Origin of the sequence: Nocardia flavorosea NBRC 108225 (assembly GCF_001613385.1) — a bacterium.
Taxonomy (GTDB): domain Bacteria; phylum Actinomycetota; class Actinomycetes; order Mycobacteriales; family Mycobacteriaceae; genus Nocardia; species Nocardia flavorosea.
Window position 1 is genome coordinate 115,343 of the sequence record NZ_BDCG01000002.1, and the last position, 115,343, is coordinate 230,685.

At 65.7% G+C, this 115,343-nt stretch carries 53 protein-coding genes and 1 pseudogene (2 of these 54 running past the window's edge); 34 read left to right on the forward strand and 20 right to left on the reverse strand.

Annotated elements, in window-relative coordinates; translation table 11 throughout:
- Positions 1 to 316: the 3' portion of a YdcF family protein gene (locus tag NFL01S_RS01105; protein ID WP_062970541.1), read on the forward strand. Its footprint begins 305 nt before the window's first position; the window shows 316 of its 621 coding nt (coding positions 306-621); its start codon lies off the left edge, out of view; it ends in the stop codon at positions 314 to 316.
- An 80-nt stretch (positions 317 to 396) separates the two neighbouring features.
- On the opposite strand, the gene NFL01S_RS01110 is transcribed toward NFL01S_RS01105, so the two are convergent.
- The 3 genes from NFL01S_RS01110 to NFL01S_RS01120 form a co-directional block, all read right to left on the reverse strand.
- On the reverse strand, positions 397 to 1,431 hold the full coding sequence (locus tag NFL01S_RS01110) for an alpha/beta hydrolase (RefSeq protein ID WP_062970543.1): 1,035 nt from the start codon (positions 1,429 to 1,431) through the stop codon (positions 397 to 399).
- A 37-nt stretch (positions 1,432 to 1,468) separates the two neighbouring features.
- Complete coding sequence (locus NFL01S_RS01115; protein WP_218019588.1) at positions 1,469 to 2,473, reverse strand: RsbRD N-terminal domain-containing protein; 1,005 nt, start codon at positions 2,471 to 2,473, stop codon at positions 1,469 to 1,471.
- 173 nt (positions 2,474 to 2,646) lie between these two features.
- Positions 2,647 to 3,621: a Sco1979 family transcriptional regulator gene (locus NFL01S_RS01120; RefSeq protein ID WP_371851746.1), complete on the reverse strand. Its 975-nt coding sequence runs from the start codon at positions 3,619 to 3,621 to the stop codon at positions 2,647 to 2,649.
- A gap of 332 nt (positions 3,622 to 3,953) precedes the next feature.
- Here NFL01S_RS01120 and NFL01S_RS01125 point away from each other — a divergent pair, with 332 nt between their 5' ends.
- The 4 genes from NFL01S_RS01125 to NFL01S_RS01140 all read left to right on the forward strand — a co-directional run bounded on the left by NFL01S_RS01125 (position 3,954) and on the right by NFL01S_RS01140 (position 6,010).
- Positions 3,954 to 4,199: a hypothetical protein gene (locus NFL01S_RS01125; RefSeq protein WP_062970548.1), complete on the forward strand. Its 246-nt coding sequence runs from the start codon at positions 3,954 to 3,956 to the stop codon at positions 4,197 to 4,199.
- Positions 4,200 to 4,338: 139 nt separating this feature from the next.
- Positions 4,339 to 4,857: a DUF2599 domain-containing protein gene (locus NFL01S_RS01130; protein WP_062970550.1), complete on the forward strand. Its 519-nt coding sequence runs from the start codon at positions 4,339 to 4,341 to the stop codon at positions 4,855 to 4,857.
- 19 nt (positions 4,858 to 4,876) lie between these two features.
- Entirely contained in the window at positions 4,877 to 5,536 is a 660-nt protein-coding gene (locus NFL01S_RS01135; RefSeq protein ID WP_062970553.1) for an SDR family oxidoreductase, read from the forward strand.
- A 261-nt stretch (positions 5,537 to 5,797) separates the two neighbouring features.
- Positions 5,798 to 6,010: a hypothetical protein gene (locus NFL01S_RS01140; RefSeq protein ID WP_062971246.1), complete on the forward strand. Its 213-nt coding sequence runs from the start codon at positions 5,798 to 5,800 to the stop codon at positions 6,008 to 6,010.
- An 87-nt stretch (positions 6,011 to 6,097) separates the two neighbouring features.
- On the opposite strand, the gene NFL01S_RS01145 is transcribed toward NFL01S_RS01140, so the two are convergent.
- Both NFL01S_RS01145 and NFL01S_RS01150 read right to left on the reverse strand, forming a co-directional pair.
- Positions 6,098 to 6,985: a Sco1979 family transcriptional regulator gene (locus NFL01S_RS01145; RefSeq protein ID WP_062970555.1), complete on the reverse strand. Its 888-nt coding sequence runs from the start codon at positions 6,983 to 6,985 to the stop codon at positions 6,098 to 6,100.
- A gap of 83 nt (positions 6,986 to 7,068) precedes the next feature.
- Positions 7,069 to 7,287, reverse strand: a complete 219-nt coding sequence (locus NFL01S_RS01150) for a DUF397 domain-containing protein (protein WP_062970557.1) — start codon at positions 7,285 to 7,287, stop codon at positions 7,069 to 7,071.
- Positions 7,288 to 7,646: 359 nt separating this feature from the next.
- On the opposite strand from NFL01S_RS01150, the gene NFL01S_RS01155 reads away from it, so the two are divergent.
- From NFL01S_RS01155 to NFL01S_RS01165, 3 genes are all read left to right on the forward strand, one after another.
- Positions 7,647 to 8,444, forward strand: a complete 798-nt coding sequence (locus tag NFL01S_RS01155; RefSeq protein ID WP_062970559.1) for an SAM-dependent methyltransferase — start codon at positions 7,647 to 7,649, stop codon at positions 8,442 to 8,444.
- 243 nt (positions 8,445 to 8,687) lie between these two features.
- A complete protein-coding gene (locus NFL01S_RS01160) occupies positions 8,688 to 8,939 on the forward strand; it encodes a hypothetical protein (protein ID WP_033242855.1) in 252 nt (83 codons plus the stop codon).
- Between the two features lie 123 nt (positions 8,940 to 9,062).
- Positions 9,063 to 9,497: a CBS domain-containing protein gene (locus NFL01S_RS01165; protein WP_062971248.1), complete on the forward strand. Its 435-nt coding sequence runs from the start codon at positions 9,063 to 9,065 to the stop codon at positions 9,495 to 9,497.
- 5 nt (positions 9,498 to 9,502) lie between these two features.
- Here NFL01S_RS01165 and NFL01S_RS01170 read toward each other — a convergent pair whose 3' ends face one another.
- Entirely contained in the window at positions 9,503 to 9,922 is a 420-nt protein-coding gene (locus NFL01S_RS01170; protein WP_062970561.1) for a pyridoxamine 5'-phosphate oxidase family protein, read from the reverse strand.
- A gap of 157 nt (positions 9,923 to 10,079) precedes the next feature.
- On the opposite strand from NFL01S_RS01170, the gene NFL01S_RS01175 reads away from it, so the two are divergent.
- The 4 genes from NFL01S_RS01175 to NFL01S_RS01190 are packed head-to-tail and all read left to right on the forward strand — an operon-like array spanning position 10,080 to position 15,458.
- On the forward strand, positions 10,080 to 11,360 hold the full coding sequence (locus NFL01S_RS01175; RefSeq protein WP_062970563.1) for an aminotransferase class V-fold PLP-dependent enzyme: 1,281 nt from the start codon (positions 10,080 to 10,082) through the stop codon (positions 11,358 to 11,360).
- Entirely contained in the window at positions 11,357 to 12,646 is a 1,290-nt protein-coding gene (locus tag NFL01S_RS01180) for a heavy-metal-associated domain-containing protein (protein ID WP_062970565.1), read from the forward strand. Before NFL01S_RS01175 ends, NFL01S_RS01180 begins: the two co-directional genes overlap by 4 nt.
- On the forward strand, positions 12,643 to 14,145 hold the full coding sequence (locus tag NFL01S_RS01185) for an alanine racemase (RefSeq protein WP_084492306.1): 1,503 nt from the start codon (positions 12,643 to 12,645) through the stop codon (positions 14,143 to 14,145). The genes NFL01S_RS01180 and NFL01S_RS01185 overlap by 4 nt, the downstream gene beginning before the upstream one ends.
- The gene (locus tag NFL01S_RS01190) at positions 14,142 to 15,458 is read left to right on the forward strand and encodes a pyridoxal-phosphate dependent enzyme (protein WP_157116115.1); all 1,317 of its coding nucleotides are present in this window, start codon (positions 14,142 to 14,144) and stop codon (positions 15,456 to 15,458) included. The genes NFL01S_RS01185 and NFL01S_RS01190 overlap by 4 nt, the downstream gene beginning before the upstream one ends.
- A 6-nt stretch (positions 15,459 to 15,464) precedes the next feature.
- Here the strand turns inward: NFL01S_RS01190 and NFL01S_RS01195 are convergent, their stop codons facing one another.
- Positions 15,465 to 16,142, reverse strand: a complete 678-nt coding sequence (locus NFL01S_RS01195; protein WP_168433855.1) for a phosphatase PAP2 family protein — start codon at positions 16,140 to 16,142, stop codon at positions 15,465 to 15,467.
- 226 nt (positions 16,143 to 16,368) lie between these two features.
- Here NFL01S_RS01195 and NFL01S_RS01200 point away from each other — a divergent pair, with 226 nt between their 5' ends.
- The 7 genes from NFL01S_RS01200 (at position 16,369) to ligD (ending at position 21,489) form a co-directional block, all read left to right on the forward strand.
- Positions 16,369 to 16,713 carry a DUF6191 domain-containing protein gene (locus NFL01S_RS01200; protein ID WP_062970569.1) on the forward strand — a complete coding sequence of 115 codons (345 nt, stop codon included), beginning with the start codon at positions 16,369 to 16,371 and terminating at the stop codon, positions 16,711 to 16,713.
- 137 nt (positions 16,714 to 16,850) lie between these two features.
- The gene (locus NFL01S_RS01205) at positions 16,851 to 17,474 is read left to right on the forward strand and encodes a TetR/AcrR family transcriptional regulator (protein ID WP_062970571.1); all 624 of its coding nucleotides are present in this window, start codon (positions 16,851 to 16,853) and stop codon (positions 17,472 to 17,474) included.
- 46 nt (positions 17,475 to 17,520) lie between these two features.
- On the forward strand, positions 17,521 to 17,751 hold the full coding sequence (locus NFL01S_RS01210; RefSeq protein WP_062970573.1) for an NfeD C-terminal domain-containing protein: 231 nt from the start codon (positions 17,521 to 17,523) through the stop codon (positions 17,749 to 17,751).
- 21 nt (positions 17,752 to 17,772) lie between these two features.
- Positions 17,773 to 18,879: an SPFH domain-containing protein gene (locus NFL01S_RS01215; protein WP_062970574.1), complete on the forward strand. Its 1,107-nt coding sequence runs from the start codon at positions 17,773 to 17,775 to the stop codon at positions 18,877 to 18,879.
- Positions 18,880 to 18,903: 24 nt separating this feature from the next.
- Positions 18,904 to 19,290 carry a cold shock domain-containing protein gene (locus NFL01S_RS01220; protein WP_062970577.1) on the forward strand — a complete coding sequence of 129 codons (387 nt, stop codon included), beginning with the start codon at positions 18,904 to 18,906 and terminating at the stop codon, positions 19,288 to 19,290.
- 106 nt (positions 19,291 to 19,396) lie between these two features.
- Complete coding sequence (locus tag NFL01S_RS01225) at positions 19,397 to 20,482, forward strand: ATP-dependent DNA ligase (protein WP_218019589.1); 1,086 nt, start codon at positions 19,397 to 19,399, stop codon at positions 20,480 to 20,482.
- Positions 20,479 to 21,489 (forward strand): non-homologous end-joining DNA ligase, encoded by a 1,011-nt coding sequence (gene ligD, locus NFL01S_RS01230; RefSeq protein ID WP_062970579.1) that lies wholly within the window; start codon positions 20,479 to 20,481, stop codon positions 21,487 to 21,489. The genes NFL01S_RS01225 and ligD overlap by 4 nt, the downstream gene beginning before the upstream one ends.
- A gap of 161 nt (positions 21,490 to 21,650) precedes the next feature.
- Here ligD and NFL01S_RS01235 read toward each other — a convergent pair whose 3' ends face one another.
- From NFL01S_RS01235 to NFL01S_RS01245, 3 genes are all read right to left on the reverse strand, one after another.
- Positions 21,651 to 22,451 (reverse strand): hypothetical protein, encoded by an 801-nt coding sequence (locus tag NFL01S_RS01235; protein WP_062970581.1) that lies wholly within the window; start codon positions 22,449 to 22,451, stop codon positions 21,651 to 21,653.
- A 170-nt stretch (positions 22,452 to 22,621) separates the two neighbouring features.
- Positions 22,622 to 23,287, reverse strand: a complete 666-nt coding sequence (locus tag NFL01S_RS01240; RefSeq protein ID WP_062970583.1) for a TetR/AcrR family transcriptional regulator — start codon at positions 23,285 to 23,287, stop codon at positions 22,622 to 22,624.
- Entirely contained in the window at positions 23,277 to 24,422 is a 1,146-nt protein-coding gene (locus tag NFL01S_RS01245; protein WP_062970584.1) for an acyl-CoA dehydrogenase family protein, read from the reverse strand. The genes NFL01S_RS01240 and NFL01S_RS01245 overlap by 11 nt, the downstream gene beginning before the upstream one ends.
- A 197-nt stretch (positions 24,423 to 24,619) precedes the next feature.
- Between NFL01S_RS01245 and NFL01S_RS01250 the strand changes: the two genes are divergently transcribed.
- From NFL01S_RS01250 to NFL01S_RS01260, 3 genes are all read left to right on the forward strand, one after another.
- Positions 24,620 to 26,050 carry an SDR family NAD(P)-dependent oxidoreductase gene (locus NFL01S_RS01250; RefSeq protein ID WP_062970586.1) on the forward strand — a complete coding sequence of 477 codons (1,431 nt, stop codon included), beginning with the start codon at positions 24,620 to 24,622 and terminating at the stop codon, positions 26,048 to 26,050.
- A 40-nt stretch (positions 26,051 to 26,090) separates the two neighbouring features.
- Positions 26,091 to 26,477, forward strand: coding sequence for a DUF2784 domain-containing protein (locus NFL01S_RS01255; protein WP_062970588.1), 387 nt, complete (start codon positions 26,091 to 26,093; stop codon positions 26,475 to 26,477).
- 93 nt (positions 26,478 to 26,570) lie between these two features.
- Positions 26,571 to 27,923 carry a CoA transferase gene (locus NFL01S_RS01260; protein WP_084492308.1) on the forward strand — a complete coding sequence of 451 codons (1,353 nt, stop codon included), beginning with the start codon at positions 26,571 to 26,573 and terminating at the stop codon, positions 27,921 to 27,923.
- A 530-nt stretch (positions 27,924 to 28,453) separates the two neighbouring features.
- On the opposite strand, the gene NFL01S_RS01265 is transcribed toward NFL01S_RS01260, so the two are convergent.
- Both NFL01S_RS01265 and NFL01S_RS01270 read right to left on the reverse strand, forming a co-directional pair.
- On the reverse strand, positions 28,454 to 28,786 hold the full coding sequence (locus NFL01S_RS01265) for a hypothetical protein (protein WP_062971258.1): 333 nt from the start codon (positions 28,784 to 28,786) through the stop codon (positions 28,454 to 28,456).
- Positions 28,787 to 28,842: 56 nt separating this feature from the next.
- A complete protein-coding gene (locus tag NFL01S_RS01270; RefSeq protein ID WP_062970590.1) occupies positions 28,843 to 29,814 on the reverse strand; it encodes a GlxA family transcriptional regulator in 972 nt (323 codons plus the stop codon).
- Between the two features lie 690 nt (positions 29,815 to 30,504).
- Between NFL01S_RS01270 and NFL01S_RS01275 the strand changes: the two genes are divergently transcribed.
- Positions 30,505 to 31,902 carry a cytochrome P450 gene (locus NFL01S_RS01275; protein ID WP_168433854.1) on the forward strand — a complete coding sequence of 466 codons (1,398 nt, stop codon included), beginning with the start codon at positions 30,505 to 30,507 and terminating at the stop codon, positions 31,900 to 31,902.
- A 41-nt stretch (positions 31,903 to 31,943) separates the two neighbouring features.
- Here NFL01S_RS01275 and NFL01S_RS01280 read toward each other — a convergent pair whose 3' ends face one another.
- Positions 31,944 to 32,660 (reverse strand): hypothetical protein, encoded by a 717-nt coding sequence (locus NFL01S_RS01280; protein ID WP_157116117.1) that lies wholly within the window; start codon positions 32,658 to 32,660, stop codon positions 31,944 to 31,946.
- Between the two features lie 647 nt (positions 32,661 to 33,307).
- Here NFL01S_RS01280 and NFL01S_RS01285 point away from each other — a divergent pair.
- Entirely contained in the window at positions 33,308 to 34,171 is an 864-nt protein-coding gene (locus NFL01S_RS01285) for a TAXI family TRAP transporter solute-binding subunit (RefSeq protein WP_245670467.1), read from the forward strand.
- Between the two features lie 18 nt (positions 34,172 to 34,189).
- On the opposite strand, the gene NFL01S_RS01290 is transcribed toward NFL01S_RS01285, so the two are convergent.
- Both NFL01S_RS01290 and NFL01S_RS01295 read right to left on the reverse strand, forming a co-directional pair.
- The gene (locus NFL01S_RS01290) at positions 34,190 to 35,581 is read right to left on the reverse strand and encodes a sensor histidine kinase (RefSeq protein WP_245670468.1); all 1,392 of its coding nucleotides are present in this window, start codon (positions 35,579 to 35,581) and stop codon (positions 34,190 to 34,192) included.
- 45 nt (positions 35,582 to 35,626) lie between these two features.
- Positions 35,627 to 36,289 carry a response regulator transcription factor gene (locus tag NFL01S_RS01295; RefSeq protein ID WP_062971262.1) on the reverse strand — a complete coding sequence of 221 codons (663 nt, stop codon included), beginning with the start codon at positions 36,287 to 36,289 and terminating at the stop codon, positions 35,627 to 35,629.
- Between the two features lie 929 nt (positions 36,290 to 37,218).
- Between NFL01S_RS01295 and NFL01S_RS37510 the strand changes: the two genes are divergently transcribed.
- From NFL01S_RS37510 to NFL01S_RS01325, 6 genes are all read left to right on the forward strand, one after another.
- On the forward strand, positions 37,219 to 37,557 hold the full coding sequence (locus NFL01S_RS37510; protein ID WP_371851747.1) for a type 2 periplasmic-binding domain-containing protein: 339 nt from the start codon (positions 37,219 to 37,221) through the stop codon (positions 37,555 to 37,557).
- A 103-nt stretch (positions 37,558 to 37,660) separates the two neighbouring features.
- Positions 37,661 to 37,921 carry a hypothetical protein gene (locus NFL01S_RS36030; RefSeq protein WP_062970601.1) on the forward strand — a complete coding sequence of 87 codons (261 nt, stop codon included), beginning with the start codon at positions 37,661 to 37,663 and terminating at the stop codon, positions 37,919 to 37,921.
- Positions 37,922 to 38,117: 196 nt separating this feature from the next.
- Positions 38,118 to 39,059, forward strand: a complete 942-nt coding sequence (locus tag NFL01S_RS01315; protein ID WP_062970603.1) for a TAXI family TRAP transporter solute-binding subunit — start codon at positions 38,118 to 38,120, stop codon at positions 39,057 to 39,059.
- Positions 39,060 to 39,986: 927 nt separating this feature from the next.
- Positions 39,987 to 40,799: a type III PLP-dependent enzyme domain-containing protein gene (locus NFL01S_RS36390; protein ID WP_210744339.1), complete on the forward strand. Its 813-nt coding sequence runs from the start codon at positions 39,987 to 39,989 to the stop codon at positions 40,797 to 40,799.
- 47 nt (positions 40,800 to 40,846) lie between these two features.
- Entirely contained in the window at positions 40,847 to 41,335 is a 489-nt protein-coding gene (locus NFL01S_RS36395; protein ID WP_210744338.1) for a type III PLP-dependent enzyme domain-containing protein, read from the forward strand.
- The gene (locus NFL01S_RS01325; RefSeq protein WP_062970605.1) at positions 41,332 to 41,841 is read left to right on the forward strand and encodes a GNAT family N-acetyltransferase; all 510 of its coding nucleotides are present in this window, start codon (positions 41,332 to 41,334) and stop codon (positions 41,839 to 41,841) included. The genes NFL01S_RS36395 and NFL01S_RS01325 overlap by 4 nt, the downstream gene beginning before the upstream one ends.
- A gap of 44 nt (positions 41,842 to 41,885) precedes the next feature.
- Here NFL01S_RS01325 and NFL01S_RS35120 read toward each other — a convergent pair whose 3' ends face one another.
- The 4 genes from NFL01S_RS35120 to NFL01S_RS01345 form a co-directional block, all read right to left on the reverse strand.
- Positions 41,886 to 42,350 (reverse strand): RDD family protein, encoded by a 465-nt coding sequence (locus tag NFL01S_RS35120; protein ID WP_062970607.1) that lies wholly within the window; start codon positions 42,348 to 42,350, stop codon positions 41,886 to 41,888.
- A gap of 83 nt (positions 42,351 to 42,433) precedes the next feature.
- Complete coding sequence (locus tag NFL01S_RS01335) at positions 42,434 to 44,092, reverse strand: FAD-dependent monooxygenase (RefSeq protein WP_157116122.1); 1,659 nt, start codon at positions 44,090 to 44,092, stop codon at positions 42,434 to 42,436.
- Entirely contained in the window at positions 44,089 to 45,144 is a 1,056-nt protein-coding gene (locus NFL01S_RS01340; protein WP_062970612.1) for a methyltransferase, read from the reverse strand. Before NFL01S_RS01340 ends, NFL01S_RS01335 begins: the two co-directional genes overlap by 4 nt.
- A 642-nt stretch (positions 45,145 to 45,786) precedes the next feature.
- The gene (locus NFL01S_RS01345) at positions 45,787 to 50,160 is read right to left on the reverse strand and encodes a hypothetical protein (RefSeq protein ID WP_062970614.1); all 4,374 of its coding nucleotides are present in this window, start codon (positions 50,158 to 50,160) and stop codon (positions 45,787 to 45,789) included.
- 391 nt (positions 50,161 to 50,551) lie between these two features.
- Between NFL01S_RS01345 and NFL01S_RS01350 the strand changes: the two genes are divergently transcribed.
- The 4 genes and pseudogenes from NFL01S_RS01350 (at position 50,552) to NFL01S_RS01365 (ending at position 54,716) form a co-directional block, all read left to right on the forward strand.
- Entirely contained in the window at positions 50,552 to 51,550 is a 999-nt protein-coding gene (locus NFL01S_RS01350) for an oxidoreductase (RefSeq protein WP_062970616.1), read from the forward strand.
- 181 nt (positions 51,551 to 51,731) lie between these two features.
- The gene (locus NFL01S_RS01355; RefSeq protein WP_157116124.1) at positions 51,732 to 52,343 is read left to right on the forward strand and encodes a hypothetical protein; all 612 of its coding nucleotides are present in this window, start codon (positions 51,732 to 51,734) and stop codon (positions 52,341 to 52,343) included.
- 874 nt (positions 52,344 to 53,217) lie between these two features.
- Positions 53,218 to 53,490, forward strand: a pseudogene (locus NFL01S_RS34055) (transposase); the annotation flags it as partial.
- Positions 53,491 to 54,080: 590 nt separating this feature from the next.
- Positions 54,081 to 54,716, forward strand: coding sequence for a hypothetical protein (locus tag NFL01S_RS01365; RefSeq protein ID WP_157116126.1), 636 nt, complete (start codon positions 54,081 to 54,083; stop codon positions 54,714 to 54,716).
- A gap of 264 nt (positions 54,717 to 54,980) precedes the next feature.
- Here the strand turns inward: NFL01S_RS01365 and NFL01S_RS01370 are convergent, their stop codons facing one another.
- Positions 54,981 to 115,343 carry the 3' portion of an amidohydrolase family protein gene (locus tag NFL01S_RS01370; RefSeq protein WP_157116132.1) on the reverse strand. 1,908 nt of this gene lie beyond the right edge of the window, so 60,363 of the gene's 62,271 nt are visible here — the last part of the coding sequence; its start codon lies off the right edge, out of view; it ends in the stop codon at positions 54,981 to 54,983.

The following is a 115,343-nucleotide window of genomic DNA, read 5'->3' on the forward strand; positions in this document are numbered from 1 at the left end:
GCATTCGCCGGTGATCGTCACGGGCGGAAACCCCCGCAACGGGGTCACCGAGGCCGCCGCCATGGCCGAATGGCTCGTCGGCCACGGATTACCGGCGCATCGCGTCCATCAGGAGCCCGCGGCCGCCACCACCGTGCAGAACGCACGACGCAGCGCACAACTCATCCGCGCGCTCGGCGTACACGATGCGGTGGTGGTGACATCGGAGGACCATATCGACCGCGCGGCGGACAGTTTCACGGCGGCGGGCGTATCTGTCGCCGCCACTCTCACGCCCCGCCAGATTCCGGGATTCGTGGCCGTATGGGGTCCGTGAAAGCAGAAGCCGGTGCGGCAAACAACCCATTCCGGATGGAATTACCATTACTACACAGAGCCGGAAATACCGGCCGGTCGTCACGGACTTCCGGTGATCTCCAGGGCACGGGAGAGAGTGGGCCAGCTCCGGTGCAATTGAACCTCGAAATCCGGCCAGGAATGCATACCTTCGGGCAGGAAATCGACAACCGCGGGAATATCCAGTTCGTCCAGACGGGCAGCCAGGCGTTCCGTGCACAGGCGTGCGCCCTGTTCCAGTAATGAGCCGCCCCCCAGCAATACCGCCAGGATCTCCGGACTGTCCCCTATCGACATCAAGGCCGCACCGCTCGGCGTTCCATTGGCCACCGACAGATAGATCTCGGTCCCACGCAACTCCTCCGCGCCCAGCAGACTGTCGTGGGCCCGCCATTCCGGCGAGGCCGGCGGGCCGAACAGATTCTCCGGATTGCCGCCCCGGGAGGCCACCGTCATCACCGTGACCGCGCGCCCGAGCTGATCTGCCGTGGAATAGCAGCCGCTCAACCCGGCGACTCCCCGGTAGAACCCCGGATGCCGCTGCGTCAGCATCATCGCCGCCTGCGCGCCCATGGACACCCCGGCGATAGCGCGGACGCCGTCGGACCCCAGGTATTTCTCGACGATCGGCGGTAGCTCCTCGGTGAGGAACGTTTCCCATCGGTTCAGGCCCAGAGCAGCGTCCACCCGTATCCAGTCCGCGTACAAACTCGCGGTTCCACCGGTGGTGAGCACGACATCGACGGGTTTGTCGGCGAAGAACTCCGCGGCACCGCCTTCGGTCAGCCAGCCCGAGGTAGGGCCGCCGTCCACGCCGTCCAGCAGATACAGCGTGGGGCGCGGCGCCGGGCCGGTCCCCACCAAGGTGTCGATCGCGATCTCCCGGCGCATGGCCGCGGAGCGGATGTGCAAGCGGATCCGGCGCTCGCCCAGCACCTCGACCCGTAACAACCGCGGGCCCGGCTGATCGGCCGCGGCGGCGGGCCCCGGCGGAGCGCCGGGCAACTCCACCGGCGGGACACCGGTCGCGGGGGTAGCGGTGGCGGCGATACTCATCACTGCCAATGCGGCCAGAACCGTCAACCGGGATCTCATCTCACACCTCGCGGTACCACTGCCATCCGGGCGCCCGTCACGCCGCCCCTGGTTTGCCCGGCCGCGCGGACATGCCGGGTGTCACGCGCGGCAGCCGGCGCAACCGCCTCGCGTCCACCACCGAATCCGGCTCCACGGCCGCGCCTTCCGTCATTCGGTACAGGCCCGGTGGCCGGCCACCGGCACGCAATCTATCCAGGAGCTCATGGGTGCGTCCGGCCAGTTCCGGTATCTGTTCGGTGGCGCCGGCGGCTACGGTCGCGGTCGGCGGGGCCTCCGCGGCTTCCGCGACCAGCTGCAGCACCTCGGCGTTCATCACTCCCGCGGTTACCGAGCCGGCACCGGTGGCGTGCGCCGCTTCCAGAGGAATCAGCACGGTGCCGCCGTCGGCGTGTAGCAGCGGGAGACAACGCGAACCCAGCGGTGGGCCCAGTGCCGCCTGAACCCGGCGGAGCTTGCGGCGGGCCGCCGATACCGTGCCGGGGCCGCCTGCCCGTTCCTCGGCATTCGGCGGGATCGCCAGAGCCACCACCTGATAGGCGGGGGCGACGCGTAGGCCCGACCTTCGCGCCAGCGCGCTCACCCCATGACCGGCGAGCAGGGCTGCCACCATCGTCTGCGCCGAAGTCTGGTGCTCGCGAGCGACGATCCGGTGTTCGTCCAAGTAGGCGGTGGCGGCTGCGGTGGTCACCACCTCGACGACGCGCACCAGAAGACGGGCGGCGTCGGCCATGGGCTGCCCGGCCGCGGCGGCTTCCGCCATCCGCGTCGCGAGGAATTCGAAACCGCTACGCGCACAGTCGTGGCAGGTGGTGAGCACCGATTCCAGGGATACCCCTTCACGGGCCCAGCGTGCGGCCGCCGTGGTGATCGTCGCCGCAGCGGCAGGGCGGGCACCGAGGTCGTGCGCCGCAGCGGCCAGACAGTGCCGGATGGTGGTGACCATATCGGCCGCGTCCATTTCCGGTTCGGGAGACCGGAAATGCGCTACGAGTTCGGCTCCCAGGTCTGTGCTTCCGGAGCCGGTTGCCTTACTGCCCACCATAACTACTGGACAGTAACCACGGACTCGGGCGCGGGCGCCCCCTCCGGCATCAGTCCGGAGAGTTCATCAGGGGAACGACCGTGAATTGGGTTCGGTCACAAACGGGTAACGACGCGGCGAACGCCGCGTTGCCGCTTTCCTGTGCCCGGAGGCACGGAGATCCGCTGGGTTCAGTGACCGCGGCCGGCTTCCCGGCGCACCGGCTGGTCCAAGATCCGTGGCTGCCGGCGCCGCAGGGCCGCCAGCAGCCCGGGGGTGTGCTCGGGCGGGGCAGCATGCACCGACAACTGGTTCGCGACCGACCGGTAAGCATCCAAGTCTGCTTGCTTGTCCAGGTACAACGCACCGGTGAGCTGCTGTAGGTACACGATATCGGGCAGATCGGCCTCCGCGAAACGCAGATAGGTGAACGCGCCGTCGGTCATGGCCGGGCCACCCACATGGTCGGCCAGTACCTGCACGGTGACATGCGGCTGTTTGGCGGCGGCCAGCACGCGGTCGATCTGGGCCGACCAGGTCCGCGACCCGCCGATCCGGCGGATCAGCGCCGCCTCCTCGACGATCAGCCAGAGATGCGGCGGATGAGGCCGATTCAGAATATGCTGCCGGCGCATCCGCAGTACCACCCGCCGTTCGATGGCTTCGGCCGTCTCCCCGGGATGCGCGAGCGTGAGCAGGGCTCGCGCATATTCCGGGGTCTGCAACAGTTCGGGCACCGCACGCGGTTCGTAACACCGGATCACCTGAGCCGCCTGTTCCAGGCCCAGATACATATCGAACCATTTCGGGAGCCAGTCGTTGTCGCGGTGCCACCAGCCGGAGGTATTCGCCTGGCGGGCCAGTTCCTGGAACGCCGCCAGCTCCTCGGCGTCGGTGATCCCGTAGAGCTGGAGCAGGTCCACCAGATCACGCTCTCGGATACTGGTCCGGCCCAGCTCGAGCCGGCTGATCTTGGAATCCGACCCGCGGATGTGATCGCCGGCCTGTTCCCTGGACAGCCCACTGGCTTCACGCAACCGCCGCAACCGCCCTCCGAGCACCATGCGCAGCACAGTGGGTCCGCCGTCCACCGCGGCCCGCGCCGTGGCCCCCGATCCGGTCGAGGCAGCCGTCTCCAACGCCGATCGCATCCCAGAAGCACCCATTATTCGAGTTTCGCATGGGATCGGTACCGGAGACCAAACGAAACTCTCGCGGAGTGAACGACATTCGGGCGCCGAGCCGTTCAGCGATAGCCGGCGAGCGAGCCGCCTGCGATACCACCCATATCGGGAACCGGCCGGATCACGGCCACCACCGGCTGTCGTCACGGCCCGCGCCTGGGCTCGAGCAGCTTCGTGACCCCGCCCGAGGGGACCCGGAACATGCTGTGAATCACCCAGACCCTATTCCGGAACATGTTCCCACCCATGGTCGGCACTTAGGGTTACACACACCAGCGTCGACGAGGACGCTGCCCCGGAAGGAGGCGTGAATCGTGGACGCTACAGCACCGGCCACGGCCGGACGCGACACCAGCAGTCGCGACAACCTCACACGCCGGGTGACGGTCTACTTCGACGGCCCGGCACCCGAGAATGCCCTCGTCCTGGAATACGCGGCAACCAACGCCGAAGCCTGGGAATTCACCTCTGCGGCCGTCCATGCGGGGCTCACGGTCACCGTGGACAGCAAGATCAGGCCCGGACTTCGCCGGCTACCGTGCCACACCCTGTGGCGCTGACCCGATTCGAACCCCACTTCCCCGTACGATCCGGAAAACCCGCGGCGCACTCGGCGGCCTCACCCCATAACTACCGCCCCGCCTCTAAGCTCGGAAGCACCGGCGCGACGAACCGCCGGAACCGACCGCAGGAGCGTCCATGCCGACCGACCCCACATCCCGTGTGGCCGGTTCGTTCGCTGTCCTGTGCGCAATATTGCTCACCGGCTGCGACTCTCCGGATCCACCGGAGCCGGGAGGTGGCGCAGCGGCCGAAACCACGACAGCGGCGCCGGCGACCGCGCGTCCGAGCGGATCACCGGCGGCGACCGTCGCACGCACATCCACCCCCGCCGTCGATCCCTACGCCGGGATGCCGTTGATCGACCGGCTGGAATGGACCTCGACTATCGATGGTCCACGCCTCGTGGTCCACCCGACCCGAGCAGGCCGCGACACCACCCACCCCGGCGCCGCCCAACGCGCCTGGCAGGAAATCGACAGGCTCGACCCGGCCGCGGACACACCCGGAATGTGGGATCAGTTCCGCTGCCATTGGGAGTGGGCGCGGCTCATCGCACCCGATAAGCCCACCTGGAATCTGGAACCCTGGCGGCCGCCGGTCGGTTACGACGAGACCGTCGGCGCCGCCTGCAACCCCGGCGGGCCCGAACGCTGAGATACGAGAGGAGTCCGATATGCGCATCGTCATCGCCGGCGGACACGGCAAGATCGCCCTACTGCTCGCCGAACGGCTCACCGGCCGCGGGCACAGCGCGATCGCCCTGATCCGCAACCCGGCGCACGCCTCCGAGATCTACACCACGGGCGCCGAACCGGTGGTCCTGGATCTCGAACAGGCGGTGGTGACCGATCTCGCCGCAACCCTGCAGGGAGCCGACGCAACCGTGTTCGCTGCCGGCGCCGGGCCGGGCAGTGGCGCGGCCCGCAAGTACACCGTGGACCGGGACGGTTCGGTTCTGCTCGCCGAAGCCGCCGAACGAGTGGGCACTCGGCGGTTCGTGCAGATCTCGGCCATGGGAGCCGGTCTCGCGCCCGCACCGGGCACCGATGACGTGTGGGCCGCCTATATCGATGCGAAAACCCAGGCCGAAGACGATCTGCGCAGCCGCGACCTGGATTGGACCATTCTGCGTCCGGGCCGCCTCACCGACGAACCCGGCACGGGTTCGGTCACCCTGGCGCCACCGCGGATCGGCCGCGGCGACATTCCCCGTGCCGATGTCGCCGATGTCGTCGTCGCGCTGCTCGATGCCCGGCATACAGCCGGTCATACGCTGGAACTGGTTTCCGGTGACACCCCGATCGAGGGTGCGGTCGCCGCCCTGGCCGAGTGACAAGATCAAACGAAAACCGTTACGACGCAAGGAATCGATCGTGCAGATGTACTTGCATTTGAAAGCACTACCGACCTAGACTCATCCCACACCGCTATACAGGGGAAAACATGGGGAGGCCGCGTGAGTGAGCCGACGACAACATTCGCCAGTGGTTTACTGCCACAGCTGCGGAACAGCCCAGCGGGTCCGAATCAATTCGGTAGCAGCTCAACCCGAATGGATCCTGTCCCGACAGGTAAGCCGGCGAACGGTATTGATATGAGTGCATTCGGCGTCCGCGACGATTCGTCCCGTGAGACCGCCGTCGAGTTCGTCATCGACGCAATCGAATCCACCGGCGCAGCGACACGTGACGATTTCGATATCGACCAGATCGTCACCACGGTCCATGCGCTGTCCGACGACTGGGATTTCCGGTCATTGCAACCGGATACGTTCTGGCGCGTGGCGTCCACGTTCATCCGGGCCTGACGGACGCACATAATCCACACCGTCTCGGCGGCTCGGCGCCGGGTCGGTATGGAGAGTCGCCCGCCTTCGCCGGTTATTTGCCTGGTATTACAGGCCCTTCGTGTATTCGGCGATAATCGCCCGGGATTCCTCCGGCGTCGCGGCCTGCACACTCAATCGGTCCATCACCGATAGGTACAGTGCCAAATCCTCGCGCCGGTCCAGATACAACGCGCTCGTCAACTGCTCCAGATACACGATATCCGGAAGATCCGGCTCGGCGAAACGCAGAATGGTGAAAGAGCTTCCCGCCGCGGGATGTTCACCGGCAGAGAACGGAACGACCTGAATGGTCACATTCGGCAACCGGGTCAGGTCGAGCAGATGTTCCATCTGCGCTCGATGTACGTCACGCCCGCCGACCGGGCGATGTAGCGCCGCCTCGTCGATCACCGCCCAGACGACCGGCGGATCGTTACGGTGCAGAATCTCCTGCCGGCGCTGCCGGAAGGCCACCCGCCGATCGGTATCGGCGTCCTCGTAACCGAGGGTCACCACTGCGCGCGCATAATCCGGGGTCTGCAAAAGCCCCGGTACCAAATGCGATTCGTAGGTGCGGATCTTGCTCGCCGCCTGTTCCAGGCCCAGATACTGCCCGAACCAGGACGGCAGCAGATCGCCGTAGCGATGCCACCATCCCGGTTCGTTGGCTTTGCGCGCGAGATCGAGAAAGCGCTCGCGCTCTTCGGGATCGGTGATGCCGTACAGCGTCAGCAGGTCCCGGATATCGCGTTCTTTGAAACTCGACCGACCCAGTTCGAGCCGGCTGATCTTGGCATGAGAGCCACGGATGGCATCGCCCGCGGCCTCGCGAGTGATCTTCTTGCTTTCACGCAGTTTCCGTAGCTGGCCACCCAGAGCGATACGTAGGACCGTGGGGCCACGCTCCCCCTCGATGGGTTGCCTACCGCCACGATTCCCGGGCTCTGCGATCATGGAGTCGTCTCCGCTTTCGGGTTAACCCACGGTGCGCCACAGTGCAATCCACGGCGCACCACGCCGACGGCCCATGCTACCTCTCATACCGCCAGATCGTCGAACTCTCCGGCCTTCGCGCCCTGCAGGAACGCCTCGATCTCCGGGCGGGTATAGAAGAGCACACCGCCGTCGGGGAAACGCGAATTACGCACGGCCACCAGGTCGCCGGCCGCTTCGGCGAACTCGACACAGTTCCCGCTCGGATTGCTGAAGGTGCTCTTGCGCCAAGCTCCGACCACCCGATTGGTTACTTCCGACATAGGACCTACTCCTTGCTCATGGTTGCTGACACCACTCGTCGCATACCGCCGGTCCTTACAGATGCACTCGCAAGTGTTCTTGCATCTGCACCGACATCAGGACGATAGCACGAAGTTCGCCGACGCGCCCCTGCGAGCCTCCGAACAGGCTCCGCCGCCCGGACGAACACTGCCGGCGGCGCCGGAACAGCCCTCACCGCAACTGGGCGCCGGACAATTCCGTAGGGCCGCGCGCCTGCCGGGAGTCCACCGGCGAGCCTTGTACTGTCGCAAACCGACACCGGTTCCACCAGCCCCCGAGAGCCGGCCGCGACGCGGCCTCCGGCACGCTTCCGGCCCGTATCGCCGAGGAGTCCGCCATGTCCGACGAACACCGGCGCGGTATCCGAACCGATATCCCGCATCCCGCCCGGATCTGGAACTACTGGATGGGCGGCAGCGACCACTACGAGGTCGACCGGATAGCCGCGGACGCGGGCAGCGCCGTCTACCCCGGGATCACGACGCTGGCGACCGAGTCCCGCGAGTTCCTGGTGCGGGCAGTGCGATACCTGGCTGCCGAGAAGGGAATTCGCCAGTTCCTCGATATCGGCACCGGACTGCCCACCATGCAGAACACCCACGAGGTCGCGCAACGCGTGGCGCCGGAATCCAGGATCGTCTACGTGGACAACGACCCGGTCGTCCTGGCCCACGCCCGAACCTTGCTGACCAGCACCACCGACGAGGGCGTCGCCACCTATATCGACACCGACTACCGCCACCCCGAGATCGTCGTGGCCGACGCCCGCCACATCCTGGACCTCACCCGGCCGGTGGCGGTGATGTTCCTGGGTGTCCTGGGCCACGTTCACAGCGCCGCCGAGCGGCGCCGCATCGTGCACACCGTGCTCGAATCGACCACCGGTGGCAGCTACCTCGCGCTCTGGGACGGCACCGACGACGATGACGACTACGTGCGACTGTGCGCCGAGTATGCCGACATAGGCGGTGAGCCGTATGTGCCGCGGCCACAATCGGAGATCCGTGCACTCTTCGACGGGCTCGAGCCGGTCGAGCCCGGTTTCACCGCGGTGAACCGGTGGTACCCCGGGAAACCGGTAGCCGGCGACGACCGGCCGATTCCGGCATACGGGGGTGTAGCGCGCAAACCGTAGCCCGGCCGGTGGCCGGCCCGGCGCGCAACCGGCGAGAAGTGCAGTGCCCCCCGGCCCCCCGGCCGCCGGCGACGGGCGATCCGCGCCGAATGATTTTTCGAATGTTGTTTGCAGATGTACTTGCATTTGTAAGCGACGGCGACATAGACTCGCACCACCAAGAGGGGCGATACGCAGTATCTTCCGGTCGCTTCGCCGGACCGGAGTGCCGCCCCCGCACCATCGCACGTGAGGGGCAACCGAATGATCCAGCCATTCCGAAGTCCCCACCGGAACGCTGTCGGAAGCGTTCCCGGTACGCACACCCTGGGGCACAATCCGGAACCCCTGCGCCACTTCGCCCCCGAGGCGGGAGCCGACTGCAGCGCCGAACCACCGGTCCTCACCTACCGTCAGGCCCGCGCCATCCTGCGGATTCACGATGTGCACGGACCCCAGTGCCGGCAATGGCTTGCCGCCGCGGCCTACCTGTCCGCGGGGCTCGACGACGAATAACCCCGCGGACCCGCCGTTCCTTCCCCTGCCGATACGACGGCGTCCGGTCGATGCCGATTCGTGCTGGTATTCCTCCCCCGGCCGCGGGATTGTAGAAATCCCGCGCTCATGTGGATGGTGACCATGCGTATCGCCGAAATCCTCAACACCAAGGGCAGCGCCGTAGCGACCGTCCGGCCGGAAACCGATGTCCGGGCGTTACTGACACTGCTGGCCGAACAGAACATCGGCGCCGCCGTCGTCTCCCCGGACGGCAACCGTATCGCCGGGATCGTCTCCGAGCGGGATGTCGTCCGCGGCCTGCACCGACACGGTGCGGCGCTACTGGAATTCCCTGTCACGCGGATCATGACCACCGAGGTGCGGACCTGCAGCCCCGGCGACCGGGTCGACGGGCTCCGGGGCATCATGACCGATCACCGGGTACGCCATCTCCCCGTGGTCGACCAGGGCCGGCTCACCGGCATCGTCAGTATCGGCGATGTCGTCAAGAGCGCGCTGTCCGAACTCACGACCGAACGGGAACAGCTCGTCGGATACCTGCAGGGCGGGTACTGAGCCTCTCAGCCGAGATCCCCGGAAAGCCAGCGCTGCGGCCGCATCCGGACGATGACGTGCTCGCCCAGCTCTGCCTCGGCAAAGGCCAGGTAGCCGTCCACCTGATCCGGCGGAAGATAACGCGCCACCATTTCGCGGTGCCGGGCATCCGGCATCGGTTCCACCGCGGTGACCGGACCTTCCACGCTCACGTAGCGGACCGTCGGCTGCACCCGCTGCACCATCAGGCTGAACCGGCCCGCAGCACGGATCCGGCGCATCTTCTCCGATTCCGGACCGGTGATCACCCACAGGTCTTCGCCCGGCGTGTACTGGTACCAGATCGGTAGCGTCAGCGGCCCCCGGTCCGGACCGGCGGATACCGACAGGGCACCGATATGCGGTTCGGCCAGGAAGGACTGTCGTTCTTCGGGAGTCAGGGGCATACGCGCACCCTAACGCGCACCTCCGACAAAATGAGGAAGGCGGCGGAAGAGGGGTATCGGCCACCCAAAATGATTGCCTGCCAAAGCTACTGGGCGTGCACGCCACTGATCGGTATCGTTGTTGCCGTCCGGCGAATCGGCGGAGGGAGCCACTACGATGCGATCCTCCCTGCCCGGCCGGGATCACCCGGCACAAGCCCGCCCCGCCTCGCCCGAATCGCTACTCCCGCCGCAGGTACGGGAGTCTTTTCCCGCCCTCGCCGAGGCCCGGGAGGTGTATCTCGACAGCGCGGCCACAACGCAGAAACCGCATGCCGTCATCGAGACCGTACGGAAGTATCACGCCTCCGCGACAGCCAACGCCGCCCGTGGAACCTATCCGTGGGCAACCGCGCTCACCCAGCGGATCGCCGCGATCCGGGCGCATACCGCCCGATTTGTCGGCGCCGCCCACCCCGACGAGATCGTCTTCACCGGCGGCGCGACCGCGGCCCTGAACGCCGTCGCGCTCTCCTGGGGGCTCACCGCGCTCCGCGACGGAGACGAGATCCTCTACAGTCCCCGCGACCACGCCGCCAATATCCACCCCTGGTACCTCCTACGCGACACCCTCGCCCGGTTCGGGCGGCGGATCGAACTCGTGCCCTACCGGGTGACCGCGACGGGGGCCGCCGACCTGGCCGATATCGCCGCCAAGGCCGGGCCGCGGACCCGGCTGCTCACCGTCACCCATCTGCACCATGTTTTCGGCAGCACAACTGTCCTGGACGGTATCCGTGCGCTACTGCCCGAGCGGGTGCTGCTGTGCTACGACTGCAGTCAGAGCGGCGGTCATCTACCGGTCGACGTGACCGCCCTGGCCGCCGATTTCGCGGTATTCGCGGCGCACAAGATGTTCGCCGCGCCCGGCACCGGCATCCTGTACTGCCACCGCCGGGTCCACCCGGAACTACGACCTTTCCTGCCCGGCGGCACCACAGATGTACGACTCACCGCCACCGGCTTCGAATCCGGGCGTATGCCCGGGCTGCTCGAGGGCGGCACCCCGAACATTCCGGGCATCCTCGCTCTCGGTACCGCCCTCGAGGTCCTCGAGTCGTACGGGATGGCCGCGATAGCGGCCCACAACACCGCGTTGACGCACCGATTACTGACCGGCCTGCGTACCGTCCGCGGGCTGGATTTCCTGCCCGGCCCGGCATACGGCGGGCACGATACCGGCCACGGCATCGTCTCCTTCACCCTCGACGGTATCTCGGCGGCCGATCTGGGTTTCGTACTCGCCGAGTACGGCTTCCTGGTCCGCACCGGCGCGCAGTGCGTCCCTGGCGGTGCCGCCGGGGACGCCGTACGGGTCAGCACCCAGATCTACACCGGACCCGACCATATCGACCGCTTCACCGACCGTGTCCGCGCCCTGGCCGAGGAGATTTCATGAGCATCGAGACCGGCACGTCCACCGGGAGCACCGAAACGACGACCCGCTACCACCGGCGTACCGCCGCGCAGATCCTGTCCGGGCTCGCCCGGCCCGGGCTCTTCGGCCCCAGCGCGCAACGTCCCACACGGAGTTTCGAATACACCGCGACCGAACTGCAGCCCGAACCGGGCAGCCACCTCACCTTCTCCCAGCGGCTGTATCTGGAACGGTTCATGCGGCCGTGCACCGCCGGCGAAGTCACCTCCGCGACCCACCGGATGACCTGGACCGACAGCGCCGGCATACCCAACACCGGCTTCTATCGCGACGACGGATTCGGGCCGCAGATCCCCATCGCCGCCCGGGAGGCGGTGCTCGTGCTCTGGGAACAGCTCGCCGCCGAGGACGCGCTGGCCGAGCGGATCGACGCCCTCGGCGCCGCGGAGCGCGACGTCCTGGCGGCGACCACCACCGATCACGATCCGATCGATATCTTCCGGGTCGGCGTCGAATCCGCCGGCCGGGCGCTCGCCCAGCATGCGCTGATCGCCGCCCGGGCACCGTACCCGTCCGCGGCCGAATTCGCGCACGGACTCCTCGATTCCGGGATCTTCACCGCGGTCGCGACCCGCTGGTTCTGGGAACTCCAGGCCTCGACCTACCGGCGCGGGATGATCCCGGTGGATCTGCGGGTCACCGCCGACGGCACGGTCCGCTATCCGGAGCAGACCGTCGCGACCCTGCGGGCGATGAAGGACGCGACCATCGCCGACGCTCACCGCGTGATGCGCCGGGCGACCACGGAAGAGGGATTGTCCGTGGCCGATGCCATTGCCCGCTATCACGACGATCTCGACCTCATCTCGCGTCAGTACGCGCTGCTACCGGCGGAGGAACATCCGGTATGCCTGGCGGCGGTCACCCACCGTGCGGGCGGGGAGAACTACAGCCTGCTTCCGCTCGTCACCCGCCATTTCGTGGCGGTGTTCGGCGAGCTCGTGGTCCGGTGCGAACCGGTGGCGGCACAGGCGGCCGCCGACGCCCCCGAAAATCTGCCCGTGGCCGCCGAAGACCGAATTTTCTACGTGCCCGATATGACCTGTAAACACTGTGTGCGAACCATCGGCGGCGTATTGGAATCCATGGATATCCGGGTCGTGGACATCGACCTCGACAGTAAACGGGTGATCGCAGAATTCCGCAGTCCACGCAACCGGTCCCGGGCCTTCGAGGCGCTGCGCGACGGCGGATACAACCCCGTGGACCGGCGGACAGATACCGCACCGGCGGTGCCCGGGCGATGACGGCGCGACGGGACACGCCGGACCCCGATACCCGGACCGCGGCGGAGACTGCCCCGCCACCGGCGCTACCGGCACACTGGGACCCGCTGGTGATGGATTTCCTGGCAGACCGGCCGGCGCTCGACCAGGCGGCCGACCGGTTCGGGACTCCGCTGCACCTGGTCTTCCCGCAGGTGTTCGCCCGCAACCTCGCCCGTTTGACGGCGGTACTCGACACGGCGCGGGCCGGGTACCGGATCTACTATGCGCACAAGGTGAATCGTTCGGCCGCGCTGGTGCGCACCGCGGCGGCGCTGGGCGCGTCGGTGGATGTGGCCTCGGCCGGGGAGCTGGAATCTGCCCTTCGGGCCGGATTCACTCCGGAACGGATCGAGGTCACCGGACCGAAAGGCGAGAGGCTGTTGCGGGCTCTCGTGCACAGCGGGGTCACGATCAATATCGACAATCAGTGGGAGCTGGACACGCTGGCCGGTCTCGCCCGGCCGGAGGCAGTTGTCCCGGTCCTGTTGCGGATCAGCGGATTTCCCGACTCCCGGCCCAGCCGGTTCGGGATTCCGGTGGATTCGGTGGACCGTGCCCTGGATGTGCTCGCGAACCATCGTGAACGACTCGACTTCCGCGGGTTCGCCTTCCATCTCGACACCGGCGATATCGCGGAACGGCTGCGGGCCGCGGAGGCCTGTTTCGCGCTGCTCGAACAGGCCTATACCCGCGAGCTGATGCCTTCGGTGCTGAATATCGGCGGCGGGCTGCGGCAGGTTTTCACGGCCGACGCGCAGCGGTTCGACGACTATGTGCACCGCCTGCGCGACGGGCTGAGTGGACGTGGTCCCCGGATGAGCTGGGGGGCCAACACGTTCGGGTATCAGGTGAACGGTGCCGCGGTACGCGGTACGCCGGTGTTCCACAAATACGCCAATACCGTCGCGGCCGACGAGATGCTCGCCGACCTGTTGACCGCGCCGCTCGACCGGCACGGTGGGCGCGGAATCGGCCGCGTCGCCGCCGACAACCTGCTGGAGATCTGGCTCGAACCGGGGAAAGCCCTCGCCGATCATGCCGGCATCACGCTGGCCCGGGTCGAATTCGTGAAGGAGGCCGCCGACGGCAGTGTGCTCGTCCATCTGGATCTGAGCCGGGACTCGGTGACCCCGGCGGATCAGGAAGTGATGGCCGACCCGCTGTTGCTGCCAGGACGTACGCCCGCACCGCCCGGCGAACCGGTGGGGGTGTACCTGGCGGGACGACTCTGCCTGGAGCGCGATCTCGTCACGGCACACAAGATATGGCTGCCCTGGTATCCCCGGCCGGGCGATCTCGTCGTATTCCCCAATACAGCCGCTTACCACTCCGATCTGTCGGCCGCGACGGCCGCCATGCACGCACCGGCGCACAAGGTCGCGATCGACCGGCAGGACGGTATTTTCCGGGCCACGCCGGACGCCGAGTTCCGCCTGGTATCACCCGGCGGCGAATCACTATCTCCCGAGGAACAGTGACGATTTATCAGCACATCACCGAACTGATCGGTGACACTCCCCTGCTCCGCCTCGACCCGAGCGTCCACGGGCTCGACGGCGTCGACCTGTACGCGAAACTGGAATCACACAATCCGTTCGGATCGGTGAAGGACCGGGTCGCCTGGGCCATGCTGCGCGACGAACTCGAAACCGTACGCACCGAGGGCCGCACCCTGATCGAGGCCTCCAGCGGAAACACGGCCAAGGCACTACGCGTCCTGGGGGCCGTGCACGGTATCGGATTGCGGGCCATGACCAACCGGATCAAGGTCGGCGAGGTTCGCGATCTGCTGCGATTGCTCGGCACCGATATCGTCGAACTCCCCGGGCTTTCCGAATGCCCGGACCCCACCACGCCCAACGACGTCTATTCCGCGATCGAGAACGCGATGGCCGCGGAGCCGGAGCGGTTCCGCCATCTGTCGCAGTACACGAGCGAGAAGAACATCGCCGCACATCAAGACGGTACCGGCCGGGAGATCCACGATGACCTCACCGACGCCGGTATCGCCCGACTCGACTATCTCATCGGCGGGCTGGGCACCACCGGCTCGAGCCGGGGCGCGGGAAGCTATCTGCGCAAATTCCATCCCGAGCTGCGGACGGTGGCCGTGGTGTCCGACCGTGGCGATTTCATCCCCGGTATCCGGTCGGAACGGGAAATGTGGGAGGTCGGATTGTTCCAGCCCGACTTCTACGACGAGATCGTCACGGTGGAATCCGGGCGTGCCATCGAGGGCACCCTGGAGCTCGCCATGGGCCACGGAGTGCTCGCCGGACCCACCAGTGGCGCGGCCTACACCGCCGCCCGCGATGTCCTCGCACGATCGACGCGTAGCGGGTCACCGCTGGTCGCCGTGGTCATCGTGTGCGATCGGCTCGAACCGTATCTGTCCTATATCCGGCAGCGACGACCGGAGCTGTTCGGCGGCGATACCGGGCACCGGGCACCGGCCCCCGCGGATATCGCCGACGCCGCGGTACTGGGTCCGGCCGAGCTCGCCGAGATGATCCGGGCACGGCATACCGTGGTGGTCGATACCCGCGGCGCGATGGCCTACCGTATCGCGCATGTTCCGGGTGCGATCAATATCCCCGACGACCGTCTGACCGATCTGTTCGCGCAGGGCACGCCGTTCTCCCGGGCACATCCGGTGGTGTTCACCTGCCCCACCGGCGATATTTCCCGGCGGTTCGCCGCCACCACGCAGCAGACGGGCCATCTCGCCTACAGCCTCGACGGTGGGATCGCGGGCTGGCGGGCGGCCGGACTCGAACTGGAACGCGGGTAGCGAGGTTCAGGCCGCGGAGGCCGTCTCCGCATGCGGACGGGCCGCTGCGGAATCCGCGGATACGGAGTCGCCGGGCGACGCGGATCGGCCGGCCCGGCGATGTATCAGCACCCCCAGAAGCACCAGGAGCACACCGAGCGACCAGCCGGCCAGCACATCGGTGGCCCAGTGCGCACCCAGATAGACCCGGGACAGGCCGACCAGACCCGCGAATACCGCGGCGAGCACCACCGTCATGCGCGCCGCGACCCGGTGCCGGAACCGCAGACAGCACAGCACCGCCAGCACTCCGATCACTGCGGTCGAGCCGGCGCTGTGCCCGGACGGGAAGGCCGGGCTGTCGACGGCGACCAGCCGGTCGTCGAGGGGCGGGCGGGCCCTGCCGATCAACTCCTTGGATACCGGCACCAGGACGGCGGCAGCCGCGCCCACACCCGCCACGAGCGCAGCATCACGGCGCCGGCCACGCCACAGCAACCCAGCACAGGCCACCAGCGCCAGCATCCACATGACGGCCGACCCACCGGCATGCGTGATCACCACCGCGACGGTGGTGAGCGTTTCGTCCCGCAAGCCGAGGAACCACTCGTGTATCGCCATGTCGAGCCCGGTCACGACCCCGGCGAGCACCGTCCCCGTCAGTATGGCGAAGGCGGCGAGCAACAACACAGCGGACAAAACCATACGTTTCACGATAGCTGCTGGACATTTACTACAAACCGGACATGGTCGGCTGGGCGCCGGTCTACCGCAGATACCCGCAAGTCCCACGGGGCGGCCTCGGAACGGTCCGCTGCGGCACCCCTCGACGGGATCGCGACAACCCGCTCTTCCGGCCGGGTCGGACGAGGTCGGCCGAGGGCCGCCCGCCGAGTAGCGAAGCGCCATTACCGTCGGCCCGCGGATTCCGGTGGCCGAGCTCTATCGTGAATGCGTGGAACTCCTCTTCTTCGGTGCCCCCGGTTTCATGATGCTGCTGGGCGCGGCGGCAGCGGTCCGCTGGGTCTACACCCGATTCCCGAAGACCGGGCATGCGCGGTCCGGGCAGACATCCACCCGTCTCGCCGCGGCCGGGGTCGAGGAGATCACCGCCTTCTGGTACGGCACCAAACGCCGTGAACTGGACCAGCGGGCGGAACAGTCCATGCTTCGCGAAGACCACAGCGCCGGTGCGCCGCCACGGGACCTGATCGACCTCGACCGGGGTCGCGCCGTCCTGATTGCCCGGTCGCCGGAGCGAGCCGCGAATACCTGACCGGCCGCCCTCTGGGTGTATGCAGCCACCGGTCGGCCGGTACCGCCCGAACACCCGTCCACACGGCGCAGTTCGTGCGCCGGTCGTCCCGATGACCACCGGCCGGGCAGCGTACGGCGGCAGATTACTGTGGACGGGTGCATGCAGACCAGCGATCGGACGACAGCGGGCCCCGGATCTGGGGCGGCACCACGCTTTCGGAGCGCCGGCAGGCACGCCGCAGTGCGCTGCTCGAGGCAGCGCTCGATCTGGTCGGCGAGGCCGGCGCGGGCGGCGTCACCATGCGGGCGGTCTGCCGCCGGGCCAACCTCACCGATCGGTACTTCTACGAAAGCTTCGCCAGCCGCGACGAATTGCTCGATGTGCTCTACCGGCAGACAGCCGAGGATTTCCTGGAACCTATGACCGCGTTCGCCGTGGCCGACGATTCCTCCCGCGATCGGGCACTGTCGGAGGCACTGGTGGACAAGGTGCTCGCCGACCCCCGGAAATCCCGCCTGTTCCTGGTCGAACCCTATTCCAGTACCGGTCTCGGCCAGACCACGATCTCGGTGATGCCCGCCTTCACCCGGCTCATCCAGGACCATCTCTTCGCCCGGATCGACGATCCCGTGCGGCGCCGGCTCGCGGCCGTCACCATGGCCAGCGGCAACGCCGGGATGTTCTCGGCCTGGTTAAACGGTTCGCTGCGCGCGACGCGCGAAGAGATCGTCGATCATCTGGTGGCGATGCTCGGCGCGTATCGCACCCTCTACCAGTAACCTCGCGGAGGCGGAAACCACCGCACGGCTTGGAGGTTCGGGGAAATTGCACGACGAAGTTGTCGGGTCGACGGGTAAGCTGATCTCGCCGATCCGCGGCCCCGGGATGCTGGGTGAGGTCCTGGTCGCCGTCCGAGGGGGAACCGAAGGCTACATCGCGCGGGCGACCGAAGCCATAGCGGCCGGGAGCACCGTGCTGGTCATCGCGGTCGATTCCGGCCGTATCGCCGAGGTGGTGCCCTGGATACCCCTCGGCCCGGACCCGGCATCCGAATAGACGAACGCGAGGAGTCATTCCGTGCTGGGTTATCACGTCCCGGACCCCGACGAGGCGATGCTGGTCAGCGGCGCCAAGAGCAGCGATGCGGCACCGTTCCGGGTGATCATCGGCCGCGGTTCCTGGGTTATCCCGTTCTTCCGCAAGGTCCGGTATCTCTCACTGGCCATGTTCGAGGCCGAGATCTCCGAACGCTGCGTCACCAAACAGGCCATTCAACTGCAGGTGCGGGCGGTTATCGCCTTCAAGGTGGCCAACGACACCGCCTCGATCGTGAACGCCGCGCAGCGTTTCCTCTCCGAACAGGAGCAGGAGATGTCGGTGCTCACCGGGCGGATCTTCTCCGGTCATCTGCGATCGATCGTGGGTTCGATGACGGTCGAGGAGATCATCCGCGAACGGCAGCGCCTGGCCGATGAAGTGCTCGTGGCTTCCAAGGTGGAGATGAGCAATATCGGGCTGTGGGTCGATTCGTTCCAGATCCAGTCCATCGACGACGGCGACCTCGGCTATATCTCCGCCCTCGCCGCACCGCACAATGCCGCCGTGCACCGTGACGCCCAGATCGCCAAATCGCAGGCGGCCCAGCGGTCGGCCGAAGCCGAGCAGGAATCGCTGCGTAAACAGGCCGAATACTCGCGCGAGACGTCGATCCTCAAAGCGAGCTACCAGCGCGATATCGACAAAGCCGAGGCAGAAGCGGCCGCAGCCGGCCCGTTGGCGGCGGCGCTCGCCCAGCAGGAGGTGCTCAGCGCGCAGGCCGCCCAGGCCCGCAAAGAGGCCGAACTGCGTGAACAGCAGCTACAGGCCGAAGTGGTCAAACCCGCGCAGGCCGAGGCCGACCGGGTCCGGATCCTGGCCGAGGCCGAGGCGAACCGGACCCGGATCCAGGCCGAGGCCGCGGCATCGAACAACCGGATCGCGCTCGACCAGATGCTGATCGAGCAGTTGCCGCTGATCGTGGAACAGGCTGCGCGCGGGCTGTCGAATGCGAACCTGACCGTGCTCAACGGGCCCGACGGGGTCGGCGAACTGCTCAACGGCATGGTCGGACAGGGTCTGACGGTGTTCAACTCCCTGCAAAAGGCGCTTATTACCGACGAGCAGGAAAAGCGGGATATAGAGTGACCGCGTAACTGCGGCGAGGAGCGTGTGGTGGCCAGCGGGAAATTGGTGTCGTTCGACGGATCGCGGGGATTCGGTTTCATCCGGCCCGAAGACGGTGGTCCCGATGTATTCGTCCACGTCAACGATATCGGCCTCGGTGAGGACGAACTGCGTCAGGGACGGATCTTCGAATTCGAGGTCACCGAGGGAGACCGCGGGCCGAAGGCGGTGAACCTCCGGTCGCCGCGGCTGGCCGGGTCTCGTCCCGAACCGACTGCCGGTGGCGAGTCCCGGCTCACGGCTGCCGAATACACCCGGCTGGTCACCGAACTGTTGCTCGACGCCTCCCCGGCGCTCACCGCCGGGGAGATCGTCGTGATCCGCGAACGGCTCACCGATTTCGCCGGAGATCAGGGCTGGATCACGGACTGACGCGCGGATCCGCCGACTTGTCGGCGTGAACTCCTATGCTCGGGGGCGATGAATCGGCGTCGGTCGCGACGTCGATTCGGGTGAGGATCGACCCCAGGAGGACCGCGTGGATCTACCGGTGATGCCGCCCGTCCGGCCCATGCTGGCCAAAACCGCGCCCGAGATCCCACCCGGTCCCGGGCTCAGCTATGAACCCAAATGGGACGGTTTCCGCTGTGTGGTTTTCCGCGACGGCGACGAGATCGAACTCGGATCCCGTAACGACCGGCCGCTGACGAGGTATTTTCCCGAGGTCGCCGAACTGTTGAAGGCGGTGTTGCCCCAGCGGTGCGTGGTGGACGGGGAAATCGTCGTCGTCACCGAGCACGGGCTCGATTTCGACGTTCTGCAGCAGCGTCTGCATCCGGCGGCGTCGCGGGTCGCCAAGCTCGCCGCCGAAACACCCGCGAGTTTCGTCGCGTTCGACCTGGTCGCGCTCGGCGACCGTGACCTCAGCGCCGCGCCGTTCACCGAGCGGCGGGCTCTGCTCGAATCGATCCTCGACACCGCGCCGGGCCGGGTTCACCTCACCCCGCTCACCGGTGATCCGGCCCTGGCTCGGGACTGGTTCACGCGGTTCGAGGGCGCCGGTTTCGACGGGGTGATGGTGAAGGCCGACGACCAGCCGTATCAGCAGAACAAACGCGTGATGCTGAAGGTCAAGCACGAGCGCACCGCCGACTGTGTGGTCGCCGGATTCCGCTGGCACAAGGACGGCGCGGGCGTCGGATCGCTGCTGCTCGGTCTCTTCGACGACCGGGGCGGTCTGCATCACGTGGGTGTTGCCAGTAGTTTCACCGCCGCCCGCCGCGAGGAACTGGTCGGCGAGCTCGCGCCGTATCGGGAGAACGCGCTGGACAACCACCCGTGGCGCGACTGGGCCGATGCCGCGGCGCAGGCCGCATCCGGTGGTTCGATGCCGGGCGGGATCAGCCGGTGGAGTGGCGGTAAGGACCTGTCCTGGGAACCGTTGCGTACCGAACTGGTGGCGGAGGTCCGGTACGAACATGTGCAGTCCGGCCGCTTCCGGCACGGCGGCCGACTGGTCCGTTTCCGCGCCGACCGCACCCCGGAATCGTGCACCTACGCTCAGCTCGAGGAAGTGCCGCCTGCCGAACTGCACGAAATCTTCGGAACCCCGGTGGCGAAATGAGCGAATCCGTCGATATCGAGGTCGCAGGGCGGGTGCTGACCGTCAGCAACCCCGGCAAGGTCTATTTCTCCCGCCGCGGCGAGACCAAATTCGATCTGGTGCGCTACTACCAGAGCGTCGCCGAGGCATTCCTGCGCGTGAACGGCGGCCGCCCGCTGCTGCTGGAGCGCTATCCCGACGGGGCGTCGGGAAAATCGTGGTTCCAGAAGCGGGTGCCGAAATCGGCGCCGGACTGGCTGCACACCGTCGAAGTGTCCACGCCGAACGGCACGACCAGCGACGCACTGGTAGCCCACGATATGGCGCATGTGCTGTGGGCGGTGAACCAGGGCTGCCTGGGCTTCCATGTCTGGCCCAATCGGGCCGCGGAGTTGGGTATCGCCGACGAACTCCGGATCGATCTCGATCCCTCTCCCGGAATCGGCTTCGACCAGCTGCGCGCCGCGGCACTGCGTACCCGTGAACTGTGTACCGAACTAGGTATCGAGACGTGGGTGAAAACCTCGGGGTCCCGCGGGCTGCACCTGTACATCGCGCTGGAACCGCGCTGGGACGGCTACCAGGTGCGCGCCGCCGCCGTGGCGCTGGCGCGGGAACTCGAGCGCCGGTATCCGGACGAGATCACCGCCCACTGGTGGAAAGAGGAACGAGGCCGGCGGGTTTTCGTGGACTACAACCAGAATGCCCCGCACAAAACCGTTTTCGGGGCATGGTGTGTCCGGCCGAAGGTGGGCGCGCAGGTATCGACCCCGCTGCGCTGGTCCGAACTGGATACCGTGGTGCCCGACGAGCTGACGATCGCGACCGTTCCGGCGCGGCTGGCCGAAGCGGGCGATCCATGGGCGGATCGCCCGCCGCAATCCATCGAACCACTGCTGGAGTGGTCCGAACGTGATCTGGCGGGCGGGCTCATGGACGCCCCGTGGCCGCCGCAGTACCCGAAGATGCCGAACGAACCACCCCGGGTCCAGCCCAGCCGTGCCCGCAAACCGGATCCGGCCGGTTAGCCTCGCGCCCCGCCGATCCGCAGGCCTTCGCCGGGCACGTCACCGGCAGGTCCCGCCCCGAGCACGTGACCGGCACGTCCGCGCCATCGCCTTATCAGCGGTAGTTCGTTTCCGCCCGGACGGATTCGGCGCGTGCCGGCAGCGTCCGTCACGGGCTCGATTCAGGAGACCCATAACGCCCAGGTGCCCTCCTCGCAGACCAGTGCCTGCCCGGCGGCGGTCCGGGCAGTAGCGCCCGCGCCGGCAGTGCAGTCCCCGCCTTCGTCCCGTATCGCCGCGGCGACCCGGTACGGCCCGGACCACTGATATCCGGTGACAGACCCCGTGCCGGCCAGGCACAGCAAGATGGTGCCGTCGGCGGCCGCCCCGATCAGGGCGGGCTCCGGGCAGGCCGTGTCCTTTTCGGCGGCCACCGGTGCCGCGATCTCGGGCGCGGCCCGGGTGACCGGCGGCGCGCTGGGCACCGGCGGCACACTGGGTGGAGCCGGAACGGAGACGGCGGTGGCACTTTCCACGGCGCCCTCGGCAGAAACGCCTGCGGCGGCACCGGAACCAGCGGATACCCCCAGCACATCGCCGACGCGGGAGTACAGGTCCGAGACCTGGTCCCGGGGCAGCACGACGAACGCCACCACCGATGCCGCTTCCACCGCGCCGAGCACGAACGCGGCGAAGGCCATGAGCCGGCCATGCGGATAGGTGAACGAGATCAGCCCGAAAACGAGGGCGACCGGGAAGAGCAGAACCAGGGCCGCTACCAGCGCGACCACGGCGTACGGGTTCACGACCGGCCGGTCGGTGGCAACGGGTGAATCGTCGGGGTAGTCGAGATCCTCGGGGTCCTCGTACGGTTCCGGGGGCGGTTCCGGCCGCCGCCGGCCCGCCCGCGTGGGTGGGCCGGCACCACGATCCCGCGGTACCTCCGGCCAGCGCTGCTCGCCCCAGCGCTGCGTGTATGCCATGCGCGATCCCTTCGAACTGCTGCCGGAGGAACCCGGAGCAGTCGATCCGCCCGGCAGTGCGCCAAGAATAAGCGGGATCGGGCCGGCCGTTGCAGGAAACGAGGGTTGCCCAGATCACAGATGTCCATCCGACACGCCGTGGTTTTCCATAACGAGACCCGTCGCGGCGGTCAGTTCTCCTCGTTCACTCGCGGGAGGGAATCGGTGACGAGTGTGCTGAGGACATCGACGAGCAGGACGTGCACCTGGTCGCGGGTCATCGTGCCACGGGTGAGCCATTCGCGACCGGCGACTTTCACCATCCCGCCGTAGGCCCGGACCATCGCCCGGCGCGGCTCCGCCGCCTTGTCTCCGGAGAGGCCGATCATCAACAGCAGCCGCTGGGCCGCCGCATCGTCGGCGGCGTCCAGAATCTGCTGCACCTCCGGATCGTCACCGACCCCTTCGTGACTGGTGACCTTCACCCAGGTGCTGCCGTGCTCGGAAATCGTATCGAGGAGCCAGCGGACGCTGGCGTCGATCCGTTCGTCGGCGGTGCCCGCCGGAACGCGGAGATCGTCGGGCCGGGGCAGGGTAACCATCCGGCGCACCACTGCGAGGTACAGGTCTCGCTTGTTGCCGAAGTAGTGGTTGATCAGCCCCCGGGCCACCCCGGCGCGCTGCGCGAGTTCAGCGGTGGATACCGCGGCGTAGGGCCGCTCCCCGAACATCTCGATCGCCTTGGCCAGGATCTGGGCCCGGCGTTCGTCGGGTTCGAGGCGGCGCCGCCGCACGGGCGCCCCGGCCCCGTTCGTGGCCGGGGCGGGGACGGGGCCGGCATCGAGGTCAGAGTCCACGGGCGATGAGATCCTTCATCACCTCATTGCTGCCCGCGAGAATCCGTAGCACCCGGGCACCGGTGTAGAGCTGGGAGATCGGGTATTCGGTCATGTATCCGTAGCCGCCGAACAGCTGCAGGCAGCGGTCCACGACGATGCCGAGCTGATCGGTGGACCAGTACTTGGACATGGCCGCGGTCTGGATATCGAGCTCACCCTTCAGATGCCGGGTGAGGCAGTCGTCGAGGAACACCCGGTTGGTGCGGGCGATGGTCGCACATTCGGCCAGTTCGAACCGGGTGTTCTGCATGGCGAACAGCGGTTTGCCGAATGCTTCGCGACCCTTCGTGTATTCCACGGTGAGCTCGACCGCGCGTTCCATCATCGCCACCGCCATGATCGCGGTGACCAGCCGCTCCTGGGCCAGCAACTGCATCATCTGGTAGAAGCCCTGGCCTTCGACCCCGCCCAGTAGGTTCGCCGCCGGAACGCGCAGGCCGTCGAAGAACAGCTCCGCGGTGTCCTGCCCCTTCCCGCCGATCTTGGACAGGATCCGGCCCCGGGTGAAACCGGGGGTATCGTCGCTCACCTCGGCAAACAGCAGGGAGACTCCTGCCGCACCCTTTTCCGGGTCGGTTTTGGCGGCGATGATGATGCCGTCGCACAGCCAGCCGTTGGAGATGAAGATCTTCGAGCCGGTGATCACGTATTCGTCGCCCTCGCGCACCGCGCGGGTCTTGATCGCCTGCAGATCCGAACCGGTGCCCGGTTCTGTCATCCCGATGGACAGCACCATATCGCCGTTGCAGGCCTTGGGCAGGACGCGCTTCTTGAGCTCGTCCGAACCGAATTCGGCCAGGTACGGCGCGATGATCGAACTGTGCACCGGGATGCCGAGCGCGCCGTCGCCCGCGCGCACCTGCTCTTCGATGATGGCCGCCTCGTGGGCGAAGGTGCCGCCACCGCCACCGAATTCCTCGGCGACCGCGGGGCAGAGCAGGCCCAGCTCGCCGGCCCGCCGGTACAGCTCCCGATCCGGGTGGCCTTGTTCGATGAACCGCTCCTCATGCGGCACCACTTCCTTTTCGAAGTAGGTGCGGGCGAGTTCCCGTACCGCCTCGACCTCGTCATCGCTCCACGCGGGGCGTGCCATATCCGCATCCTCCGGTTCGTGATCATCAGCTCGGCACGGTGAGGTGCCGGATCGTCCGGGACGACTTTCCCGCACTATTGGCGTGTTGTCAACGAGTGGGTGGCGAGGGCGTCCACGCCCGGTCGCAGGCCTGCTCCCCCGCCTTGCCACAATGGTGGGCACGCTTTCCCAGCTCACGAAGGACATCCCCCGCACCGATGGCCGCGACCAGCATCGATCCGAACGACCTCACCACCTGCCTGCGCGTACTCGAACAAGCAGGCCGGCTGGACCCCGGCCACCCGGACTCGGTCACCGTCCAGCGCGCCGTCGGCGGCATGTTCAAAGAGCTCAAACGACAGCGCCGCATCGCCGCCCGCCAGGCCAAACTCGCCGCCGATCGCGCGGTAGTAGCCGCCACGGCCACCGGATCGCCGAATCGGATCGACGACGAAACGGCCGGCATCCCGATCAGCTCGGCCACCTCCGGCGCATCGGCCGGAACCCTGCTGCGGGCACGCGGCTGCTACATCTGTAAGGAGAAGTACACCCGCGTCGACGCCTTTTATCACCAGTTGTGCCCGGACTGCGCCGCTTCGAGCCACGCACGCCGCGACGCCCGCACGGATCTGTCCGGTCGCCGCGCACTGCTGACCGGCGGCCGCGCCAAGATCGGTATGTACATCGCGCTGCGGCTGCTGCGCGATGGCGCGCACACCACCGTCACCACCCGGTTCCCCAACGATGCGATCCGCCGATTCGCCGCCCAGCCCGACAGCGCCGACTGGCTGCACCGACTCCGGATCGTCGGGATCGATCTGCGTGATCCCGCCCAGGTCGTGGCGCTCGCCGACGATGTGGCGGCCCAGGGGCCGCTCGATATCCTCGTCAACAACGCCGCGCAGACCGTACGTCGCTCCCCCGGCGCCTACAGTGCCCTGGCCGCCGCCGAATCCGATCCGCTGCCTGCCGGCGAACTCCCCGAAACGGTGACCTTCGGCCAGACCACCCGCGCGCATCCGACCGCCCTCACCGCCTCGCTCACGCCCGGCCTCACCGGCGCCGATGTGGCCGAGCTGGCGCTGGTGGCCGGTTCTGCCACGCCGGACCGGATCGCCGGTGGGATCGCCATCGACGCCGGCGGCCTGGTACCCGATCTGGCACACACCAACAGCTGGGTGCATACGGTCGGCGAGGTGGATCCCACCGAACTGCTCGAAGTGCAGCTGTGCAATTCGGTGGCCCCGTTCATCCTGGTGTCGAGGCTGCGCCCGGCGCTGGCCGCGTCGGGGGCCCGCCGTAAGTATGTGGTGAACGTGTCGGCCATGGAGGGCCAGTTCTCCCGAGGCTACAAGGGGCCGGGGCATCCGCACACCAATATGGCCAAGGCGGCGCTGAACATGCTGACCCGCACCAGCGCCGGGGAGATGTTCGAAGCCGACCGGATCCTCATGACCGCGGTGGACACCGGCTGGATCACCGACGAACGGCCGCACTACACGAAGGTCCGGCTGGCGGACGAGGGATTCCACGCCCCTCTGGATCTGGTGGACGGTGCAGCCAGGGTCTACGACCCCATCGTCCGTGGCGAAGCCGGCGAAGATCTCTACGGCTGCTTCCTGAAGGACTACCGGCCCTCACCCTGGTGAATCCGGCGCAGCACTCACGATCAGGACATACCCTGGAAGGGTGTGGTACCGGCTGCTCGCCGATCTGACCGCCGCCGTGCATGTGCTGTTCATCGGCTACGTGGTGGCGGGAGGTTTTGTTGCCTGGCGGCTGCCGCGCACGATCTGGCTGCACGGCGTTGCCGCGGCCTGGGGTTTCGGCACGGTCCTGATCGGTTACGACTGCCCCCTGACCTATGCCGAGAACTGGGCACGTAAGCGGGCGGGGATGCAGGGACTTCCCCCGGAGGGGTTCATCGACTACTACCTGACCGGCGTCATCTATCCGGAGAGCATGCTCGCCGAGGTGCGCATACTGGTCGCGATCTGCGTGCTGGTGTCGTGGGCCGGCTGGTGGTGGCGGGTCCGGCACCAGCCGGGAAGCTCCACTGCGCGCACCCTCGTCTGAACTGTGCGGCCCCGGGTGACGGTGTGATGAAAATCGCTGTGCCCACCGGTAACCCGTGGATCGCCCGCACCGAACGCCAGTACGCTCGGAGCAGTGGATGTGGGAGCACGGCTGGTCCGTGATTACGAGGACGGCGCGGGCGTCGCCGTGTCGGCGCCGGTGGACTGGCCCGACCCCGGGCGTTACCTCGCCGCCACCCTGCCGGTGTGGGGGTTGGCCGCCGGTTCCGTACAGGCCTTCGTCGCGGCGGCCGACCGCTATCGCAAGACCGCAGCGACCGCACCGATCCGGCACCGCCTCGACCCGGAGCGGATCGCCGCATCGTTCACCAGTGATCGGCTGCTACGGATCGACGGTGCCCCCGTCGCCGGATTCGCCGATCTGTCCGGTTTCTTCCCCACCTTCGACGGCTGGGTGCGCACGCATGCGAACTACCCGCATCACCGCGCCCGCCTGCTGGCCGCGCTCGAGTTACCTGCCGACGCGCCCGTAGAACAGGCCGAATCGCAGATCGCGGTGATCCGCGCCGCGGACCTCGAGGAACTGGCCGCGGCCCGCGGCGCGATCGCGGTGCAGGTACGTGACGAGGCACAGTGGCGGGCCCATCCGCACTCGGGTTCGGCCGCGGCCGGTCCGCTCGTCGCTGTCGCGGAACGGCCGGACCGGCGGCGCTACACGCTGCCGGTATCCGGCACCCCGTATCAGCCGCTACAGGGGGTACGGGTGCTCGATCTGACCCGGGTGATCGCGGGCCCCGTGGCCACCCGGGCGCTGGCGCTGCTCGGCGCCGAAGTCCTGCGGGTGGACCCGCCCACACTCCCCGAGATCCCGTGGCAGTTCACCGATACCGGGCAGGGCAAATCGTCGGCTCTGCTGGATCTGCGGACGGCGGGCACCCGCTGGGAGAGCCTGCTGGACAGCGCTGATGTTCTGGTGACGGGTTACCGGCCCGGAGCGCTCGAAGGGCTGGGCCTGGCCGGCCGGCCGGGGCTGATTCACGCCCGCGTGAGCGCGTGGGGGTTCACCGGCCCCTGGGCGGGCCGGCGCGGCTTCGACAGTATCGTGCAGGCCGCCACTGGAATCGCGGTGATCGAGGGCGCTTCCGCAGTCCCCGGCGCCCTACCCGCCCAGGCCCTCGACCATGCTTCCGGTTATCTGCTCGCCGCCGGCATCATCGACGCGCTCGCCGCGCGCACCGGAGACGGTTTCGGCCGGGACGTCCGGGTCTCACTGGCCCGCACCGCTACCTGGCTGCTGTCCGAACGCGGCCGGACCCCCGGCCATCCCGCCCCCGCGGTACCCGGCCCACGCAACACCGTGACACACGGACGGACCGTCACCGCCGCACCCGTGCTCGCCGAATTTCCCGATTATCCGTTCCCGGCCCGCGGTTACGGTCGCGCCGAACCCCGCTGGACCGACACACCGGTCCGCGAACAGCGATGATCCTGGCCCCTTGGACGAAGACAGCACCGCACCACTGTCGCCCGGGCGTATCCACCGAGTCCCGGGAACCGGCTGCCCGGACGGTCGCCGGCAACGCGTTGCGCGGGCGCTCACGAGCAGTCTGCCGAGACCGGGCTCCGGTCGCGGGGACCCGCCGACCTCTCACGGCCGCTGTTACCGGCAGAGTCGCCGGCGCCGGGTGACCTGCAGTTCGATGTCCGTCGACGAACTGCCCGCGGTTACATTTTCGTTCCTGCGCGGGTCCGGCGGGCACGCCGAGGCCTGTGTCCGAACTCCAGGCGACACACCGGCCGCCCGCCACCACTTCTCCTCGCACAACCCTCTACCGCAGCCGACGACGACTGCGCCTGACAACGTATCTCCCCTCCCCCTACCGGTCCCGGGCGGGCCGCAGCGGCCCCGACTGCCAGGGCCCTCCTCCGACCCCCGCGGAACCCACCACCCGCGTGGCGCGGGAAGGTCGCGGCGGGCGAGGGCAGCCGGCTCACACCGGTGCGGGGGCGTCGAGGTCAGAGTCCGGTGGACAGCTGCACCACGACCTTCTCCTGGGTGATCTCCCGGACCGTCAAATCCAGGCCCTGCGCGGATTCGGTCGAGCCCATCGGCACGGTGACATCCTGACCCGCGACCTTCAGTGTCACCACATTGCCTTCTACCGCGGCAAGTTCCGCGTCCACGCCGAGAACGCTGATCTTCGCGTCCACACCGCGGTCGAAGGTCACGGTGCAGCCTTGGACATCACACTCGCTGGTCGCACCCGCGCCGGTGGCGGTACAGGCGGAAACTCCCAGTGACAAGCTGGCCACGAACCCGGCTACGGCAATCAGCCGTCGAACATACATGCGGTCAGTGTAGGGAGGAATCGCGGCGCCGCCACCCATAAGCGGTGCTCCGGGCCTCACAGACCACCATGGGCCCGGAGTTGCGCCGGTGACAGGCCACGGCGTCGGCGGATGAGCGCACGCAGGGCGCCGGCGTTCACGTAGCCGACCTCACGGGCTACTCCTTCGACCGTGAGACCGGTTGTCCGCAGGAGGCGGGTGGCCCGGTCGAGCCGGATATCGTCGGCGAAATCCTTGGGCGACATCCCGAGTGCCGCGCGAGTGGCGCGCTGCAGGCTGCGTTCGGTGACGCCCAGTTCCCGCGCCGCGGCCGAGATCAGGAACTGCTCCGAAATATGCTCGCGCACCCAGCGTTCGTACGCGACGATCAGCGGGTTACCCCGGGCAACCACTTCGGGGATGACGTACGGCGCCTGGCTGGTGCGGCCTTCGAAGGCCAGATACCGCCGAGCCTGCTCCGCCAGTTCCGGGCTGGTGCGGTATATCAGTGACAGCGCCATATCCACATGGGACAGCGAGGCACCGGCCGTGGTGAGGCCGTCACCATGGCAGACGATGCTCCGCTCGTCCAGATCCACGCCCGGATAACGCCGGCGAAAATTCGCCCCGAGCCACCAACTGGTCGTCGCCGGCGCCCCGTCGAGTACGCCGGCTTCGGCCAGGAAAAACGTCCCGGTACAGGCTGCTGCGAGATGGACACCCTGTTCACGTGCGCTACGGATCCGGTCGAGGAGCCATGCGTTACCGGGGTCGGAGACGAGTGCGACCAGCGGCTCGGGCTCGAGAACATTCACCGCGGCCACCGCGAGGGCATCGAACGACGTCGACACCTCGCTCACGGGGATGGTATGCACGGTGTTTCCGCTACCCGACCGCACGGAACTACCGAGTGAGATCGTATGCACGTTCCACGCCGCCGGTGGATGGTCGAGTTCACTGCGCAGGACGTTCGCAGTACTGAACGCCCCGTGGAGGGCGCCCAAACCGAGTTCGCCCACGCCGTCCACGACGAAAATGCCCACATCCACGCTGGCAGGATACGGATATTGAAACGTCCCATGAAAACCGATCGGTCTTTTGCGCCGCCGAAGCATCCGGGGGCCTGTCGCAAACGGATCGAATCTTGTCGCTTCCGCCCCTCCGATCGGGTTGCCCCACACAGTAACCTCAAGGTGGCAACGGTGCCGTCGCGTCCGGCGACCGCACCGTCGTTCGTATGAACACGGGAGATCGAGGTGAACCGCCGGATATGAGCATTGCGCGACCCGCGAGCCGGGCGCGTGAACGAGGCCCACGGCGCACCTGCCCCGCACCGCACACTCCTCCGAGCAACCGGCCGGACACCGCGGCCGCAGAACCGCCCTCGGGGCTTTCGAATGCGCATTCGCCGATCGCGTCGTGAATACCCCCGGGATCTACGTGTACGAAGATATGGTTGCGGCGCTGCGGGGTACGCCGCAACTTTATCTTCGTACACACCGATCCCGGAACCACGAGATCGACACCGACGCGCGTGTGGACAGCCGCAAAAGCAGCAGGTGCCGCGAACTGCCGGCGAGACCCCTTGCCCGGCTTTTTCCTCAACGAGACGTAAGAACACGCTGTGTGTAATTCGTCTGCCGGGTAAGCAGGCATACCGTTGACGCTGCCGCATGATTCGGCGCCATATCCCTCGATATGGGGCAGCTGCATACCACCCCTTGCGGCAGGAGAACACGTTGACGCTTCATCGCTGGCTCGCGCCCATCGCCTTCCTCGGCAGTTGCGCCGCACTGCAATCATGGAACTCATACCGGCGACCGTGGCGAGTTCCGCACGAATACCAGGCCGGTCCGCTGTACCTCGAAGGGGTGGACACTGTCCCGATTCTCGGATACGCCACCCGACTACGCGATTTCGCCACCCGTCCGGTCGAGATGATCGACCGCGCGGCACGCCGACACGGTGAAGTGGTGACGATCCGCATACCTGGACAGTACGACCTCACGTACCTCAATCATCCCGACGGCTACGCTACGGTCCTCTCACTGCCCACCGATCACGGCTCGGTGGGCCCGGTCCTCGGATTGGTCCCGACCGTGGGATTCTGGTATCCGCGCCAAGGACGCGATCCCGATTCCCTGCAGGAACTCGGAATAGCCGGAAAAAGAATTCTTGCCGGTTTCCTGTCGCCGGACCGCGCCGCTGCGGTGAGTGCGATGATTCCGCCGATCCTCGACGCGCATATGCGCGGATGGCCGCCGGTGATCGACTTGTCGGCGCGCCTATATCCAGCCGTGTACGAAATAGCGGGACGCTATTTTACGGGCGACGCATTCTGGGATCGATACGGTGCCCAACTCGTTCCGTTGCTCCGCTCGATCGCGAATGGGATCGACGTTCCCCGCGCTGCACTCGCTGCCACCCCCTTCTACCGCCTCATGCCGGAGTACCGCGCCACTGGAAAGCTCGAGGCGCTCCTCGCCCGCGCACTGCGCGAAATGCCCGGTGCACCGATCGTCCGGGCAATTCGCGACGGTGGAGTCGCCGAGGCCGATGTGCCCTGGATGATGATGTACGTTCTGTGGAACGCGGTGACCTATCCCGGCAGTTACACCCTGTGGACTCTGGTCGATGTTCTCGCCGATCCTCGTGTGCGCCGAGCGGTCACCGAGGCGCCTGATCCCGAGGAATATCTGGGTTGGTGTGCGTGGGAAACCATACGGCTCAATCCCGTCTCTGCGCTCATCCGCTGGCTGAAGAAACCACTCACTTACACCGCATCGGACGGCACTCCCTATTACATTCCGGAAAATACGATCGTCGGCGCGTTCCCCTATCTGCTCAACCGAGACCCGGAGAGGTGGCCCGAACCCGAAAGCTACCTGCCGGAGCGATTCCGCGGCCTGCCCTCGCCACGCACAGCACTGTTCGGCACCGGTCCGTTCGGGTGTGTAGCGGGTGAATTCTCCCGCAGGCTGATCGCGGGCGTGGTCGGCCATATTCTGGAGGCCCGGTCAGTAGAGCTCACCACACCCCCGCCGGACAAGGTGTGCCGCGTTCATCTCACCTACCCCTCCGGTCCTCTACCCGCCCGAGTTGGGCCCGCAGCGGAGCGGGCACTGAATACGGTGTGACGATACAGAGATATCGTTCCGGGGTTTTCCACTGCTTCCGATCACCATAGCGCGATGGAATAGCTATCGGTGATCAGCAGGTGCACGCCGACCGCGATACCTGCCGCGGGAAACAAGATCCATGGCAGGTTCGCACCGAAATCGAACACCTTCGATTCGCTTTCGTACGCGGACCGCTGGACCCGGCCCAGCGACGCGGCGACGAAATGTAGGCAGGTTCCATGGAGGATCTGATAGAAAACCACGGCCATGATCACTCCGAACACCTGTGCAGGTACGGCCTGCCAGGTCATCATTGCCAGTAGGAATACGACCGGCACGGTATTGATGATCGCGTTGCCGGTTTCCACCACGAAAAGATATGAACGGCGATCGACGAATCCGGGTTGTTCACAGGTATGAAGCGCCCACGCCCGTACCCAGTATCGAGGATCGAATCCGCCGTGCGCCGCGCGGCCGGTGAGCTCCGCATGCAGCTCGCCGCGGGTGTCTCCGCCCGCCGTCATGATCTGCCCACGCACCGAGTCGATCCGGGCGGAGAACGCGGCCAGTATCAGCGCCGACGCATAGATCAGCAATGTGACCGCGAGAAACAGCGAGAGTCCCGCGACGATCCAGGAGAACCCTCGAACAGCCCAGTGCACGAAGGTACTCACCAGCCAGATGCCTGTGACGAGTACGAGGGGGGCCACTACGACCGGAACACCCTTTTTGCCTGCGGCGCCGGCAGCAACAGCATCGAAATCTCTCATGGGCATCCGCGCTCCTGGTAACGAAAGTTCCGGCACCTGATCCGCCCGGCCGGCATCGAGATCGTATTCCGCGCGACACACACCCAGCTCGTCCGAACGAACTCTTTGCAGTCGGTTGAGACATCGATATCGCCCGGCCGGGACCGACCGGGATAATCATGAGTCGCTCGGCGGCCTCGGTGAGTGAGCGAGTCGACCACGGGTACCACGCCGGCCCGCGATATCTCGAGGGCGTGATCACTGCGGGTGTTCCCGCCAACGGCGACCCCTGCTATTCGAATCCTGCCCACTATGGATAGGGTTACTTTCCACGGAGTTGTTCGCACTGGCGTCCGCCGACCAGAGTGTCGGTAGCGCTCAGAGAAGTAGGGTCGAGGAAAGCGATACATGTACGGCAGCGATCACCAATCGCTATCGCCCGTCCCTCCACCTTCCGGATGCGGAAGTTTTCGGGTTCGTCTGCGGCGCTTCGCCGCGCTCCACCCTGAACCGTGGACTACCCCGATCGCCGGCCCTCACCACCAACATATGCCGTCGCCCCTTCGGCTCCGGTGAAACACACCGTGACACAGTCTTACTCCGATGTCTCTCCGCGGACACCGAGCACGGCACAGGTCAGTAGACGTGGCACGTTCGGCCTCGCCGGTGTGGCGGTGGCCCTGGCATCGGCGGGTTGCGCGAGTGCGGTCGGCCCCGTCCGGCTCGGCTCGGCGCAGCCGCGAGGCCAGTTCCACCACTTCGCTTCGGCACTCGCGGCCGCGGCGGCGTCGCACAGCCGGATCCGAATCGAACCGGTCGTGACGCAAGGATCGGTGACCAATCTGCGTCTGCTGGCGCACGGTGACATCGATGCCGCACTCGTGCTCGGCGATTCGGTGCCCGAAAGTACGCGGGCCCTGGCAATCGGACGGGTTCACGAATGCTATATCCAAGTCGCGGTTCGGCCCGACAGCCCGATCTCACGGCTGGGAGACCTGCGCGGACGGCGGATCGACCTGGGGCTGCCCGGATCCGGATCGGCGCGCACCGGGGTGCGGCTGCTACACACCACAGGACTCCGGCCCGGTATAGATGTCACTGTCGAGCACAGAGCGCTCACTGCGGCCGTACGCGCACTCCGCAATCGAGAAGTGGACGCGATCCTCTGGGGCGACGAGGTCCCTACCCCGGCATTCGACCTTCCGATGCGGCTACGCCTGCTGGATCTCGCCGACTGGGTGATCCCGATGCACCGCCGATTCGGCTACCCGTACGACCAGGTCCGTGTTCCCATGAATACCTACCCGGGTTCTACGGCGATCGATACCGTCGGCGTGCCGACACTGTTGCTGACGTCCCCGCACCTCACGAATTCCACCGTCACCGCGATCGCCGAGCTGTTGCTCAACTACGGGGACAAACTCGTCCCCACCCATACGATCAGTTTCCAATTCCTGGACCGGAGATGGCTGGTCGGCACCGGGCAGGTGCCCCTGCACCCCGCGGCCGCCGCCTACTATCGCACCGGGCACGGTTGACCGGTGCGGCGTGCACTGTCACGGAACCCCGGGAAAGCGGACCTCGACCCGCAGTCCCTGCGGTTCTACGGACTCGATGACCAGCTCACCACCGTGTCGCGTAGCGAGTGCCACCGCGATGGGCAGGCCCAGGCCGGTACCACCGGTAGTTGCGGACGCGCCGCGGAAAAATCGGTTCACCAGCTTATCCAATTCAGCCGGTGCGACCCCGGCCCCATCGTCGGTCACTGCGATCCGGACGTCGGCGGCGACCGGTTCCACGGTGACTCGGGTGTGCGCACCCGGCCCCGCATAGCGGGAAGAATTGCTCAGGAGCACGTCCAGGATCTGTTCCAGCGCCTGAGCAGGTGCCGCGACCGTCGTCGAATTCGGCGCCGCGGACAGGTCCAGGTCCAGGACCATCTCGGCGGCCTCGAATGCCGGACGCCACTCCTCCACCCGATCAGTGACCACCGGGCACACTCCGCAATCGCTGAGCCAGTCGGCATCAGGATGAGCCGCAGCGAACCCAGTGGGGGTTTCGGCTACCGCCAATCGGAGCAGTCCATCGAGAACCGCGGCGAGCCGGTCCACTTGATAGATGGCGCGCTGAAACGCGCCCGTCCCCTCGTCGGGGATGAAGCGCTCCAGCGATTCGAGCCGGATTGCCAATGCTGCCAGCGGATTCCGGATCGCGTGTGCGGTGTCGGCGACCAGTTGTCGTTGCGCGTCGACCGACTCGGTCACCGCGAGGGCCATCGTATCGAACGACCGGGCCAGCGCCCGAACCTCGGGCGGGCCCCGATAATGCCGTTGCATCGCGGTGGGCGCTGTCCCCGCCGCGGGTTTCGGCAGCGAACCGGTGAGGTCGCGCAGTGAACGCGACAACCTCCACAGCGGACCCAGTATCCATCGGCTCACCATGACGGCAACGAGTGCGAATACCGCCATCGCGCTGAAGGACAGCAAGGCGATAACCGAGAATGCGTCTCGGATGTCCTGCTTGGCAGCGCTCGTGGAGGACTCGATCAACACCGCACCGTCTACTCGTATACCGCTGCCCACGGGAAGCGCGACGAGCATTGTCGACGGGCCCTGCAGACGCAGCCGCGGCGGCGGCTGCCGGGGGTGCCGGTTGCGCCGCGCCTCGGTCAGGCTCGCGATCACAGCCGGGTCATCGGCGGCGACTCCGGTATTCGCCACCTCCCGGCCCGCGGCATCGACCACGATAACTCGATCGCCGTACAGATCGCTGTACCGTCGCATGGCCAGCACCAGGCCGCTGTTGTCTCCGGTGGCGATTGCTCGCGCAGCGAGATCGCCGAACCACTCGGCGTCGACATACCTGCTGAACCACAGTTCCTGAGTTCGTGCTGTGGCGGACGAGATACCCCACGGGATGGCGAGACCGGAGACGGTCAGGGCCGCCATGACCACCAGTATCGCGACAAGTCGATTACGCATCCTGGCCCGCGCTCACGGACCCCAGCGGTACCCGAATCCTCGGATAGTGGTGATCAGACCGGGCCGCCCGAGTTTGTTCCGCAGGGTCGAGATATGGACATCGAGCGAACGGGAAACCGCCAGGAACGCGTCACCCCATACCCTGTCCATCAGCACTTCCCGGCTCACCGCGCATCCCGGCCGGCTGACCAGGACCTCGACCAGCTCGAACTCCTTCTGAGTGAGATCTACCTCGGCGCCGCCGGCGGTGACCGTACGCGCTGCCAGATCCACCCGAACGTCGCCGGTGACAACTGCGGCACCCGGCCCGGTCTGGTCCACCGGCGTCGCCCGGCGCACGACGGCCTCGAGGCGTGCCATCAATTCGGCGACACGCGGTGGTTTCACCAGGTAGTCGTCCGCGCCGATCCGCAGGCCACGGACCACACTGCGTTCATCGTCACGAGCGGTGAGGACAACGACCGGGATTGCGCTCACCTCGCGCAGTTTGCGCAGCACCTCCAGGCCGTCGCCGTCCGGAAGGCCGAGGTCGAGGATCACCGCGTCGTAGCCACGATGTCCCAGCAGTAGATCGGCGCCCCGTGACTTCCGCTCGGCGCGATACCCGTACTCGCCTAGGACCTCGACCAGTGCGGCGCCGACATCATCGTCGTCCTCGACCACTCCGATACGGATCCGCCGGTCGGCCATCGCGGGGTGGTCATTGTGCGCCCCGATGGCCCGACCAGGGCCACCTGTCGTCTCGCTGGTCACGAACCCACGCTCCTTCGCGCCGGGACGGACCACCCACGGAATCCGCCCGCCGTTTCGACGTCCATCATCGTCCAACCTTCCCGGTAGAGGGCCGCTCCCGAACGATCTGCGTTCCACACAGAAGTCGCGGAACTCCCGCCCGGCGCGTTCACCGGTCGGCTACCGGTCCGGTTCGGAAACTCCGCCCCGTGCCCATGGTCGGATCGCCACCCGTACCATCGAACTATGTTTTGGGACCGCATTTCAAGACATCACCAAAAGTTATCCGCCGCTTGATATCCCGGTAGCCGGCGCAGCGTCGCCCAATTGGTGTCCGATTGCCGGTTTCTGTACCGAACCGCGGCAGGCCACCGCCGATCCGTCCCAGCAACTCCCGGCGAGGGTTACGCACCACACCGAACTCTTCCATAGTGTGCCCGGCGACGCACAGGGAGTGCCACAGAATGCGGTATGACAGGACGCCGGTCACCACATCGGCACGTCCGGGTTCGGCGTGCTGCGGGTCGCCGATCCGGGCCATCAGCAGGCAACCACTCGCAGGCTGCGCTACTATCAGCGCTGTTCGTAAGACGGCGAACGCCACGTCCTAGACCGGCACGCCGATCGGATTGAGTCGAGGAGCGCAGCGGTCGTCCATGTTCGGTAGCGCTGCTCATGCGGCACCGGCGACACATCGTGGATTCCTGGCTTCACTTCCGCGGCCGTGGTCGCGGCTTCGGCTGTCTGCGGTGATACATCGCACCGGATCCGGCCACAAAGGGGGCCTCTTCCATGAGTTCGGAATGAACCTGGCGGCGGCGAGCACTCGGTCTCGGTCGGTTCGGATACCCACCGTTGCCACCGCCGGTTCGGTGACGAACCTGCAAATGCTCGAACTCGGTACCATAGACGCGGCCCTCGTCCTCGGCGATGCGGCCGTGGCACTCGGCACCCGCGGGTCCGCAATCGGGCGTCTCTATGAGACCTACATCCATCTGGCGGGCCGGCGGGACAGCCGGTTTCGGCACATCGGCGATCTCCGCGGCGCCCGGGCGATCTCGGGATTGCAGGCTCGGGCGGTGCACTCACCGCCGACCGCCTCTTCCGGACCGCGGGCCTCACAGTCCGCGATCGATATCACCATGACCCACCACAAGCTCTCCGCAGCCATCCGCGCGCTGCGTTCGGGAACAGTCGACGTGGTTGTCTGAGGCGCCGGCGTGCCGACCCCGGACATCGAGGCTTCGGCACTCGTTCGGCTACTGGACCTCGGTGATTTGGCGCAGCCGATGTGGGATCGCTATTACTACGCCTATGACCGGATCCCGGTCCCGGCACCTATCCGGAAATCGCCGCCTTCGAAACGATCGCTGTGCCGTCCTGCTGCTCGCCGCTCCCGCACTCGCCGAGAGCACGGTGATCGCCCTCGCCGATGTTCTCCTGCGCCACAGTGGGGCACTCATGCCGGAACGAGCGCACGGAACCCAATTCTTCGATCGGCGCTGGCTGGTCAGCACCGTTGATATTCCACTTCATCCGGCCGCCGCCGACCACTACCGAAGCGTGCACGGGTAGCCCGTCCCGTCACTACACCACCCGTCTCGCAACCACATCGGTGCGAAGCTCGGAGCTTCGCCGTGATCGGAGACCGCGGAACTATAGGCAATCGTTGGCTACCCCGAGATTGCTGCGCTAGTCTTGAACCGGTTGACAACGCTGTCGGTAACCATGGTGGCAGCAGTTTTATGGATTTCGAGGAGCGCAACGATCGATGTCCGGAAGCGCTACTCGTGCGCCGAAGATCACCCGGCGACGGGTTATCGGCTACTCCGCCGCGACGATCGCATGTGCCGCAGCGGGGTACGAACAGACCGAGCCACCGCGCATCCGGTTGGGTTCCGGACTACCCGGTGACTTGTTCTACGATTTCGGAACGGCGCTGGCAGCCGGGTCGCGATACTCCCCGGTCATCCGGATAAAGGCTATTCCGACCACCGGATCTGCGACCAATCTGCAACTGCTCGATCGCGGCTCTCTCGAGGCCGCGCTCACCCTCGCCGATACCGCGGCCGCCGTCGGTACCCAAGCGCTCGCGATCGGCCGGCTCTACGAGAGTTACCTCCATCTGGCTGTGCCCACCGACAGCGGAATCCAGCGGATTTCCGACCTGCGCGGCGCCCGGGTGAATATCGGGGTGAACGGCTCGGGCGCGGCGGTGACCGCGGAGCGGATGCTGCGTAGCGCGGGCCTGGAACCAGGTATCGACTTCGGTGTGGACCGGCGTGCGCTGGCCGAGACGCTCCCCGCTATCCGGTCCGGACGGGTGGACGCGCTCATCTGGGGCGATGGTATACCCACCTGGGGTATTTCCTCGAGTCCGCCAGTTCTGCGAATGCTCGATCTCGGCGAGCGAGTGCAGCCGATGCGCGATCGGTTCGGCTACCTGTACGACAGGGTCCCCGTTCCTGGGAGTACTTATCCCGGCGTTTCCGGGTTCGAGACGATCGGCGCACCGGTTCTGCTACTCGTGTCACGTCAGGCGAGTGATGACACCGTGCGCGCCCTCGCCGAACTCCTCTTACATGACAGCCACACACTCGTCCCGGAGCATGTGCGTGGTTTCCAGTTCTTCGATCGGCGCTGGCTGGTGAACACAGGCAGCATCCCGCTCCACCCCGCCGCGGCGGCCTACTACCGAAGCCAGCACCGTTGACGGCCCTCGTACCGGCCGGCCGCTACGCGCGGGATCACGGCATCTTTCAGACGGTGTCGTCGAATATCACGGCGCCTGCCTCCGAGCCGAATATCAACGCGTCACAATGAATCTCAACGGAGGGTAAGAAGACGGCTCTTACCCGGTGCAGTGGGCGCAAAGTGTCAACAATCACGTGCAACGGCGCCCGGCACCGAGAGGAACAACCGAACATGCGGAAATCACGCCTTGCATCGATCGGACACCAGCGATCCCAAAATTTCCCTGGTATCTCCGCAGCCGGCCCGGAAATCCCGGTCTACTCGGAACACGGCCGAACGGACGCCCGGTACCGATCGAGTACTTTTTCCTCGCTGCATCGGTCACCGTCACTATTTGGGCGGCGAGAAGCGCACCCACTCCGCTTTACCCTATTTATCAACGAGATTGGGGATTCAGCCGGGTCGTTGTCACAGTGATATTCGCCGCGTACTCCGCCTCCGTGTTGATCGCACTGCTCACTGCCGGCAGCCTCTCCACCCAGATCGATATCGACACGCATCGTGGTTCGCTGACCAGCTACCCGTCGTCGCTGCGACCTGCACACTGGCAGGGTCCTACGGATTCCTCGGACCGACGCTGATGCACACCCTCACAAGCTCGGATTACGCCGTCGCCGCAGGGGTGCCCATGTTCCTGCTCACCGCTGCCGGTGCCGCGACAGCGGTCATCATGCGAAAAGCCCGCCCGGAAACGATGTACCGCACCGACCATCACCGGGTTCATCCGGCAGCCCGCCAACCCGCTGGTCAGGGAGGGCCTCGACGACGAAAAACCGACGGCGACGACCCTCCACAAGACAGAAGCCGGTTAGGGAGGCGTCCCCGGCCGGCACCGTGGCAGCAGACTTTCCCACACGATGTGCGAGGACGAATTCAGGAGGTGCAGGTGGTTATTCGACCAGCCGCCGGTATTCTCTCAACGACACAGGTCCGGATCGGGATCGGCAGGGCGGCTACCGTCCCCGGTCGCGGCGGCGACCTACCCCCGGACGGCCACCACAACCTTGTTGTCGACCGTAGCGCCGCCAGCCGGGCGACCGCCACCACGGCCGAGCACCCGGCCACGGCCTCTCACACCGATCGCACAGTGATCCGCGCCGCGCTGGCGGCTGCCAACGATGACCGGATCGTCATAGACCTCGATGATATCGCCACGCAGTACTCCGCGTTGCTACAGGAATTCCCGGGTATCGTGATCCGCTTCGCGGTGAAGTCCTGCCCGGTGGACGAGGTCCTCACCACCCTGGCCCGTCAGGGCTCCGACTTCGATGCGACCAGCCCGCAGAAGATCGCACAGGTATTCGGGGAAGGTGTGCCACCGAACCGAATCCACTACGGCAACACCATCAAATCCGATGTGCAGATCGCGGAGGCCTACCGCCTCGGTATCCGGGACTTCGCGACAGACAGCCTGGAAGATGCGGAGGCTCTGGCTGTGCACGCGCCCGGCTCCCGGGTGTTCTGCCGGCTCGCCACCAGCGGGGACGAGGCGCACTGGGAACTGAGCCGAAAGTTCGACCGCACCGCGGCGGAGACGGGTCTCATCCCATCCGGGGTATCGCAACATGTCGAGTCGCAGCAGATGCCTGTCGAACGTGGCACACCGCATTCGACACCTTGGCCGGTGTGCTGTCCGGCCTCAACGCACACGGAATCACGGTCGATCACGTCAATCTCGGGGGTGGCCTGCCGGCGCTGAGATGTCTCGACCACCACGGGAAGCCGTTGAATCCGCCACTGCGAGAGATGTTCTCCGCCATTCGCGAAAGCATGAGCCGGCTGGGTCGAGTGTCCCGTGCGCCGCTGCGGTTCCTGATGGAGCCAGGGCGGCATCTGGTGGCCGATCACGACGCGATCCGCGCACATGTCGCTCGTTTGTTCTCACGGTGCCATACCGAGGGCCATCGCGTCAGCTGGCTCTACTTGAGCTGTGGGAAGTTCAATGGCCTGTACGAGATGGACAGGATCCAGGACCGGCTGGAATATCCGTCCTACGACGGCGACGAATACCTACCTGCGGTCGTGGCGGGCCCTACCTCCGACAGTGACGATGCCTTCGACAGTTCCGGCGACGGCCTCGTCCGGGTCCCACGGACCGCGGCCTCGGGCGATCCGGTGTGGATCTTCTCCTGCGGCGCCTATACCACGGCCTATACCACCCGCGGTTTAAACGGTTTCAATCCGCTGCCGTACACCTGCGTCGGAGGCCCCTCCGGGGCAGCACACGGGATATGAGCGTCGACACGAAGATCCGGCCCTTGTCCGGACGGGACTGGGACAGCATCATTGCTCTCGAACGCCGGGCCTATTCCGCGAGTGGGCTTTCCGAGGACGAGGCGGTCCTGCGCTCGCGCGGAACCGATCACAGCAGCTGCTTCGTCCTGGAACATCGCGGACAATTCGGCGGCTACCTCCTGGCACTGCCGCTTCCGCTGTTCCGCTGCCCGGATCTCGAACGCTGTGAGAGCTTCGAAGGTCGTTCGGACAATATCCACACGCACGATATGGTGATCCGGGATGAATTCCGAGGGCAGGGATTCGGTTCATTGCTGCTGACCTATCTCGCCACTACCGCACAATCACGCGGATTCCGAACGGCTTCGCTGGTAGCTGTGCACGGGACCGAGGTGCTGTGGCCCCGCCTCGGCTATCGGCCGCACAGCGAGCTCACACTCCCGGCCGGCTACGGGGCGTCCGCCGTCTACATGTCGATGGAGCTGAAGCCACCGTCCGAAGTATAGGGACGCGGCGGCGTCTCTGTGCCCTTCATCCGGTTCCCGGCGGCTCATTGCCGCTCGTCGCGGCGGCGGATCACCCGCAGTCCGTTCGCCTCACCGATGCCGACGCCGTCCTCCGCCAGCATTGCCGCCGCCAACAGTACAAAGCCCAACAGCCACCGACCGACAGCACGCCAGAAACCGGACCGGCGGCCGGTGGTTGCCCGGACCACCCGCAGCCCGAACAGCTGTTTGCCGAAACTTCCCCGGAACAGCACAGTGCCGAACACGTGGTTGACAAAGGAAGCCGCGAGCGCGATCCCGAGAACCGCGGGGGCGAAGACCAGGTCGCTCAACGAGTACTGCAGCAACCCCGCGACCACCGCGACGCCGATCCCCGGAGCCAGCAGCACATCGGTGACGGCAGCCCAGATCAGCCGGCCCTCCCCGGCCTCTTCCGGGACACGCACCGGGGCGGGACGCGACTGGTAGTCGTGCGGTGCGTACGCCCGACCATGGCGATAAATGTTCACGAACCCAATTGTCGCCGACCGGCCACGAACCCACCCGCCCAACTGCCCCGGACCTTCGCCCACGATGACCAGCTGACCAGCTTTTACGGAACCTTGACACTGATTCCCACTCCGGCGTTGCGGGTCGGCACTCCCGCTCCACGCACGCGATCGATCAGGTCTCGCGGAGATTCGGGAATCGCGGCGCCGTGCCAGGCCACGTACTGGTCGGGCCGGACCAGAAGCAACGGGCTGCGGTATCGTTCGATCGCCGCGGGGGACAGCAGTTCGAGAACCTGCAACGGCACACCGCAGGCACTGGCCGCCCGCACGACAGGTTCCGGATCCGGAGCCTGGTCGCCGATGCGCAGCAGCGTGAAATCGCGTCCCAGCCGATCGTAGATCGGGGTACCGTCCTCCAGGACGAGATGGGGGAGCCGCGCACCCGCGGTGATGGACGGATGATATTCGGCAACGCTGAACTCGGGCGGCCGCCGGTCGGCGGCGATCAGCGGTGAACCGTGGTAGTGATAGCCGAAACTGAGACCCATCGGGGTGAACTGGCCGCTGTCCGCCACCGCTACCTCCCGGCCGAGACGCTGCCGCGAGGCGATGCCGGCGGTGCTGTCTTCCTCGTTCACTTCGGCACTCACCAGGTCCAGCAGGCCCTTGCCGATTCCGGTGGCGAACCCGGAAACGGCTTCAGCGACCGGTCTCCGCTCCGCCTCGTAGGCCGCGAGCAGGTCCGGACCGGCCCAGCCCTGGTGAACCGCGGCGAGCATCCAGGCCAGATGCATGGCCTCATCGATACCGATGTTCATTCCCATACCCGCCATCGGCACCCACAGGTGCGCCGAGTCGCCAGCGAGGAATACCCGTTCGCTGCTGTATCGATCGGCGACGAGGCGTCGTCCGGCCCACCGCTCGATGCCCAGTACTTCATGGGGTGTCGGGCGTCCGATCGCCTGCGTCAGTAATGCCCCCGCGTCGACCCCGGAGGTATCGGTCCCGGCGGGGTAGAACGCGTGGATGAGCCAGTGATCGCGTCCGTCGACGGCGACCGTCACGCACAGCACCTCTCCGTTGACCGACCAGGTCATCCAGGCAGGCGGACTGACGAGTTCCGCGAGTTGCGGCACGCGGTAGAACGCGGTGATCGCCTGCAGCACCGTTTCGTCTCCGGTCAGTTCGATTCCCAGCGTCTTGCGCACCGTGCTGCCGCCACCGTCGCAACCGACGAGATGATCGGCGGTGACGGTCCGGGTCTCCCCGGTAGTGGCCGAGCGCACGAACGCGCGAACACCGTGATCGGTCTCCTCGAACCCCTCCAGTTTGCTGCCGCGTTCGATACGCACATGGGGAAAGTCCCGGCTGCGCTCCAGCAGAATGGGTTCGACGTAGAGCTGCGAAATCCGATGTTGCGGCTCCGCCGTCGGTCCGCTGTGGCCGGATCCGGCCGCAGCGAGTATCCGGGCCGACGACGGTAGGGCGATGCGATGCAGCTCCGGGCCACAGATGCGGGTGCGGTAGCTGACGTCGGTCGGATAGTCCGCGGGCAGGCCCGAGGACCGAATCCGACCGGCGATTCCCAGTTTCCGGAAGTGCTCCATCGACCGCGCACTGAACGAACTCGCCCGAGGAACTGCCGGCGACCGATCGGTCTCCTCGAGCAGCAGGCAGGAGACATTCCGCCGCCCCAGTTCCAGGGCGAGAATCATCCCGACCGGCCCCCCGCCGACGATCAGCACAGGTACGTCGTTCACCGGCCTGTTTCCTCACTCGCCACGGTGCGCTCACACGGTACGACCTCCATGATCGCCATGGAACTGTAGGAAGCCGTCGTCTGCACGCGGACGAGCGCGAGCTCCGCCGCCTCGAACAATTGCTCGAACTCCTCGCGGGTGCGTTCCCGGCCGGTGAGGGCCGCGAGCATCATGAGGTCCAGCGACCACACATAGTGCGGCGTATTCGGTGGCGGGGCGATACTTTCCGCGACCAGCAGCCGGCTTCCGGGCAGCATCACCTCGCGGCATCGGCGCAGAATGCGGATACATTCGTCGTCGTTCCAGTCGTGCAGGATGTGTTTGAGAACGTAGAGGTCGCCGTCGGCGGGGACGGATTCGAAGAAATCCCCCGCTTCGACGGTCCAGCGACCGGCCAGTTCCGGTATATCCAGCAGATGGGTACCGAGTACGGGCGCACGGTCGTACAGCAGGCCGGTGGCCTGGGGATTACGGGACAGCAGCAGCGACAGCAGGCCGCCGCGGCCACCACCGACATCGACGATACGGCGGTAGCCCGATACGTCGAACGTGTCGGCGATCGCGGCGTCCTGCGGCGCGGAGTAACTCACCATTCCCGCGTCGAAGATCGCCGCGGCATCCGGATGCGCGGCCAGATGCTCCCACAGCGGGACTCCGAAGATCTCGTCGAGGGTGGAGCTGCCGCGCCGGAGACTCGCACCGAAATTGCCGGCCGCCTGCCAGAACATCGGCTCGGTGAGAAAGACCACCGCGTCGCGCAACGATTGGGGCGCCCCGGTACGCAGTCGTTCGGCGGCCGCGGTGAGATGGAACCGCCCGCTACCGTCCTCGTAGAACGTCCCGGACCCGGCCAGGAATCGCAGGGTCCGCTGCAACCCGGTGGCGTCCACACCGGTTAGTTCCGCGAGATCCGCGGCGGTCCGGGGCTGCTGGGCGATATGGTCGGCGATATCGAGCCGCACTACGGCCCCGATCGCGGCGCTTGCCAGGAACCCCATGGTCAGGGAGAGAACCGTACGGTCGGGGGCGGGGTCGTGGGATCCGAGATCCATGATGACTGTCCTTTGCGAAGATGTGCCGGAAGCGCTTGGATCGGCACCTCGGCCCGCACTGTCGCCGGTCGTACGAGCGGCAGGGCCGATGAACAGACGCTGGAAACCACCCCGCCCGCACGGTTGCCGTCCGATCGCCGGGCCGGCAACCGTGCCGCTCTGCGGAGCAGTACCGATACTTCCTCCTGACAACTGGTTTCGCATCCCGGAACCCACAAACTTTGCACTTGCTTTGGATTACCTGGAGCGCATACCGCCCGGTTCGCCGTCCCCCGGACCTCCGGCAGAGCGCAATATCCGGCCGGGGCCGTCGAGTCATCAGCATTCGATAGGTGCGACCGAAATTCGTAATCGATTGCCCTTCAAATTATTCCGGCGAGTATCGACGTATTCCACTATCGGTCAATGTATTTCGCAACTTCCAAATCCATATTTTCTGCGGAAACCGACACCGAAAAGCGCTGCAGAAAATCAAAAAATCGTTAAGGATTTGGTTGGAAAATGCATAAAGCAGTCAGGTATGGATATTCTGTCACCGCGACCACCACCCGCCCGGAGCCGGGGGTTCTCCGGGAGGTGGTGGTCCCCGCAGTCGAGGCAGGCCCAGACCGACGGGGGCCGGGCCTTCCTCACATTCGCGGCCTACATCGAGCGCCGGGGATCGTCCTCGCCGGCCGCCGACCGGGCACGGAGCCCGGCGGCCCGATGCCGCGCCCGTATCGATCGGGGCCCGAAAACCGCAGGTTCGGAGTCGGCGAGCTTCTGGTACAACGCGCTCGAACGGTCGGCCAAGACGATAGCGGCGCCGGGGTCGCGCTGAGCGAGCAGACCCGCGGTGACGCCGCAGGCCGCGGCCAGTTCGGGGGCGAATCGGGCGGGGGCCAGATCCACCACTTCCTCGGTGAGCCGCAAGGCACGCCGGGCATACTCGAGTGCCTCGTCGTCATGGCCGAGCCCCACCGAATGGAGACTGTGCCCTCGCAGGCAAACCGCCAGTTCCGGCCGGTACCGGCGCGGTTCCGCCGCCGCCAGCGTTTCCCAGATGGCCACCGCACGCGAACTGGATTCCAGTGCGTCCCGATGCTTATCGGCACTCGCGAGATGCCGGGCATGATCCACCAGCGCACCCGCGAGAAATCTGGTGCGGTCGCTTTTTTCCGCGCAGATGCGCTCGTACAGGTCGACAGCGCGGTGCGATAAGCGCAAGATCTCATCGTCGGCCGGGTCCAGTTCGTGTAACCAGCGGCCGCGGTGCCACAGCGCCCAGGCCAGATCCTCCGACGGCTCGCCGGTCTCCGCCGCCAGTTCTTCCCAGTGCGACACCGCCCGCACGCTGTGCTCGAGCGCCTCGGTGAGACGTCCGACCTCCGCCAGGCTGTCGGCCATCAGGTCGTGGCCATCGGCGATATGCCGGCGCCGGTCGCCGGTATCCACGGTCGCGAACTCCTGACCGAGCGACAGCGCTGCTCGGGCCACCGTAAGCGCTTCCTGCCGACGGCCGGCTTCACCGAGCGTCAATGTCTGGTCACGTAGGGCGCCGGCCAGCCTGCCCAGGTAGCGGGTACGGTCCGCCGCAACCAGACGCAACGCCCAGCGCACCGCCTCGGCCATGGCGGGCACCGCTTCGAGCCGGTGGCCGAACCGGCCCAGTTGATTCGCGTAACGGTGGTGCATATCCAGGAGGGCGGGCACCAGATCGTCCCGCCCGGCATTGATGGCTTCCTCGTACAGTGCCGCGCTGTGTTCCCAGTGCCGAGCTGCCCGCTCCTGCTCGTCCAGCGAAATCCGCAACCGCGCGGCCCAGCCCTCACTGTGTGCCAGGGCAGGCAGTCCGGCCCCGGCAGCTTCGGCAGCGGCCTGCCGGCGAATCGCCAAGGCGCGATCGATTGCCGATGACGAACTGTCGTGTCGCCCTGCCGACTCGAACGCCCATGCTGTGTACTCCACCGAGAGCGCCCATTCGTCGCGGTAGTCCCCCGCGAACCTCGAGCTCAGCCTCTCGTAGACCGCTGCGGCCTGCTCGGAATACTCGGCGGCTTCCAGCCAGTCCCGGTGTTCACGGCAGAATTCGGCGTGCTGTCCGAGTGCGGCGGCCAGTTCCGGTAGTTGGTGCTCCGGATTATTGCCGGCGGCAGCACGCCACAGCCGGACTGCGGCTCGGGATCGTTCACCTCCCTCTTCCCATCGCCCTGCCTCTACGAGACGCGACGCCAGCCGCGCGGTGGCTCGGGCGAGGGCGGCGCCATCACGTCCTGGTTCACCGGCTGCCTCGGCTGCGGCGATCCGGACCGCGCGCTCCTGGGCCGCAACCGCGTCGGCGTGCCGGCCCGAACGGGCGAGAGAAGCCGAGTACCGGTACAGCACGTGCAGCAAATCCGGCACGAGATCCCGCCGGCCGCCGCCGGTCAGCTCGTCGAGCAGCTGCACCGCGCGTTCGGCGCAGACGACGGCCTCCGCGATCCGGTCGAGTCGGGCGAGCCGAATTTCCTGGTTGACCAGAACACCGCTCAGCAGCGCTCCGAAGAGGCTCGGGTTCCCGGTGACCAGCTCTTCCAGCAGCTCCACACCGCGGGCACCGGCGAGAACAGCATCCTCGTTCCGGCCGACCGCTCCCAGCTGGATTGCGTGATGGTCGAAGCACCGGGCCGCGGCCTCTGCGTACCACTCCCGGTTCTCCTTCAGCAGCACTTCGTAGCACCCGACAGCCTCGAACGATACAGTTATCGCCTCGTCGAAAGCTCCGTCCGCGCGTAGGTTCTCCGCATGCCTGTTCAATGCGGCGGCCAATTCGCGTCGATACCGCCGGTGGTCGTCCGCCATGGCACGGCGGGCGAGATCGACACCGCGACGCGAGTATGCGAGCGCCTCCCGCAACGCACCGGTCTCGGACAAGCACATCGCGTGATTGCCGAGGGCAATGATCAGATCGTCCCGTCCGCCGACCGGATCTGCCGCGGTCATCCGCTCCCGCAGTTCGACAAGAAGTGTCGAGTAAGTGAGCGCCTCCGCCGGTCTGCCCTGGCGGTGCAGGGTTCGCACCATCCGATGCAGCGCCGAGGCCCGAGTGTCGTCGCGGGCCGGGCCCTCGGGTAGCTGCTCGCAGATTTCCAGCACCCGGGTGGCCAGCGGCACGACCGGACCGCTGTCGGCCATATCCTCGTACACCGAAGCCAGCCGGTTCAGCGCATACGCGAGATCGGGCAGATAGGTGTCCGGCTGCTGCTCCGCCAGGCGCGTGTAGATCCGCTCCGCGCGCGTCGCGGCAACCAGCGCCTCTTCGAAACGGCGCAGCGCAGCGTCGGTGATCGAGCAGGTACACAACACATTCGCCAAGGATGCTTCGTTCTCGTCACCGGGGGCGTCTTCGTACAGAACCACGGCGCGCGTCAGCGGGCCGCGCGCCGCCCGGTGATCACGCCGCCGGTTGTAGATGATCGCGCGATTGTGCAGGGCGTTGGCCAGCGAGACCTGGTAACGGCCGGGTTCGTCACGAGCCAGGTGGTCGAGTACTTCCACCGCCTGCTGGGCACGTTGTTCGGCATCGTCCGTTCGCGACGATTGCATGTGCATCCGGGTGGCGCAGGTCAGTGCCCAGCTCAGATTCGGCCGGTATCGCTCGGCATCCAGTTCGGTCAGTTCACGAGCCGCGGCAACAGCCTGTTCCGCCGTATCCGAGGCGTCGGCGTGACGGCCCGCCCGGCGCAACCGCTGTGCCTGGGCACGGAGCTCGTCCACCGCGGCCGCCAGATGCGCCGTAGCATCGGAGTCGGCGAAACAGAGCCGCACGGCGACCAGTCCCGCGCCGAATTCCACTGCCGCGTCGGGATCACCCACCTTCTCGGCCATCGACACGATGGTCCGGTATCCGGTGGTGACGACAGCCATTTCGTTGTCGGCGCCCGCCGCCGCTCGCGCCTGTACCTCGACCGCGCGGTGCCAGGCTGCACGTGCTTCGGCCGGCCGGCCCGCGCGATGCAGGTAGTTACCGTGGTCGCGCAGTCGCCGGGCCGCGGTGAGCCCGCTCGACCGCCCACTGTCCACTTCCGCCGAAGTGGCTGCAACAAGCCGTGCTGACAGGGCGGCAGCCTCCGCCCACAGTTCCAGCCGAGCACTCACTCCGAGTACCCGTGTGAGATCACTGTGGCGGGTCAGGTCACCGGTGGCCATTTCCCGCACGATCCCGATCCGATGCCGTTCCCACTTGTGTGCTGCGGCGGCTTCACCGAATCGTTCCAGCAGCGCGATATGGCTCTTCCACATGAAATTCAGGCGGCCTAGAACTGCCGGGCCCTCCTCCGCCATCAATTCCTCATACCGGAGCACGCTGGCTTCGGAATGGCCGATCGCCTCCTCCGTGCCCTCCGTGCATGCCGTGTACTCGGCCGCGATCCGATGGGCCTCGGCCAGTTCTTTCCGCGGAAGGTCCCCCTCGTCTCCGGTCCGGGCCTCGAGAACGTCGATCTGCCGGAGTACCGCACGGGTCGTCCGGGCCAGCCGACCAGCATCATGCGCTGCGACCGTGGTCTGGGCGAGGACAACGATGAGTGTTGGCAACAACTCATCCAGTTGTGTGACTGCCCGATCGCGCTCCGCGGACCCCTCGCAGAGTTCGATCGCCAGATCGAGCAGATCGGCCGCGAGACCGCACGCTCCCTCGGTTTCTGCGTCCTCGGCCCGGTCGTGCAGCGATTCGACCACACACCAGGGGCTCGACTCGGAAAGCCACGCTGTCCGCGCGGCCGCCGTCAACGCGCGGTGCAGCGCCACGAATTCTTCGAAATCGAAGCTCACCCGCAGCGCGAGCGCCGCGGCCGCTCGCGACACCTCGGGATGGCCGGACCAGTGATCGAGAGCCGCGAGTACATCGTCTGCCGTACTGCGATCCGTCCGACGCGCGATCGACCACACGGCATCGGCAAGGAGCAGCGGCAATGCCTCAGCGAACTCGTGCGGGCAGGCGGGAACGAGCGAATTTCCGAATACTCTGCCGGAGTCAGCGAATTCGGTATCCACCACACACCATCCTCGCAACCCACCGACCGCTTGTGGCATGTGAAGCCATCGGGAGTCGCCCCCTCCGCGTATTGGGTAGACCACGGAGTCTACGAGACCCGGGCCGGCGAACACTCACTGAACCGATATCCTTGATCGTCGCTTTGGAATCCACGCGAACAGATACGCAGGCCAGGCCGGCCGGAACCCACCGCCGTCCCCGGGCTCGGCCTGGTAATTGATCGTTTCTTGACTTCTCCCGGGACGACCAACTTGGAATAGTCACCGCCCATATCGGAGATCCACCGATACCCACCGATCAGTGAACCCGGCACCCCATGTCACTGCATCCAGAGGTGCCGGATCAGGGCTGGACGATTCTCGTACGCGAGACGCAGCGGGAGGTACAAGAGATATGCCCCAACCGACGAGCCGCCCCGGGTGGAACCCGGCCGAGATCCCCGACCTGGGTGGCCGCACGGCTGTGGTCACCGGCGCCAACAGCGGCATAGGCTTCGAGACCGCACGTATCCTGGCCGAGCACGGGGCCCGGGTGGTACTGGCATGCCGGAACCTGGAGTCGGCCTCGAATGCGGCGGATCGAATCCGGGTGGTCTCGCCGGGCGCGGAGCTGGAATGCGTGCATCTGGACCTGATGTCACTGCAATCCGTGCGGATCGCAGCCGAGGTTCTGCGCAGCCGGAATCCGAGAATCGACCTGCTCGTCAACAACGCCGGCGCGGCGACACGGCGCTACATCCGGACGCCGGACGGATTCGAAGCCACTCTGGCCACCAACCATCTCGGCCCCTTCGCACTCACCGGGTTGTTGCTGGACAGGCTCGCACCGGTCCCGGGCGCCCGGATCGTCACGGTCAGCAGCGTCACCCACCGACGGACCCGGCTGCCGTTCGAAGACCTGCACGCGGAGCGCCGACGTTATCGGTACATGGAGGCCTACGGCCAATCCAAACTGGCGAATTTGCTGTTCACCTTCGAACTGCAGCGGCGGCTGACCGGTCTCCATGCCGAGGCGATCGCTGTCGCCGCCCATCCCGGATCGGCGCGGTCGCAGTTTTCGAACAATATGGGACTGCTCACCCGGATACTCACTCGAATGCCGTGGTACCTCCTCGTATCTTGGAGTCAGCAACCGGCAGCACAGGGGGCCCTGTCCACCATCCGGGCCGCCGTCGGGGAGAACGTTCGCGGTGGCGAATTCTACGGCCCGACACGATTGTTCGGCTTCAAAGGCCGGCCCGAGTTGACCCGAGCTGCGGCCCACGCCTACGACGAGGCAGCACAAGCCCGGTTGTGGACGGAATCCGAGCGACTCACCGGGGTCGAATATCCGCACGCACTGGCGGTCGGCGAGATGGTCCGGGACGTAGGCCGGAATCCTGGCCGACCTTGACTTGACCGCTCACCTTACGCGCAGGTCAATTGTCGCGAATCGTATGGAAAATGTCGGATTCGACCGTACCCGGCCCGGGCAAGTGCTCTTACCATTCGAGTACCAGCCCATCGGAAATCTACCCGAAAGCCGAGCGGAACAGCTTATCGGAATGGTTCCCACCTACGTTCAGGGAAACCACATGCCTGTTGTGAAATCGCACTGCGACCGGTTTTCTCCGGCCGAGCATTCGACCTTCCGGCAGCACCCTTCCCCGCCGACGGCCGTAGCTGGAGGCCACGACCACGCCGACCGGGTATCGATGCCGAATCCCACCGCGCTCTTGTGCGCCATGGCCGGGCAGCATATCGAAGGGCCGCTCTGCAATCTCGCCTTCAAGCTGGTCGACATTCATCGGCGCCGGATTATCCGCCCCGATTCCGACGCGAACCTACTGGCTCTCCGAATCCCCGTGCTGGTTCGCATCGATGCCCTCACGCGGCAGTTGCCGCCGCCCGGCCCCACCGCCCACCCGTACGAGCCGGGACTGGCCCGGTTGATCGACCGGCTGGCCTGGGCTGCCGCGGAGGCATTCGAACTGCTGATGTGTCACGACATCGGTGGCGAGCAGGTACACCGGGCATGGACACGGTTGGCCGAGCTGGAACTCGAGTACGCGGATCTGTATCGCGATATCCGCGCCGGCGTTCGCTACCTGCCGGCCGGGACAGTACACGCAGAGATTTCGCGAGCGCTGATGTCGAAGATCAGCAGAGCCATCCCGCAGACAAGAGTCTCGGCCGGCACAGACTGAGCCGACAGTTACCGGACTTCGACAACTGAGCCGGACGCTTCGCTCCACTGCATCGATCAGTACATATCGATTTGCTATTACTTCGGACTGACGGACGGGATTTCGTCGCGGCCGGGGTCCAACCCCCAGATCAGGCGCTGCTGCTGCCCGGGCATCAGCAGCAGGATCGAGGACCCGCCTCTCATGTGCTCGTCGATCGGGATATCTTCGCCCATTTCGCTCTGGGCGCATATCCTCGGCTGGGCGACAGCGCCATCTGTGAAGCGGCTTTCCGGCTGCTCGATCCCCGCCCGGCTGCTCGGTGCACGCGGGCATCGCCGGTTCCAACATACCGACCGAACCCAGGTTGCGGGGTCCGCGCCGGGAGCGAGGTCGACATCGGTAACACTCTTGATGAACCGGCCGAGAATGAATCGCGGTTCGGGCAATGCGATACCGGAGGGTACCCATCGCACCCCGTTCGGGTTCGGCAACCGGATCGCCGGTAGTCGGGCATCGGGCCACAGGGGTCCGGGCCGATCGGCCGGCCTCCGATGGACCCGCTTATCGACAGCGCACCGTAGTTCTGCCCAGGCCGGGTGGTCCGCGCCGGGAACCGGGCCCCGGGGCTGGTGCCCGATCCCGAAATGCGGCACCCCGTCCCAGCCGAACTCCAGCAACAGGCAGATACACCTGGTCCGGCGGCAGACCGCAGACGCCGGCGGCGGCCGCGCCGGCCTGACGGCGAGCGCTGGCGAGCCGTCGTTGCGGTCCATCTCCCGGTCCCCCGAGTTCTAGTCCGGCAAGGCAGTGTACGACCGACGCCAGCAGGTTCTGAGCGGGGTCGTAGCCGGAAGGTCGGTGGTCACCGCCTGACCGAGTCCACGAGGGAAGTATTTGCACGACGACCGATGTCCAGCGTATCGACCCGAACACCCCGTGCGCCGAGCAACTCGCCGCGGCGAGCCCGGACCTGCTCCCGTCGTTCATGCACACGATGATGAGCGCGGATGCCGACGCGAATTGCGGCGAACACAGCCCGGAATGCCTCAACTCCCGCAACGGCTACCGCCACCGCGATTTCGATACCCGCGCCGGCACGATCGACGTAGCGATTCCGAAACTGCTGTCCGGAAGCTACTTTCCCGACTGGCTGCTCGAACGTCGTAACGCGCCGAGCTGCCGGCCGTGTCCGGGACACCGGAAGGATTCGAGGCCACTTTCGCCACCAACCACCTGGCCCCTTTGCACTCACCAGGTTCCTGCTGGACCGGATCGCGCCGGACCCCGGCGCCCGGACCGTCACGGTCAGCCGTGTCACCCATCGCCGAGCCCGGCTGTCGCCGACTTGCCTGCCGAACACCGGCGATACCGGTTCATGGAGGCGTACGGCAGGCACGGTCGTGGGTCGAGTCGGAACGATCGACCGGTGTCGAATACGCGCGCATGATTTCCGGCGCCGAGACAGGGCCGACCGCGCACTCAGATCACAGCCGACCATGACTCGGCCGGCCCAAGCTATGCGGAGATCAGCTGTCGGAAATCGTATGGAAAATGTCGGGTGCGTCCATACCGGGCATGTCGAACGAGTCCTACTCTTCGGTGTACCAACCGAATTGGAATCGCAACGCATGGCGGTCGAAACCGCTTGCGGAATTGATCCCACCGACACCTCGGGACACCGCTATGCCTGTTGTGCAATACCATCGCGAACGGTTTTCCGTGTCCGCGCATCCGGTCTTCCGGCAGCACACTGCCGTGAGGCACCCTACGGGAGACGACGACCGCGCAGAGGCCATCTCCCTTCCCAGTCCCAGCGCACTACTGTGCGCCATGGCCGGGCAGCATCTCGAAGGTCCGCTCTGCGTACTTGCCTACCAGCTGGTCGAAATCCATCGGCGGCGGCTGATCCGTCCGGATTCCGACGAGAATCTACTGGCCCTGCGAATACCGGTACTGGCCCGCATAGATGCTCTGACGCCGAAGTCGCCGGCCCCCTCGCCCGCCGGCCGCCCGTACGAGCAAGGGCTCGCCCTGCTCGTCGACCAGTTGACCTGGGCCGCCGCGCAAGCGTTCGACCTACTGTTACGTGACGATATCGGTGGCGAACGGGTCCACCGCGCGTGGACCCGTCTGGCCGAGCTGGAACTCGAGTACGCCGATTTGTACCGCGATCTCCAGGAAGGCCGTCGCTACCTGCCGACCGGCATAGTGCACGCGGAGATCTCCGGCGACTTGGTGTCGGAAATCATGCGTTCCTTGTCGTCTCCGGGTCTGGTCGACCCACCGACACCCGTGCTTCGCACCGCGGTAAGCGGACCCCATCGCGGACCGGGGTCGGCGGCGGATGATTCGGATACCTCCTCCGTTGTCCAACAGACTCCTGGAGGTTAGTACTGCAACGGCCCTGGGCTGAGCGGTACTGGCGAATCCGAAGAGTGGCGTCGGCAAGCCCGCCTGGGCCACTGCCGACACCAAGGCCACCCACGCACCTGACCACCGAGTGTCGTTGCAGGTATCAGACGCCAGTCAGCATTTCGATCAGGCCCCCAGGAGAGTCGGGCACCTCTCTTCGGGAGCTGGTGACCGCCTCTCCGCCTTTACGGACAAAATCCAGGAATCGCGGAGGAACTTCCGCAGTCCGTGCGGCGGCCGCGATTACATCGGACTGACGGACGGGATTTCGTCGCGATCGGGGTCCAGGCCCCAGATCAGTTTCGGCGGCTGCCCGGGCATCAGCAGCAGGACCGGAACTCCGCCTTCCTTGTGCTCGTCGATCAGCGATGGTTTCGCCCATCGGTGTTCAGGATGCCATATCTGTAATTGGGCTACGGCGCCGTGTTCGAAGCGGCTTCCGGGCTGCTCGATGAAGTAGCCGATATGGGCTTCGTAGTCGGCCCGGTCGACCTCCAGTGACCCATCCGGCCGGTGAACGGCGTAGATATCGTAATCCGTGCTCACGGGCCGCCACCTGCTATCGGCACCGCGCAGATATATCGCACCGGTCGCGTCGACCCGGGTGTCCTCGCTGTGCGCCATTTCGGGAAGGATCTCGTGATATTCCCGCAGCCGGTACTCGAATCTGGCAATCAACCGCTGCCATACCCGGTCCCATTCCTCATCGGTCACCCCCTCTGGTTTTCCGGGGCGGGCCGGCATCACCGGCTCGAAGATTCCCGCCAAACCCAGATTCCGCGGGTCCGCGCCGAGAACGAGATCGAGCTCGGTGACGGTTTTGACGGACCGTCCGAGAATGAATCTCGGTTTGGGCAATGCCACACCGGATCGCACCCAGCGCACACCGTGCGGGCTGGGCAATCGAATCGACAAGCCACAACCGCGACGATCGACCTGCTGCTGGATCTGCCGTAGTTCGTCGGCTGGGATATTGGCCAGCTCCCCGGCCTGTTCGACGGTGAGTTCCTCGCCGACCGGATAGTCCAGGGACCGGGAGGCGCGGGTGAGCACCTCGGCGACCAGGTCATCGGTCACCGTGTCGAAATCCTCTGCCGAGGCCGATTCCCGGGGCGCTGTGGTGGTACCGGACCGGTCGATCAATGTGGTGACGAAGGCGGTAGCGGCCGATCGTTCGAGCTGCTCCACGACCGAGTCCGGCATATCCATCATCGTCGCGGTCTCCTTGACCGACAGCCCATAGAACATTCTCAGCAGCAGGACATCGCGCAGCGCGAACTTGTCGGTGAATTCGTCCAGGCATTCCCGCAAGCCGGCATCGGCCGCCTGGTGCACCCGCAGTGCGCCGACGTCTTCCGGGCCGGCCCCGGCCGTGGCGAGATACCGATCGACCACCCTCTCGCGCAACCGGATAAAGCCCTGATGGTCCCGAACCGTCCGGACCGCAATACCACCCAGCCACCCGCTGAAGGTATCGCCGTCGTGTATCAACCCGAGTTCTCGCTGCGCAGCCGAGCGGATTTCGCCGACGAGCCGATCCTCCCGCAGCGGATCGGCCGGCAGGTTGTCCGCGGCCGACGTCCAAGCATGGACATAGTCGGCGACCTGCCGAACCACCGCATTCCACAAGCTCTCGAACGCGTCCACGTCACCGCTTCGTGCTCGGGCCAGCAGGCCGGATTCAGCCGGCAGCCCGGTATCGAACCCGGTCTCCCACGGGTCGCCAGGGTCGAGTCCGGTGGCCGTAGGCGTCGGGAACTCGACCGGCGGAAGTTCGGCCGCCCCCTCGGTGACGACCCGCAATACCCGGTCGAGAATTCTCCCGGCGTGGCGCTGAATCCGCCGTACCGCGTCACGATGGGGAGTTTCCAGATAGTGGGCCACCCGGTCGGCCCCCAGCGGGACCTGATCGAGAATTCCCCGTAATCCCAGTACCGCGGATATACGGTCGGGGTAGCCGGCCAGCACGATATCCCACTGGTGTTCGGTCATCCCCGCAACTGCCCGGACACGCGGATCCGGGGTCTCCGAACCACCGGCGGAGCGCAAGATCTCGACCATCCCCGCCCGATAGTTCAGGAAACTCCGGTATGTCCGCAGACGGTCGGCGATCAGCCGATCGAGCCATGCCAGGTCCGAGCCGCCGAAGTCTTCGCGTGTGACATCCTGCCGGGCCCGCGCGAAAACGTCGTGCACCAGCAATTCCACTTCGGCGCTCCCATCGCCGGACTCGGGCCACAAATGCCTCGGCCAACCGCTCAGCGCCTGGCGCACCCGTTCGGTTGTCACCCGCCGCAACTCTGCCCAATCCGGGTGATCCGCCTCGGGAGCCTGGGGGGTCCTCGGCGGGTAAGCGGCGCCGAAATGCGGCACCCCGTGCCAATCGAATTCCAGGAGGAGCGGAAAAACCTGGTCGGGCCGCAACCCGGGCGCACCGGCCGGCGGCCGCGCCGGCCGGATCACGAGAACCGGGCGACCGCCCGGTGGCGCGAACCGGTCCATCTCCCTATCCCGCGCACGTGCCTCGGTATCGTTCAACGGCCACCAGTGGACGATGTCTCCGTGGGTGGCCAGCCCCCGTTCGACCAGCATATCCAGGCATTTCTTGACCAGAACGGCATCGTCGACGGTCCGGCCGTCCGGATAGCAGATGTTGTACACGTCCACATCGACCCGCATCTGTCGCCGCTCGCCTTGGGGACCAAATGTGAATATCTCGCCCCGCGGGGCGATTTCGATGTCAGTGCGCGAGGTCGCGTCCGCCAGATCGGCGAGGCGCTGCGCCTTCAGTTCCTCCAGTATCTTCCTCTTCGACTCGCTGATACGGCCGCTCGGCACCTCGGGTTCGTAGACCACTACCTTGCCCAGCGCCCAGCGCGGTGCACCGAGCTCCAAGTCGAGCAGCCCGATGCTCTTGTATTTCACGTGGCGCTCCTTGGGCGCGCCCTCCCCACTCCGCAAGACTTCGAGGCCGTCGGGGTTGGACGGGCACAAATGGATCTCGACGCCGAGTATGTCGGCCACCTCCTGATAGGCGTCCTGCATGCCGGTGGGAACGCCGTAGTGACTTTCGGCCGCGTGTGCAGTCAGTTGCCCGAGCGGCAAGACCCGGTGGGTGGTGCGATCGATAGTCTGGTCGATTCGCCGGGCTTCGGCCGATGCCAGTTCCTCCGCGGCTTTCGCCGACCGGGCACGTCGCAATGCTTCCTCGAATCCCGGCCAGGCGTCCCCAGTGATCGCGCCGTGCTCGATGATTTCGGTGCATCGCGCGATCGCCAAATCTATCGCCGAGCTTTCGATCAGTTGCCCATGTTCTGCGATGTGCATTTGCCCGGCCACCGATTGGAGCGAATCGACTCTGATATCGCCGACCCGCTCCCGGAGCGAATTACGAATCCTGGCAGCCCATTGCACCGCCTCCGCATCCAACGGCTGCCCGAATACCTTGTCGACATCCGGTGATGCGAAATCCTCGATAAAACGGATATCTATGTCCTCGGTGAGAAAACTCCGGCCGGGATCGGCGGGCAGGCAGACAGCACCGCAGATGTAATCGCCTACTGCTTTGAAATGTAATGACTTCCCGGTCAGCTCGGTGGGTTTGTCGAGGTTCGAAGTCATTGCGCCCCAGCCGTCTTGGGAGAACCAGAGGGTACTGGTCGGAATGGCATCGAGATGGCCGGAGCGTCCGGTTCCCTGCCGGTTTTCAGGGGGTTCCGCGCTTTCCGATTCGACTTCGTATTCGTGAACCCGCGAGTACGCGACGAGCCGGGGGGCAAGACGAAGCGGGCGTGCCGAGGGAAATAGTTCGAAGGTCGCGTTCAAACTCCAGAAGTAGGCTTGGGTCCCGTTCGCGTACCAGTAGTGCCGCAGGCCGGCCGAATCGGGTCCGAGATGGTCGTCCACGAATCGGTTGTCGCCCGGGCCGTCCATGGGAACACCCTTGTCGTGCAGTTCCTGTTCCCTGGCGGTCAGTTGGTAGGGAGGCAGCAGCCGGCGCGATCGCATCCGGAGGGTGCGTAGCCGGTTTCGTTCCGGCTCCGGCAGCTCGCTCACCCGGGGCCAACCGCTCGGCGGCCGGACGAGACGGCGGATCACAGGATCGCACCCCGGTTCGAACGACACCACGGTGAGCTGATCCCTGGCCTCCGCAAACGGTGGGTCCGCCTGGAGCCATGCCCCCCGCTGGATCAAGCCATGCCGCTGGTGCAGTGATATCAGTGTCCCCTGAAGCCGCCTGCGATCCGCAATCAACTCCTCGGGGTGGCCCGGCTCGTATACGCCCGCGAGTTCCAGCCGCCCGCGCAGTGGACGACGACGGCCCTCGATATCGGTACCGTGCAGAATATAGTCGTCGTCGAAATCGAGGTCTCCGCGCTCGGCGTAGATCTGCCATTCACGCATCCGCGACTCGTACCGGGCGGTCAGCAGCTTCGCCAGCGGCATGACATCCGGAGTGGCGAGAGTGCGAAGCCAATCCGGCAGCACCGGCCTGTACGGGCCGACCAGACCCAGGGTGTGCCAGGGCGCGCCGAGAAGATAATCCAGGATATCGCGCCTCGCGATCGAGATATCGGCCGGCGCGGGGTGGGTGATACCGGCCTCGATCCAATGCTGCCCCTCGGGACCGACGGGAATCGCCGTATCCGCGTCGATGCTGCATTCGATGGCAATGTGCAGCCCCACTTTTCCCACCTCGGCCGCGTACTGGAGCCGTTGCTGGTCGGCGACGGTGAGACCCCAGCGAGCCAGTTCCTCCGGCATCGGAGCGTGCGCCGCCTGCGAACAGGATTGCAGGTGTTTCACACGGTCCAGCAGGTCGTATGCGGCATCGACCCAATCCGGCGCCTCGAGATCCGAGTCGGCGCCGAACAGCAGCACATGCATTCGGGTCACCGCGTCCAGCTGTAACCGGGGCATATCGTCCGGGTCGAATCCCAGTATCTCGGCGATCTCCCGCGGCTGCCGATGTTCGATCAGCCACCATCTCAGCAGTTCGGCGGCACCCTCGTCCTCGGCAGCCAGTTGGTGCCAGGCGTCCTGCCAATTCCTGACCGACGATCGCTGCGCGGCACGGCTGGGTGTTCGCAACGGAGCCTGCGCGACATCCCGGAACATCTGCAGCCGATGCGGCGGTACGACCGCACCGCCACTCAGTTCGGCGAACAGCCGCATGATCGCGGTCTCATAGACCGGCCACAGCGTATTCGGCTGTGCTCGGCTGTCATCGGTGACCAGCGCCATCAACAGATCCATAGCGTCCGGATCCGAGCCCAGGACCCGGTTTTCGATGAACCGGCGCATCAGATCGGGGTAGTCCTCGATGGCCGCCCGGATAGCATCCGGTTCCCGCTGCGCCACGCCGCGCAATACCTGCTCCTGCGCGGCCACGTTCACAGCCGGCGTCCACTCGGCGAGCCGGTTGTGCAGGAGTAGGGCACCAGCTGTCGGCGGCCAGGTGGACCTATGCACAACTCCGGTCGTCGGCGACCACGTCTCCTCTTCGACTGTGTCTCGGATATGTTCCGGCGATACCGCGCACACCAAGCGGGCGAGACTGTCCCGTACCTCTTTCGAAAGATGCCCGGTGGCAATCTCGAATGCGTGTGGATCGTGCCAGTGAGCGGCCCACACCTGGGCGGCGATGTCCAGTCCGGTGCGGCGGGCCCACTGCAGATTCGGATCATCATCTTCGACCCCCCGCGGATCCTCACCACGACTCAGTGGTCCGTCGATGTGGCGGTGCTCGACATTGGCCTCGAGGTACTCGCGCAACCACTGCACCGCTTTACGTTTGGCTGTCATCTCCGCATCGAGCAGATCCCGCGCCCGGTCCAGGGCGGACCGGGGTGTCGCCGACTCCGGTTGCGCATGGGACGATGGATTTTCCCTGCGCGCCGACCCGTCGACCGGCCCCTCGTCCGCGGTAACGATCGGGTTTTCACCGCCTTCGAGCACCGGCGCATCCGTAGCCGCGGCTATCGATGCCCGGAGCTCGGGGCGTGCGTGCCCGTAGATCGTCTGATGGGTGTGGAGTTCCAACAGAGATTTCTTCGCTGCTTCGACCCGCGCAGCCCACGGCGCGGAATCGCCCGCCACCGGAGTGCTCCGGATCACTGCTTCCAGAACAGACCCGCTCAGGCCCATAACCGGTCCGATCGCATTTTGATGCAGTCGCCGGCCGAGAGAATTCAGCACGAACTCCGAAAGCGGATCCAGAAAATCGATACGGCGTACCCCGGTCGCAAGAGCCCAGAATTCGGAAACGGCGAAATACCGGCTCCCGCTCGAATCGAATACCAGCCTGCCACGTGGGGAAGAAACCGCCCAGCCGCGCACCCCCAGCAGGTAGTCCAGGATCACCACGCGATCGCGCCGAATTGCGGCTTCCGAGACCGACGGCGCGGACAGACCCTCCCGCGGAATCGAAGTGAACTGCATCAGAACACCCCATTCGCGCCGGAACCTGTTGTAGTAGAAGGTCCTCATCGGGGTGACTTCGAACCCGAGCTTTCGATCGAGCCGGTAATACGCCACCGCCATGGCAGGACCCATACCCTCGGCATCGCCGGGGTCATCGACCACCAGCGGGTGCCAGACATACGTTCGATCCGCGTCATCGGCGAACCACAGAATGTCCCACTCACCCGGCAACCCGTCCGCCGGCACCGACCGGACCGGACCGCGAAGACGGTGGAATGCCAATTCTTCCTCCGTCCACGGCTGCTCGGGCAGCAGCTCGGGTGCAGACCGGCCGGCGGGACGCCACTGGATGATCAGCTGGTGCATCCGGGCCACTGCCCGGCGTTGCAGGTCTTGGATACTGGATAACGGCAGACCACAGGTGCGGGCGAGCTCCCGTGGCAGTTTGCCTGCCATCAGCCATTGCTCGAGAACAGCTGCCGCGTCGGGGTCTTCGGTGGTCAGTGCCTCCAGACAATCCGACCAGATGAAGGGTTCACTACTGGAGTATCCAACGACCTCATCCCAGACCCCCGTGTCTTCAGGCTCCGGCACAGCACTGCCACCGAGTTCGGCGTACAGGCGATACCAGGGGTTGTTCCAGGGCGTACTCAGATGACCACCCGTCGGTGAAATATTCTGCGTATCACTTCGGATCCACTCCTGTAGTGGTTCCCGGCTGTCAGGTGGCGATCCGGATACGACGGTCATCATTTCGTCCGCCCCGGCCTCGGCGACCACCCGCGCGAGTACACTGCGCTGGAAATAGTCGTCGGTAGACCCTCCGGCCGGATTGGGGCGCGCTACAAGCACCATGCCTATGAGATCGGTAACCGCCAGCAGGACCGTGGACTCGATCTCCTTGGTGGATCCGTCACTGTCGAGCCAGTTCAGCAGGCATTCTCGATGTTCGCGCGACAGCAGCCCGGCGACACAGCGAATGCTGTCCCGTTGCCGCGCATAGATACTTCGCAGATGGCCCGGATGGAATTCACCGTCTTTGACCTGCCAGGCGCGTATGGCGAATGCGAGGGAGCTGAGCGACTCGCGCAGGTTGATTGCTTCCCGTTCCAGTACGGCGCCTACACGTTCGATTGCCGCGCCGCGGTCCACCGCGCCGACGTCGTCGGCATGGTTCGGTGCCGGCGTTTCTCCCGTGGAATTCCCGGGTTTCGCGCCCCTGCGCTCGTGCGGGCGCCCTGAACGGTCGCCGCCATTGGTGTCGCCACCCGCCATCGTGAACGACATCGGCGGCGCCATGCCACGAGACATCGCGAATCCGTACGCTGCCTGAGGCGAGATCCGGCCTTCACGCAGGGCCGTCTCGAGCGGCGACGTCGTCGGTATTTCGGCGGCGGCCGATTTCCCAGCGGCGTCGGCTTCCGTTCGACCGCCCTGGTTCCGCGCGGCGGAATCGTCCTTCCGCGCGGTGGCGTCGGCGTTTTCCGTCTCGACGGTCCACGGCGCAGAGGGAGCTGGTTCCGTCCCATTCTGCAGCTGTGCCCGCTGGGCCAATGCGGCGACCAGCTTGCGCAGGCCGTATGCGCGTGCCTCATCGACGTCGCTTTCGGTGACCGTCAGCCGCCCGCCCGTGGTCCGCAGCAGGGCCCGTGTCGCTTCGGCGGCGATCTCTGCGGCCGGTACTTCGAGGCCGAATAGTCTGAGGAGCGATTTCCCGTCGAAGACCCACCGAGTACCTGTATCGAGGTCGCGCAGCGCGGCCAGCAAGTCGGAATCCGTGGCATTCCGGAGCAGTTCGGCTCGGAGGTCATCGTCGGCCGCACCGACCACGGACCGGAAATCGGTGACGATTCGCTGCCGGAACCCCTGCCACGCCGATGCCGCGTGCTCCGGGAGACAATGCAGGTAGTCCAGCAAAGTGGCGCCCGGATCATACAGAGTCGGCAGGTCGCCGACAGACAGTGCCTGCTCCGGCCGTGGACTCGGTATCCGGACGACCCGGCCGCCCGGCAGGACGACCACCATCCATCTGTCCTTGGCGAGCAATCCGCTCCGCTTCGCCGTCTCGGAATCGCTGCGCGTATCCCACTGCCCGCGGAATCCGTGCTGCACTATGCCGAGCAGATACAGGGCCAGGACAAGGAAATGGTAGAAATCCGGATCATCGACCAGCGATTCAGAATTGAATTCTGGCACCGTCGGCGGCGAATCGAAGGAGAATTCCCACTCCAACGGGAATTCCCGCTCTTCCGCCGGTGAATCGGCAGAGAACGCCCCCTCGTTGCGTCTGGTGGATAAATCTCCACCCGCCGACACACCAGCGCTGCCCCATTGGATCACCATACCGTCCAGGTCGGTGATGATCGGCTGCAGTTCACCGTTCGAGTCTCGGATATAGAGGACCCCGTCGATCCCGATCGTTACGTCTACCCACACATCCGGCGGTTCGTGCAGCCATTCGTCCCATTCCCGCAACCGTCTTTCGAACCGTTCGCGTACCGCTTGTCGGCTGCCGGGCGGCAGGCGATCGGAAAGCCATTCGGGTAGCCGAGGCCGATAGATGCCGAGTTTGCCGAGATTCCTCCGGTCCGCACCCAGTATCCAATCGAGCTCGTCCAGTCCCTTCATTGCCAGCCACGCCGGTTTCGGTACCCCCCCGGTATGGGTGCGCAACGGCACCCCGGCCGGATTGGCCTCGCAGAAACCGATCAGCACGTTGAATATTTCGGCCACAGTCCCGGCCACCTGCTGTTCGGTAGCAGTGATACCGGAAAACGCCTCCGCTTCCGCGGTGGTGAGCGCGGAACCGATGTCCCGGTATACTCTCCGGGAATATCGGGCCAGCGAATCGATTATCTCGTCGTGCTCCGCCGGTGTGCGCCCGCAACAAAAATCAGGGGGATACCGCGAATCAATCTCCTCGGCGGCGATCACCACACCCGCGCCGGGAGTGGCTGGTACCCAGGCCAGGGATGCGCCGAAGTACTGTCCGGGATCGGCGTCCGATGGATATTCCGTCACCGGGTGTAGCAGCCTGCCCTCTACGGCGCACAACGCGAGCACGGGCCCCGCTTCCAAGCGCCTCGGGCCCTCGGGCACGCCGAGCTGGCGGTCCGAAAACGATACGCCGGCACGGTCCACTGTCACCAGGACCGGGAACTGCTCCGGGCTTCCGCCCGGGGAAACAACGAGCGCACAGGCCGGCAGGTCGGCAGGTCGCCCGGCTCGGGACAGGGCGTCGACCATATCGCCGACCGATTCGTACCGCCGCCACCTGCCCCCGGTGAGGATTTCGAGGTCCTCGGCGGAAACCCCGATCGCGGTGGGTTCACGGCCGAACCGCAGATCCCGGCCGATACGCTCACCGAATTTCGCCACGATCAGCGGTAGCAGGAATCGCCGGGGCACCAGCGGAACCGGCCCCTGATTCTCGTCCGGCATTTCACCATCGGTCGCCGTGCCCGGACCCGATACCGAGCGAACGGCCGAGAGTTTCCGGGCGCCGGTCGATTGCCACGGAGCCGCCCTCGTATCGAATCGGTGCGCGATGATCAGGCCCACATCCGCCGGGCCCGGTTCCGGGATCTCGACAACCTTTTCCCCGCTGACTCCTCGTCCCAGGCCCGGCGTGCCGAGATATATTGCTGCCGAATAGCTTTCGGGAGCAAGTTCCTCCAGGAGTTGCCGCGCGACCTCCATACCCCGGACCTGTTTGCCTGCGGCGAGTAGATAGTTGGCCGGGGACTGCCCGACCGCGCGCCGCGCCGCGTTATGTTCCAAGAGATCCTTGATCAAGAACTTCGCAGTTGATCCACGACGTCTGACAGTGGAATGTCGATTCGGTTCCAGCTCCCACCACACGATCGTTGCGAACCGCCCGCCCGGTCCGAAGACAATCGGCCGGTCTGCCGGTCTTGCGGCATTCGCCGTCGCACGATTGTGCGCAGTCGCATATTTTAGTGCCTGAAGCGAATGCATGTCCGGCTCCGGCCGAAACCATGTGAGGTTGTCCGCGTCAAGGGGACCGGCCTGGACCAAGATCCGCGGGCAAGGGCCGTCCAGTACACATTTGACAACGCCCAGTTCGCCGCCGAACCACCCGGGGAAATCGGCGGCGGACGTCACCAGAGTCGACCACAGTCGCAGATCCATCCGCTGTGCCGACCGTTCCTTGGGCGCCCATAGACCCGCCTTGGCCGGCCCCTCCGCAGCTACTCGACCGAGTGTGGTCTTATTCCGCGCACGCCGCAGATCCTCTGAGATTCCCGGCAAGTTGCCGACCGCCCACGCGCGGGTTTCGCCGAGCAGCGCCCGTTCGGTGGAATCGAGGCGACGCCACCATTTCCGCACTGCCGCGGTCACCACCCGCGCCCCCGGGTTCGACGCAGCACCGAACACGAGGTCTTTCACGGTGATTCCGGCGGGCAGTTTTTCGGCCAGCCTGTTCAGAAGTTCGTCGGGGTCCGGACCGGCGCCCGACAGGCGCTCTTCCGATTCAGCTCCGACACCGTCGCCGGACATTGTGCGAGCGGTTGTCGTCTGTGCGGTACCCGATCGCATGGGGAATACCGCCGGGCCCCGAGCTCGGTAGGACTCCCCGTCGCTCTTGTCCCCGGCGGCAAGTAGCGGTGAATCCTGTCCGGAACAGAAACGCCATCCGGGAGGCACGATTGATCGGTGCATGCTCAGCGTATGGAGTGGACCGTGCCGGTCATAGACGATCGCGAACACCGGGTCGCCGTCGTAGAATTCGGTACCCCGCAGGCCGCGCAACATTCTCTCTCGCGGCGCCTTGAACAACACTTCCTTGCCGCGAACGGCGAGAACCGACGGCCCACGTCGCTGCTCCGAATCGGCGCCGGGAACCAGCGCCGCCGCGTCATTGCCCAATCGTTCCAGAGTATCCGCGAGATCGCTCAGCGAGCGGAACCGCCGCAACCGCCCGGCCAGAACCTGCTCGAGGACGTCGCCGGGCACCCCCTCCGGTCCGGGTTCGACGAAGAATCGGAGATCCCGGCCGACGCAGCAGGCGAAATCGTTGACCGCAATCGCCAGCAGCTCCCACTCCGTCACTGCGCGTTCACCGGATTCGGGCTCCCATACCGGCGTTCCCAGTTCTTCCCCGTATGTGGCGAGGTAGTGCTTACCGAACGCGGTCGGTAGAACCCGGGCGATCGGCATTGCCGGGTTCAGCGCAGGGTACAGCAACCAGTCCTCCGGTTCCGTCCGCCAGGAAAGTTCCGCCTCGGTGATCTCGTCGTACCGCCCCGTTATGATCCGGACGAAGTTCGCCAACGCCGGAGTCCGCGGCTGTACGTACATGCCATCGTCGTCGAAGCAGTGCGATGCCGGGAAGATGATCCGATGTCCACCGCTCTGTCTTTCCCGGTCCGGGGCGGCGAAATAGGCCTTTGCCGAGTTCTCCAGCAGGGCGGTCGTTTCGAGAGCGAGATCTGGCGCGAGGTACACCGTGCTGACCGATCGCGCGGCGGGTGAGCGATCGAGTTGCCGGCGTGCCTGTGCCACCACCCAGTTCCGGCGGCGCTCGCCGAACAGTGTGATATAGGCCGGAGCCGTGGTGGCAGACCCACTGATTCTTCGCACAGAATCGGTGGTGGCGACCTGCCAGGCCAGCATCGCGGCATCGTGCAGATGTGGCGGTCGGAGAAATCGCACCGGCTCGTACGACACGACCGCTCCCGCGGTGGGGTCGGAAACGAGCGGGTACCGCCGTCCTTCCGGAAGCGTTGCCCACAATGTCGCCCTGGTGAGAGCCGCAGCCCGGCCCAGGGTATCGCGAAATCCGGCACCGTCGGGAAAGTTGAGGGCCAGCCAGGACATCATGGAGGCATTCGGGTCGCCCACACCTGCCACGATCCCGAAATCGTCCTTGCCGCGCACGTAGAACAGCACCCACACCGGAAGCGGAAGGAGCGCCGCGGGATGTCGGATATCGGCCCGGAAAGTGTCGATAACCCGCAATGCATCCGCGAGATCGTCACGTGTCCTGCGCCAATGTCGCCGGTCCGCTCGAGTACCGTGCGTCCCCTCCAGCAGTTGCGACAATTCCTGCACATCCGCCCGCATCGCCCGGAGGTTCGCCTCGGTCCGCGCCTCGGCGTCATCCACCGGAAGGTTGCCGGCCAGGTGTGGATCCGCGGTCATCAGAACCCGCTTCTCGGCGGAAGACCAGCGGTTCCAGCAGTCGGCCACCGCCGTGACAACAGCATCGGCCTGATCCGCCGGCCCGGTACTGCCACGGATACCGTCGAGCGTAACGCCCTCGGGTAACCGATCGGCCAGTTCCCGCCGAAGGCGGTTCACTGTGTATTCATCGCTTCCGGAGCGGTTTCGCGGCCCGGAAACCGGTGCAAACGGATCACTCCGTTCAGGCTCGGGTTCGGGCGGGCGGCCGCGCTGCGGATGTGACCCGATCGCGGTGTCCAGAGCGACACCGGCACCGGCACCTTCGACCGGCTCCCCCGCCCGGCCGAAGTAGACCACCGAAGTCTCCGGCGACACCGCAAACGGATCATCCTGGTACGGGCGCCACACCGGAGACTCTTCGGCCGGATCGAGAAACCATACCGGCGGCGAGTCCGGTGCCGGCACCGAGGCGACCCGGCCACCGCGGGAAATCACACGATCGATATCGTTGGTCCACAGCGTCACATGGGCCCCCACCCGGCCGGTATGAAAACGCTGTACGACCATTGCGAACGCTATATCGCCGGACCTGGCGAGTTCGGCCGCCGCCGAATCCGGCGACGGCACCGCTCGCAGGGGCCGGCCCGCCCGCGTTTCGAACTCTTCCTGTGTATGTGGACCCGGTCCGGAAGCCCCCGGCCCGGCAGAATTACGACCGGCGATACGGTCCTTCTCATCGAACACCCGATCGACACAGTCGCCCCGGTGCCCGGCCGGGTGGCCGGGCAGCCCGGAGGCAGGTGCGGAATGCTCCCCGGACCCGTCACCGCCGGTTTCTGTAGCAATTTCTTTACCGCGGGAGACCTGATCCCCCGGTGCGGATTCCGTACCGGGGGGTAGCGGGGCCGACTCGCCAGAACTGTCACTTTCCCCATCATCGCCCGCGATCTGGGGATCCGAGCTCTGACGTCGGGGAGCCCGCATATAGTTCCCCCGAGGCAGCGGCCGCTTGCCCCCGGCTCCTGGAGGACGTCCCTCATCGCGATAGGCACGCGCTTGCTGTTTTCCGGGCACTACAGCTGAAACGGGAGGGGGCGCATCGTCGAGTGCAGCCGGTAGGGCGGAAGCCAGTCGGCGGAACACGGGCTCCGCATCGACGATCGAATCGGCATCGACAGCCTTGCCTTGTGCCCGCAACCAGAACAACCGGCTCACCAGTGTACGGTCCTCGGCACCGAGAGTATCGAGGGCCACGCCCCATTCCTGAGCGGTGATCAACTCGAACCCAGTTCGCCATGACGCCGGACGGTAGACGGTCGAGACCCACCGGCCGAATCCCACTGCCCGGGTATTCGCCTCCACAACGAATGGAATCACATTATGCAGCAGCCACTCACCCGGCTGCCTGTTGCTGAGTCGATCGACACCCCGCTGGGCCCGCGCGACGATATCGGCCATGGTGAGTCGCGCGACTCGTCCGCGGCCGAACGCTTCGTGCACCGTGCGCTGGATCTCCGGAGCAAAAGGGCGCAGCCATTCGGCCTGGGCGAGCCGTTGTCGCATCCGGGCCTCGTCCTGCTCTGCCGCCTCGAGCCGCGACCGCGCCGCGCGCGCGGCGATCAATCGGCTCGTCAGCGTGTCTGATTCAGCGTCCCGGTGCCAGGCATCCAGAGAGTCCGGCGCCGCCGCACCCGCCGCGACCGCACGGAGCAGATCCGTCCAGCCCATACCGATATCGGTTGCCGCTCGGACCAGATGACCGAGCTGTTCCGCGAGGTGCGCCTGCTGCTCCGGGCCGGATGTCGCGTTCCGCGCCGCGTGCAGCTGCCGCACCTGCCGCACCAGCTCGGCCGCACGGAGAAACTCCGGGCTGCGGAATTCGGCTGTCAACGAATCACAGTGTTCACACAGAGTCGCACTGTGTGCCCGTGCCCGGGCCAGGCCGGCAGTCAGCTGCTCGCACCGGGACGCCAGCACCTCCGGCAGCTCCGCACCGGGGTGCAGAATTATCTGATCTTCCGGCTCGGCCACCACGGAGCTCGGCGTTCCTTCTGAGAGTTCCTCCTGCAGCGCGCTGAGCCACGACGAGAATTCGCCCGCCAGCTCAACGGCGCCGGCGTTGTGGTCCACCGGTCCGTCAGCCGTATCGGTCAGTAGGCTGATCCGGCGCACAGCCGGCTCGGCTTCCGCAACAAGCTCGTCCGAGAGCAGGCCGTCGCCGCTCACCGCCAGGAACAACCGGCCGACCAGAGCCCGGCTCTCCTGATCCAGCAGGGCCAGCGCGCGGCAGATATCCAACGCGGCCGCCCCGTCCAGCACCGCGGCCGGTGCCCCATAGCACTGATGGGCCCACCGGCCGAACCCGGCCGCCCAGTGCGCCGTCTTGCCGGCCTGTTCGAGACCCGTGATTCCTTCCCGCTGCTTGATCTCGGCCACTGTCTGCCGGGACTGTTCGTAAACAGCCTCGACAGCTCGGGCCGCGGCATCCTGTTCGGCGGCGCCGGGCTCGTTGCCGACCCCGAGCGCGTCGTGGACCAGTCGCGGAATATCCAGTTTGAAAGTTTCAGGGAACACCGCGCACAACCAGTCGAACGCATCCCGAACGGAATCAGGGATGTTCTGATCGGCGATCTCACCTCGGCGGGCGCACTCGATGAGGCCCTTCAACTCGGTGAGGATCGGGACCGCGACATCGCCCGGCGGGGTCGGTACCGCCGGGTCGGGCCGCAATCCTTCGCGCAGATACACCTCCACCGGCACATCCACCGCCACCACAGCGATCTTCCCGATCTCCGGTGCGATCTCCCGGATGAAAGCGATGATCCGCCGCGCATGCTGTGGTGTGCAGACGAGAACAATGGGCAGTGGGCCGGTGTCCGGACCTTGCAGGACACCGGTTTCCCGCATCTTCTCGACGAAGTTACGCACGTTCTCCCGGGTATTGCGGGCGTGCGGGTCCTCGATGATCGGAATCCCCCGCAGCCCACCCTGTTCGAGCCGCCGCCGCCACTCCGCCGATTCCGGCTCCGCGTACATCGACCCGGGCGCCAGATCCCCGGAGGGCACCGCGATCTGGATAGCCTGCCGGGCCGAGCCGGGCAGATCGCCGACCCAGTTCGTGAACTGGTACGGCGTACCGTCATCGTCGTTACCCGGAAGGAACGCGGCGACATAAGCGGTTCCGGGGTCGAAACTCCAGTCCTCGTCCAATGGTGCCGTCCGATTCGGCCTGTTACGCAGGTAATCCCAGACGATCCCGAGTTTCGCCAGGACCAATCGCGAATCGGCACGCCGATCGAGACCGGCGAGCCAGTCCCGCCATCCGTCGGGAGGGACACCCAACCAACCGGCCACCGACTCCAGCACCACATCACTGATCGCACGCAGCTCCGCGGCACGAGCCGTCGGCTCGATCGACAGACCCGCCGGGTCCACACCCGCCCGGTCCAGCAGTTCCCCCAGCCGCCGCTCGAGGTCGCCGGCACCCGACGCCATGGACCGTCCGATCGTCTCGCCACTGTCAGCACTCGCCACTGCGTCGCGTGAATCCGAACCGTCCCTATATGGCACGCCAGATCGCCTTGCGGCGTCGGCATAGCGGGCATCCACGGTATCGCCGGCCCCGTAATGCTGGGCCGGGAATGCAGCGGTATGCATCCAGGTTCCGGGCGACCGTCGGCGTTCCCGGGTGGCCACCGCCCGCATCGCGCTCTTCGCCCGGGCCAGTTCCGCCGTTCCCGCCGTATGACCGAACTCCAGGATGAGCTCCGCGAGTTTCGCCGGGCACGCGATTTCCGCTGCCATGCCCGCCAAGGTGGCTTCGATCTCCCGGATCTGAGCGACCTTCATAGCCGCCAGGTACGCGTCGTCCGAAGGCGCCTGAGCCCGAATTCCGGAATAGACAGCCGAGCTGTGGACCATGCCGAGCGCCTGGTTGTTGCGCTGTGCGCGCATCAGCTCGCCTCTGCGGCTCTCGTCACCCAGTGAGTAGTGTCCGACATTCAGATTCCGGCGCCCGGCCTCGTAATTGTCGAACTCGTCACTGGCGAACTTCGCGCCGTACCGGGCTTCGCGCGGAGAGAGTTCCCGATCGATTGCCGAGTTGTGGACCGATTCCTGTTCCAGGAGTCGCCGATACTCGACGATGTCGGTTTTTCCGCCGTCGACGGGTAGCAGGTGTTCGCGGTCGATACCCAGCGATTCCAGCCATAGATGCCAGCGGATGAAGCCCTCGAGCTCTTCACGTGACCAAGACGATTGATCTCGTGGCCCGTCCACCGGATCGATCGGCACAACGATATGCGCGCGACCATCGACCACGGTATACAGTTGCGCGGCCAATTCTGCGTCCAGCCGCAGGTTCGGCGGAATACTCTCCGGGCCGGTCCCGGTACCGATACGTCCGATAGAACCTCCGTCCAGCAAGAGTGCATCGATCTCGGGGAACTTGGACCGCAGCAAATCGCCGGCCAGCAGTGAGCGGAAGAACACGCTTCGCTCGTCCGCGGCCGGCCCGGTTGTCTCGATCCCCAATTGTTCGGCTATGTCCTCGAAATCGACACCCTTCGGCGGCACTGCCGAAGGCAATGCCCAGGCGAGTTCGTTCTCGGCGCTGCGGCGTATTCCGGCGATACGTTCCTGCAGCGCACCGAAGCGCTCGCCGACTGTCGTCGTGACTTCTGCCGCAGCTTCCTCCGCATTGGCGCGTTCCCCGTCGAATGCTTCCCCTTCAGCCGGTGCGTACTTCAGGAAACCCCGGGCCGTGGACAGGTAAGCCGCAGCGGTGTCGGCGACCGCAGCGTCGATCACCCCGTCGATCACCTGGTTCTCGCCGTCCAACCATGCCGCGAGCGTGTCTCGAAGCCCGTCGGTATCGAGTCCCGCGAGGTATTCGTTCAGTCGTACCCGGAATCGACGCTGGAGATTCAGATGCGCTTCGCTTCGAAAGTCCGGACTGTATTCGAATCCGATTTGCAGCAGCTGCTTTCCATCGATCGCCGGTTCCGGAACGGCCCCCGCCCGCCGCGCCGCCTCCGCCGCAATATCACCCGTCCTACAGAGCTCATGAACCTCTTGCTCGAACAATTGCCGCGGTATCGGCCGGAAGAACCCCCGGATGGCTTCCCGAGCCGCGATGAATCGTTCCATCCGGCCATTCCGGAAATACGTCCTACCGCGGTCTCCGAGCAAATTCTCCAATTGTTCGGGACGTACCCGCTGATCGCGGCACAGATGTTTCTTCAGCCGCACCACTTGCTCGTCGGTGAGCAGATCCAACGGCGGTTCCACACCGATACGCCTGTACTCGGCGATCCAGCCGAGCACCGTAGCCGGATCGCCCGTCTCGGGCAGTGCAGGCGCCGACCGGCTCACGGGTGCCCCGGTACCCGCGACCGCGTGATCCATCTCGGACCGACCGCCGGATGGCGATACCGCACCGGCCGGGCCGGCCGAAACCGTGATTCCGGTCGGTTCCCTGGAGGGGCTCGCCGACTGGGATCCGGTCTGCTGAGCACCACCCGGTGACACCGCCGGTCCGGCTTCATCGGCTGTTGTGGTGGCAACCAACGGCGCGATTTCCGGAACCAGCTTTTCCCGGTGGATCACCTCACCGGGCCGGCGACCGGTTGCCGTCGGGACCGTCTCGCCCTCTGCCTTCTCCCAGACGACGACACCATCGACCATCACCAGATCTACTCCGGTGGACACCTGCGCGGGGTCCTCGAAGGTGGCGTTGTCACGGAAGTTCTCCGGATCAACCAGCACCAGATTCGCCTTCTTGCCCGGCGCGATTACTCCGCGGTCGGCCAATCCGAGGACGTGCGCCGGCAGGTTCGTAGTCCTCCGCACGGCTCCTTGCCAGCGGATCAGGCCGGCGTTCACGAACAGGTCGAAGATCCGCGGGAAGCTACCACGGAGGCGTGGATGCGGATGCGCGTCGTGGTGCAGACCGTCCGAGCCGAACAGAACGTCCGGATCCGCGACGATTATCTCGACATCCTCCTTGGTCATCATGAAGAACACCCCGCCAGCCGGGTTCAGCTCCGCTACCGCCTGTGCCTTGTCTGCCTCTCGGACCATGCCGCCGGCTTCGAATGCGGCAAGCTCGTCCACGGTCAACTTGCCGAAATCCAGCTGCCGGAAGCCGGTTTCGGTTTGTTGTGCATCGTTTCCGAACACTTCGGTGATGCGTCCGGGCTGCATGAACGCGAGAGCAGTGGCCTGGTCGCCGCGGAAGCATTCAGCAAGACGCTCCGGCTCCATGAACGCCAGGGCGGCCGCTCTGAGGTCCCACCCTTGCATCTCCGGGTGCGGCTCCGACCACGCCACCATCACGCGGCTCGATTCGCGCACCGAATCCATGCCCAGCATGGTCGATCCGGCTTCGTACGGATAGACATCCGCCCAAATCCGCAAGCCGTCTTTACGAGCGTTCGCAATGGACGCCAAACCGGCCGGCGCCCCGCCGTGGTTTTCCGCACCGGGATACTTCAGATGCGAAATCACACATCGCACGCCGTTCGCCACCGACCCCTTGGTCGCCCGGACGATATCGAAAGTCTCCTCGAGGTCTGCTTCGCTACCGGAGTCCTCCCGCATATGAGTGGCATACAGACCATCGAACTCGGCCACCACCTTCGCCAGGGCGATGAGCTCGGCCTTGTTCGCCGCCGCCGCCGGTGGATAGAAGGTTCCGGTGCTCATACCCGCGGCGCCGCATTCCAATGAGTCCCTGAGCAACTCGCACATATCGGCGATTTCCGCGTCGGTCGCCGGCCGATCGAGTTGATCATCACCCATCACCACTTTCCGCAGCATGCTGTGCCCCACCAAAACCACCACGTCTATCACCGGCGGCAAGGCGGCGACCGCCGCGAAAAATTCTTTGGTCGACCGGAAGAAGCGCGCCTTGCGCTCGGCAAGCTCTCCGGGCTCGACAAGGATGTTCACCGGCTGTGTCGCGGTCGTGTCCTCGGCGGTTGGTTGCAGGCTCAGCCCGCAGTTGCCGATCACAATGGTTGTCACACCCTGGCTGATCAGCTCCTCCAGCGAGTCGAAAAGCGCTCTGTCGGCGTGGGTGTGCGTATCGATGAATCCCGGCACGAGCGTCCGGCGGCGGCTGTCGATGGAGGTGGCAGTGGAAACACCCGCAATCCCGGCCCCCGGCCCCTCACGGACCGCGACAATGATCCCGTCCTTGACCGCCACACTGCCCACGAACGCTCGCCCACCGGTGCCGTCCACCACCACGGCATCGGTGAACAAGGTATCTGCCTCGATGACCTCCGGAGGTGCGACTCCACCCGGGTCTATCTCGTCGGTCGCCGGTTCCGGCGTCGGCCCGCCCTCCTCGGGTGGTTCCTCCCGAAAGTGGGCTTCGGCGGAGCCTCGGCCTTCGGTCAGCCCGATCCGGGTATCGCCCAAATCAGCCTCGCGACCCTCTGGTCCGTCGGAGTAGCGGGGGGACGACAGCCTCGGCTGCCGCATGAGGCCGGTCGTCCGGCGCCGGACGGCGATATCCGGGGCAACACCGGACTCGCGGGTGAAAATCGTGCCGACGGTGCGCTGTACCCGCACCGGGAAACGGTTGCGCGACCACTCGCGGTGGATGAAGAGATCCCAGTCGATCCAGTCCTGACGCGCGGGGTCGTAGACCCGCACCTCGTCAACGCTGACCCGCTCGATCACATAGGCGTGGGCCCCGTTGGTGTACACATCGACAGCCAGCGCGCGGCCGCCCACCGGAATCCGCGCGACCAGCGCCTCGCGTGTTCCCGGACCGCCCTCGGTGTCGGAGTACTCCATGAGTTTTCGATGACCTGTTGCGTGGAATATCTGGTCCTCGGTGTATCCCGCCGGATCCGACGGCTGCCTGCGCAGCCAATCACCGCTGATTCCCCATTCCCCGAACTGGTCCAGCGACAGCGGGGCGCAAACATTGGCCAGCTCATCACCACCAGCTGACCTCACGTAGGACGACGTCGCCACGTCGGCCTGCGTCAGGTCAGCTGGTGGTGTGGCCGGCGCGCCGGATGTGCCTGCCGGGGGCTTCGGGGCCCGCCCGGAGCCCACATACTTAACCCTCGGCTCAGCGGCCGCAGTGTCCCGGGTCGTGGCCTCGTTCTTTTTCTCTTCGTCCGCTTTTCTTTTCTTCTCTGCCTCCGCGCGTTCCCGGGCCGCGGCCTCATCCTGCTCGGCCAGGGCGGCCTCATACTTTCGATATCCGACATCGTGGCGGTTCTTATCACCCAACAGCGCGCTGACATGGCGCCTCCGGAACATCTCGGCGAGCTTCGCATTATCCGAAAGGATCTCCCGAAGAACCAGGGCGACCCGCTCGAACTCCTTCGCTATCCCGAATCCCAGACCCGCAATCATCTCCGGTTCGGTCGCCAACGTTTCGTCGACCTCGAATCCCGCGCTGTTGTAGTACAGGCCCAAAGCCTGTGCGCCGGTGCCGACCTTCAACATTTGGTCCCGCATATAATTGCGCAGGAAGACGGCGGTGAAAATACTTCCGTTGCGGATGAAAGCCAGCCCATCCCGGAAGTACGCGCCGAGATCGAGCGCCTCGCAGGTGCCCGTGCCGTCTTCCTCGGTGAGCCGCACATCCACCCCGCGGATCCGCCCGTACCGGCACAGGTTCTTGCCGCACTGCCTCTCCTCGCCGCTTTCTTCGTCGACGACGAGCGCACCGCAGTGACCCCCCTCGGCGAAGTGCTGGCCTTCGTGATCGCGGCACGCCCAATACATCTCGACGTCGCTGTCCGGAATTTCGGCGACCTTCTCCAGATACGCCAGCAGACCCTCGATCGAAACATTGCCCTCATCCACCTGCAAGAGGTGCTGCGGTGCGATACCGAGTACATCGGCATTGTGGAGATGCCACATGAGCGAGTAGCCCTTGGCCTCATCGGTATAGGTGAGGACACCGTCCGACTCGCCCTTGATCAGGGGGATTTTCAGTTCGTCGGCCAGGGCCGGGTTGCTCTTCTTCAGTTCCTCGAACTTCTGTTCCATTTCGGCGCGACCGGGCTGCTCGTGCATATAGTCGACCAGCATGACGACATGGACCTTTTCGCCCCGCAGCATTTCATAGATCGTGGCCGCGATGTGGGCACCGAGAATCTCGTCGAGTGGCGCATTCTTCAGCGTTATCGTTATGCTGCCGTCTGCATTCAGCTCCATGGCCTTGCAGCCGTAGGGTCCGGCGCCCTCCACCTCGACCAACAGTTCGGTCAAGTAGCTGAACGCGATCTCCAGAATCGGATCGTCGCCCACCACCGGAATCACCGGTTCGATCCCGTGTTCGGTATTCCATCGCACCCCATCGAAGGAGCTGTCACCACCACAGACCCGGCGCAGCGTGTACTCGCGGCAGGCGACGACCTTCTCGATCCACCCGGACCAGTTGTCGAGACGTGTCAGCAGCTGATCTTGCCGGCGCTCCGCCTCCTCCACCGACCATATCTCGATCAAATCGTCGATATCCGTGCGTGGCAGCGCTTTCTTGCACTCCGCACCTACCCGATCGATAGCCTCTTCGATCCAGGTGTCGGGTTTTTCGAGTAGATCCGACAACGCCTTCTCGGGAGAAAACTTCCGATGCTTCCGGTTCCGTTCCGACCTTTCTTTCAGAATACTGCGAGCGCAGTGGTCGACAAGCACGGCCTCAACCAAGCCGACCAGCGCACCTTCTCTACCGGCCAGGTACTTCACCCGGGCATCGTTCTTTTCCTGCTCAGCGTGCAACCATTCCTTCTCGGCCTCCTTCCATTTCGCTTTCTCCCTCTTTTTTTGTTTATTGCTGAGAGGCTTGCCGTCAGGGCTGGTGAGCTTGTCGAAGTCGACTCGGGGATATCCGAGTACGCCATCGCCCTTGCCCTCGTCATCGACGAACCACCTCCTCATGAAGGTCATCGTGTGCAGATTGCTTTCCAACATCTCCAACAGGTGATCCGCCTGTTCCGGGTCGTTCACGATCTCTGCCGCCGCACGGATGATTTCGGCCTTCCTGGCCTCATCGGCCAGATTTGCCTTCACCTGCGCGAGCAACTCCGCACGCCCGTGGACACCGTCGTCCTTCTTCGGCTTGCCGTCGTCCTTCTCCAACTTGACGGCGAAGAACTTATCGCAGGTCTGCTCTGCTTTTCGCCGCATCCCGACGGGACCGGATGCCGTGCTGAGGACCTCCAGCATGATCGAAAACTGATGCGGAAGGTTTTCCTGCTTCTCCATCAAGAACCGGAACATGCGGTCCAGAGCCCACGGTTCGATATCCTCGGTGCGGTAGTGCGGCCTGCCGTCTCTCCACTCGACGGTCGCGCTCAGCGCAACGATCTGTGCGGCCACATCGGCCGGGATACCCAGCGATTCGAGATCGGCCGGTTCGGGTAGGTCGTGTGACAGGTCCGGTCTGAAAGTCCCCAACCGCGGATCCCACACTGGGGGAAGGTCCCCGAGGAACGGGTGCTCCGCGAGCATTCTCAGCTCGTCATGCTTGCGCTCGGCCACCGCACTGGCCTCAGCGGCCCTCGCTTCCCCCAGACCGTCCCAACCCACTTCCCCGAGGCTCCGACGGCGGTTGCGCTCCGCAATTTCCAGCTCGTCTTGCACCAACTCGACCATGCTTGTCGGTACAGCCACGTAGCCGACTTCGCGTCCGACATTTGTGGACACACTCAGGCGGAGTCGACTCTGCTGCGGAATCCCGGCCAGACCCGCCTGGACCACATCGAGGTGATCCCCGCCCACGGCCAGCGCCGACGCGGCAGCGAGCGTCCGATCGTAATCGTGCAGTTCGACAAGCTTCTCGCCGTGGCTCCACACCCGGAGCAGCTGGGTCCGTACCATGTCGACAAACGTGTGGCGCAGCTGCGCGCTCATATTCCGTTTGTCCCAGCGGCATTTCACCGTGCCGTCGATCGTCGTCGCCGGTCGTCGGACCGCTGGGATGGACAGCCCGTGGAACGGCTTGTCGCACCATCCTTCCTCTCCCAGCTGGTACAGCTCGATACCCACGGAGTTGTCCGGGCGCGTGGTCACTTCGATCCTGGTGCCAGGGGTGATCCCGGCCTCCAGCCATTCGGCCAGCCAGGGCATCGACACCCCCGGAACGGCATTCACCAGCGACGCGGACAGCGCGGACAGTGCCTCGGGTGTCATCTCGCCGGCTACCTGCCCGACGAATTTCGCAGTATCCGGCGACAACTCGATCCGCGGCACAGGATCGCCGGTCCGGTCGCCGCGGTGGGCCACCATCCCGGGCGGCTCCGTGCCCGCCAGCGTGAGCCGGATCGGCTGGGATCGATCCGTGGCTTCCGCCAGCATTCCGACCCATGGGCCAGCCGCCGCCGGCCCACCAGCAGGCAGGCACCCCACCGCAGCGTCGAGGATCCGGCCCTGTTCGTCGGCCGCCAGTTGGGTGCCCACCTCGATATCGAGCCACTGGTCGGCACCGTGGGCCCGCTCGGCCAACGTCATCCGAGTGCCGCCACCGCCAGCCTCTTCCACCGTAACCCGAACACTCGAACCGTCGAGAATCTCGGTGGTCACACATCCCGGCCGGGCACACTGCACGGCGGCATCCACCACCCGATAGGTATCGGCCAGGATCGCCCCGGATCCATTCGGACCGGCATCCGCTGTGGCAGGGCGGGTCGCCCGCTGCCCGAGGCGCCGTACCTGGGCACAATCATCGGCATGCTCGCCGCGGTCGGCATCCGTGGCCGATGCGGCCGAGACAGGTGGCGCCACCATCCGGACGATCCGGGGATCGCCGTCGTGGCCGACACTATCCAGCGTCACCCGCCGCTCCCCGGAATCGTCGTAGAACTCCACGAGCAGCCAGGCATGCTCCGCCGTAGACCAAATCGATGCGGTCAGCGAGCCGGCCGGGCACTCCGCCATGATCGCGGACACTTCGGCTGTGCACGCACCGAATCCCCAGCTGCCCAGCCAGTCCGCAATATCCGGGGTGCTTCCGGAATCGGTGGAACCGGTGATGGTTACTCGATGGTCCGGGCGCGGTCCCGGGTTCACCGGGATATCTGCGGCAGGCCGGTGATCGCCCCGTGCGGCGGCGATGGCAGCCAGTGCCTGGCGGCCGGCGATCAGCTCGGCATCCACTGTCACCGTCGGCGCCCCATACGTCCTGATCGGGCGGCTCACGGAGGAGACCATGGGATTCCAGTTCCCCGGCTCCATGCCTACGGACATCCAGACATGCCCCGGCGTGGTTCCCCGCCGCGCATCATCCAGTGGCCGCTGCGCCTCCCCGAGCATCTTCTGCTGCATATCGAACCGTAGTTCCGGCGGCACTCCACGGAGGGAATCCTCGATACTGCGCCGAACCATGCCGACCGCGGCGTCCGGCTCGAAACCGGCAGGCGATATCTCGGTAAACGATTCCAGCGAACCGTATTTCTCGGAAATGCGCAGGCAGTACCAGGGCGTCCCGTCTTCGACGAAATAGAGCGATACCGCGTTTCGCTTCCTGCCCACCCAGACTTCGCGCACCTCCCGGCCCGAATCCCGAGCCGACCGGAGCGCCGCGGCACACCTGTCCCAGATCAGCGACGTCCACTCGTCGGGGAACTCCGTATCTCGCACGACGTCGTACAAGCGGCTGTCCAGCCACGTTTTTTCCTGCTCGGTGCCGTACGGGATCTCAAGGGCAATGAGTTGTGCCGCACTGCGCGACATGAACGGGTCGTGCACTGCACCCGCTGCTCTGTCGTCCCACTGCGGGAAGGTCGTCGATTCCGTACGTGGGAACCGCACCCAGTCCGCGGGAGGCCCGGTCGTGATCAGCCCGGAGCCCGTCCAGCACAGGCCATGGTCGAATTCATCGACGACACGGCCATTCGAGCCGTGCCAAAGACCGGCCCTGTCCTGCACATATACGTGCCCCCCAGTTATCGTCGCCGACCACCCACTCGGCAGGGAATCATCACCCACCCGGTATTCGACCACCGCGTACCGGGCCCCATGGAGCGCGGCGAACACCTGGTTCTTCGCGTTCTTGTCGCGCTGCACAGCCGCGGCCACGTCGCGCCCTTCGACATAGTGCACCGACGCCGCCGAATCCGGTGCTTCGACGCGAATCTCGACGGGATCGCCGGTGGCGTCCGTCCGCTGGACCGCTTCGTACACCGGCGCTATCGGACGTTCGGACTCCGCACTGCTCACCCCACCGTGCAGTCCCCGCCACCGCAGTCCGGTAGCCACAGTCAGGGTCACCGTGGTCGGCGCGGATCGGATCTGCCGGTCCCATTGCTGCCGGGCCGATCCGGAGTCTCCGTTCTCTTCCGGCAATGCCCCGAGCAGCAGATCCAGCGGTTCGGAATACTCGGCCCCCACCAATGCCGACAGCTGCGCCACATGCCTACGCAGTACGTCGATCTTCTCGGTATCACCCTGCTCGATCGTCGCGGTGTACTGGATAGCACGACTGCTCACGGTCAGCGTGAAGCCGAGCCTGGTATCCAATTCCACCAGCGGCACTCCGGACTGATCCGGGCGCACGCGCACGTCCATCAGAGGTTCGCTACCGCCGCTGGCACCGAGGATCGCGCCCGCTGCCGCAATAACGTCGTCAGCGGGATACGTTCGAAACCTACCGTCGGTCGACGTCAGAGCGCGTCGTATCGCGTCCTCGCCGAATCCACCGACGGGGGGTGTCGGCGACCCGTCCTTATGCGAACCCGCAATGATTTCCGGATCGGGACCGGGTACCGCGCCCGGCTCCCGGCCGTATCGGGTCTTCAAGACCAGTACCTGGTCGGCGCCCGGGAAAGAAACCTCGTCAGTATCTGCGCCGTACGCGACCACACCCGTCCGGCACTTCTGCGCGGGCATCAGTGACGGATCCCACACCCGGCAGCGTCGCTGCACCGGATCGTACATCCACACGTTCTCACCGCGTGCGAACCGAGCCCGCACCGCCGCCACCTCGGCCGGCCCGCCACCTTCGGATTCGACCAAGGCGGCGACGAAATCCACATCATTGCTCAACAGCAACATGTGGCCATCGACGTCACCCGAGCCGTAATCCTCGGCTACAGCGACGGTCATTGTATCGGCACCGTCGCGGCCCAACTCCGCAGCAATCGATTCCCGGGATATCCCCGCACCGGTCCGGAAGTCCCTCCCCTTCATCGCACGTCTGATGTAGGAGCCCTCGGAGCCGGAAACTTCGGAACCGGCCTCATCTGTCCAGCCCACCGGCACCACGCGCGCCACATGCTCGCGACCGGTCCGGGTCGGTGAGAATCCCACCCGCAACGCCCCCAGGGAGAACCCGGCACAGTCGTCCAACCCCCACGCGAGCCCGGACACCGACCCAGCTGGATATGTGAGCGTCCGAGGTCGGCCGTTCGCAGTTCGTATCTCGACCTCGATTCCGTCGGCCGTGTGCCGAACCGTCACGGTGGCCGGCCAATGGCCGATCGCCCGGCTGTTCATCAGCTCCAGGACGGTGCCGGCGCAGATCGCATCGACCTGGGCCCGTGGCAGGTCGGCGAGCGCGATCTCACGAAGCAGCCGATCGGAGATGCCGATCGGATCGTCGTCGGCGGAGTCCAGGGTCCAGGTGAACGGCTCTGTCCAGGCGGCCATGCCGAGAAGGTCTGCCAGCGATCCTTCGCCCGTCGTGGGGTCGATCGCCTTGACCAGCACGGTGCCGTCAGCCACCAGTGGCGCCCCCGGACTGCGGGCTTCTCGAATCGCTCGATGTTGCTGCGCACTGGCGTCGACGAGCCGACCGGGGGCGGCATTCGGGTCGCCTGCCAGCCGCACCATTTCGGTGCACAGCTCGGCGATATCGGCGTCCATGGTGTCGTCGGCGACCAGGCCCGTCCACCGGACGTATGCCAGCACCTGGGCGAACAGTTCGTTCTCGGCGCCGAAGTCGCCGGTACTGTCGGCGGTCTGCGCTGCGACTTCCACCGCTTCTCGCAACAGCCGGGCCTTGTGTTCGGTCCGGCCAGTGATGACGGCGCGCAATGCGGCCGCGAGGTCGCCCGGCTGCTCATCGGGAGCAATATCCGCATCGACGTCGCCAGCCACCCCCTCCGGCTCCGGGCCCGAATCGACATCGCCCTCCCACACCTGCGGATCGAACCGAATCACCGAAGACTCGTCCGGCGTTTCGGAGAACACGGCCTCGGCACCGACACGCGCCGCGGGATCGGTGACCTCCGCTGTCAGTTGCTGAGCGCCGGGGCGACCGCTCAGATGCAGATGGAGCCAGCCGCCTTGGTTCATTCCGGCGAACAGCACCGCGTCGGCGAGCCACCGCAAGGCCGCCATTTTCGCCGACGGAGGCCAGTCTTCGATCAGTTTCTGCACAATCCGAACGCCACCGATACCCGCCAAACGGATGTCGTACTCGAATTGGGTGGTTCCCTGCCAATCGAGTGCCCCATCGGATCCCGTTGTCACCATGAAGCTGACAAGTTCCGAGCCACGCCCGGCGGTGATCTCGACACCGACGGTGTTCTTCGCTATTCGGATCGGCGTCACCCCGGCGGCCAGGCAGGTTTCGACCAGGTAGACGATATCGTCCGCGACGAATCGGTCCAGTTCTTCCCGTAACTCATCGATATTGCCGACCGGCGCCGTCTCCTCCGCGGAACCGTCACCGAATTCGACGAGCTCTACGGTCCCGGGCATGATCACCCGCGAAGGGGATTCCCCGTACGGCTCGCCGAAAAGCCGCATGTAGTCGTCCATCTCACCGAGTGAGGAGGTGGCCACGTCAGGGCGGGGTTCCACCGGCTCCGGGGCGCGCGCCGGCGCAGACCCGCCGGCGGGCACGCCCTCCGCTATCCGACCCGAGGTGTCGGCGCCGGCATCGTCGAACTCGAACCACAGCGTGGTCGGAACCCGCCGTTTCCCGGCCCACTCGGTCCCGTTCCACCCGGACCTGTGCGCCAGCGCCGACATGAGCCGCAGGACAGTACTTTCCGGCGGCCCGCCTCCGGTAACGGTGACTCGCACCAGCCCCTGGGCACGTTCGGCTCGCACCGTGCCCTCACCTCCAGCAGGCAGATGCTCGACCAACTCATTCACCAGCAGGGCAATCGGTTCCGCATGCCTGGCGGCCTCGGCAGTACCGAGCAACGCGCAGATATCCGCCACAACCGACGTCGTGCCCTCGGTGTCCCCCCACTGAACGGGTGCCGACACTTCGCCGATGATCTCTGCACCGTCCACATATCGTGTTCCGTCCACTCCATGGGTCACGACGAAGCCTTCGGCGAACTTGACGCGACCGGTTGCAGACGCGGCGGGCCACGCTCCCGCATCTCCGTAGCGGAATTCCACCGGAAACTCGAGCTCGGCGAGTTCCCGCAGTACCGCGGACTTCCGCAGCTGCGAAGTCAACGCACGTACCAGGTCGGCTTCCGAATCCGCCGCGGTCCCCGCGATCACCAGGCGGCCCCGCGCGGCTTCCAGGTCATCTGTCGCATTACCCGTTGTGAACAGCACTCTCGGTGCTGGTCCCGCGCTTGCGACATCAACCGGTAGGTGCTGCGCTGCGCCGGAATCGGTCAATGGGGAAAGAAGAGCTCTCACGACATCGAATCGAAGGGCGGACAACTCGTCTTCGCCGACTCTGAGCTGTTCGGCAACAATATGGCTCAGTTTGCCCTCGACGATCCCGGTGGACCAATAGCGGTATTCGAGGCGGGTGGTCAATCGTTCGTACCACGTGTCGAAATAGCCCGGAGCATCGCGTTCGACCGCGGCGATCACGCCAGTTACCGCGTCGGCATCGGACTCGTCGCGCAACAGCTGCGCGGCACCGTGCAGTACCTGCGCGCGGGCGCGAGCAGCCTCGTCCGGCGTAATGGACCGGGCTTCGGCAATCCGGTCGTCCGTGGCTCCCGCCAGCAACAGCTCGAGGACTTCTCGATCTTCCTCGGACAGATCGCCCAGCGCCCGATCCCAGCGATTGTCCCCTCGTTCCAGACTGTGGGCAACGATCTGCTCATCGAGATGCTCTGGGCTCTTCGACGCCGTCAGCATATGCGCCAACTGAACAATGGTGGCGGAGGCTGCTTCTTCCGGCACCTCTCCCCGTAGCCAGGATTCCGCCGTCAGCCGATGGTCGCCGGGTAGCGACAGCACAGCCGACCGCACCACCTTCGGCAGCGCCTGGACTGCAGTACGGACCAGCGATACCGCCGCCGCGTGCTCACGCCGGGCCGCACTTCCGGTCGCCGGCAACTCGGTTTCGGCGTCAGTGTCCCCATTACTCGGCCGAGGTGTCGAATCTTGGTCGAGGCCGGCAGTGGACTCCCCGCTGAACCGGCAAATGGTCCACTCATTCCCGAACGCAACGGCGATACCGACGTAGGTCACACTGCCGAACCCCGGTTCCAGCTCCGAAAGGTCGTCCGTTCCGAATTTCGGAGTGACGTGCGCCTTCCAATCGTTTTCGTCGAATGGTTCCGGTTGTACAGTCAGCCCACTTTCAGCGAGCAGACCGATGACCGCGGTACGCAACTCCTGCAGCTCGCCGGTCTCGTCGGCGACCTTGTAGACAATGCACTCGGACTCTCGACCCCGGCTGAATACGTCCCCCTCGCTTGTGTGTGCGTGGATCGGCCTGAACCGCGCGGCCAGGGTTTCGACGATCTCGCGCAGCTGCGCCTTCTGCTCCTCATCCCAATCAGTGGCCATACCAAGCCCTCTGAGGGTCGTATGCAGCTTGTCGGCTGGAAGCGCCTGCTCGCCGACAACGGCGAGACGTCCAGTATCGGAATCAGCAATGACCAACGCGATCATCGCGCCGGCACGCGCGCGGTCGAGCGCGGTCGTCGGCGCGGTGCCTGCGGGCTCCGACCGAGCGTCGGGTTCGTCGTCCTCGCGGGCCGCGAATCGCGCAGACCAGTCCTGACCGGCGACTTCGACGACGAGGGAGCGTGCGCCGGCAGGGCCTTCGATGCGCACCGACACATCCAGGTCGGAGTCGTTCAAGTGGTCGTACGCGACGGCTGCCATCCACGATTGCAGGTCATCGATCGCGCTGACATGGCTGGTGTGCGTGTGTATGCGGCCCCGGCTGGGCTCTTCGGTCGTGGTGACGGCGCGATCGGGCCACACGGCTTTCAGGTCACCGAGCCACAGCCACAACTCACTCCACCGATCGACGGCACCGCGGCGCACGTTCCACTGTCCGTGCATCGCGCCGTCGGCGCCGGGCGACAGGACCGGTGTCATGGTGACGGCAATGGCCAGCATCGCGTCGAAGCGCTCCACCCGATCCTGCTGGTTTGCCGCTTCGGCCTCGTGGCAGAGCCGCAGCACCGTCGGGATGCATTGGCCTCCCGAAATATCCAACTCCGCCAGGGTAATCCCGTTCAGCACCGCAAGCTCGGCAAGCCGTTCGACCGCGGCGCGGAGCCGGTCGGCGGGATAGTCGCCCTGCACCCCGGCCCGGATCGCCTGCCGCCGCGCCGCTTCGGCGATGTCTTCGTCGTAACGCCGTCCCGCGTCGTGCGCCGGGCCCGGGGATTTGCCGTTGGGGTCGACGCTCCCGCTTGCTTTCGACCTCAGCGCCTTCAGTACCTCGGCGCGGTGGTGCTCAGCATGTCGCAGGCGCAGTTCCGCTGCGCGCAACGCGATCACCTGCCGGAACGGGTCATCGGAGTCGGAATCGACGTCGCCGATCGCATCGGCGGATTCGGCGGCCATCGCGGCCACGGCCGCAGCGAGAGTCGCTGTGTCGGTCAGATGGACCGCGTAGCGGAGAAGCTCGGCGATATCGGCGGTCAGATCGTATTCGTTGCCGTAGTCATCGTCGGCGAAGTCATTGCTGCGGTAGACATCGACGTCGGCGGGCGCGTGTATTATCGCGTCCACCTCGTGCAACGCGCCGACCAAGCTCCGCGCCAGCCTGAAGTCGCTATCCCGCAACCGTACCTGCAATGCACGATATTCGGCGCGTCGCGCCGACAACTCGTGGTCGGCCGCATCAACGGCCGGCCACAGGTCACCCAGGGTCGTCGGAATTTCCGGCTCCGACGCCTCGGCCCCCATCCGCTGCTTGGCCGCATTCAGAGCACGATTGAAGTCCCTGACCTCCGACGGCGGATGCGAGCCTTCGGACTCGCGCTCGACGTGATAGTCGACCCGCCGCGGCCGGACGCCGTCGACAGCGACCGCCAACTCCAGTCCCCCGGGAGCGTCCGGATCCATGATCATAGTGAGCCTGCTGTCACGCCCGACCGCGGCGGCCAGCGCTTCCCGCGACTGCGACCGCGAAGGGTGTCCGACGCCGATGCCGCGACCGGCCTCGAACGTCGTCAGTGCGCGGTGCCCCACCCCGACCCACGCCAGATATTGTGCACCACAGTCGATCTCCACGGACGGCACGCACACGCCGACGCTGCAATCCACCGTCAGCGTCAGGGAATTACCGTGATCATCGACCACATCGATCCGCAGCGTGAACTCGTCTGTCTTACCGGTCAATTCGACTGTGGTGCGACACGACGATCCAATCCGCAGCGCCTCGGACACCACGGTCATAACGCTGGTCGCGACTCCACGGAACTGGCCCCGCCCCAATAGTCCCGCAAGGTGCCTGGTGGCGGAATCGGCCTCGTCCGGGCGGAATTCGCGGGTCGCGCCGAATTCCATTCGCGCGCCCTCGATATCGCGAACGGGAACCGGCTCAGGTGTGTGCGCCGGCCAGGCGGACGTGCTGGACACCAGACCGGGGAGCCGCTCCGCAAAGCCCCGGAGCACGGCCACGCGCAGCTCGTCCGAAGTCAGCGATCCGTCACACAGGTCCCGGTCGAGAGTGAACCAGCTCCCCTGGTCACCGCCGACAATTCCCTCGCTGCCGGGAATCCGGACCCCGCGCAATGGCCCGTAGGCGGTCGACAGCTCGGCCACAGTCTGGGCGGCCACCCGCAGCGCCGCCGGGTCCAGGCGCTCATCACCGAATCCGACGGCGCGGATTCCGTGATGGCGTAGCAGCTCGTCGGCGTCGATCTCCGCCGGTTCCAAGGCCACGGCACCGATCGTGGAACGCGTGGACGCCCCTTGGCAGTAGTAGACGTCGATGCCGGCGAGTACCAGCTCGCGCAGCTCGTGGTCGGAGGTCAGCAGGTACTGCAGCCGGCTCGGATGGCGGATGAACACAAGCCGGTCACCGTCGTCGGTGTGCACGATGCCGAGTTCATCGGAACCGCGCCAAGGCTCGATTTCGTGGGCTTCGAATGTGGTCTCGTACATCGGTCCGACGTCCAGGCCCTCGGTCCCGGTCAGTACGCGGCACGGCTTCCGGCCGGTCACGGTGACGTCGATGGCGGATCGGCCGGGCGCGTCGCCGAGCAGTTCGAAAGGGTCGCCGGGCAGTTCGAGCGGATGGCGCCGGTGGTCGGCGACCATGGCCAGCAGCTCGCCGAAATGCCGCCTCACGATGTCCTCGAGGTCGCCGTTTTCCGCATGGTAGCGCAGCTGTCCGTCGCTGAGGGTGAGCTCGTAACGCTCCAGGCCGGGCAGCAGTATCTCGATGTGCGTGGTGCCGTCGGTGTCCTGCCGCGCGGCCACGACCCCCGTGCCGTGGCCTACAGCCGCGCGCACCATCTCGGCCACCGAGGACAGGGTCTCGAGGTCGACTCCCCAGCCGCGCAGCGTCGTTCCCAGCTCTGATACGGCTCGAGTCTCCAGCGGCGCGGCCCACCGCTTCTCCGCGTCGGGCACAGCCTCGCCGAAGAGGTCGAGCTCGCACATCCGGCATCTGGCCAGCCACATCTCGTCTTCGGCCTGTCGAACGGCCGCCTCCGACTCCCCGACGGCAACCACGGCATCGAACAGCGACGGTGGAAGGGCCTTGCCCGCGGGTCGAGCACCGTCTCCTGCCTGGGCCGACTGTATGGACCGCACCACCCGCGCCAGCGTCGTGGGATCCGCCCCCAGCTCACCTGCCATCGCCACCAGCGCCGCGACCTGCTGCTGCGCCGCCGAGTGCGCCACACCCAGGAGCTCGCCCAACTGCCGGGTCAGTTCCTGGGCGCGCGCAAATCCAGGACTGTCCACGGACGCGAGCAGCGCATCGTGCGCGGACCGAAGCTCCTCGAGACTTTCCCGTGCGGCGATGAAGTGGTCGTAGGGGTCAGCCGGGCGGGAAGGCGCGGCTTCCATCGTGGTCTCGGATGCTGCTGGGGGTTCGCCCATCGCGGCCGTGAAGTCGGCCCGCAGTGGGGCGGCGCCGGGATGGAGCATCGTGATGGCGCGGCGGAGGGCCGGTTCGGCGGCGGCGAGGACGTGGGCATCGGTCGGGCGGTTCCAGAACAGGCCGTCCACCAGTACCCGGGCGTGCGGGTCGAGGTACCGCAGGGCCGTGAGCCACTGCTGTGTCGTCACCGTTTCCAAACCGCGTGTCCACAACCCGCCATAGGTCGCGGCCAGCCACCGGCCGAACTCGCCAGGGACGTCGGTCGGGACGTCGGTGAGGGGTTCGCTGTTGGCGGAGTCCTGATCCCCCCCATCCGACGGCGTACCCCGGCCGAACCCTTCCAACGGGTTCGCCGGACCGTATGCGGGATTGGGCGGCTCGCCTACCAACGGCGATGCCAACTCCGCCGCGGTGCAGCGCATCACCGTGAGCCGGCGCACCCCCGACCACTTCCGCGAAGCCTCGGCGAAATCGATCCCGGCACCCGTCGCCACCTCGATGTCGCCCGACAGCAGCGCCTCCACCTGCACATCGGTGAAATCATCCGTATCGATGACCACCAGCCTCGGATCATCCGCGGTACCCACATTACGAACAACGACCAGGTGCGCAGTACCCCGTAACCCACCCGCCAACGCCCGGTAACCGTCCCGCGCGTAATCCGCGTCCTTGTCGCGCCGGTAATCCACGCCCGGTTTGTCCATTGCGAGCACCGCCCACGACCCCGGCTCATCTTTCAACGCCGCGACGGCGGCTTCGGCCGCGGCGGACTCGTCCTCGAACCACGCGACCGCCGCACCGTCAACCGCGGACTCATCCAGCTCCGCACTGCCCGGGAACTGCGCATCGCCCGCAGCAGAAGAGTCCTGCGCCGCGCCCACCAGGAACTGATCACCGGACCACCGCCAACCAGCCCGTTCCGCGAACCCCACCGAATCCGACCCGAATCGCCAGATATCGTCCGACAGCGCGGGTGCAGCCACCAGCGGACCCGCACCCGACCCAACCGCCTGCAGAGCCGCCATCACATGCAACGTCAATCCGGGACACCGCCCACGGCCCGACGACTTCGGAAGGCGGTCCGACAGACCATCGACATTTCCATCAGTATCGTCAGGTATCGACAGCAAATCTCCATCAGCTGTCCCGGCCTTATCGGCGGCGGCAGCCCGGATACGGGTGCCGGCCGGATCGACGGATTCCGATGCGCCTTCCGCGGGGTCGCTACCGGGCAGCCCTGCCGCACCGGCTGCTGCGGCAGCGCCGATACCCGCCTCACCGGTAGTCGGCAGATAGTTGCCGCCGGAGTCCGTTCCAGGCGGTGTGAGCTCAGGGGGCATGGGGCTCGAGTCGGAGTACAGCAAGCGCCAGAGGTCTGCCAGTTCCTGACGAAGATCCTTCTGCAGCGGTGAGGTACGGTCGGCGACCATTTGCTCCAGAACCTGCGCAACGCCTTCATTCAGCTGGAGGTCGCCGTTCATAACCTCGCCGATGACGTCGAGTGCGCCGTAGTCCTCGTTGGTTTCGTAGAACTCGCGGGTGAAGTTGCCGATATCCGTGCCGTCGGTCTGGTCGATTTCCCACCAGGTCCGGGCCGATGACAACAGATCGGCTGCTATCGGCGCCAGCTGCCGGCGCATTTCCCGCTCGATCCACCCGTCCTCGGTCATGCCTTCGGTCGGTGGCTGCCGTGTCACGGCCTCGGCTCGGCCGCGCGCCCTGGCGACGAGGGCAGGCAATAGCCACACGGCCTGCTCCGGTGAGTCGGTCAAGTGAGCCGGAACCAGGATCTCCTCGTCCTCGACATCGACGAAGCGTCCGATGTCACCGACGTGTTCAGCCGCCCTTAACGATTCGGCATATCGGATAGTCCAGCCTGTATTCAGCAGTTCCGCGACACCGTCACGAAGCGAGTGCGACTTCTGCACCAACGCGTCGACCTCGGGACCGAGGCCGGTCCGCACCGTGATATCGAGCAGCCGGTACCACTCCTCGATGTAGTGGGCACTGTAATCCCGGTACCACACGCCGTGGTCCTCGAAATTGGACTCGTATGCCTGCTCGAAGTCCGCCATCAGGTGGTCGGTGACCAGTTTGCGGGCCTGTTCCAAGGTGATTTCCCCACGGACGACGCGGGCATAGGTGTCGTTCTCGAACGTGTTGTCCACCACAAGGCGGACGACGCCCTCACGGTCAGGGATCTGGCGCGCGTCGATATCGATTCCGGCGTTGACGAGGATCTCGTGGCGGGCTCGGGCGTGCACCAGATTCGCCTCGGCCTCATTCGTGAACTTCTTCCGCAGCTGGCGTTCGATCCAGTCCCGGAAGGATTCGCCGGCGCGCGGAAGATCAGCGGTAGTGTCGATCTGCACACCCGTGGCATGGCCGAGTTCGTGGGCCAGCACACCCGCCGAACTTCCGTTCAGCGCGCGCAGGTTGCCGTGCAGATTGATGTCACCCACCACGTGCGCGCCAGCCGCACCGTCCGGCACATCACCATACTCGATCTCATAGCCCTCATCGAGCGCCCAATTCAGCCGACTCCACATGTCCGGCGACTTCTTTGCCAACTCCACCACATCCTGGCCGAGCGTGAAGAAACCGTCGGAACTGTCCGAACTGTCACCAGACGCACGGGTTAAAAGGAAGCCGGCAGAGATCTGCAACACCAACGCCCGAATGATGGTGCGGCGCTCCAGCGGCAGCTGCCACAACGAGCGGGTGCTGCCGGCCGAACCGGACGAGGGCACCCTCCCCCCGTCAGGTGCCAGGGAGAGCAAGTCGATATCGCCGGTAGCGTGGGCCGCCACCTCGTCGAAGCGGGCCATTATCGCTGCAAACCACGCGCCACGACTGCGCTCTTCGAACTGTGATTGCAGCGGCGTGAGTGTGCTTCGGCAGGTGTCGACATCGGTTCGGCTCAACGGGTTGTCGACAAAAATCCGTCGACCGTGCTGGTCGGTAGCGGTGAATACACCATCCGGGTCACCATTCCCGGCGAGTGCGTTCACGAGCCCGGCCAGCAGGGCTTCCAGATCGTCGTGGTCGGGTGCCGTGAGAGTGCACAAAGCGTCGACCAACTGCCCGAACAGCACCTCGGCGTCGGCGTCATCGCCTAGAGAAACAGCCTCCGACCCACGGGCTGAGAATGCATCATCGGGCGGGCCGCCATTCGTATCCGCCGAACCGGCGGCCACCCCCCCGTCTTCCTCGCCGGTGCCCACGCTGTTTTCGTGCTCGACGAGCAACGCAGCGACCGGCTCCCACCGCTGCTCTTTAACCAGGCCGGGCCAGCGCATCACCCGGCGCGCTGCCTTCAGCAGTTCCGACGTCGTCGGATGCTCCGGGAGGTCGATGAATCCCTGCAATGCGGCTGACATCCGGGTGGCCCAGTCGAGATCGCCGTCCGGCTCCGGCGGCTCCGGCCCGGACCCGAACCCATCGCTCGGCGTACCGACCTCAGCGTCCGCAGGCGACGCACCTGCGCCCTCCATCAGCATCTCCCACGCATCGAGCGCATCGGCGGCAAACTCCCACCCTCTCGGGGACACCGAAGCACCCATAAGTCCGCGCACGCGTGTCAACAGCTGGTCGAAGCCGGCCAGCAGCTCCGGGTCGTCCCCAGTCGCTGCCACCGCAAGCTCGAACGCAGGCCGCAACCGCTCGACCTCGGCCTCGTAGTCGGCCAGCACATCAGCGATCGGCGACCACTGGTACCGCGTCAGCCCCTCCGTCAGCATCGCCTGGCGTGCGAAGTCGAGCAACTGCTCAGTGGACAGCTCGTCCACACCGTCCGCAAGCCCAGCCAGCCTCTCCGGGCGATCTCCCACCGGCCAATCCACCAACGGCCTCAACGCACTCTCCAGCCGCGCCCGAAAGCTCGCATTTCGATCGAAAGCGGTCGAGCCCAAAGCCCACAGGCTGCCGAGGCCCGGGCCGGCCTGCGGCTTGGTGTCCGGTGTTTCGGTCGGATTGTCCGGTTCACGGGCATCGCTGGGCCCACCGGCATCCTTGGATGGTTCGGTCAGCTCGCGTTCCAGCTCGGCCATCCTCGCGGAGGTTTGCTGCGCCTGCACCACGACAGGAGCCAACGCCTCGCGCTCCTCATCGGTGAACGGCCGCGACGCGTGTTCGGCCAGCGCCTCCATATCGATCGGCCCGACCGTCAGCACCTCCGGATCTATCCACAGTTCCAAAGTGGCGACGGCTTCCCGCAGCTCCTTCGCCGCGTCCTCGCTGTCACCGACCACTCCCCCGAGGTCGTCGGTATCACCCAGGTACTCCGCCAGCAGATGCTCCGGCACCGACGGCACATCCCGCAACCGGGTAGACAAGGTGGTGAAATGCTCGGTGCGCCGACGATAATGATGGGATGCGAGCACCGCACGCTGGTAATAGGCGGCGAGTTCCTGGAGCTCAAGGAAACGCTCGGCTCCCTCCCTGTCCGCTGGCAGGTGCCGGGCCAGCGTCGCATCGACCTCGTCCGGCCCCAGCCCTTCCTCGATACCGAGGCGACGCGCTTCCGCCTCCATCTGCTGCTGCAGCCGAGAGCGTTTCGCCTCCTGTTTGCCCAACTCTTGGGCCGCCCGCCGCATCACGCGATCGACCCGTGCACTCGCCGCGGTATCACGGCCATGGCCGTCACCGGACCGGCCACCGCCCGAACGGCGAGCGGCGTCGGGCAACTGCCTGTTGAGTTCGCCCTCGCCGTCGTAGTACAGCGGCGACCAAGGATTGATACGACCGTCGTCAGGGCTTGTGGAGTGGGGGTCTTCAGGGTCGGTGGTGCCCGGTTGATCCATCGGCACCGAATGTTCGCCATCCGCGCCGCTTCGATCGTTCGCCGGGCTGTCGGAATGCGTCGGATCGGTGTGGGAGGGGTCGGACGAAGGTAGCCGAAGGTCGAACCGCTCCGTCTGCGGGCCGAAGGAGTGCGGCTCAACGATATTCGCTACGATGAGCCGACTCTTGTTCCCAAGCCATTCGCTTGCGACCCGCGTCCGGACCCGCTGACCGTTGTCGAGCAGGGATTTCAGACGTTCCAGCGCCGGATGCTTCGGCCCGGCGCCGACCGGACCGCCCGTCAGCGCTTTCCAATGCGCATCCAGCCGATCCCGCCGGGCCGAGTCACGCAACCAACCCGACCAGTCGATCTCGAACCAGCCCAAGAACCCGAGGTACACCACGTTCTCGGCCACACCATCGTGCTCAACCGTTACCGCCCACCACGGCCCGCGGCGGTATCCCTCATGCTCAAGCACCACCACGCCGACCTTGCCGCGGTCTCCATCCGCAACCGATAACACAAAGCTCGTGAGCAATGCCTGCACATCGGCCCCGAAGTTGCCTCTGGCGGCCGCCAGAGGCAACACGCTCGGTGCATCGCTAGCGTCCGCAACGTCCACAGCCTCCTGCTCAGAGGCCGGTTCACCCCGGGGGGTCGGCTGGTCGCCAGCGAACCCGGTGCGCTCATCACCCGAGCGCTCTGTCTCGGTAACGACGACGTTGTCCGCGCGTTCCGATGCTGCAGCGGTCGCTGCGTCGTCATCGGGTTCCGCTGCCGGCGTAGCCGAGACCTTCATACCGTCACGGCCCTGGGGCCGCGCGGAACCCTCCGACCTGTTGCGTCGCAACCTCGTGTGCTCGAACGTCGGCTCACCGTCCTCGCCGGTGCCGACTTTCAGCTCGTTCCAGATGAAACCGGTTTCGCTGTCGACGAATTCGAGTCGCACTCGAGTACCGTCGAGACTGTTGGTGACAAACCGCACATTCTGTGTGCCGTGGCTGTGCAGAGCGTGGCGCACCTGCTTGTTCAGGAAGTCGGCAAGTTCGGCGTGAACACGCCGCCTGTCCTCCGCTGTGAAGCCCTTCTGGGCGAGCAGCTCGTCCAGCTCGTCACCGAACTGGTCCAGGGCAGCTTTGTAGAACCTCGATATCGTGAGGTCGAGTGCCTCCTCGAAAATCTCATAGGGAATCTTATCCGGCCACCTGCCTCGTTTCGGCCTATCGCCGCGCAGGTCCACCGGCAGCAGACCCGACACTCTCTGAATCGCCTGCTGTTCCAGCAGTTCTACTGCCTTCATCGACAGGCCCATATCGACCGCAATGGCGGCCGGTGACTGACGATCGAGGAACCTGCGCCGCGCGAATTCGACGATATGCCCGGTGAACGCGCGCTCCTTGCTTGCACTCGGTTGATGGATGGCCTGGTTCTCGAGTTCATCGATGACCGCACGCAGCCGGGAAACGTTCTCCGATTCGGCGGCATCCCACAGCGCTGTCCCGTACCTGCCGAGCACCTCGGGGGGGCGCCCAGGAGTAAGAGCTACCGCATAACGCTGGGCCGCTGAGGCGAGAAGGGGATCCGGGATGCTCAGCCGTCCCTGAAGCGCGGCATCAACCACCGCTTTCTGCTGCTGCTCCAGCGCCCCACGGGCGCGCTCCCACGCTTCTCGTTCCGCACCGTCGAAAGCCCGGAGTACCGGGTTCTTCTCGCGCTCCTTCTTGGGAATCTTGCCTTTCGCATCCGAAATCCCTTCCGCCATCGCATACGCATTGGTGATCGTCTCCGCCAATTTCGCGAAGGTCACGGGCCGGCCCTGTGGCTTGTCACTGATGGCCGACGGAGGATCGCCGCTCTCGGGGTCGCCGGCACGCCGGGAAGTTCCCCTGCCCGAATCGTCCGGATGAGGGGCACTATCATCACCGGGCTCATCGCCGGGGATGTTGGCGCCCGATGCTTCCCCGGAACCGTCGGATCCCGGGGCCTGCTCGTCAGCGCCATCCATGGCAGGGGCCGAAGGGGCGGCAGGAACGCTCGGCGCCGACGCCGCAGGGTCGGCGACCGTCCGCAGTGAGTGTGGGCCTGCCTCGCAATCGACAGTGACCGCATAGCCATATGGACCTCCCCTCCCAGTTCCGTCCGTACCCAGCGGCTTCTGACTGAATGGCACCCCCAAATCCATCAGATCCCACATCGTCCCCAGATCCAGCCGCTGGCCCGCCGGCTTCCCAACGCTGCCGGTCTTGATTTGCACAAACATCGGTAGCGATCCGGACACCGTGTTCGACAGCACAATCAGTGAGTCTTCGTCCACCGAGCGGTTCAGCAGCAGATTCAGCGCCCGCAGCCCCGGGCTTTCCAACCCGGCATTCACTTCCACCGCCAGCAGTTTCGCGCAATTCTCCGCGACACTCTGCCAAACCGTGTTACCCGCCTGGCTGCGTACCTGGGCATGGGAACGGATACCGGAGTTCGCTGCCTCGGCGATCTCCACCGTCAGTGAGTTGCCCTCCGGAGCATCGGTTACTGTTGCGGTCAGCCGCCATCCATCGTCGTCCACCTTCACCTCGGACGTGAAAGACGGTGTTTGTGCTTCCTGCACGGCACTCGCCACCATGTCGATGGCCAGCGAAGCACTGCTGGGAAGCTCGAGTTCGGCCACTTGCGCGCGCAACAGCGGCAAGATGGATTCCCGTTGATCGGGTCCGAGCTCGAACATCGGGCCCGGCCGGGCAGTCGCGCTGGGTTCACCTAGTTCTGCCCGGATGACTCCGAATGCTGATTCGACAACCCGCTGCACCGAATCGATGTCGGTCAGATCATCGATTTCGATCGTGATCCACCCGGGCCGGTCGTCCACGGTTCGCCATCCGGAGCGTACGAAACGAATGCCCTCGACCACGACCTCCGGATACCTGAGACACAGTTCTCCGGACACCCGCTGAACTTCGGCTTCGATACCCGGCGCCGGACTCGGTCCGCGTACCGGTAGCTCAACTGCAACATCCTGCGCGGTGCCGTCACCATCCTGCTCCTCGGCAACCGAAGCGCCATCCCGCCGCGGCACACCGTGCGTATCCGACCTGTCTGGCGGATCCATCGGCATATCCCGACGTCCCGCGGGCCGGTTCAACGGGCCCCGGAACAACTCCGGGTCCTGTCCCTCGGCCAACCTGTACACCGGCAGACCGTCCTCGGTATGCGAAACGACAGTCACCCAATTCTCGCCGGGAAGTGTCGGATAATCCTTGAGATCGATCTCAAATTCCGACGGGTCGCGCGTCCCCTCGTGAATTTCGGCCATTATTTCCTCGGTAATCCGAGGATCCGTCGGATCGAACAGCCTCAGGCGCTCTTGACCGTCGGCGCCTACAACATTGCGCACGATGACGATATGCGCATCGGCATCACCCAGCGTCTCATTACGGACCGACTCGATCGCAATCTCGAACCACGCATTGGGATGCCCATATAACCCCGCGGCAGCAGCCTTCAAATTCGGATATACAGCCGGATCCCAATCAGACTGTCCCTGCCGCGCGTAGTGCACACCCCACGCACCACCAGGCCCCGCCGTACCCGAAGGCAGAGCCGCCCGGCGTTCCAACTCCGCACGCAGCTCCGAACCCTCCGGAGCCCGAGCAGCCGCCGCGCGAAGATGAAACCGCCGAATAACCTGCGTCCGAGCAGCGCACTTTTCGAACTCCTCCGACGAATCGCGCCCCAGCAACCGCGCCCGCCACGCCTGCGCCACGGGGGCATTTTCGTCCTGTTCGTCGGCACCATCCGTGGAAGGTACCGAAGCGGCGGCGGGCACGATCGGGGCTCTAGCCTCGGAGCCGGTGACCGCCGGCAGTGAGGGTGTGTTGGAACCATCCGATGTCGCTGCGATATGGCTGGTCAGCACCTCACGAACAGCCCGCGACATCAACCCGCCAGGCGGCAGTGTGTTCGTATCGAGGCCTGCGGACACCTCCTCCGGTTGCGGCGCACCGTCGGACACGACAACTCGGGCCATCCCGTCGAGCGCGCCGGAAGAATCCAGCGCAGGCAGATACGTGGCCTCCTCACCGAGGAGAACTAATGTCGTTTGTGGTTCGAAAAGCAAACCGTCTCGAACACCGCGGCGGCCCGCGAGGCGCTTTCCGTGTTGCAACGACCTGCCCGCCGGCGACGCAGTGGCACTCGGGTACCAGCTCGGCCGGAGAGCAGCGGGCAACGGCGCGTGCAACGTGACCACGACCTGGTCGGAACCGAGACGTTCCTCGAGTTCCCGGTGCAGCAGCGGCAACGTCAGCGCCGTCTCCTCGACCGTCTCCCACGAGGTGTCCTGCGGTAGGACGATCTCCACATGATTTGTACCCGAGTCGAGGTCGCCGGCAACGAACTGGATGGTGTGCGGATCGGCAGGTTCGTTCTCGGTGTCGATTCCGAGCGCGAGCGGATCGCAGGTAAACGCACGTACCTGGTCTCCGTCGGCGGCCATGCGGGACAGTAGGTTTTCTACAGTGCGTGCTACCGCCGCGCCGCGCGAATTGCCCTGGGTCGCGATAAAGGTGACCGCGGTCCGAACCGCCGCGCTGCGCTGATCTGCCGGAACGCCCTCCTCGATCATGAAACCCAGCAGATCGGGGTGCAGCAGGCCCGCGCCGACTTCCGGACGGTCCGAACGCACCTCCGCCACAGCGTCGAACACAATGCGCAGTGCTTCAGCACGTCGCCGTGCCATCGTCACCGGATCGCTCGGATCGAAAGCGAAGATCTCTTCGAGTTTCGTAATTATCAGACGCGCGGACCGCAGCTGGTTCTCGGTGGGAATTGCGAGACTTGACCGGCCCGGTCCGGCGCTCGGATCGGACGAGTGTCCGCTGTCCCTTCCCCCGGTGCCCGATTCGCGAAGTCCGGCGAGAGCTCGGCCGGCCTGCTCCGCCGTTCTGCTCCAGATGCCCGATGCACCCCGGGCCATCGCCTCGTACAACAGCTCGCGCCCGTCGACCGGACCACAGACAACTTCTACGCCCTCGTTGTTTCGAGCGAGCCCGAATATGCCATCGCGGCTGGCCTCCGGCCCCACTCTCGCCGGCACCCAGATAAGGAATTTGATGGGGCCCGTGTCATCGGCAATAACAGTTGCGAGTGTCTTCTCGGGCTCAAATAGGTCGTACCTGATCTCGAAGAACAAGGTCACGTTGTCCGGTAAGGTCCGTTCCCGCGCGGCCGAAACCACGTCCGGATCAGAAGTTTCCAAACGGATCGGATCGGGCCCAACGGCGTTCAGAACCGCTTCGAAGGTTTCCGTGTCGTCGACCCGGATCGCCGGCATCGCACGACCCCACCGAATGGACGACAGAGCATCATCCAAAGAGGTGAGAGCATAGTCGCGCACCGCCTGTTCGACGCTCAAATCGGTGATCGCGGTCCCATCCGGTACTTGATGGTAGTGATGGACCACCAGACCGCCGTCACCAGTTCGGAAGACCTGGATCCGAACCCCGTCGATACCCGGCGCGATACCGAACCAGCCCGGCCGGACAGCATTCCCCCAGTCCGCCCATACAGTTGTGTTCGCTGCCTGCGCACGGACCTCACCAAGAGCGACATCATCGCGCGGCGTGGCATCGTCGTCCCATTCGACAAGGTCCGAATCGGGACCGAATACCTCGCCACCGAGGTACCGGTCCTCGCTCAGTTCCATGTTGGCAAGAGTTTCGTCCTGCGTGTCCGGGAACAGGCGAGAAATCGCCGTGACAACAATCTGCAGCAGTGAATCGGCCTGGTAGTTCGCGACTCTCGTAACCAATTCGCCCGGCGTGATATCGGCGGCTGCGCAGACTTCGTCCCAGATCCCGCCCAAGCCCAATTCACGAATCCGATACTCGAAATAGTCGAGATCCAGATAGTTCAGCCCGCGCACGATATCCGCGGCGTCCCCGATATTCGGCGGTGATGCCTGCATATGCGACACGATCATGTCTTCGACCCGGCCCGGGTCAGGGAGACCTGTGCCGTCATCGCCGACTGTCACCGAGTCGCCGTCCTCAACATCACCGTCAGCGGGATACAGCGTTGCGAAAGTTCTTCCGACGCCGGGATTCTGCTGCCCGATGGTGTAGGGACGGTCGATCAGCTCATGGTTCGGTGATGCCGAGACCGGGCGTTGGACGGGGTCTTCCCGGAGCCAGTCACGCCTGACGAAGCGGTCGGCACCCGAATCGTCCGTACCCTCATAAATCAGCATATAGGGGTGCCGGTACGGGGCTTCATCGTTCGATACCGGGTATTCCTCTACGATGGAAGCACGCGCACCGCGGCCCATATCCTTCAACTGCCGGCAAATAATGTCCAGCGCCGAATCGTGTTCGGAGGCGATGACCTCGGATTCTCGGCCGGCCGTTGTAGGCGGCAGGTCCCGATCGCCTCGGTAGCTGCTGCCGGTCGCTTGCCATCGGTCGATATCCGCCGCGACGGCGGCCTCGCAGTCGGGCTGGTCACCTTCCAGCGCCTGGTCCAGCGCGGCATCGTCCAGTGACGCACTGGATGCGTCGTACTCGGGCCAGGCGGCCCGGTCCACCGGGAGGTGATCGACCCATTCGATCGCGAAGCCACGTCTGATGAGCCGACGCAAGTCGGCGGTGTCCGACGCAGCTTCTGCCACCTCCGCGCCAACCGCTGGGTGACCCACGATCCGGATTTCGGGCGCACGCATGGGGAACAGTTGACCGATGTGTATCAGGGACTGCAACAACCCCTCGAGATCGGCGGCAATAGCCTCGCCCGTCATCGGTCCGATTCGCATCAGTGAGGCCACGGCCTGCCCCGGGTCGGCCCGTTTCGCGGCTTCGTATCCGTCGATGGCATCCACCAGCCGAAGTTCCAGCGGCTGGTTGTCCGTATCAGCGAACGTGTGCATCTCGATGAGGTCGGCGGTGTCGATATCACCCACCGCGACGACGAGACTGTCACCCAGCGAGACCACGTGGATCGACGGCTGTCCCGGTAGCCCGGCTACCATGCGCGCGGCATTTTCCAGAGGTGTCGCGAGCGAGTGCGGCGACGATTGCGGCACCTGTTGCGCACCACTCCGGTGGTCGGACTCCGCTGAACCCGGCACGTCGCTGGTCCCCGTCGCGATCAGCTGGGCGAATGCCCGGTGACGCCACCGGGCCGGTACTCCCTCGGCTGCCGCGACCACCTCCGGCACACCCTCTACCAGCGACCACCGCTCCTCAGATTTCAGCGTCAGCCACCGCGCTGCGAGACCAGCCGGGTCGTCGTCGGCGATCCCCAATTCGGACAGCAGCTCCAGTGCACGGCGGCGGGTCTCCTGGCGATCGGCAGGGGCGTCGGGCAGCACGGGCCGCAGTGTCCGGGTGGGATTGCGCAATGCTTCTACCCGTGCGGCAAGCCGGGCCAGCTCCACCTCGGCCAACTCGAGTCGGAAAACGGCGTTTTCGAGATCTGCAATGGCCGCCGCATTTCGGGGCTGCTCGTTGGTCGTCTCCTCCGTTTCTCGATCGGAATCCGTGGTTACCGGAAGGTCGACGCTACTCATCAACGCGTCGAAAGCCTCGCGTTCGCGCAATCGGCGGCCGTCCCTTCTGAGGTCACTCGCGAACGCGCCGGACCGCACATTTTCCCTCGTGTCGAGCAGATCCCACCCGGCGGACTGTCCGGCCCACAACGCCTTGGCATACCATCCGCCGCGCTCCCACTTTGCCGCGCCGTATGCCCGTTCGGTATCCGATACAGGTGATTGCCTACCGTCGGGATCATTCCCACGACCTTGCAGGTAGGCCCGCTGCTGCTCGAGATGTCTCGCTTCCAGGCCCGCGACCAAGGCATCGGCGGCATATTCGATCGCCGGGGACTGCGCCATCGGTTCCTGCCCGGCATCCGCGATCGAGCGCGCAGCACCGGTGACGATATTCTCGGTGAGCGCATCGACATCCGTTCCGCCCGACACCGCCGCGAAGAAATCATTATCACGGGTGACCAACGGAGTGAGCAGTTCATCCACCACTGCCGCCGGAGCCAGCGCAGATACACCCGCCTGGTGCAGGTCCCGCAATCGCTGCTCGATCCGATGTGCGGTCTCCACAGCCACCAGATACGTTCTGTACGCCTGCTCTAGACGGTTGTCCTGATCAAATGGCACGCCAGTGGCGCCGGAATCCGACTTCAGCCTGACGTACTCGACGGCGTCGTTCTCGAGACTCGAACGTAGCGCGTCCACGGCAGCTAGGTCATCGGTCAATGCGGCAAACAACCGCTGCTCCACCGTGCCGGCCTCGACGACCTCACTCCTCTCACCATCCCGGCCCAGCAACCGTTCGCCATCGGGCTCCCCGGGCCCCGAAGAACCCTCCGAGTGGGGCCCATCGGAATCGCCCGGACCGAATTCGGAGCCGATTCCTTCGATCCTATAGTTCGGCCCATAGGCACTGATCGGACCGTAATCACGAGAATCCGCCTCACCCTCCAAAAAGGCCTCGTTGAGGGAAGTTTCGGGCCGGCCCTCGGCGTCACGGCGTATCACCTTTATCCCGGACGCATCACCTGCCCAAATATTCGCCCATTCAGGCAGTTCAGGCTTCACACTCAACTTACCGGATTCGTAATCGGCAAGATCCTTACAGTATCGAGCTACCTCACTGAACGCGTAACGAGATTCCGCGTAACTCAGGTCGACCGCCTCGCCCGCCTCCATCCGGGCTATATCCTCGTCCGAAATCTTCGTCAGATCCAACAATATGAGTTCACTGCCGTTCACGGACCGACGACCACCGAATGCGTGGGAACCGACTTGCCACACATCCTCCCGGTTCTTCCGGGCATAATCGAACACGATTTCCATACGCCAACCCGGCGGGAGGGAATAACACGACTCGACCAGGCCGCCAGGACCATACCGAATATCTCGCGACCACATCGCACCGCGACGCATCGCATAATCGACACCACGTAACTCGGGTGCACCGTCCCCACTGCTCACCGGACGAGAAGAATCCACGGCGAAATGCTCCGGCGTCTGCATCTGCGTCACCAAAAGCATCCGCCAACCGCAATCCGAACCCGTCAACTCCTCGACAGGCGGATTCGTCCCGGTCGCGACCGCACTTCCATCGACAATCCCGCTCCCATCCGACGCCCCGCCGACCGGACCTCGGATCCCCGATCCCCGGCCCATCTCATACAACACTCGAGCACGTCCCACAAAAGGCCCTCGCGCAGAGCCCATCCCAGAGACCTCGGACCCGGGCATCATCCCATCCAGTTCCCCACCACCAGCAGGGGCCGGTGCAGATGCCGAATCCGTCTCCGACATGCTGGACACAGATGACTCGACGGTCACAGACCCACTGGGCTCGACATCTACCCCGATATCCGGGAGCCATATCTGTGTCACACCCCCCGCCTTGTCCACGATCAGGATTTCTTCGAGGCCGCTTACCGGCTTGTCCTGCAACGCACTACGTATCGCGTCCGAATGCACCGGTGTGTTTGCGAGGTTCACAACGATCCGGGTTGGTCGACTCCGCTCGGACAAGGACTGCTCACCCAGTTTTCGCAGACGCCGCACAACCCCGTCTGCGGTGGCGCCGCCCGGCTCGTAAAGACCGAATGGCCGGTCTTCGACGACAAACGCCGCCTTGCGGAGACCGCTTTGCGGTGGAGGATCGATCCGATAGCCGAGTCGGGTCAGGGCTTGGGTCGTCTTGTTCGAGGGCACGGTGGAACCCTCGGGCAAACTCCGATCAGCGTCCGGGACCAGCGACGGAACCGTATGCGGGGAGATTCCGGACAACGAGCCGGTCGTGGGCGCGAACGGCTCCTCCTTCGCGTGCGCGTCCGACGCCGGTGACACCGAATGCTTTTCGGCCAGGATTGTGGCCAGGACACGATCGAGCTCTTCCTCGTTACCGGTACGTTTCAGGTCGGCGAGTTCCCCGATTCGGCGGACCAGGTCGTCATACTTTTGCTGTTGACCGATCAGGCTCCGGGCGGCGGTGAGATGCTCGCTCCGAGCAGGCCGAGACTGTCGGTCATCAGTGGGCAAGTGATCCGGGTTCGAAGGTAGCTCGGTATACGCCGCTTCTACCTCGGCGGAGAGCTGTTCGATGAACTCGCTGTCCAAACTGCCGGACACATCACGCGCTTCACCCCGAGACTCTGTGTAGGCGAGGCGGGCTCGATCCAGCTCAGCGCCGGCCTCGAGCAACTCCGTCACCAAGATATCTGCGGCCCGCACCCTGGTCATCATCAGGCGGTATCGCTCGACGTCGGCTATCAACCCCTGGTTCTCGCTGATCCACCGCTGAAGCCGCTCGGCCCGAGCGGCATCGGCCGTCTCCGCTTCCAACTCCCGGGTGTACCGCCGCACATTGGCCCTCCACTCGGCCACATACTCCGGATCAATCCGCAAGTCATCGTTTTCGAGACCGAACCCGAGCCGGTTCGAAATCTCCCAGCGCGCACGTTCCGCCTCGGCACGCATTGCGTCCAGTTCGGGGCCCAGCACGTCGGCAGACCGCATCGCCGTCCCCTGTTCCGACAACTCGGCCGGATCGGATCCCTCCGCGGCAATATCAGAGGCTTGTCGACCACTCCCCTCAGCCATGGCCAGCACTTGCAGGTACTCGTACATATGCCGGAGGTAACTCCGGACGGCCTCTGCCACCGTCACTTCGTCCCACGAGCCATCGAACTGCCCCGTGAGCTCCGCGGTGATCTCGGCGTGGGTTTTCCCGTCCAATCGCGCCTCGACCATGAACCGGGCTTCGTCCGATTCCAACGCCCCCAACGCCACCACATAATGGTGGTCACCCCGGTTGCGGGCGGACCATAGGGTCGCGCGGACCTCGGCCAACGGAATCGAGGCCGGTTCACGGCCTGCCACTCCAGATCGGATTCGCGAGTCTGAAGCCGAGCCGCCATTATCCGCAGTTTCGTCCGCCCGCAGATGTGCAGGAACCCGAGCCCTTCCGACAAACCCACCGAGACGCGGCATAGACGATCGCGAACCGACTGTGCCCGGCGCCGCAATCACCTGTCCCGGCTCACCGCCGGATCCCTCAGCGACCGTCACCGCGGAGTCAGTCGCGGTCAGAGTTGATGAAGGATCGGATGGTATTTCGGTGTCTTCCGTCGCGCCCCGCGGCGTCACCGCGGCCCGGTTCTTGCCAGCGTCCATTGACTCCCAGAAGCCTGACTCCTCGAGACGCTGGGTGGCCATGACCAGAAGACCTAGCGGATCGACCTGCAGCAGATTGCGAGCCATACCGTCCAGATGCTTGCGGATACCCGCCCGATCGCTCGGCTCAACCGATGTCAACCGGTTCCAGTAGTCGGTCCAGACCGGCATATCCCGGCGCCGCTCTGCCAACACTTCCAACGCATCCACCAGTGCGGCAAACGCATCAATCTGCTCCTCGTGTTTCGGATTCGGATGTTTAACCACCGGTGAATCCGCCACCCGTGCACCTTCCTCGACCGACGGCACAACATAAACTCCGACTGCCGGATCCGACACGCCCCCAACCCGATTGCTTGTTCTGTCGTACCAGTCGAGGATGCCGGGCAACTGCCGATACAAGCCCATGATCCGAAGCGTCGCGACGCGATCGGATACAGGTAGCCCCTCGATGAGCCGGGTCGCCAACCATCGCTGCGCACCCGGACGTGTAGCCGGATTCAGCAGGTCCGAGACCAACTGCGGTCCAAGGCCGAATCCGATCAAGTCCAGAAGCGGGTTGACCACACACTCCACTTGCAGGGCAGCCGCCTGAGCCGAAGTACGGTCCGATTGCCCTATCCCCAGAGCGGGCATGGCAGTCGTCTCGGTGGCAGGAGGCCGGGCTCCCTCCGCGTCCGCTGGCGCTCGCTGGTACGCGGAAGCCCCTGATTCACTGAGTCCAGCGCCGCCTGGAACGCCCAGAGCATCGACATACTTGTCCGCCCACCGATTCTCGTCACCTGAATCCTCCGGCGGATTCTGAGAATTCCAGAACCGAACGACAACCTTCGTGTAGTCACCAGCTGGCCCGATTTCCGACTGAACCTCATCAAGCACAACACGATCGAATTGGAGTAGCCGCTCGGCCATCTTACCGGTGAAAGAATCCCACAGAGCTTCTGTGATAACTGCTCTGGTAATGGGTTCGGCGCTACGCAACCTCGCGTTGAATGTCTCGAGTTGCGACCCACCGAAATCATCGGACCAAGTGTCCTCGATACCTTGGATCACATCGCCGAACTCGGCAACCATCGCTTCGAACATCACCCCACCACGGGGTGTGGCAGGTCCCGTAGCGATCCGGTAGTGCAGAACACCGCCCTGGACGTTGCCGGAAATACCCTGGAAGTCCGGCCCGGTAGCGCGGCCGCCATAGCCGTTCGAGTAGCTCGCTCCATACAACCCATGCTCGACTGAACTAGAGTAGCCGCGGGACTGACCGCTTTTCCTATGGCGCGGGCGAGATTCCTGTGATTCCGCGCCTACCGAACTGTCGGGTCGCACTTCCCCCAGTTCCGCGGAGTAAAACGCGGCGAGGTTGTGTTCCCCCGACAACTCCGTCACGTGAAGGGCATTCGAACGGCGATTCTGTCCGGCCTGTCCTGGATTGCCACCTGCCGCAGTCGCACCGATATCGAACTCTGGCACATCGCCCAGCCGATCGGGATTCAGCAATCGTCCGGTTTCCGGATCCCGGCGCCACGCGGCCTTCCCCGGCTCATCGGCGTCGATGTCCACAACGTGGATCGGCATACGATCAGCGCCCCGGTAGAACACGCCATAATACGCCTGAACCATGTTACTGCCAGCCGGTACCGGATTCGGATCATCGATCTCGAAGCGCACCGGACCGCCTTGCTTATCGCGTAAGGCTTTAAGCTGGAACGCGTGGACCCGCACTGAGGAATGGATCGGATCGAACGGTTTCTGGTGTTCGGTGAAGATCACCGCTCGCCCGACCACTCCGACGCCGTCTCCGGCGAGCTCGCGCATCTTTTCTCTGATATCAGCCAACTCGTCGAACCGCATGGAAAGTCCGCCTGAAGCCCACACTGCTTCAACGGGGTCAGTTCCTTCCGGCCGGTGCGCGGAACTCAGGTCGACCGGCAGCCCCAGACCGGCCAGCGTCCTGGGCACACACCCATTTCGCGGCTCCCCGCTGCGGTACAACACATAACCGTCGGTGCCGTCGGTCACCGGCTGCGGCCCACGGAAATCCGGGCCGACGAGGCCCGCGGCCTCCTCCGCAATATCTACCGCGGCCGCCAGCGCCAGAACCCGTTCGAACTGTTCCCGCAACACCCGGTCGTCCGGTACGCCGGTCCCTCGAGGCCGGGATGCCTGCTCACCTTGTGCGCGCAACGCGATCCGGTGCAGTTCGAACTCGAGCAAACTTCGATCGACCAGCGCCGGTGGAACTCCCAACCAGCTTGCGACCAGTCTCAACTCCGTGTTGCAGAACATCCGCAAGAGCTTCGCGCGAGCCACCCGGCTATTTGTGAGGTCCGCTGGATCCAGGCCGGCTCGGTCCAGAAGATCGGCCAGATGCTGCTCCGGTTCCACGACAATCGGTTCGGTCTGATCAGTCACGGGAGAGTCGGGCATGGTGGCCGCGTCGTCTGTTCGCGAGACCTGGTCCGAGGTCGCCTCCGCCCGGCCACTCGCGAGACGTTCACCGTCAGCGGCATGTACTGTACCATTTGGTGTTTCCACCAGTACTTCCCGAGCAGAGGTTCGGACCACACCGTGACGACGAGTCACCGCACCGGTATACGGCGATATCCATTCGAAATCGACAGGATAATCAACCGGGTCTCGATCTCGGCGGCCGAACACCTCGCCCGAATCTTCGATGGCCTGCAACGCCCGAGCTGCGAGATCGGCCTCGGATTCGCCGTCCACTCCGAGCACAATGAGACGCGGTGCGCCATCCGCGGAACTCATCCCGACATGTCCGGATATCCCGGTGGATCCATTGTCCCCCAGTTCGTGGCGGCGTTCGGCCAGTCGCATAAGCACTTGGTCGGGTACTTCGGTGCCTTCCGCCGACGGGTCGCCCTGCCCGGCGGCGCGTAATTCCTCCTCGGGTACCTGGTATCCGGATTCCGACGGCGGAGGACGGCGCCGTTCTTTTCTCCGCTGTCTGTCGAGTGCCTCGACCAGTAGATCGTGCATTTCCGCACCGGGAACTGTTATCGGGCCGAGCGCCTCGGCTTGGACACCGGCTTCCGCCACGAACTCCGCCGCCTCCAGATCCCCAGAAGCATCGAACCCACGGGCACTGATCTGGTGAAGCCAGGCGTAGAGCCCTACCATGCCCAGTTCCGGGTCCGGCGGGTTCGACGCCACGTACGCTTCGATCACTACGCGTCCTGCCTCGATCGAGGCACGCTTCGCGCCACTCTTGTCCATCACGTGCATTAGTTCGTGAAGAACACAGAGGTAGACGGGCTTATCTCCGCTGTGTATGTACCCGTTCCTGGAAGCGTCATCGAGTACTCGCTCGAACTCCGGCAAGCGCGCAGCCCACTGTCGACTGAACTCGATCGAGTTCCTCCCGTACTCACCTCGTTTCATTTGGGAAAGCGGTGTTTCGGTGGCCGCGTATTCATAACGCGGCATATCCCGGACTTCGGTTTTCACCAGCCCCATCTCCGGATGGGCGGAAAACACGTCGTGCACGGCTTGCGCGAATTGCCTTACGACTTCCACCTCGATCGGTGGTTCGTTGCCCCGGTCCCAGCGATCTTCGAAGTCGACCCGCAGACCGTGCTCTTCTCTGAGGAAATCCGAGATTTCCTGGACGGAACCTTCGGTCAATACCGGCAGGCGGGCCGACGGACGCGACTCGAACCACTCGGCGGGCACAGTCCGGGAAATCGGAGACCCCGCGAGACGTATCGCAGCCGCAGACTCGGCCATCAGCAATCGATACAGCAGCCTGGCCGGCTGCGGTGCCCCGTCGCCGAGTCTATCAACCAATTCGAAGGCGAACTCCACCGCACGCTTACCGTTGAACCCGGCATCATCGAACACATCGCCGATCTGACTCGCCCACCCGGAGAACCCGCCCGCTGGCTCCGACCACGTTGTCGACAGCCACGAAACATAGTTTTCCCGGAGTACCATCTCCGCCCGAAGGCTTGTCGCGTAATACGCCGAAGCGTCCACTGCGGCTCCGAATTTCTGAACTACCGTGCGGTAAATACTGCCGTTGGGCGATGGCTCTTCGAGGAGCCGTGGCGAAATAGTGATCGCATTGATGTAACCGCCGCCCTCGCGCCCACCCCACGGCTCGATACTCAAAGATACCGGTTCGTCGTCGAACGGTTCCATTATCTGCACCGCACGGATATCGATATCCGGGTATCGGGTCAGCATATCGTCCAACGCACGAACGAGTTCCCGCAGCGCCGGTACAGTCAAATTCGAGCCGAGATAGCGCGGGATTTCGATACCGTGCTTGTCGCCCAGCCATCCCATCATTTCCTCGAGCACGCGCCGCGCGGGCCGTGACGCAGCCCAAGAATTCTCCGCGATATTTTCTGCGTCCGTTACAAGTTCTGGTGGAACGTAAACCCCCGCCCGCATCTCGAACTGTGCGTGCAATTCTCCGCCTGCGATAGAACCCAACTCGGAGCCGGATTCTGAAGCCGCAAAGGCATGAATGGCCAGCTTGTCGATCAGCGTGTCGATCGGATCGTCCGGAGAATCCATGCCGAATTCCCGACCCAACCAAATGGCGAAGCTTTCCCGGCCCGCACGATCACTCTGGCGAAACACCCGGAACAGAAGTCGATACTCCGAGTTCTGTTCCGGAGGCACAGCCGTGCGTAACGCTTCACCGAATGCCAATGCCGCGAGGAAGAAGCCCGGCCGGTCGACCGACGCCCCGTACTCGCCGACCACCCGCATCAGTTCGTCGCGGTCGGCGAGCAGCCGCTCGTGCACTGCAATCGCGCGACCCGGCACCACAGCGAAATCCCGGGGGTCGTTGCTATCGCGAATCACCCCTACTCCGCGGATGCCCGGGACGCCGTACTTGGCGAAGAGGTGATGCAGGCCGTCGGCAAACTCGGCGACAGTGACCGCGTCGAGACCGGATGTCTCGAAGCGCACAGCGGAGAAGCCTGCAACAGTATCACCGTCTGTCCGGACACCGTAGCTCTGCCCCAGGCCGGCGAACAGGGCGCCCGTCTCCGACCTCAGCCAGGCCGGTAGGTCCTCAGCCGCTGTTGTCCCGGCGAATTTCAGGGCTGCATGCTCCGCCGGCCCGACACCGTCCTCGGTTGGCGACGCAGACGCAGACGCACTGATGCGCGGGAGGAATATGCGCAACAGACCGTCCCGGAATCCTGAAGCCCGCGACGCGCTGAGCCTGTTCCGGAGCGATGCGATCGATCGCCGGATGCCGAGAGAATCGGCGCTCCTCCCCGCTGTGCCTTCAGCAAGTCCGGTCGTCGTCATTCCGGCATTCGGGTCGCCGATCTCCTGGTAAGCAATCCAGTCGAGGTCAACCTGCTCGGAAGTACCCACTGGGCCTTGCGGCCCGCCGGAACCGCTATCGCTGAAACCTCGGACGCAGAAGTCGATATCGCGCACAGCCCGCAGCGATTGCAGGCGGCCGGTATCCCAATCAGTCGGTTCGCCGAGAACATCCGCGCGCAACAGGCCGCACTCCATGAGAAGTGCGATGCAGTGATCTCGGTGCGCGGTGACCGATGACCGATGCATTACCAGGTTTTCGAGTTGCGCCGAGAGACGAGCCTCATCAGTGCGTAAGGTATTGATTTTGCTCGTCAGGTGGGTGCGTTGCTCGTCGCCCGGGTCGACCCACCGCCGCTGCACATTCGGTATCGCGGTCGGCCGGTCATGCTGTTTTTTCGCCTCGACGAGATCGGCGCGGACTTTCGACCGTTCGCGGTCGATCTGTGCGTAGCGGTCGTCGAAAGCAGCAAGATCTGCGGGTGCGGAGAGGACCGCGGCGGCCGCGTCGACGTATTGGACCGCAGAGGTCAGAGCAACATCGGCGGCAGGCGACCCTGGGACCTTCTGCAGAATTTGCGCTACCAATGCGTCCCGTACCGCGGCCGCGGTACGCCGGTCTGCATGCGTGTCGTCCGCCTCGGCCGGACGCCGGATTTCCGCGGCATTCGCCCGCGCAGCGGAGCCGACGTCCGAGCGCGGTACCCAGCCGTAGTCGGACAACCAGGCCTCCGTGACCGCACCGTCTGCGGCGACTCGCCGCAGTTCGACCGGGATGTTCGCCTCCCGCAACACCTGCAATTCCGCAGGTTCCAGGTAGGGGTCACCGGCAGTGTCGGCGAACAACACCAGTTGCCCATCCGAAAGCCTTCCCCAGGTACCGACCGCAACTCCACCACTTCGGTCGAATTCGTTGCGGACCGCCTGTTGCTGCTCTTCCAGCGTGCGGTCGTATTCGGCGACGAGAACGGATATCGCCTGCATACCAGGGTCGTCCAAATTCACGTTGTCCGCGGACAACTGTTCCCGCGCTGCGGACACCAGTCGGCTGGTGACAAGTTGCTCCGGATCAGGGACCAGACCGGCAAGTGCCTCGACCAGTTCACCCGCTATCCGCAGTTGTTCGGAGTTCGGGGCGACTTTCGGCGCATCGAATGATGCCCGAAGACATGTGTCGACCGCTGCCGCCAGAGACTCGACGGGAACTCCCGCGGTAGCCGCCGCCTGCACCCGGTACCCGATTTCTGCCAGCGCATCGTAATCGCTGGAGGAAACCGGCCGCGACCGAAGGATCAGGTCACCTAGTTCCTTTACCAGTCTCCGGGTATAGCGTCCGGGCCAACCTTCAGGGAGCAGCCCCGGCGGGTCTGTCTCATATGCAGGGCGCTCGGAACCCGAGTCCACGTCCTTCGTCCGCCCACGCTCGATCCTGTCCAGCACCTCGAGGAGATTCTGCGCAAGAGATCGCGGATCGGTGGGCTCGGGTTCAGGCTCGGGCTGCCTCCACCCGGTCTCTGGCACTTCGATCGTCGTGCCATCGATGGTGGAACGAAGGCTACCTGTCCGACGCAGGGCTGTGCCGTGATCGTCGACCAGCCAGAACTCCACCTCGGTGTTCTCGCCCAGGCCGGCGAACGCGTCAGGATTGTTCGCGAGCGCAGTAGCCAGTCGATCACGCACCGTGTCCGGCGACTGGCTGCGGTCGGCAATCATTACGAGGTGCGGAACGCCGGTCGCCGACACCAACCCCACTTGATTCGGCCCGTCCGCCACGAACGTGCACTGCTGTTCTCCAGCGTCGTTCTCGACGCCGAAAAGTTCGGATGCGAACAGTGTGCGTTGTTTCGCCCGCTCGAGCAGGCCGGTGGCGGCTGTGTCGATCTTGGCGAGCTCACGATCGATGAGCGCGTTCAGTCCCGCGCCCTGTGCGGCGTCGGGGTGGGAATCCGCCTGCTGCCGCAGCGCGTTCTCGGTTTCCCGGACTTCGGCCGCGGCCGCGGCGACCGCCAGCTCGTTGATCGCCCGCAACTGTTCCTGCTTCCCCGGCAGTGGCGTCGTTTCCGGGTCGCCCGAGTCCGGCAGCTCGGCTATCAGCCCGCCGGCCTGCTCCTGCCACTTGTTCCACGCATCGGCACGGCCCGTCAGCAAAGTTTCCCGCAGCTGCCTCGCGGTGCGGAAAGTGGCGCGGTCCTCGGGTGAAAGCGTCGACCCGGTGGTGTCGAAGGCAGCGAGTTCCGCGAGCGAGGGCACCGTCCCTGCCGAGGCCGGCGCACCACCACGGCGCAACAACCGCTCGAGAGTCCTGGCGTTCTCTGCAAGTCGCTCATCGTAACGATTCACCGATGCGGCGGCTTCGAACAGGGCAAGTACGGCGGCGGCCGTTTCGCGTACCCGCGAAGCGGGAATCGCAGCGATGTTCTGCACGGTCAACGCTTCCGCGGCTGTCCACAGGTCCCCGCTGCGCACATCGTCCGCGGCCACCGGATGGGGGGGCTCGTCCACCGAGGTCCATTCCCCGGACGCTCCCCGCCGCTCGGTCACCGAACGGCCGGCGCCATCGACCCGGACCCGCAGATATCCCAACTCCACCGGGCTGCCCTCGGGCAGGACAACCGGTTCGACAGTCCTCCCCGCCACGTCTACCTCGGGATCTGTGAGACCCTCGGGCATCACCCACACCATCCGGCCGGGAAGCAACGCCCCCCATTTACCGAACTCGACTCCGCCCAGCCGTTTCCGTTCCACGCGGGCGGCGGCACGCACCAAGTCACTGTGCTCGCTCAACACCTGCTGTAGGAGCTGAAGTCCCCTGTCCCCTGTCCCCCGCCCAGCCGGACCCGACGCCGCCACCACACTGCGTGCATCCGCCAGCGGCTCGTCGAGCGTCAACTCTGTGGGGTTGCGATTCATCAGCCGAGCCGGGTGATCGAGGAACGCATCCAACCCGGCGATTAGGCGGCGGGCCATATCCTGGGCATCGCTCGGTCCGAACAAGGGAGCATTCGACGGCACTACTCCCGCATCCGCGAGCACCGCCACAATCGGGCCCCACGTCGATTCGGGAAGATCCGCTCGGCCGGCAACCCGATACGCCGCCGTCCGCAGCTCCGCCGGCGACAACGCTTCCAGGTCCGGCACCAGACCCCGCAACACATCCGCCAATGAGGGCTCGACCGGCACCGCCGGTTCGGAATCGATCCGCTCCCAAGATGGCACGCCGAACTGTACGAAGAAGCCGCGATCCGGAAGCGGTTTCGCCGAATGTGGCTCGTCCACCGCGGACGGGGTAGCTCCGGCGGCAGGGCTACGACTGGTTTCCACGGGGGCGGAAATGCCGCTCCGCGCCGAATCGCTGTCGGCAACGCGGGCGCCGAATCGCGATTCGAGGGTATCGCGAGCTTCTTCGAGGATGGCCAGGCGAGAGAAGGCGGCGGGTGGGTCCGAACCCACGACTTCGTCGGACGCCAGCAGGGCTTCCGCCCGAATTCGGTGAGCTTCACGCTCCCGCTTGCCGGCGACCAATGATTTCATCTGCGCCGACATGTGAATGGTGTGATCGGCTACGGCGTCGGCGATGTCGTCCGGATTACGCAGATGGAGAGCAGTCAGGATCTCTATCGACCGGCTACGCGCGACATCCCCGGTGCGCTCGTCCAGCTGATGTTCCGCGACGCCGGCGGTCTCGTCATCCGAACCCGGCTCCGGCTCGGGCCGGGAACGCAAAATGTCCAAGAGGGTGCGCAGGGCGTATTCCTGACGCAATGTCGTGCTCGCCGGATCGGTGTGGACTCGTCGGGAAGTCTGCGACTGCTGATGTCTCGGCCGTCCGGAGGCATCGATCATCACCTGGTGGTATTCGACCTGAACGCCCGCGTCTCGCAGCTCCCGGCGAGTCTGTTCGTCGAGGACCGAATCATCGGTTCCCGCGGGCACCACGACCTTCACGACCCCGTCGACGACCCTGCCCCAGCGCCCGATCCGGAGGCCATCCACGCCGGATGAGTTCGATCGCGTCGCGTTGTCCCAGCGCTCCACGATCTGATCCGCCGCCCACTCGACCACTTCCGCATGCTGCCTGTCGTAGTCGGCCAATGCCGCGGTCAGCTCCTGCACGGTCGCTGCCGGCAGACCCTGTGTGGTCAGCGCCGTCCGCGCCAGTTCCACCAGTTCGCCGAACGGTTTCTGGTCGAGTGTCTTCTTCCACTGTGCGGCGGCTTCCTCGGTGAAACGTTCCTCGTCCTCGTCCGATCCACCAGCGGCCCCCGCTCCGCTCGGGACCGGGCGAAGATTCGCCAATGCGCGCCGGAGCCGGGGGCCGATATCGGGAAGGGTGGACATCGCGGCCGGCTGCCCCGGAAGTAACGGGACCTCGAATCGGAACCGGTTCTTCCAGCCGAAATCCGAACTGTCCGCGATATCGGCGTCCGCCTGGAGACCCATGGCATGGTGGCGCACTGCGGGACCGAACAGATCACTGTGATCCGATCGGTCCAGAACGTCGTCGGGCAGCCGGTCACCGAGATCGAAAAGCTGGACCCGCAGTCGCTGCTGTCCCGACGCGCGATCGGTGAGAACGTCGGCTTCCAGCCGGGCGCGGCGATCCCCCGCTCGTGCCACAGCCTCGTCGAGCGCCTCGCGGACGGCATCCCGCGCGGCCTCGGCCCGACTCTGCGGCCAGTCCGAAATCAGCAGATCCAGCGCGCGCAGCGCCATCTCGATACCTGCATCGGCATCGCCACCGTCGATGGTCGCACCGAAAGCGGTCAGACCAGTGCCGTGGTCCACCTCATCGTCACCGAGGTCTAGTTCGACACCGAGGTATGGGTCGACGATTGCATGTCCATCGGAAATCAGCTCGAGATCGCCAGGACCCGACAGCTCGTAGATCCCGTTGTCGCCGCCCATCGGCGTCAGCTGAACATCCTTGTCCGGAGAGTGACCACTCGACGGGCCATCTGGTCCCGCAGCCTGCATCGCTTCGACGAGCCATGGCATACTTCGCTTTTTCAACCAGGAGTGCAGGTGGTCGCGCAGATCCGTTGCGAATCGATCTGAACCGGAAGCAGTTTCGCCCTGCAGCACCGACGCAACCGATACCGTCGCGACAGCATCCTCCCCTATCGGAGCAGCGCGGGCGAATCTGTCATCATCGAGAATGGTATCCACCGAGCCACCGGATCGCTGGGCGAAACCCACGTTTGGACCAGCGACACCGGCCCAACCGCCATGTGCCGACCCGGCGCTATCCGCGGATGCCGCTTTCCCAGCCGTCGACCGGATGACATTCGGTGGCTTCAGGCCGACCATGAAACGGACTTCGCTCTGGCCCTCTGTGTTCCACCCGGTCTCCCAGCTGTCGGAGTACTGCTCGACCGCGTCGATCCGGCGACCGTACGCACTCTGCGCTGAGCTCCCGCTGCCTCCCGGTGAAGCCATCGACATACCGGCCGATGGAAGGTCGATCCCGGGGAGTCCGGCAGCGGCGGCAGCCGGTACCGATCCGGTAGTGCTCCGAACACGACCTGTCAGCTCGGCAGCACGCAACTTCAGATCCGG

Excerpts from the sequence above, each read along its gene's own strand:
- NFL01S_RS01110 (WP_062970543.1), bottom strand. The coding sequence starts at position 1,431 with ATGAGATCCCGGTTGACGGTTCTGGCCGCATTGGCAGTGATGAGTATC.
- NFL01S_RS01120 (WP_371851746.1), bottom strand. The coding sequence starts at position 3,621 with ATGGGTGCTTCTGGGATGCGATCGGCGTTGGAGACGGCTGCCTCGACC.
- NFL01S_RS01130 (WP_062970550.1), top strand. The coding sequence starts at position 4,339 with ATGCCGACCGACCCCACATCCCGTGTGGCCGGTTCGTTCGCTGTCCTG.
- NFL01S_RS01135 (WP_062970553.1), top strand. The coding sequence starts at position 4,877 with ATGCGCATCGTCATCGCCGGCGGACACGGCAAGATCGCCCTACTGCTC.
- NFL01S_RS01140 (WP_062971246.1), top strand. The coding sequence starts at position 5,798 with ATGAGTGCATTCGGCGTCCGCGACGATTCGTCCCGTGAGACCGCCGTC.
- NFL01S_RS01145 (WP_062970555.1), bottom strand. The coding sequence starts at position 6,985 with ATGATCGCAGAGCCCGGGAATCGTGGCGGTAGGCAACCCATCGAGGGG.
- NFL01S_RS01150 (WP_062970557.1), bottom strand. The coding sequence starts at position 7,287 with ATGTCGGAAGTAACCAATCGGGTGGTCGGAGCTTGGCGCAAGAGCACC.
- NFL01S_RS01155 (WP_062970559.1), top strand. The coding sequence starts at position 7,647 with ATGTCCGACGAACACCGGCGCGGTATCCGAACCGATATCCCGCATCCC.
- NFL01S_RS01160 (WP_033242855.1), top strand. The coding sequence starts at position 8,688 with ATGATCCAGCCATTCCGAAGTCCCCACCGGAACGCTGTCGGAAGCGTT.
- NFL01S_RS01165 (WP_062971248.1), top strand. The coding sequence starts at position 9,063 with ATGCGTATCGCCGAAATCCTCAACACCAAGGGCAGCGCCGTAGCGACC.
- NFL01S_RS01170 (WP_062970561.1), bottom strand. The coding sequence starts at position 9,922 with ATGCCCCTGACTCCCGAAGAACGACAGTCCTTCCTGGCCGAACCGCAT.
- NFL01S_RS01175 (WP_062970563.1), top strand. The coding sequence starts at position 10,080 with ATGCGATCCTCCCTGCCCGGCCGGGATCACCCGGCACAAGCCCGCCCC.
- NFL01S_RS01180 (WP_062970565.1), top strand. The coding sequence starts at position 11,357 with ATGAGCATCGAGACCGGCACGTCCACCGGGAGCACCGAAACGACGACC.
- NFL01S_RS01185 (WP_084492306.1), top strand. The coding sequence starts at position 12,643 with ATGACGGCGCGACGGGACACGCCGGACCCCGATACCCGGACCGCGGCG.
- NFL01S_RS01195 (WP_168433855.1), bottom strand. The coding sequence starts at position 16,142 with ATGGTTTTGTCCGCTGTGTTGTTGCTCGCCGCCTTCGCCATACTGACG.
- ligD (WP_062970579.1), top strand. The coding sequence starts at position 20,479 with ATGAGCGAATCCGTCGATATCGAGGTCGCAGGGCGGGTGCTGACCGTC.
- NFL01S_RS01235 (WP_062970581.1), bottom strand. The coding sequence starts at position 22,451 with ATGGCATACACGCAGCGCTGGGGCGAGCAGCGCTGGCCGGAGGTACCG.
- NFL01S_RS01245 (WP_062970584.1), bottom strand. The coding sequence starts at position 24,422 with ATGGCACGCCCCGCGTGGAGCGATGACGAGGTCGAGGCGGTACGGGAA.
- NFL01S_RS01250 (WP_062970586.1), top strand. The coding sequence starts at position 24,620 with ATGGCCGCGACCAGCATCGATCCGAACGACCTCACCACCTGCCTGCGC.
- NFL01S_RS01265 (WP_062971258.1), bottom strand. The coding sequence starts at position 28,786 with ATGTATGTTCGACGGCTGATTGCCGTAGCCGGGTTCGTGGCCAGCTTG.
- NFL01S_RS01280 (WP_157116117.1), bottom strand. The coding sequence starts at position 32,660 with ATGCCCATGAGAGATTTCGATGCTGTTGCTGCCGGCGCCGCAGGCAAA.
- NFL01S_RS01290 (WP_245670468.1), bottom strand. The coding sequence starts at position 35,581 with ATGGCGGCCCTGACCGTCTCCGGTCTCGCCATCCCGTGGGGTATCTCG.
- NFL01S_RS36030 (WP_062970601.1), top strand. The coding sequence starts at position 37,661 with ATGACCGGATCCCGGTCCCGGCACCTATCCGGAAATCGCCGCCTTCGA.
- NFL01S_RS01315 (WP_062970603.1), top strand. The coding sequence starts at position 38,118 with ATGTCCGGAAGCGCTACTCGTGCGCCGAAGATCACCCGGCGACGGGTT.
- NFL01S_RS36395 (WP_210744338.1), top strand. The coding sequence starts at position 40,847 with ATGTTCTCCGCCATTCGCGAAAGCATGAGCCGGCTGGGTCGAGTGTCC.
- NFL01S_RS01325 (WP_062970605.1), top strand. The coding sequence starts at position 41,332 with ATGAGCGTCGACACGAAGATCCGGCCCTTGTCCGGACGGGACTGGGAC.
- NFL01S_RS01340 (WP_062970612.1), bottom strand. The coding sequence starts at position 45,144 with ATGGATCTCGGATCCCACGACCCCGCCCCCGACCGTACGGTTCTCTCC.
- NFL01S_RS01350 (WP_062970616.1), top strand. The coding sequence starts at position 50,552 with ATGCCCCAACCGACGAGCCGCCCCGGGTGGAACCCGGCCGAGATCCCC.
- NFL01S_RS01355 (WP_157116124.1), top strand. The coding sequence starts at position 51,732 with ATGCCTGTTGTGAAATCGCACTGCGACCGGTTTTCTCCGGCCGAGCAT.